Genomic DNA, 95069 nt, shown 5'->3' with positions numbered 1-95069 from the left:
AAACAGCCCATGCCGGGAGTAAAGCTCATGGGGGAAGCGCTCGTCAAGCTACATTATATGATAGAAGGTTATAAAATCTTTGAGAAACTGCAAAATGACAAAGGTTTTTCCCTACAAGATTAGCTCCGAGGAGGGGAATTTCACTGCCTGAAAGAAAGGCTACCTTCTATAGCGCAAGTTTTCAAACTTGCGCCTAAAAATGATGTCGAGTCTGTGACTCTACTGGGCCAGAGGCCCAAGTACACTTCACACGCGCGAGACGCGAGCGAAAGCAATGATTGCCGCTCAGCCTTTTGAAAAACAGCCTGTCGCCAAGGTAGCTAACTCAGCTCCTCCATCGTTCTCACCGGTATATCCTTGTTAACAACCTGCTTCAGTTCCCGGAAGCCTTTGGCGTCATACTGGTACCCCTGTTCGGTGAGTGGCCACAGCATAGGGGCCAGGTTGAGGGTGGTGGCTTTAAAGCCCTGCATGATGGCCCCCATATTGCCCGTTCCTTTCGACAGTGCTGCTTCATTCTCTATCTCAAACGGACCCGTAAAGCCGCGCTGCTGCAGCGTCTGCACAAAGTTGCGCCAGTCCATGCTGTCGGAGCCGCCGAAGCCGGGGAGCATGGCCTCGTAGTTATGTCGGTCCCATTCGTTTGCCGGGATGGGCACGCCGGCGCGTTTCGCCAGGTCGGCATCCACCTGCTGTTTCGGGTACATATTGCCCCAATATACGCTGCCGTTGCGGCGCGTAGCCTTTACATGGATGCGGTGCAGGCGGGCCATATCCGTATGTCGAATCACCTCGCTCGGGTCCGTGTGCTGCCAGACGTCGTGGGACGGGTCGTATATTTCGCCGTGCGCCTTGCTCGGAACCAGCTCATACATCAGCTTGCGGGCCGCCAGCACGCCAGTCAGGTTATTGAAGGTAGAGGTATAGCCAGCCGGTCGCCAGCCTTCCATCGGGCAGTTCTCATAAAGCACCGTCACGCCCAGGTCCTCGGCATATTTAATAATGGGCGCAAAAACACGCGCATACTCCTCCAGGTTCTTCTGGAAGCCGTTTTCCTGCACCCCCAGTTCGTGGTTATACCCTACAAAGGTGCCGACCTTCACATCGTTGGCATCGCCGCCGAGCAGGTGCGCCATCCGGATGAGCCGGAGCAAGTGGTTCTGGTTTTTCACGCGCTGTGCCGGGTCGCCGCCAATCAGGTTATCAAACGCCCCCAACGACAGCTGCAACCGCGCCCCGTTAAACTTATCCAGCAGCGCTTTCGCATCCTCCAGCCCAAAATTCTCATAATCGAGGTGGGTCGCCACAAAGTCATCGCGAGTGCCGTCTTTGCGGAACACGCATACATCCAGGCCCTGCACGCCGGTTTCCTGTGCTCTCTCGATTACATCGTCTAAGCTCAGCTGGTCAAAAGCCGAGGTCATGATCCAGATCTGGTTGTTCATATGCTTGCTGCTGTTTGTTTATGGTTCCTGACGCGGCTTTGCGATATGCCACGCACTCTCCCAAAATAGTAGATTCTTACGCGACCTCCAAACTAGGGGGTGTAGATGAGAAGAGAGAGGTATGATTTGTAGGATAGCAAGAGAACCCACCCCTGCCCCTCCGAGGAGGGGAATTTGGTATATAGGAAAACACTTGCCTTCGCTCGCGTCTCGCGCGTGTGAGGTATAGTTGGGCCTCTGGCCCAGTCGAGTTACAAACTCGACATCATTTTTAGACACAAGTTTGAAAACTTGCGCCAGTAAAATAGATCAACTCCCCTCCTTGGACAAGGAGGGGCAGGGGTGGTATGACCCGGTAACTACAGAAACTGGCACTTGGCACGTGCATGTCATTCCCCTTCCCCCCAGGGAAAACATGTCACTGAACAAGCTAAATTGCCTTACAGCTTGAACTGCAGCGTGACATAGTAGTTGCGGGCATCCGAGGGGATGATACCGGGGCCTGGGTAACCGGTGGCACGGCGCGTGAAATAACGATTGTCGGTCAGGTTGTTGATGCCGGTCTCTAGCGTGAAGCGCTTAAGGGTATAGCTCCCCGACAAATCCATTACCCAGTAAGCCGGAATGCGGCCCACCACGGCCGTAGGTTCCAGCACGCTGTTGGCCGCGTCGGTATATTGGGCAGCGGTATAGGCATACTGGTAGGCCAGTTTCAGGTTATTGCGCTTAAACGAAAGCCCCGTCTTAGCGATAACAGGCGGTGCTAATTCCACCTGGTTGCCATCATAGCTCTTTTCTTCCACGTTATAGCGTGTATTCACAAGGGTAATGTTCGAGAAAGCAGATAGGCTGGTTTTATGCTGATCGCCATAAAACAGTTTCAGGAAGTCTACCTCCACAAAGGTCTCTAAACCGAGGTTATGCGACTGCCCCACGTTGGTGCGGATGCGGTCGGTGGTGCCGGGAATGTTCCGGAAGTTGATGCGGTTTTCGTAAGCCAGGTAAAAGAGGCTGGCATCATAATTCAGTACGCCGCTAATGCCGCCCCGCAAGCCCAGATCCGCACTGTAGCCGCGCTCGTCCTGCAGGTTCTGGTCCACGTACTGGTTCGGGTTGATCACGCGCATGTCATTGAAGTTGATAGCGCGGTAGTTGTGGGAGTAATTGGCGTATACCTCCATCCGCTCGCTTGGCTTGTAGCTCAGCCCGAGGCCCAGCAGCACAATGTCGCGGGTGCTGTGGCGGTCTTCCGGTATCTCCTCGTCCCGGATGATGTTGCCCGCCTGGTCTGTCACCACTTCGCTGTAATGGCCGTCGGCGTTGGTGTTGATCCACTCGTAGCGTATTCCTGGCGTGATGCTCAGTTTAGGAGTGAGGTTAAAGATGTTCTCGGCAAACAGGGCAAAGTTGCGGCTCAGGTAATTGTAGTCAGACTTGCTGGGTTTGCTGTTCTCCGGAAAGTACCTGAAGTCAGCGTCAGAGGCGGCAGAGCCCATTCCCTGCTGTTGGTCCGTCAGGCCATGGTAGTAGCGGCTACCCACCAGCAGGGTGGAGAAGTTGCCTAGCAAATCATACCGATGGATCAGGCGCGTTTCATTGCCGAAGTTGTTGAACTGGTCCTTTAGCAAAAGACGCTCATTCATGGGGTCCGGGCGGTTGATCTTCTCCAGATAACCTAAAGCGTCGCGCTCAGCCACTAAACCGAAGTTACGGATGTTCAGCTTCGTGCGGTCGCTCAGGCGGTAGTCCATGGTCAGGGCCAGCAGGTTCCAGTTCACTTTAAACCAGTTGCGGTCGCGTTTCGACTGGCGGGCATCTGCGTTGAATTCCGCGTCTGTCAGGCCGCCCGGCTGCTGTGCCAGGTAATCCATATAGGTATAGTTGACGCCGATCTCCAGGTTCTCGTTCGGTTTGTAGTGCACCGATGCAAAGGCCGTCTGCGCATCAAAACCGGAGTTATCGCGCCAGCCATCGCCGCGCTTGTACTGGTAAAAACCATAATAGTGTACTTTGCCTTTGGAGCCCCCGATGCTGTTAAAAGAGTTTACCAGGCCCCACGAACCCGCTGTCTGGCGGGTGGTCAGCTCAAACGGTTTGTCCTCCGGCCCCTCTTTCATCACAAAGTTGATCATACCCCCAAACTGCGTCCCGTACTGCAGAGATGCCGCACCACGCACCACCTCAATGCGGTCGAGGGCCTCGGTGGGTGGGGTATAATAGCTTTCAGGATACCCGAGCGCATCTGCGCTGATGTCGTAGCCATTCTGGCGGGTGTTGAAGTTAGAAGTGCGGTTTGGGCTGAGGCCACGGCCCCCGATGCCCAATTGCAAACCGGCCCCGTCGCTTTCCCAGATGTTCAGGCCGGCTACTTTAGCAAACACCTGCCGGCTGTTGTTGGTGGCCAGGTTAGCTGTGATGTCGCTCAGCACCACGACCTCGCTTTTCTTCGCCTCGTAAATGGCAGCGCCCTCCACGGAGTTCAAACGGGTGATACCAAAGGACTTGTCACGCTCGGCATTCACGCGCACCTCGCGCAGCTTACCCTCGAAAGGCTTTAGCTCGAAGTGTAGGGTCGCATCGTTACTTTGGATGGTTACTTGCTGGGTTACGCTCCCGAGGCCCTCGGCGTAAGCGGTAAAGCTATAGGTGCCGGCCGCCAGGTTGCTGAAACGATACTCGCCCTGTGCATTGGCTTTAGTGATGGCGCTTGTGCTAAGCAGAATCACCTCCGCGTGAACCACCGGCTTACCGCTGCTGGCATTGGTGATGTTTCCGGAAACCGAGAACGTTTGGGCCAACACAGGATGCAGGCCAAGGAACGATAAGAAAACAAGCAGAATAAAGCGCATAAATTATTTCTGTCCCACCGCCTCGGGGGCTGGGGAGGTTATATCAAAAGGCAAAATCCACGGCTTTGGCAGGAAGCTTTCCTTTTCGGCCGCTAAGTTAACGGTTGGATCAATAAAAAGCCGACTTCCGCGGCCATTCATGCTCACATATATTTCAGCGCGCACCTCAGCATCCGGTATACCACGTTGGGCGAAGTCCTGCTGCAGCACCTGGGCATACTGCAGAATCATGTCGGGCTGGGTCGCCATCATCTTCTCCTGGTTCACGGTCAGGTAGTTGCGGTTGTTAACCTCCACCTCCTGCCCGGTTTGGGGGTCGCGTACATAGAAAAAGGCAGTGCCCGCTTTTTCCATAAGCATCACGCGCCACGAAAACCTATAGCCCTGCTCGGTCCAGAACAGCTTATCCGGGTACAGCGCAAAGCGCCAAGGTAGCAGCACCTGCACAAGGAAATAAACTGCCAGTATGCCCAACAGCACTGGCTGGCCCTTCACCCTCGCAAAAGCAGGTATGGTTGGGGTATAAACCCGAGCCAGGCTGCGCAATCTTTGGAGGATGCCCTCATGAAAACTGACCGAAAAAAAGATCAGCGTGCTCACGATCATGATGTAGGGGAACATGCCAATCTGAAAAAGTACCGCCGTGAGTACATGGAACACGATAACGGTGCCATAAGCAAGCACCCTGCTTTTGCGCCAACTCAGGAAAAAAGGAATCGTGAGGTCGTAGAAGGCACCGAACCAGCAGAACAGGTAGGCTACCCATACCTCGTCCAGCAGTGGTCCGATAAGCGGCAGGTGCGTGTGCGCCGGCAGCCAATAGCGCAAGGGCATGGCCTCCAGCAGCCAGTCGGGATTTAGCTTGGCGAGCCCGGCAAAAAAGTACACCAGGCCCAGTTGCAGCTGGAAAATCAGCACCGCCCAGCGCGGCACATGGCTCGCCCACAGTTGCGGCTTGCGCAGCACATCCAGCGAGAAGTGCCGATGCGCGGGCACCAATACCAACAGCAGCGCCACCACGCTCACAAAGTAGTAGTGGTTCAGGTAGTTTGTCTTGTCAATCAGCTCGACGTAGGTAAAGCTCAGGAAAAACAGCACCGACGAAAGGCGGTATAACAGCCCAAGCATGATACCGAGCGCCGCCAGCACCATCACCGTGAAGATGCCATACATCCCCGCCTCGCCCAAAGGCTGCACCCACTCAAAGCCGTAGTACGGGAAGTATACCTTCGGCAGCACGTACAGCTCCGTTACCCAGCCCTTTGCCACAAAGCGCAGCAAACTAAACAGCATCATCCCGCCGAAAATAATACGGAACACTGCCAACGGTGCGGCAGAGACAGGTGCTGTGAGGTATGGCTGGAGCTTTTTAAGCATATATGATTTGGAGGGCTGCTTTGGCTTTTGAAAATGTTATGTCGATGTAAACCCACCCCTGCCCCTCCAAGGAGGGGAACTATACATTCAGGAAAATTCCCCTCCCCAGAGGGGTTAGGGGTGGGTTCTTATATGTCAGAAAATCCTGTGTCTTGTGTCCTGATACTTGTGTCCAAAACACTTGTGTCTGAACCTAGTCGCCGTCATTGTCGGTGTAGGTGATGGTAACACCCAGGGCGGCCGGCATATCCGTTTTGGTAAGTACAATGAGTTTCTGCAGCGCATCATATGCTTTGGTCACTGCGGCAGGCTGCGTGGTTACGGCTTCGGAAAGCGGTCCCTGAATGGCCTCTGCAGCAGCCAAAGCCGCATCGAACTGCGCCTCAACAGCATCCGAAAGCTGGCCACCGTTATAAGAAGCGCCCACATGATCCAAGTAATCGTCCAGGCCCAGGCCATTTGCACCACTCGCCGACTGCCCCATGAAGATGGCTTTCTCAGCGCGGATGTTTTGCTTGAGCAGCTCCAGCGAGGTCTTGCTAAAATAGGCTTCTACTTTCTCGGGCAGCGCACTGCCCGCTGTAAAGCGCCCGCTCGGAATGCCTATTTTGGCGCGCTTGGTCAGGTCGATGTCAGAGTTCAGCTCGTTCACCAGGCTCCCGATGGCACTACCTACTGCTGTACCCGTGGATTTCTGAAAGGTATCGGCAAAGTTTCCGCTTGTCCAGCCGCTATACACGGCAGCAGTACGCTGCTTGATCAGGCTAGTAACATCCTCCAGGTACTTTTTGCGGTTAGCGGCTTTATCGCCAGTGGTATACCGGGCCACCACTTCCTCAGCGGTAGCGGCACTGTATAACAGGTAGTCCAGCGCCGGGAAGCCTTTTGTATCCAGGTTGGAAGCTGTTTGCAAATCGTAAGTCCCCGCGTTAATGTTCGCCTCAATCTCGGCGGTAGCCGTTGGATAGATGTTCAGGTTGGTGCGCAGGAGCTGCTCATCGGCAGGGCCGAAATTGTAAACGCTCACCTGCTGCCAGTTTTTATAGGCTGCCTGGTACGCGGTGCGGGCTGCGGTTAAGTTGGCAACAGAAGGACTGGCTGTAAAAGCGCCCACCGCAGTTTCCAAGGCTGTAGTGCTTGTGTTTAGCGACTCATAGGCCGGTAAGATCAGGTTGGTGCTGTAGTTTGCTAGCATGGCTTGGCGGTCGAATTCCGACTTGGGGCCTGAGCCGCCATTCTCGGAATCGCAGCCAGCCAGTGCCAAAAGGCAACCAAAAGCAGCGAAAGCGTAGTTTCTGAATAGTTTCATAGAGAGCTGTCTTTAACGAGAAAGGCAGCAGCTCGGGCATGGCGCCAAAGCTGCTGCTTCTCTTGTTTGGGTTTAATTAACTTACCAGCGGGCCAGATGTTTACAACTGCCCCTTAATGCTGCCCATGTTATAGGCTTCAGCCAGAATATCGATGGCTGCCTGAATGTCGGCGCCGGTGGTGTTGTAAAGGTTTTCACCGATTTTGCCCATTACGTTGTTGTATTGTGTGTCCGTGATCTTGCGGTCAGTCTTGAATTTAAGCCCCATCACAAATCCGATGGCCTCAGACAGGTAGTGGCTTTTCTTTGCCTGGTCCGACAGGTTGTTTTTGGCGGCGTTCAGCTCTAGAATGGCAGAGGCTGCTGCCAAACGCTCCCACTCTGTGCGCAGGGTGGCAGTGGCTTCTTCTTTGCCTTTTGTGTCGTTGGCGTTGATGGCGGCACGCCCCTTCAGGAAGGCATCCATCATAACCTTGTTGCTACCCAACGCGGCGTTTACCTTGTTGCTGTAGTTCGCCCAGTATTTCAGGCCTTCGAGGTTGGTTGGGAAGTCCTTGGGTGCGCCGAAGTATCCGAATGCCTCATCCCAGTGGTGCTGCATGGCTGTTCCTTCTCCCTCTGTCACCATTTTGTTGTCTACAGCCGCACCAATTTTCTCCTCGGTCAGGTAGCTTTCCACGGCCTGGTAATAGAACACGCCACCCATCAAGCCTTTTGAGATCACCTGGCCCAATTCCACACCATTGGCATCTACCAGGTATGATTTGTTATCCGTAGTTGTCAGCAAACCGGCTTTGCCGTTCAGAGCTGGTGTGCCTGCCAAAAGGCTAGCCGCTGCCACGGCATCAAAATAGTTCTCAAACTGCACCTGCGCAGTGCCGATGGTCTTGTTCTTCAGCTGTTTGCCAGAGGTGTTAAGAGAAGCATCCGCGAACGGCGCGTTCACATTGGCATACATGTTCTTCATGTCCTGCGCGTTGAGCCGCCCGCCGGTGTTGCCTGTTTTTATATAAGTATCCAGTTCCGAAAGCATGCTCATACGGGCGGTCTGGCCGCTGTAGTTCACATTCTCGAAGTTATAGGTGTCCGGCACGTTGTAAGACGGGGTGTTCTCATCGTCATCGGAGCAGGAAGAAAAAGAAACGCAGGCCGCTACTGCCAGGGCAAGTGTTTTAAATCTGAAAGAACTCATCGTGGATCGCATGAAATTATCAACAGTTTTTATTTAGACTTATTATAAATAGTTAGGCAAAGCTAAGGTCCACAGCGAAAAGAGACAAGCCTTATTTAAAATAATTTTAAATAAGGGGGAACTAATTCAAAGTTATACCGCTAAAATGAGGTCGTGAGTACAGCCGCACATCAGCCTTGCAAACTGCCTGGGCCTGGTATAGGACAGACTGCTCACAAGCGAAGTAGGCAGGAGGCCTGCTAGGCTGTATATATTTTTTATTTATATTTGATCAAACTAACATTTAAAAGAAGCACTATGAAAAACTTGAAATTAGTTGCCCTCCTACTGATGATGGTCCCGTTCCTTTATGCTTGCGAAGGCGGAACAGATGTGGTAGAGTCAGGCACGTACCAGGGCACTATTGATGAGGTAGAGGCCGATAAAGACGAGATCTATGTGAAGACAGACGACGGCAAGGTGCTGGAGCTTTACTTCACAGAGGCTACCACACTTACAAAGAATGGCGAAACGGTTGCGTTTGACCAACTGCAAGAAGGTGGAAAAGTTGAGGTTGAAGTAGAGAAAGTAGGCCAGCGCCTCGACCCGATCGCGGTAAGAATAATGGAGTAGCATGGGCGACACAGGCTTCTGGCGCACGGAGGTATGGCACCCGCTCACGGTGCACCTGCCCATTGCCGTGCTGCTACTGGCAACCCTAGCTAAATTGGTGGCGCTCTTCCTACAGGAGCAAAACGCCGCCTTCTGGCACAGGGCCGGTGCTTACACGCTGTACCTGGGTTGCGCTGCAGCGTGGGTGAGCGTATACACCGGCGACATGGCAGAAGGCATTGTGTCGCGCTCCCTCTGTGACCCCACCGTGCTGAAAAGCCACGAGCAGTCGGCGTTTACCCTGGCTTACCTGTTTTCGGCGGCCACGGCCCTGGAGCTGAGCCTGATGAAGTGGCACGCAAAGCTGTTGCGTATAGCTGTGCTGCTATTGATGGTGGTGGGCAGCGGCTTCCTGGTATACACGGCCCATATAGGGGCCACCATTGTGTACCAACAGGCTGGCGGTGTGCAGGTACCCACCAGCGACTGCTCCGATTTTTAAGCCTTTCCCAATTTTCCGGAAATCCCTTGCCAGGTATGGCGAGGGATTTTTTACACCCTATCGGCAGTGCAAGTGGCCGAAATGAAAAGAGGAACTTTATCTTTTCACTTTGCCTTCTAAAGGCGTAAATTTGATACATCCTAAAACGAGAGACTTCATGCTTTCCAAAAAAGCAAAATACGCCCTTAAAGCACTTTTATACCTCACCAAACAGCAAGACAAAGGCTTGGTCATTATCTCTGACATTGCCGAAAACGAACGTATCCCGCGTAAGTTCCTGGAAGCCATACTAGTGGACCTGAAAACAAGTGGCGTATTGCAGAGTGTACGCGGCAAGAACGGGGGGTATTATCTTTCTAAAAACCCGTCGGAGATTTCCGTGGGCAATGTGATCCGTATGATCGACGGTCCGCTGGCAGCCATCCCTTGCGTAAGCCACCTCTACTACCGCAAGTGCGACGAATGCATTGACGAGGCGACATGCGAGATCCGGATCGTGATGAAGAAAGTGCGTGACGCCACCGCTGATATCCTCGATAATACCTTCCTCAGCGACCTCGAGACAATTTCTGGATTGGTTGAAGAAGAAAGCAAGTATTAACTCCCCGCCTCTTCGTTATACCCCATAGCATACATAGTATATACTCATCACAGAAAATACACTTGGAAACCAAAGGTCCGTCGGTGCGCAGCAAATGTGCCGGCGGATTTTTTGTTTTAACCCTTAGGAAGCTTGATTTAGAGCTGTTTTACAGGCTGTAATAATTATTAATACCTGATTGTTTGGAAATTAAACCGAAAACAATTCTATTTGTCTATTAATCCGATAGAGTTTATATAATTAATAAATCATGAAGCCAGTTTTCTCCATACAATACTTTGTCGCCCCCCGCTTCATGCAGCCGTATGGCTTGTGCCGTTGTTGCTGTTAGCGTCAGCGCTACTTGTTGGATCCCCTCTTATCACGCACAGCCGCATGGCAGGCTCCTGACAATAATATGACCTGGCAAAGTTTCTAGCGGTACAGAATAGCTTTTAATACTGCCTGCCAAATACCCGGCCTACCGCTCATATACCGCTTTATACCTCTCCTTACTTTATCAGGGGATAATCATGTATACAAGCAGTCAGTGGCAGGCAATGTTACAATACATGCAGTCCATACCCTCCTTTTTATTTATAGTTAATCCCCATGAAGAATATATACCTCGTGCTTCTCTCCTTCCTGCTTCCGTTTTGGGCAACGGCGCAGGAAACCAATTTCATCGAAATCTCCGGGCAGGTCATCGACCGGGACGCTAAAGAAGCCCTCCCTGGCGTTAGTGTTTACATCAAGGGCACGGGCATCGGCACGGTGTCTGATGTTTCAGGAGATTTTTCGCTCCGTACCAAACTCGCCTTCCCGTTCACCGTTGTGTTCTCATCAATTGGTTTTCAGCCGCAGGAAATCGAGGTGCAGCACCTTGGCTCGAAGCTGAAGATCGCGCTGGTTACGCAAACCCTGCTGGGCAAGGAGGTGGTGGTCTCGGCTTCCCGCATATCGCAAAGCCAGCTTCAGTCTCCTATTGCTGTGGAGCAGCTCGACATCCGGGCCATTCGCGAATCGCCGGCTCCCAGCTTCTTTGATGCCCTGGAGAACGTGAAGGGCGTACAAATGACCACGGCCAGCCTTACCTTTAAAGTACCGAACACCCGGGGGTTCAACTCCCCGAACAACTACCGCTTTATGCAACTAGTGGATGGCGTGGACATGCAGGCAGCAACACTAGGCGTGCCGCTTGGCAACGCCATTGGCCCCACCGAGCTTGATATTGCCAGTGTGGAGATTACGCCCGGTGCCGGTGCCGCCTTATACGGGATGAACGCCATCAACGGAATGGCGAACCTGATTACCAAGAACCCCTTCCTTCACCAGGGCCTGAGCGTGTACCAGAAAACCGGCCTGAACCATGTGGATGGCATCGACCATACCCCCAGCCTGCTCACCGAAACCGCTGTGCGCTATGCCAAAGCTTTAAATGAGAAATGGGCCTTTAAAATCAACGCCAGCTATATGCGCGGCACCGACTGGCGCGGCAACACCACCACCGACCAGAACCCTAATTCCCGAAACACGGCAAACCCGGCTTATACCGAACTGGCAGGCGATGCAAACCCGGCTTATGATGCCTGGAACAAGTATGGTGATGAGAACAACAACGCGGTGACTGTTAACGGGGTGCAATATGGCGGCAAAAGCCAGTCGTTTATTGTGCGGCGCACAGGTTACTGGGAACGGGATTTGGTAAGCCCCACCGTAGACAACCTTAAATTCGATGCGGCGCTGCACTATCGCTTCAGCCAGCAGGCAGAGCTATCTTATGGCTACCGTATTGGCAAGATGGACGGCGTGTTTCAGCGTGGCAACAAGATACAGCTCGACAACGTGATCGTGCAGAACCACTGCCTGGAATTAAAGGGGGAGCATTATACCGTCCGATCTTATGTATCCGCGGAGAATACGGGGGATTCCTATAATGTGAAGCCCTTGGCAGATAACCTTGACATCAGCGGCGGAGGCTCCAATGCTGTATGGGGCACTAAATTTAAGGCGGCGCTGCAAACCGAGCTGGATCAAGATACGGACCTAGCCACAGCCATGGCGCGTGCGCGCCAGGCAGCGGACCAAGGCCGGCCACAACCCGGCACAGCGGCCTTCGAGGACCTGAAAAACACGATCATCGGCATCAACAACTGGGACCATGGCGCCGTGATTCCAGGCGCCTCGCCTACGGGCGGTGCCTGGCTAACGCAACAGAGCCGCCTTTACCACACCGATGCCCAATGGGATTTGTCGGACAAAATAGGGGTTGTGGATGTGTTGCTCGGAGCAGATGCACGGCTTTATGAGGTGATTCCGGATGGCAATAATTTCGTGGACTTCTCACGCCCGATTAACCAAAGAACCCAGCCGGGCGGCGACAATGTTTACTATAAGAAAGTTGGCGTATTCGGGCAGCTCACTAAGTCGCTGTTGGAGGATAAGCTGAAACTATACGGCTCCCTGCGCCTGGACTACAACCCCGAGTTCGACCCAAAACTGAATCCACGGCTTTCGGCGGTTTATACCCATGCGGAGCGCCATCACTTCCGGGCCTCTTTCCTGAGCGGCTACCGTTTCCCATCGCTGTTCGAGGCGCTGTCTTACGTTAATAACGGCAACGTACGCCGCGTGGGGGGCCTTGCCTACATCAATGAGGGACTTGGCTATCTTGACAATTCGTATACCCTTGCCTCCGTGAACGCCTTTAACGCCGCCGTGAACCAGGAATTAGCAAACGGCATGAGCCGGGAGCAAGCAGCACAGCGGCAGAGAAACCTGCTTCAAGTCGCGAACCTGGCCGTCACCACGCCCGAGCACATCCGGTCGGTGGAAGTAGGGTATAAGAGCGTGCTGCTTAACAACTCCCTTGTCATCGATGCGGATGCCTACCTTAATGCCTACTCCGGTTTTTTGGGACAGGTGGAGGTGGCTGTTCCCAACTCAGGTCAGGTTGGTTCCGATGCCAGCGTACAGGACATGCTCTCTGCCAACAGAACCCGACAAACCCGATACCGCGTCTATACCAATGCCCACAACACCTACCGCAACTTCGGCTCGGCCCTGGGGCTTACTTATACCACCTTCAGCAAGTTTGCGCTGGCAGGCAACGTCAGCTACAACAACATTGTGGCAAACGAGGAGCAGGACATCTTCGTGACAGGCTTCAACACCCCGACGTGGGCCACGAACCTATCATTCTCTAACCGCGAGATACTGCCGAACCTGGGCTATAACGTGGTATGGCGCTGGCAGAGTTCGTTTGAGTGGCAGAGCCCACTAGCCAATGGCACGGTGCCCGGCTATCATACCCTGGATGCCCAGCTTACCCTGAAAGTGCCTACCGCCCATGCAACCGTGAAAGTGGGTGGGGCCAATATCCTGAATAACCGCTACATCCAGTACGCTGCCGGCCCCACCATCGGGGCACTCTACTATACCGCCATCACCTTGGATGGACTGCTGAGCAAATAAATAACGCTTAAGCATACAGAAGCCCTGTACAAGTGAGCCAATCACCTATACAGGGCTTTTCTGTTTTATTTACCCATCGGCTAGCAGGGGCCATGGCAGTAATTCACTACCTGTGAGGGGTATCGGATTGAGCTATTTCTCTGTTTAAATTACTCCTACTAGCTAAACTTCTACTGACTAAAGCTTTCACCGGATAGTTGTGATACTGGTGCGGGTTTTCAGCCCGTACGTAAGCATAACGTCGGGTTTGTAACCCAAACGGGGCCGGAGGGCCAGCTTTGCAGGGCCGCAGGATAGCATTTCAGTTATCCCATGGTCGGGTCTCAGCCCCTCCATTATACAAAGTCACGGATTAAAATCCGCGCCAGTAATCAGGAGGTGGAGTAGCGCCTGCAACATACTAACGGGCATAAAGAGGTCCGACTTTCGGAGGGATAAGACGAAAGCACCACTCCCCTTAAGCGCAAATCGCCCTGCACAACCAAAGTCGTACAGGGCGATTTGTTATAATGAAGCTGGTTTACAGCAGGGCGAGCACCGCCATCGCAATCGTTCTCGTGCTGATCAGGATTACCAGCACTCCTACTATTAGCATAATGGTTTTTACTGGCAGACGACTGGCAAGCGAGGCGCCTACGGGAGCAGCCAGCACACCGCCCAAAATCAACCCGACAATCACCTGCCAATGCATCAGCCCGATCATGGTGAAGAACGTGAGCGAAGAGGCCAGCGCCACAAAGAACTCGGCCAGGTTAACGGAGCCGATGGTGAAACGAGGCGAGTTGCCGCGTGCCATCAGGGTTGATGATACAATGGGGCCCCAACCGCCGCCGCCGATAGAGTCCATGAAGCCACCGAAGATGGCAAGCGGGGCTACGTTTTTCACCTCCACTCCTTCTTTTCGGATCTGATAGGCTTTGCGGAGAATCAGGATGCCAAGCACAAAGGTGTAGCTCGACACAATGGGCTTGATGATGTAATCATACTCCTCCATGGAGGAGAGAATATATGCCCCCAGTATCGCCCCGATCACGCCGGGTAGCAATAACGTCTGGAATAGTTTGCGGTTCACGTTGCCGAACTTCAGGTGCATAAGGCCGGATACACCACTGGTAAATATCTCGGAGGTATGCACGCTCGCACTTGCCGCTGCTGCCGGTACACCCATTGCCATCAGAAAGGTGGTAGAACTCACGCCATACGCCATTCCGAGCGCCCCGTCAATCAACTGCGCCACAAAACCAGCCAGTATGTACATAAAAATGTCGGCCGTAACATGCTCACTCACAATGGCGGGCATGGCATTTAGCAGCAGGTGGTGCACACCAGTTAAAATCAGGACTGCCATCGCAGCCAGGGCAATTGTAAGGCTAGCGCCATACCAGTACATCGTCTTCATTCTTCTGCTTAACTTAAATACTTAGGTAATTTATCCATCCTAGTCAGAGCTCAACCTTCTCGTTGACAATGCAAATAAATATAAACTCTATGGATTTTGTAGACTTTACAGCTATTTTATTTTTCGCACGTTGTTTTATATCTTATATGTTATTGAAGCCTAGTTATGGTTGAGGCGAAATCATCGCCTACACTCCAATGTTTACACATTAATAATGTTCAATTTTTATTCCCTTAATTCTTGCCTGATTCTGAGAATCATTGACCCCTTTAAATACCTGTTTTACCCTATATAACTCCTACGTTCACAACCTTTTGCACTAATTACGAATTTTCAATGTTTAACAACAACAAAGTGCAACAGCGTACGTAAGCCGTAATTAATGCGTCCCGGTTAAATATAAAATATACTATCTATTTAACAATACCGAATCGTTCCACCTATTAGCATCGAAGCCCATGAAGAATATTATCAAGCTTGCTGTTTTCACCGTATTCATGTACTTCTTCGCAAACCAATTGCTGCTAGATCAACCCTCTTCGGCAGAACCTGCACAACCCGGAACAGACATCGTGACGCAGGAATCCCCTAGCCCAGACAAGCACACCGAGATGAGCGATACCCTTTACATTTCCCAAAACCAACATATTTCCGGAATTTAGTTAAGTAATAAAGGCTGTTTAAGCGCATCCAGGACTGATAATTAGCCTACTTTCACTTGCTGGATGTCGCTCGTCTCTTTTGCGTCATCTGCCAAACGATTTGCGATCCGGAGCTTCAGACAGCTACACAAAAGTTGGTGCACTAAAGCAGGAACCCCAAACCCTGATCAGCATCCATTATCCCTCCATCTTCAGCATTCTTGTAATTTTCGGAGTTAGCATTGGGCTTTATCAGGAAGGGTTCTGGCAAAGGCTCCATATAAAAGGCTGATGCAGGTTCTATAACAGAGATTATACAGCCTCAAAAGCGAATTTTAAACATTCTCATTGCCTAATACGCCGCTCATGCACTTCTCCATCGACAGCTACCTTGCAAGCTTTTCCGTTTTGTTCCCTGCGCACAAACACAACCTGCCCTGGCAAGTAACGCAAAACCTGAGCGCTGTTTTAGAGGGTATGATTCGTGAACTGGACGACAGCTATACCATCACAGCAGGCGTGGCGGTGCACCGGTCGGCTACGGTGGAACGGAATGCCGTGCTCAAAGCGCCAGTTATTGTGTCGGAGAATTGCTTTATTGGGGCCAATGCCTATTTGCGGGGTGGGGTTTACCTGGGAAAAGGCAGCGTGGTAGGCACGGGCTGTGAGGTAAAAACCAGTGTGATCATGCATCACAGCGCCATCGCGCACTTCAACTTCATCGGCGACAGCCTGATCGGTAGCCACGTCAACTTCGAGGCGGGCGCTGTTATCGCCAACCATTTTAACGAGCGCACCGACAAGCAAATTCGGTTAATAGTGCGCGGCGAGATCATCCATACCAACACCGAGAAGTTTGGTGCCTTAGTAGGCGACCACAGCAAGATAGGCGCAAATGCCGTGCTCTCTCCGGGTACAGTCCTGGAGCCTAATGCTATTGTGAAGCGCTTGGAAATGGTGGAGCAAAAGGTCTAAACGGCTCGGGTATAAATTTTGGCATTTATACTTCTTACGCTCAGTTTATACCATAGAGCAGTACCCACGTTTTCAAAAAAAAGCAACCTCTCCCATCGCTTCTCTACTCTACTTATTCCACCAATAAGTTAGCTTCAGAACCAAGGCTCGGCTCCGGATATTGAAAGGTGCTGGCAGGTAATTGTCGGTGTATACGATGAACAGGTCGGAGGCGGGTTGGTAGCGCCATTGGAAGCGGGTATTGAGGTTGAGGTTGTTGGCCTGCTCGTTATACTGCAGGAAATTGGAGAAGAACAGCTTGTTCGTTAGCGTCACGTTCACCCTAGAGCCAACCAGCCAGAACTTCGTATCCCCCGATTGCTCCGGTATGCGGATGTCGTTGTAACTGGCGTTGGCCTGGATATTCACGTAAGGCTGAAACCGATAGCCTACCTCCCCGGCCAGGTTCGTCCAGGAGCCATTATCGTAATACTGGCCGAAACGCGTGCTAAAGCCATAGGTAAACACGCTCTGTGGCTTCGATGAAAAATCCGTTCGCACGGCATTCCAGTGGTGCGCTGTGCCGGTGGCAAGTGGCTTTTGCCCGGAGTTTGTCGGGTCGAAGGGTTGCAGCAGCTTCACGTACTCGTCAATCAGTATAACCGTAAACTGGCTCTGCGACCGGAAATTGAGGGTATAAAACAGCAGGTTAAGGTTATCGGTCCGGTTCAGGTTGCTGTCGAAGAAGTAGGTGGTACTCAGCCGGGGGCCATGGCTCAGCACCGGCCCGCCGCTCGGGAAAAAGAGCCGGCTCACCGAGGGGCTGACCTTGAAATAGTTCCGACGAGGCACATACCCCACCTCCGCGGTAAAGTCATTCCCCACATACTCTTCTTGCAACTGAAAGGAATAATGCCGGTTCCTGTATTCCAGGCTTGCCGCCTGCGCCAAATCGTTTCCTGCCGCACCCGGAGAAAAAGACTTCAGCACAAAGGCTTTGCCGGTCCAGGCGTTGTTCGCGGAAGCCAGATTATACTCCAGGCCGATATTGCGGTTATACTGCGAGTACGTGGGGTGCAAGGTATCCTGCTCCGGCTTATAGTTCAGCGACTCTTTGTTAACGAATAGCAAGCCAACGCTGGAGCGCGCAAACACCCGGCGCTGCAAGGTCGCGATGGCAAAGTTCTGGGCTGGCAAGCCGGTTTCCTCCACGGGGGCCGTCTGCATGTCCATCAGCCCGATGCGCCAATCCTTGTTGAGCTTGCCGCTGAGGCGGGCACCCGCCCGAATCGGTACCCCCAGGCCAATACGGCGCGAGAAAAAGGGCCGGATCGTGGGGCTGCCGAAGTTCCCGAACAGGTCGCCGTTCTCGAGGAAGAACTGCCGCCGCTCCGGAAAAAACAGCTCAAAGCGGTCGAGGTTGGTCACCTGCCGGTCTACCTCCACCTGCGAGAAATCAGGATTAATGGTCAGGTCCAGGTTGAGCGCCGAGGTGATGCCGATCTTCACGTCGGCCCCGACTTTTTTCTGATAAGCCGAGGCCTCTCCCCGCTCATGGTTTTTGGAAACGCCGCCCAACACATACGGAATCACAGAAACATTTGCTCCCGTAACCGGCGGTGGCTGGTCCCAGACCAGGTTGCCGGAATAGGCCAGCGAGGCCGTCGGGAACTGCCGGGGCACAGGCGCCCAGCTCGATTTTTCGGTCGTCTTCAAATCCAGGCGGCTGAAGTTGATGCCCCAGCGGCTGATGCCTTTTTTATACCGGATCGTCGTGAACGGGATGGCCAGCTCGAACACCCATTTCTCCGGGTCGTTCTTCACCACCGACACCCATTTATTGTCCCAGTTCAGGTCCACGCTGCCACCGTTAAACATGGTGCCGTCCCATTGCGCGCCCGCCGCATTAGAGCCAAAGGTGAAGCCATTCGTCTGGTCATCGAACGGGTCCATGAAAAGCAGAAAGTTGTCGTTTTTGCCAAACTCAAAATCCCGGCGCAGCGACTCCACCACATAGGGCCCCGGCACGGCATGGTAGCAATGCGCAATCAGGTATAGGTTGTTATCGTCATAGGTCATCCGCACCTCCGTGCGCGACCTGGCAAAACTGGTATCCATGGGCAGCACCATGAAGAAGTCTTTGGCCACCGCCGTCATCTGCCAGGCCTCCTCGTCCATCACGCCATCTATCTTTATGGGCAAATTGGTTTTCTGGATCGGCAACTGGTAAGCTTCGTTTTTCTTCTGAGCCAGGGCCGGTAACCACAGGAACCCCAGTAAACATAACAGAAGGTATTTTTTTGACATAATGCTTGATTGACGCTGTCCGGGGCCCAGTATGATAAAAAGCGAAGCTGCATTTGTTGACTTCGGGTATGTGATGATATGGCGCAGTTCTATTTAAGGGTTTTCTGGCTGTATTTATTCTACCTGAGGAGAAATACTCAAAGACCACTTTTCAGTGGTATCATAACTCCTGCCGCCCGATATATAATGCCCTAGGTAGGCAACACCAGCAGATGGAATTATCAGCAAATAAGCTGGGGGATACAAAGCAATCGTACCTACTAAATAGCCTACCATTACAAAGTAATATCCAGCGCCAGCCACTACTCCACCGCTGACTTTTCTAACTACGTTTCCTTTTAATTTTCCTTTTATGGATGTAATCTCGCCCAAAGCAACCGTGTCTGTTGGAGATGCAAGCAAAGAGTCACCGATTACAGAATAATCGACCAAGGTGAACCTCTTTCCGTCAGACGTTTTGATCTTGATTGGTTTGTTAGCCTTAATTTTTAGCTCTATCGGTTTTGACGCTCCGTTCTTACTCAGCAGCAGTACAGAACCATCAACTCTCTTGTTTTGTGCAGTACAGCAGCAGTATGAGAGGACAAGCATGACGAAAAGTAGTTGTTTCATAGGTGTTTCTATAAGTAAATATTCCAGCTAACAGAAGGATAACCCGTTTCATTCACGGCAAACCAGACACTAAGCTACCTGCCGTTCTGTAAAGAAACCTGTTAGAAATAGAGGTCCCCTTCCCCCGGGAGGTGAAGCTAATACAACTTGCGGAGGTAAAGGCACGCTGCGACCAAGATCCTTTCAGGATGATAGTAAGAGGAGCATGAAACAACCTTATTCCTAAAAGGGCCGCACCCAGCTGGGAAATATATTTTTCAAGAAATCTCTCTCCTCGCAATTAAGATTTTACACCTTTATATAAACCCGTTTCCTGTCCATCCAGTAGCCGATGGCCCATAGCAGTAGCATGTAGGAAACTGCAAAAAGCAGCGAGGCGTTATTGGGCTGTAGCCACGACAGGTAGCCATTGGAATAGATCCAGCCGTTCAGGGACAGGCCCTCCACGCGGCTCAGGCTCATCAGGCGCACCAGCACCCCCGACATGGCATAGATAAAGAGCGGGTTGCGGCCGAACACCTCAAAGAAATAAGTCCAGCCTTTATACCCCGCCACTTCAATCACCAGCATCAGCACAGCCAGTATACCCAAATCAAGGCCGATGGTATAGAGCACATAAGAACTCGTCCAAATGGGCTTGTTGATTGGGAAGTAGATATCCCATACCAGCGCAGCAGCAGCTAAGATGGCACCCGCTACCGCCAGTTTCAGCACCGTGCCCCGGTTATTGCCCTGCCGCTGTATGAATAACCCCGCCAAAAAGCCGCCAATCACGTTCACAACGGCCGGTAAGGTACTCAGCAGGCCCTCCGGGTCGAACGGCAACCCAAAGCCTTTGTAGAGGTTCGCGGCCGGCAGCACCAGCAAATCGAACTTCAGGGCCGCATTACCCTCCAGGCTGTACGGGTCCGGCTGGTTGCCGAAGAGGTATAGGATTGCCCAATAGCCAAACAGGGCAACGGCACTGAAAACAATGGCCCCCTTCACTTTGAGGTAATGCACCACCAGCGATGCGATTAGGTAGCAAAGCGCGATGCGTTGCAGCACGCCCATGATCCGGATGTTGGAAAAATCGATCGCCACCAGTTCGCTTGCTTCGTTCCGCGTCACGAATGGGAAGGTGTTCAGCAGCAGCCCGACCAGGAAGATAAGGCCCGTACGGGTAAACACTTTCCGCAGGAATACGCTCTCGGGCTGTGTCTCAAACTTGCGCATACTAAAGCTCATGGCATTGCCCACCACAAACAGGAAGGTCGGGAACACCAAATCGGTAAGCGTGAAGCCGTGCCAGGCCGCGTGCCGGAACGGGGCATAAATGTTTTGCCAACTGCCGGGCGTGTTCACCACGATCATCAGCGCGATGGTCATCCCGCGCAGCACATCCAACGAAAGGTAGCGCTGCCGTGTCGGTTCCTGCAGCAGGCCATCTGCTGTGGCCATGCTTGCCGTGAAGAGTTTATTCATACCATTTTATTTTATGATGAGTACCTGATGCTTTGTCTTGGTTGATTTGGTTTAATGCTGAATTTAAATGTGTAGCAGATGTAAACCCACCCCTAACCCCTCCAAGGAGGGTAATTCCACGTTCCCGCTTACTGGGACGCTATCTGGCGCGGATTTGCAATCCGTGCCTTCAAATAAAGGAGGATTTGTAATCCGACGAACAGCTCCTATTTCCCTCCGACTTTATCCACTTTATCAAAGTATTCTTTCTGGAGTTGCAGTGTTTTAGTATCGGATTTCACGGCTTTCAGCGCCTTGGTGAGGGCTTCTACTTTATTGTCGGTTATCAGCTTTCCCAGTTCCTTGGTCGCTTTTTCGGCTTGGCCGGCATAGTGGTTCGGGTAGCTGGCATACCACCAGATGCCGGTATAAAGATTCGGCAAATCGCCCAGGCGTTTCAGGTTCTGGCCGGATTCCTGTGTGGCACGCTCCTGCTTCACGAGGTCGGGCCGCAGGTATAGCAACGACGAGGTTTCGTTCTCGCCGCCGTGCTGGTCGCCGGCAGGGTCGGTTTTGCGCATCTTTTTCATCTTCTCTGTAAAATCAGCGTCCGGTGTCGGGTCAAAGAAGTAAACAGCATAATCGCGGCGCTTCTCCAGTTGCGCCTGCACGAAATAGCGGAGCAGTTGCGGGTTGCCGCCATGTCCGTTCACAATCACAATCTTGTCAAAACCATTTCGGGCGATCTCCTCCACCGTGGCGTCCAGCAGGTCCCATACCAGGCGGCTAGGCAACGAGAACGTGCCGGGCTGGTGCTTGGCCTCGTTTATCTGCCCGTAAAAATAATCTGGAAACACCACCGCATACTCGTTTTTAGTGGCACGCGCTGCCCACTCCCGCACATGAATCAGGTCGGAGCCGATGGGGGCCTGCATGCCGTGTTTCTCCAATATACCGATGGGCAGGATGCAGGTGCGGTTCGATTTTTCCAGCGCTTTTGGCCAATCGCTGGCTGTGAGTTCGTCCCAACGCGCCGGTATATTCTGGGCAAAGCAAGAGGTGGAAAAAAGCAGGAGCAGTACAAGTGATTTCATAGGCTGGCAGTAAGTAGTGTGAGTAAGAAAATTTTACATCAAGATAGAAAAATCCGGATAGTACTGCTACACATTTAAGCAATTTGTAATCAGTGTTATGGCATTGACTACATTCATGTACTAAATCGTTTTAAAGATGCTCAGTAGCTATAACCGGATTAGAATTATCTGCCGCAGAGGGTATAAAAACAGCGGCTTTTGTTATCTTAGGAATAGTGTTCCGTTAACTACTCTTTCATTACCAGAACGCTTATCATACAGCTATATAACCATTCTAAAACAAACCCATGAGACCATACATACTAGCCGAAACAAACTGGAGAGAGATTCAGCAGCACACCTTCGAGGTGGCTGTTCTGCCTTGGGGCGCCACGGAGGCCCATAATTACCACCTCCCCTACGCCACCGACATCATCGAGGCGGATTATATTGCTGCTGAGGCCGCTCGCAAAGCCTGGGAAGCCGGAGCCAAAGTCATCATCCTGCCCACCATACCCTTTGGCGTGAACACCGGGCAAACCGATATCCTGCTGGACATCAACATGAGCCCCAGCACACAGGCGGCTGTGCTTAATGATGTGATCGAGGTGCTGAACCGACAGGGAATTAAAAAGCTCCTAATCCTGAACAGCCACGGCGGCAACGACTTCAAGACCATGCTGCGCGAGTTGGGCCTGAAGTACCCGGAGATGTTTCTGTCGAGTTGCAACTGGTTTCAGGCGATGGACAAGCCTGCGTTTTTTGAGCATCCCGGCGACCATGCCGACGAGATGGAAACCAGCCTGATCCTGCACCTGCGCCCTGACTTGGTTACTGCGCTGGAGGAAACCGGCGATGGCCGCGACAAAAAACCGAAGATCAAGGCCTACCGCGAGGGTTGGGCCTGGGCCGAGCGCAAATGGAGCCAGGTAACGGAAGACACGGGCGTAGGCAACCCCAAGAAAGCCACTGCCGAAAAAGGGGAGAAGTTCTTCGAGGCCGTCACCGTTAAAATGAGCCAGCTGTTCATCGACCTGGCAAAGGCTGACTTGAATGATTTGTATGAGTAAAAATCAAACCACCCCCTGCCCCCTCCTTGTCCAAGGCGGGGAGTCTGCTTTTGCTTTAGAACGGCCTTTGTGGTGTAGCTAACGGTTCAGGTAAAACTGTTTTTTTTAATCCTTTCTAAAATACAGGCTCTCGCTAAACGCTTTATCGGTGAAAGGACTAAGAACAACTCCCCTCCTTAGATTAGTGAGAACGCGAGTTCGAAACTAACGAGCGTAGCTCTGAGGGGTTGGGGGTGGTTGGACCCGGCAACACCAAGTCCGGAAACTTCTCTGATGCTACAGCAGGTGAAATAGCAGCAGAAGAGATAAACTACAGCACCGGCAGAATCTGCTCAATAGGAGTCTCGCCGATAAAAGATTTCACCAAACGTCCCTCCTCAGAATACACGAAAAGCGAAGGAGCCTCGATTGGGCCTACTTGTTCCAGGATGTCGTTGATGGTAGTGGTGGCGAAATGCACGTTCTTCAGGTCGGCTAGTTTGTAAGTTTCAGCAAACTGACGCTGCTGTGCAAAGCCGGCATCTGAAACGAAATAGACTTTATACCCCTCAAACGCTTCCAGGTTCTCCTGTATCTGGGTGGCTTCGCGCTGGCAGTGGTCGCAGTCCGGCTGGTAGAGTACGAGCACCGTTTTGCCCTTTAGGTTTTTTGCTATCACTCGAGAGCCGTCCTGCAATAGCATCGGCAACATAGGTAGGTCATTAGAGGTTGGCTGGGTCTGGGTCGGGCTCTCAACGGCTACTTCTTCCTCGGCAGAAGACGAGGTCTTGCGGACATCCAGAAATACTATCAAGGCCAAAGCCAGCAGAGCCAATACTACAATGATGATTCCCTTCTTCATGACGCGCAGGTGTTTTTATGCAATATAAGAAAATAGCTAAGCAAGTGCATGGCAGCGGCTACCATCCCTGCTGCAAACCATCCTCCAAAGCGGCGGCATATTTCTCCTTGTCAAAAGAATAGTAGTAGGGTGCTTTGTGGGCCACGCCCTGCTTCCGCTCTTCCAGGCGGTTCAAGATGCCGTAGCCCAGCATCTTCCGCTGGAAGTTGCGGCGGTCGAGTTGCTTGCCCAGTATGGTTTCGTAGAGGCGTTGCAGTTCAGGCATGGTAAACTTATCGGGCAACAAGTTATACCCGATGGGCTGGTCGTTAAGCTGCTTTCGGAGGGTTTCCAAGGCTTTCTGCAGAATCTCCGAATGGTCGAGTACCAGGGGCGGCAATTCCTGCAGGTCCCACCAGGCGCAAGCCTCGGAAATGGCATCGGGTTGGGGCACTGCGTTAGAGAAATCAACCAGCGCATAATACCCTACTGTGATGAAGCGCTGCAAAAACCAATGCTGCTCATCAGCCACGATACCCGATGAGGCCAGCATTTGCCGGTTTAACTGGATGTCGTTGCGCGCCGGATTGCCGAAGGTATAGAATTGCTGGAGGAAGATATTTTGCAGCCCCGTCCGTGACTGCAGTACCCGCACGGCGGCCTCCTCCATGTCCTCGTCTCTGAATACAAAGCCCCCCGGCAGCGCCCACTTGGCGGCGGCCTTCATCTTCAGGAGCAGGACCTTCAGCTGGTTATCATGAAATCCAAAAATCACGCAATCCAGCGAAAGTCCGGGGTGTAAGCCCTCCCCGCCCTGATGCAACACATCGCCTTTCTGTTCTTCCAAGTCCTTGTTGATTTCTTTCTCAGTCAGACAAATATAACATGCTGCGCTGCAAAAAGACAGAAAATATACTTACATTGTGTCATAAAGACACAAACAAATCGACAAACCTACCGCATATGCTCCACCGTTTATCCACTACGTTTCGGCAAAAGCTGCCCCTGGCCTTGCTAATGGGCAGTATGGCTTGCAGCACCACGCAGCCATCTACCAACGACACTGTTACCGCCACGACCACAAATTACCGCGACCTGAACAAGAACGGTCGCCTGGATGTGTATGAAGACAGCGCGCAACCCCTCGAGGCACGCGTTAGCGACCTGCTGGGCCAGATGACGCTGGAGGAAAAAGCGGGTATGATGTTCATCAACGGCACCTTTATTAACGAGGATGGCACGATTGAGAAAACGCCGGAAACGAAGGGGATGGCTGCCCGCCTGCCCGCCCCGGCCGAGTCCATCAACGACAAGCACATGAACCACTTCAACTTCTGGCAGGTGCCGGGCACAAAAGCCCTGGCTTCGGGGTATAACGCCATCCAGAAAGTAGCGGAAGGCAGCCGTTTGGGTATACCCGTTACAATTGCCTCTGACCCGCGCAACCACTTCAGTGAAAGCATTTTCTCGATGGAGGCCGGCGGTTTTTCGCAGTGGTGCGAGCCGCTTGGCCTGGCCGCCATTGGCGACGAGGCCCTGACCCGCAACTTCGCCGACATTGCCCGCCAGGAATATATGGCCGTGGGCATGCGCGAGGCCCTGCACCCGCAGGTAGACCTGGCCACGGAGCCCCGCTGGGCACGCATCGGTGGCACGTTTGGCGAGGATGCCCAGCTTTCGGCCCGTATGGCCAAAGCCTATATCCTCGGTTTCCAGGGCGAGAAGCTGGGCCCGAACAGCGTGGCTTGTATGACGAAGCACTTTTCGGGCGGAGGTCCGCAGAAAGAGGGCCTCGATCCGCATTTCGAGTTTCAGAAAGGACAGGTATATCCCGGCAACAACTTCGACTATCACCTGATCCCGTTTGAAGCTGCCTTTGAGGCTAACACAGCCGCCATCATGCCTTACTACGGCGTGCCGACCGGCCAAACAGACGAGGACGTGGCTTTTGCTTTCAACAAGGCCATCATCACGGGCCTGCTCCGCGAGAAGTATAAATTCGATGGCGTGGTGTGCACCGACTGGGGCCTGATCTCAGACGCGAACATGGGCACGACCATCTGGCCGGCGCGCGCCTGGGGCGTGGAGCAGCTTAGTGCCGAGGACCGCGTGAAGAAAGTGATTGACGCCGGCGTGGACCAGTTTGGCGGCGAAAGCGTGCCGGAACTGGTGGTACAGCTCGTGAAAGCGGGCAAACTCACCGAAAGCCGCATCGACGAATCCGTACGCAGGTTGCTGCGCCAGAAGTTCCAGCTCGGCCTGTTTGATAACCCTTATGTGGATGTGGAAAAAGCAGTGGAAGTGCTCAGCAACCCCGCCTTCAAAGCGGCAGGCGAGGCATCACAGCGTCGCGCCATGACGCTGCTGAAAAACGACAAGAACGTGCTTCCGCTACAGCCAGGCAAGCTAAGGCTCTATGTAAAAAACGTAAACCCTGAGGTAGCAGCGCAGTATGGCACTGTGGTGGAAAACCCGGAAGAAGCCGACATGGCCATCATCCGCCTGAAAACACCTTGGTACCCGGTGGAGACGAAGAACCCCTTTGCCCTTGGCTTCCACCACGGCGACCTCGACTTTAAGGGCAAGGAGAAAGCCGAGATCCTGCAACTGCTCAAGACCGTGCCCACCATCGTGGACATTAACCTCGACCGTCCGGCTGTCATTCCCGAGATTAGCAAAGCCGCTAAGGGCCTATTCGCCGATTTTGGAGCCAGCGATGCCGCAGTGCTGAACGTGATCTTCGGGAAAGCCAGGCCAGAAGGCAACCTGCCCTTCGAACTGCCCTCCTCGATGGAGGCCGTGCGCAACCAGAAGGAGGACGTGCCTTACGACTCCAAGGACCCGTTGTATAAATTTGGGTTCGGGCTGCGGTATAAATAACTGATTGTTGCATGCACAGGAGCTAAATGGTTGAAGAGTATTGTCATTTCGAACGCAGTGAGAAATCTGGGGCACTTCATAAGTTCGCAGTATTTTAGATTTCTCACTGTGCTCGAAATGACAGCTTCATCCCTTAAGTTGACGGTATCGGGGTTTGAGGGTCGCACTGTTTGAGCTCGTATTCCGTTAAGCTATACCTGCTTTCCATGCCTGGCGAAAAGTAATTTTCAACGATTCAACCAGGCAGCCATTTCCGACTTCATTACTGCATCACCCCTAGCTAAATTAGAGAATAGAACCGATGAAGAAACCGATGACACGACTGATCAGCACCCTATTAGTTTTAATGGTGACGCTATGGGCCGGTATACCGTTAGCTGCCACCGCGCAGGGCACTTCCAAACCGCGCACCATCGTCACCACCGACGGCGAGGTAGACGATGTAGACTCCTTCATCAGGATGCTGCTGTATGCGAATGAGTTTGACGTGGTGGGCTTGGTGTACAGCAGCTCGCAATGGCACTACGCTGGCGACGGCAAGGGCACGCTTTTCACCTCCGAAATGCCGAGCACAAAGGAGCGGTATGGGGAGCGCACCGAGTTGCGCTGGCCCGGCACCACCTGGATGCAGCACTATATAAACCAATATGCCAGGGTATACCCCAACCTGCAGTTGCACGCCGCCGGTTACCCTTCTCCGGAGTATTTGCGCAGCCTCGTGAAAGTGGGCAACATTGCCTTTGAGGGGGAGATGGCACAGGATACCGAGGGCTCCGACTTCATCAAGGCCATTCTACTGGACGACAACACAAGCCCGGTGTACCTGCAGATCTGGGGTGGCACTAACACGGTGGCCCGCGCCCTGAAATCCATCGAGGAAACATACAAAGGAACACCACAGTGGCCGGAGGTATACCGGAAGGTGTCTGAAAAGGCCATTATCTACGCGGTGCTGGACCAGGATGCCACCTATCAGAAGTACGTAGCCCCAAACTGGCCCGAAATAAAGGTGCTTTACAACTCCGACCAGTTCTGGAGCTTCGCTTACCTGTGGCCCAACGTGGTGCCCGCGGAGTTGCAGCCTTACCTGGGTGGCAAGTGGTTTGCAGAGAACATCCGGTTTAACCACGGCCCCCTGCTGGAAGGCTACTACCTGTGGGGCGACGGGAGGCAGATAGACGGCGACCCGGAGCACACGCACGGGCAAATGGCCGAAGCCGCCAAATACAACCGAAGCCAGTATGATTTTATATCTGAAGGCGACTCCCCTGCTTTCTTTTACCTGCTCGATGTAGGACTGCGCAGCCGCGAGGATGCTTCTTATGGCGGCTGGGGCGGCCGCATGGTGCAGTCCGAGAGCAACCCTAACCGTTGGGAGGACGGCAAGCACGTCACCGACTTCAACCCCTACACCAGGAAGCAGGACACCACCTACCCGCAGACGCGCTGGGTGGATGTGCTACAGCAGGACTTTGCCGCCCGTGCCGACTGGTGTGTGCTGCCCTACGAAGAGGCCAACCACGCGCCCGCCGTGCAGCTCAATCACCCACAGGATTTAGTGGTGAGGCCTGGGCAGAAAGTTGTCTTGCAAGGCATCGCCACCGACCCGGACGGCGACGCCCTGAGCTACCGTTGGTGGCAGTATGATGAGGTAGACACGTTTCCGGGTAAGGTAAAACTGCAAAATCCAGATAAGCCCAAGGCATCCTTCACCGTACCGAAAGATGCCCAGAGCGGCCAAACCATCCACCTCATTCTGGAGGTGAAGGACGCCGGCACTCCTAGCCTGACCCGCTATCAACGCGTGATCGCAACCGTTACGAAAGCAGGCAGCTAGCGATTTCAACCAAAAGCAGTATCTTACTGATGGGTTTTACCTATCCCTACTTTCTCTCAGTTATACCGGTACACACAACTTCTTAAAACTTATACATGATAAACAGAAGACACTTTTTTAAGACCACTGGCGCCCTTGCCTTGGGTAGCCTGCTGCTCCCTTCCTGCTCTGGCAGCGCCGTTGACCAGGCAGAGGCCGAAAGCGCAACAGCCGAAACAGCTAACACCGTGCGTGCGGCATTGCCTGCCCCTGGCCTGCAACTTTATACTGTTAGGGAGCAACTGGACAAAGACCTGCAAGGCACCTTGCAGCAGATTGCGGCCCTGGGCTATGTGAACATGGAGTCTGCCGCCGGCTCGAAAGGCCATTACTATGGCATGAAGCCGAAGGAGTTTGCCGCTATGCTGGAGGGGATGGGTATGAAACTGCGCAGCAGCCACGTGTTGCTCGGCACCCAACTTCCCGAGGAAGCCCCCCTCCCACCCGAGTTCCTGACCCTGACCAACGGCATGCAGCAACTGGTGGACATGGCCGCTGAATCAGGCCAGGCCTACCTGACCTGCGCCTTTCTGTTCCCGAGCGAACGCAAGACCATTGACCAGTACAAGCGCGCCATCGAGCTGTTTAACAAAACGGGCGAGGCTTGCAAAAAAGCTGGGCTTACCTTTGCCTACCACAACCACGACTTTGAGTTCGAGACGCTGGAAGGCCAGCGCCCTTACGGCCTGATCCTGGCCGAAACAGACAAGGACCTCGTGAAGATGGAACTGGACCTGTATTGGGCCACCAAGTCCGGCAACGACCCGGTAGCGTTGTTCGAAAAACATCCGGGTCGCTTCCCGATGTGGCACGTGAAGGACATGGACAAGACTGAGAAGAAGTTCTTCACGGAGGTTGGCAACGGCTCTATCGACTTCAAGCGCATCTTCGACAAAGCCGAAGTGGCCGGTTTGGAATATTACTTTGTGGAGCAGGACCAGACACCGGGCAACCCAATGGAAAGTATCAAAACCAGCTACAACAACCTGACCAATATCCTGGGCTAGCCCACTACAGACTACACCTGTTTAAACGGCTCCCTACGAGTATAGGGAGCCGTTTTGCTTTTTTGAAATTAGTGTACCTATGGCTGATGCTTGCAGAAAACGATTTCTCATATAGACAGCGAACGACTTGTAGTAGACTGATTGCCTTGCAAATCAACAGCTCTAATGGTCAGCTTTTTCCCTTTTGGATGGTTAACCAGTGGGATAGCATAGCTTGTTTGTGGTGTGAAGCCTACTTTTTCTCCATCTAAATAAATGTTATACCCACGCACGTTTCTGTTGTCCGTCGATTTGTCCCATTGCATGACCAACGCGCTCTTAAGCGTTTTGGCCTTCAGGTTTTGGGGCGTGGACGGGGATGTCTTATCAGGATGTAACCGTTGCACCACATTGGCAAGCGCGCGAAACTGGTGATAAGAGGCCTTCCAGATCTGGGCTTTCAGGGCCGTCTTCTGCTTTGGCTCTTTGTCTATACCCCCTGGGTACCAATCGCCATGCTCGTGGTCGATGATGTACTTGTCGATATAATTCCACTGCTGCAGGAAAAGGTCGTAGTAAGGCAGCGCGTCGTTCGGGTATAGGTCAGACATCAACAGCAATGTGTTCAGGCCCTCAGCCTGCGCCCACCAGTTCTTCGAGTCGCGGAGAATAGTGATGCCCTCTTTCCCTTTAAAGTAGTAGCCGCCATCGTAAAAACCGCCCACCGTGTTGTCAAAACCGGTGCGGATGGTATGGTCGGCCATTTTCTTGGCTATCTGCATGGTTTTGCTGTCGTGTTCCAGGCCCAGCGCATGCGAGGCCTCCAACATGAGGTAAGCCGTTTCGATGTCGTGCCCGAAGGAGACTTCGTCGAGGTGGTGGTTTTTCCGGATCACGTCCTCTGTCGAGTCGCGAAAGGAAACGGGTTGCCAGTCGGGGGTGAGGAAAAGCGTAAGGTAACCTTTGTCTGTAACGATGGTGTCGCGCACCAGCAGCAGCATTTCCTGCAGCCGCTCCCGCACCAGCGGGTCGGGCCATACCTGGTAAAGCTCCGTGAAAGCCTCCAGCAAATGGATTGAGCTGTTCTGGTCTTTATACCCCACCTCCGAATCTGCCGGTGTTTGGGCGGTGCGTCGCACCGGCGTGCCGTCCTTTTCCAGGGCCTGGAAATAGCCTTTGTGCACGGGGTCGTGGCTGTGTTGCTCCAGCCACGCGAAGGTTTTCTTGGCAAGATTCAACGCACTGGTATCACCGGAAGTTTGGTAATAGGCCGCAAGGCCGTAGATGGCGAAAGCATTTCCATATGCTGACTTGGCGGCTCCGCCATACCCCTGCCGCCCTTCGGCTTTCACGTTGCCCTGCTGATCGACCAGGGTATAGAAGCCGCCATTGGTTTTGTCCCACATCCTGTCTCTCAGAAAAGCCACGCCATGCCTGGCGCTGCTTAAGTAGTGAGCCACATCGGGGTATAGCTGGGCGGCTTTCGCGTTCGACCATATATGGCGCGCCTGCGTCACGATCATTTTGTCTTGCGGGCCTGTTGGTTTCCAGTCGTAAGTATAAGTGCTCGTGAAGCCTCCGTGTTGCCTGTCCACGGTCTGCGGATACCACTTGTTCAGCATTTCGGTCTTGATGGACTCTTCAATTTCAGCTGCAAGCCTGACGCGGGCACCATCTTGAACAGTCAAGCGAAAAGCAGTTAAACTCAAGGCGGTGGCTCCGACAAGCAATGCCAGGACATTTCGTTTTAGTCTCATCAGATTGCTTTAACTGATTACATCCTTTGTTACTACCCTACTGCACAAGCATAGCGACCGGTTTCTACTGTCATCACAATTGTCTTGCCGATGTATTTACAGAAAGCACACGAAAGCTAAAGCCTCACTACTCGAAGGGGGCATTGCTTACCAGTTTGCAGACACTATAGCTTAAAAGCCTGCCTGGCCAGTAGCTTCCAATGCCCTTTCTGCTTTTGCCAGATCAGCAAATTCCCAATCCGGATGTTGACTCGATTCCCGTTATTAGTTGCTTCGGAGGAAAAGATATGGCGCACGATGGCCGTGTTACCAGCTATCCGGACAGACTGGTCACTTACGTTTATCTTTAAAAAATCAAAGGCGCCATTTACCACATCATCCACAAAAGCCGCTTTGTCCTGTACTTTACCACTTGAATGGCCATAGCTAAGTTCTTCTGCTGTAATATTGTTCAACTGGTCCTTGTCTGCGCTTACCATAGCCTGGTTAAACTTTTCGACAGCAGTGGCTACCTCGGCGGCCTCTTTCGACTGTGCCTTGGCTGCAAACACCAGCAGCAAAAGACCAATAACTGGAATTAGATATTTTTTCATAACGCTGTTGCCCTCAAACTTCTTAACTTTTTTTCTCCTGAAACTCGCATTGTAAACCAATTGCGCAAAACCTGCACGCCCATACAGTAAATGCTAGCGTTTCACTAATTCGGGCTCATCCGTATCCACTGTTTCGTTATACTCGCCGGCCGGTGGCCTACGGTGCCAGTAGGAGGCCAAAACAGAACCAGTGATATTCATCAGCGGGCCAAAGACAGCCGGAGCCAGCCCTACAGTAGCAATCTTACCCATGCCTTTGGCAATACCTGATGCGAGCCCTCCGTTTTGCATCCCCACCTCAATAGCGATCGTGCGGCAATCCCGCTCATTCATCCGGAACAGGCGGCCTGCCCAATAACCGAGGCCATACCCGGCTAGGTTGTGCACCAAAACCAACACAATAAGCAGCGCCCCTATTTCCAGTAGGCTGTCACGCCCAGCAGCGGTGATGATCACGATAATGAAGGCAATCCCAAACATCGAGACTAAGGGCATGGCATCGTCCAGCCACTTGGCCTTCCCGCTCAGCAACTTGTTAAACAAGAGCCCTGCTCCAATTGGCAGGATGACCATCTTCACGATATCCCACATCATATCTAAAATCTTGATCTCTATGAATGCACCTGCCAGCAGGCTCATAAGCAAAGGCGTGAACAAGGGGGCCAGCAGTGTCGTGATGGCAGTAATAGTAATGGAGAGAGCCAGATTTGCCTTCGCCAGGTAATTCATTACGTTAGAGGCCAAGCCACTCGGCGAGCACCCAATCAAGATCATACCCGCCGCAATTTCCGGACTGAAACCACTTACGCTGGCTAACGCGAAACCCAGAAAGGGCATAATACTGAACTGACAGAGTATACCGATAATAACGCCTTTGGGCATACGGGCTACCCCAATAAAATCATGGACGCTCATCGACGTGCCCATCCCGAACATGATTAATTGAATAAGCGGCGTAATGAGCACCGCAAACTGGAAACCACCGACCTCTACAAAGTAACCCGGGTAGTAGAGCGCCATGGTGACTACCGCAAAAATCATAACTGTGTAAGAGAAGCCCCGCAGGTGCGCATACCCCCTGAAACCCACTGCAAGTGCGGCAAAAAAAGCAATGAAAAAGGGGCCGGCCTGCGCGATGCTGCTGCGCAACGTAAGCGCAAGACCAGCTACAAGGCAAGCTACCGCTAAGCCCAGTGCAATTTTGTATATGTTGATTTGTTTCAAAGCATTACTGTTTAAATGTAAAAGCTGAGACGTCTCAGGAAAGCACATCATACCGCCTGGCGAAAAGCCATTGCTTATTGCCAGGAGGTATGAAAGCCATTAACTAAACACTCTGTCATGAGACCTTCTCTCGTCCCATTGCTTGGTAGGCGCGAAGAAACTTTTGTCACGCGGGTGCAAATGCTTTTTCACCACTTCTTCATTCAACTCTATCCCCAGACCGGGCGCATCCAGCGGCACGTTGGCAAAGCCTTTTGTAATCATCGGCTGGCCGTCTGTGGTTTTCACAAGATCTTCCCACCAAGGCAAATCCACGGAATGGTGCTCCAGGGCCAGGAAGTTTTGTGTGGCTGCAGCGCAATGCACATTAGCCATAAAAGAAACCGGCGTACCGGCCTGGTGCATGGCCATCGCTATACCATTTTCTTCGGCATAGTCTGCAATTTTTTTCGTCTCCAAGAGGCCTCCGGAGCTGGCCAGGTCCGGGTGGATGATATCTACGGCACGCTTATCAATCAGGGGCTTAAAGTTCTTTAGCAGGTATATATCCTCGCCAGTTGTTAGCGGCGTTTCCAGCGCATCAGACATCGTTTTCCATTGGTCGGTCAGCTCCCACGACACAATATCCTCTAGCCAAGCCAGCCTGTACTTGTCAAGTGCTTTGCCTAACCGTATCCCTTCATTCATACCAAAATGCCCATAGTGGTCAGTTGACAGTGGAATCTCATACCCGATCAGCTTGCGCGTGTTTTCTACGATATTGGCCAGGTGGTCCAAGCCCTTTTCAGTAATTTGTATCTGCGTAAAAGGATGCGCTGTGTTACTATAGGACATATAGTTGCTTTGATCGCCCCACTGCGACAATCTGCCCTGCGCATCCTCCCAGAACTTGGAGTTTACTACAGTACCCGGTATACCTTTCAACTCCCCAATAGAAACGTCCATCTTCAGCCATGTATACCCTTGTTCTTTAACTCGGAAGTTCACCAGTTTTGCCTGCTCCTCCGGCGACCCTGCCTCCGGCGTATCAGCGTACAACCGTATTTTATCACGGTATCTTCCGCCTAAGAGCTGCCAAGCCGGAACATTATAGGCTTTCCCACACAAGTCCCAGAGCGCCATTTCCACACCGCATACACCGCCTGCCTGGCGCGAAGGGCCACCAAACTGCTTGATAGATTTAAATATCTGCTCTACGTTACATGGATTTTGGCCTAAGATCCGGCTTTTAAGCATCAGCGCATACCGCGGGTCAGCGCCGTCTCTCACCTCACCCAACCCGTATATTCCCTGGTTTGTATCGATCCGGATGATAGCGGTGCCCCCCAACACCGAGGTTAAAGCGTAGCGCAAATCCGTTATTTTAAGGTCCGATGGCCTTGAGTCGCGTTTAACTTTAGAAGTGCTCTGAGCCAGGGAGTCTTCGATCGACATGCCCATAAAACCGCCCAATGCTATACCACCCAAGGCCGTTTTTTTCAGGAAATCGCGGCGATTATCTTTGGTGGCGGGATTGCTAATTTCTGCCTGTCGTGCTGCAGCATCCGCTGCTTCCTGTGTTTTATTGGCGGCTATAATTTGCTGTAAAATGCTTTTCATGACACTAACGTTTATGGTATCGGTAATGAATTAAATTATTGAGAATCAAACCAGTGGAGTGGTGCTACCACGTTCTGTTTTTCATGTACTCGTCCAACTCGTTGCGGCTCATGGGGAGATCTTTCTTAGCTTTAGTCCATTGCACGAAATCGTTTTTGATTTTGTCGTTCCACTTGCTGTCTACCTCGCCAGGGGTATATTTCCCCTCGCGCAACCGTTGGTGCCCAAACTCATCCCGCAGGGCAATAAACTCCGCATTGATTACTAACTCCTCCACCAGGTGCGAGGGGATGAACACAGTTCCGGCCTGCTTAGCCAGCACCACATCGCCGGGCATCACGGTGGCACGCCCGATCCTGATGGGCACGTTGATGCCGCTCAGCATCATTTGCTGTATATAGGAAGGGTCCTGTCCTTTTATCCAGCCGTTGAAACCCTTGATTTCGCTTAGCCCTTCCACATCGCGCACGGAGCCGTAAAAAATAACCCCACGCTTGGACTTGGCATAAATAGAGTTCCCGAGGTTGTCGCCAATCAGGGTTCCATCCACGATTTTGCCGTAGCCATCGGCCACGTAGATATCGCCTTCCTTCAGCACATCGATCGGCCAGGAATTTGTCCCCCCGGCCTGGCTGCGGCCCTCTGCTTTTCCCTTTTCTTTCAGCACCTTCTCCATATCGGGGCGTAACGGCATATACTGCGCAGTTACCACGCGGCCGGTCATAGCGCTATCTGGGTGTATGACCATCCATTCGCCTTCATATTGGTTCATATACCCTTTGTTACGGAGCACTCCCCAGGCTTCTTCAATAGAGATATTCTTCAGTCTTTTCAGGTATTCATCCGGTACCTTCGGCCTTCCGTCCGGGTAGCGTTCGCCTTTCCACTCTGAGGTAAGGGTTTTGATTTGATCGGATGTAGGGGTAACCTGTTGTGCTGTTGCCATAAAGCCCGACAAAAGGAAAACCGCTATCCACGTTAAATTTTTCTTCATGAAAGTTGCTAGTATGTATTACAGAAATTGTATGATGATCATGGATCAGTCAAAAGAGAGTCAATAGCTTACACAAAGAAGGGATATCCCTTTGTCGCATATTTTTTCATCCCTTCCTCATTTATATCCACCCCGATACCCGGCTTGTCTCTTAAAACAATGTGCCCGTCTTTGATCATGTCGCCTTCAAAAGTGACAATGTCTTTGAACATAGGGTCTGTGTGGAAATACAGCTGCCATTCCAGGATGGCGAAGTTTGGTACTGACGCACATACATGACTAGAGGCCATCGCCGCCAGGTAGGAACCTACCATGTGAGGGGAAAATGGCACGTAGTGCAGGTTCGCCAGGTTGGCGATTCTCTGCCCCTCACCCAAACCTCCGGCTTTCTGAAGGTCTGGCATCACCATATCGGCAGCACCTATCTCGAGTAAGCGGCGGAAGCCGTGGGCGAGGTAAAGGTTTTCGCCCACACAAATCGGTGTGCTGGTAGAATCTGTGATCAATTTGAGGGCATCCACGTTCTCTGCAGGAACCGGTTCTTCCAGGAACATCAGGTTTAGCGGTTCCATCATTTTGGCGACGCGGTGGCCGGTGGTGGCATCATAGCGGCCGTGCATGTCCACGCAAATGTCGATATGAGGCCCTACTGCCTCCCGTACGGCAGCAATCTGGTTGTACATTCTTTCCAACTCAGCCGGGCTGGCAGTCCAGTTGTAGTGGTCATACTTATTGGGGTCGCTTGCTTCGTCTATGTCGAGCTTTACAGCCGTAAACCCTCTTTTCACAACGTCTTTGGCGGCTGTGCCATACATCTGGGGAGTTGGGTTCCTTTCGCGGTAAGCCGCCGTGTCGCAATACACCCTGATTTTGTCCCGGTACTTGCCTCCCAGCAGCTGATACACAGGAACGCCCAGAGCCTTTCCTGTCAGATCCCAGAGGGCAGTTTCGATTGCCGAAAGTACAGCGATATACATTCCGCCCTGTGCCCCTTCAAAGAAGCCCGATTTTCGCACATCTTCAAAAAGGCGGTTTACATTCAGCGGGCTTTTGCCTTTTATGCGCTCCCCGAACATCTTCACCAAGTGGTAGGTGCCGGGTGTCGCATCAACCGCCTCCCCACAACCCCAGATTCCCTGGTTGGTGTGCACTTTCACAAAGAGACTGTGCCCGTTGCGAATGTAGCCGGCTTTGATGTCGGTTATCTTAAGGTCTGAAGGACTGGAGGCTAAGGGTGCCTTTTGAACAGCGGCTTCCAAACCCTGCCCGAACGTGGACATTAAAGTGACACCGGCCAGGCCAGCCATACTGCTTTTGGTTAAAAACGAGCGTCTCGATTGTTTATTTATCATGTCTCTTTCTCTTATTCAGCTTGTTATAGATAGTTTATACTTACCAGGTGCGGGTTTTCAATAACTCCTGGATTTGTTCCTTTGGAACCGGCAATTCGTTTGCGTGGTCATTTAGCCACTTTGAAAAATCCTTCTCTATTTCCGGGGACCAGCGGTTGTCAATTTGGCCTGCTGTGTATTTCTGCTCGCGCAGGCGCTGATGGCCGAACATGTCCCGCAGCCTGACTACTTCAGAGGTTTTCACTACCTTCTCTACCAGGTGAGGGGGTATAAAACTAACTCCTCCATCCCGGCCTAAAACGATGTCGCCGGGCATCACCATCACATTGTCAATCCTGGTGGGCTTATTGATGCCTACCAGCGTGGTATTAAGTTCACCATCAGGATTGTTCAAGTGGTGCGAAGGGTGGTAGCTTTTTACATAGGAGGTGAAGGATCCAATCTCTTTCAAACCTGCTAAATCCCGCACAGCTCCTCCGTACACAATGCCGTTTCCTGATTTGGCAAAGATGGAGTTTGCCAGGTTATCACCGATCGTGGGGCCGTTTTCATGGGCACCAAACTGGTCGGCTACATATACATCGCCTTTTACCAGCATGTCGATGGGCCAGGAGTTCTGATCTTTGATCCTTCCATCCTTTTTTTGGCCTTTTTCGGTTATCACCCGCTGTACATCGGGTCTGCCAGGCATAAACGTCGCCGTTAAAGCGCGCCCCACCAGCACACTATCTGGATTCACAACCAGCCATCCATCCGCATACTGGTGCTTATAATTTTCCCCTTTCATAACCGACCATGCCTCTTCATGCGTCACCAGCTTCATTCTCTTGATAAGCTCATCCGACACTTTCGGACGACCATCGGGAAATCTTTCCCCCTTCCACTGCGGTGTCAGGAAAAGCAGCTCTTCCCTGGAAATTTGCTGAGCCAGCGAAACAGTAGAAAAACTTAGAAATAGGATAAAAAGGGCACAAAAACTGACCTTTCTCATACAATGTTTGTTTAGTGATTTGATGGATTACGTTTCTGAACTCACTGTCATGCGGGTGCATCGTCGCAAGCAAAACCTCTGGTGCTTTGCCAGCGCTGTTAGCCAGACACCTGGTGCTTAAAGGCATAGCAAGCCTTATGCTGATCATTTTGGAGAGGGCAAAACTCAATCTCACAAAGCCTTACCCTCTCCATCATGATTCCCGCATCAATAAGAAATGAAGGAAATTGTACCGCCAGAGCGGATAGGTCTACCGTTAGTCCACCACATCCCAGAATATCGGGTTACCGAGCGTGTTGCCCCCCATCCGCGCTATTGCCTCGTTTACATTCTTCTCATTAACAGACCTTTCTCTCAGCGGGTAGGGCAGCCTGCGGATAAAGCCGCCCCCGATATCGTTCACAGAAGGATCCTGGCTCGGATAATTGGTAGGCTTTAATTTTGGATAGCCACTTCTACGGAAGTTAGACCAGGCTTCCTGGAACTGCAGGAAAGAAGCAACCCAGTATTGCTCATTTATTTGCTCCAGGGCTCGCGACGGGTTATAGGCAATTTCAGGCTGTGCCAAGAATGCGGCCACCTCTTCGGGCGTAATGTCAATGTTGGCCCCCTCAGTTACACCACTGTAAGCCTCCATCTGTTCCATATGTGCCCGGATACCGGCTTGATAATATTCCTGAGCCACAGCTTCACCTCCCTGAATATACCCCCGGTGCGCTGCCTCAGCTAAAAGAAGGGCTGTCTGGGCATGCGTAACCAGAAACTCAGGTCTGTCGAGTTGCAGTACAGTCCTGCGGTTAAACTGGGAGTATTTAAAGGCAGCCCCAATCTTACCCGGGAAACCAGGTGCACTGGCTATGTTAGTGTCATCATAACCGTATGGCATCCCTTGCTGGTCCTTCGGAGTCGTGTTCTCTGTTCCTAACGATCCTATGGTCCCGGCAGGGTTCTCGTATTTTACAGCAATGTATTCCAGGCGCGGATCATCTGTGCTTTGAAGGTATTCAACGAACGGAGCTCCTACATAATAGTTAAGCCGCTCGGTAGCCAGCAGCGGAGATGACATGGGATGGATAAAAGTACTGCTATAGGGAACATAAGCATTGTCCTCATTAGATGTTATTACACCTCCTCTTGCAGGATCAACCGCTGTCGTTACAATGGATTGCGCCTTTGCCTGATTAATTTCAGTATACCGCATCCCGGTGCGCAGCAAAAGCGAATTTCCAAGCTTTTTCCACTTCTCAATATTTCCCCGATAAAATAAATCTCCCGGCACCACATCCCCGTCTGGTTTCAATGCATCCGTGGCCTGCTGATATTCCTTTATGATGTCCTCGTATATAACCGAAGCCTCATCGTACTTTGGTAAGTAAGTGCTCTCCAGAAAGCCTTTGCCTGCCTCAAAGTAAGGCACATCCCCATAGGTGTCTACTAAAATCTGAAAGCTGTACGCACGCCAGATTCTTGCCATATTGTAGAGGTTGCTCCGCTCCGGCTTATCCTTGGTCATCTCAATAACAGCAGTCAGATTTCTGATTGTCTGTGTATAGAGGTCGTTGAATATGGGTGCAGACTGAATTTCATTAACCAAATTGAGGTTGCCGCCTGCCACAAATCCTGAATATGGTATCTGCACTTGCTGAACAATGGCCGCCTGATAACCCAGCGTACTGACTGCGGAAGTTCGCTGTGCATCCGAGAACAGGTACACAGGGTCAAGCATAGTTGGTTGTATAGGATTGGTGTTTATTTCTTCAAAATCCTTGTCGCAGCTGCCTGCACCTATTAGCAAGGCAACCAGAACCACACATTTATATATATTCTTTATCATGATGTTGCGCTTAGTTGACGTTATAATTTAATATTTACATTCACACCATAACTTCGTGTAGTAGGAAGGGAGTGGCCTTCAAGCCCTGCCAGGTTATCGGAAGCAGAAAATTGAGATTCCGGATCAAGGTTGTCAACGAACTTCTTAATCATCAGCACATTGTTGACATAGGCATTGATGTTAAGCCCCTTGATGAAGGTGTTGCTCAGCAGTTTGGTGAGGTCATACCCCAGAGAGGCAGTCCGCCACCGCACAAAACTTGCATCATATACAAAAGGGGTGGCAATACTGAAACTGCGGACGCCGTTGTAGAATCTTCCCGGCAGTACGGCCGTTGTATTCGGGTCTCCTTCCGGTGTTACGCTTGGATATATAACTCCTTCCTCGCGTCCGTATAAGGTCTCCTTGTGCAGGCCGTGGCGGTACCAGTTGAAGTTGGAATTAGAGATCATCTTATGGCCTGCTTTAAAGTCAATCTGTGTGAAGAAGCGGAAACCTTTGAAGTTTATGGTGTTAAGCCACCCTCCTGTATGGGTTGGTATAGCGCTGCCGTAGGTAATAATATTTCCTCCTAACATATTACCGTTAGAGGTCACAACTTGTCCTGTCGCTTCATTGCGTCTGAAATCAACACCACGCAACGAGCCCAGCGGCATGCCGACTTCGTGCGACACAATGCCAATGAACTCGCCTGTTCCCACATCGATCCGTTGCTGGTTGTTGGCCAGTTCCAGCACCTCGCTCTGGTTGTAGGTCAGGTTAAAGGCAGTTTCCCAGGTAAGGTTACTGTTAGTTATCGGCATGAAGCCCAGTAACATTTCCACCCCCTGGTTTCTCAGCCTTCCCACGTTCACTTTTGTCTGTCCAAAACCTGATGCGTTAGAGATATCCACGTTCAGGATCTCATCTTCTGTGTTCTTGCGGTAAGCTGCCAAATCAAGGTTTACCCGGCTGTTAAACAACTTTAACTCTAACCCCACTTCAGCTTCTTTCACTTTCAGAGGTCTCAGATTTGGGTTTGGGCTCACCGAACCGGCAATATTCCCTAATGGTATACCATTCAGGGTCTGGTTGTTAAGTGAATAGAACAGTTGGTTGGTATAAGGATCCGTGTCTCCCCCTACCTCAGCGTAAGCGGCTCTTAGTTTTCCAAAGTTGATCCAAGTTGGTAACGAATTGGCAAAAGCCTGGCTGAACACAAAGCTGGTGCTTACCGATGGATACAGGTAACTGTTTGACTTAGGGTTCAGGGTAGAGAACCAGTCGTTACGGCCTGTAACAGTTAAAAACAGGTATTCGCGGAAGCCAAAATCCACTGTACCGTACAAGGAGTTTACTTTCTTCCTGTAGTAATTAAAACCAGGATTTTTTATTTGTCCGTTGTTGATGGTATACAGATCCCGAACATAAAAATTTTCCACAGAGGTGCTTAGTGTCTGGCCTGTCTGGTCCATGGAGTTCCCACCGATTGTCGCGTCAATGCTAAAATCACCAAACGCATGGTTTGCCCCAACCAGGAAATCGAGATTGAGCTCCCGGAAATTCTCTGAATCCTGGTAATAATTACCATTGAAGCCTGAAGTAGCAGGAGGTAAAAAAGCAGTACCGGTCGGGCGGTTCACCTCATGGTTTACGCTAAAATAATCTTGCCCCACGCGGCCTTGGGCATAAAGCCACGGCGTTAACTCATACCGTAGCGACACATTACCGAAAAGGCGGTCACGCTTACGGTTTTCAAAACGCTCATTCATCGACCAGTACATGTTGGTGCGGTTTGTAAAACGGGCAGGATTGATCTCGTTACCGGTGACCGGGTCTTTGTAGGCTGTCTCCATCCACCTCGGGTCTATGCTGTTAGCCAGGGTGTAGAGGGTTGAGTTTATGTTAAAGTCCTGCTGCGAAACAACAGGAGGGTTGATGTTGTCCTCATTAGAATAGTTGGCGTTTACCTGCGTGGAGAGCTTATCAGACAATTTGTAAGTCAATCCCAAGTTCACAGATTTCCTGGTAAAGCTTGAGTTTGGCACAATGCTCTTGGCATCTGTGTCGGAGAAGGAGACACGAAAGCTTCCTCTGTCATTACCACCGGCTAAGGCAACGCTGTTCTGCAACATCAGGCCAGTGCGATAAAAGGCATCGGTGCGGTCTTTGAAAGGCGAATACGGATGCTGCTGGCCATCTACCTGCCACGTTGGCTGCCCATCAAAGCGCTCACCAAAGCTCCAGACACCAGACGAGCGGGCCTCCCCAACGCTTTGCGGCCTCTTACCACCCTCACCCTGACCATATTCATACTGGAAGTCTGTGAAGTCAAGTGCCTGGTCGGCCTGCACAGTAGAAGAAAGGGTGACGCCAATACCTGTCTGGTTTGTGCCAGATTTTGTAGTGATGATAATGGCACCGTCTTTTGCCCGGAAACCATACAATGCAGCAGCAGCGGCTCCCTTCAGAACTGTCATGGATTCAATATCCTCCGGGTTTATGCTCTGCATACCATCACCGGTGTCTGACATTGCCTCTCCGGCAAATCCATCGCCTGCGCCATTTCCACGACCATTAGCTTTATTATTAATCGGGACGCCGTTCACAACGATCAATGGAGAGTTGTTGCCCCCAAAAGAAGACTGGCCCCGAATCCGGATCTTGGAGGAACCGCCTGGCCCGGTTGGCGGTGCCTGCACGTTTACCCCAGAAACTTTTCCGACAAGGTTATTACCGACATTGGTTGACCGGCTACTCAAAAGGGCTTCCGTATCTACTGTAGCCGTTGCATAGCCCAGCTTTTTAGCTTCTCTTTTAATGCCCAACGCAGTGACCACCACTTCCTCTAGGGCCTGCGTATTTTCGCCAAGTACAACATTCAGTTTGCTTTGGCTACCTACGGTTATCTCTTTTGTAGTAAATCCGATATAGGAAAAAACAAGAACATCCTTTGGGGAAGCGGCAATGGTGAAACTCCCGTCTGCGTCTGTTACGGTGCCTTTGCTAGTGCCTCTTACTGCGATACTTACCCCTGGCAATCCTATGCCGCTATTGCCTGTAACACGGCCTGTAATTGGGGGCTGTGTTTGCGCACTCAACCGGTTAGCTGGCACACTGAAAGATGCTGGTGCGCCTGACTTGGCAAGCCTTATATGAATATTGTTATTGATTAGCTTAAACTCCAAGCCCGTCTCAGAAGCCACTCGGTCCAGCACTTTGCTGAGCGGCTCGTTTCTGGCGTTTACCGATAGTACCTTTTTCCCCGATACTTCTCTCTCATCGAAAGTAAATCGGAAAGGCGTTTGCATTTCCACGCTCTTGATAAAATCCTGAAGGGAACCCTCTTTCAGCAAGAGCGTCACCTTTTCACTCTGCATATCAGGCAATGGGGTGTCAATTCCAACTGCGGATACGTAAAGGTTGGTAAGCATCAGCACCAGCGTTGCTACCAGCGTCCTTGTTACCCCACCTTTTAATAGGTAGTAAAAATTGTTTTTCATAAATTTGAAATGTTTAATATGATTGAAATCGTTAAACAAACCCCTCTAAAAGAAAATGCGTCAACAGATTTCTTCGGAGGGAATCTAAAGCCAGCTTTATCCAAAGGCTGGCTTTTTTTCATTCCTTTGCGTAGCCCATATTATTTCATGATTGGTTAAATTCTATTTTGACTTTCTTGTTTATCCGTTTGTAGGTGAAGCCTTTCACGAAACCGATACCCTCGAGCACTTTGTCCAGTGACTCGTTATCGTAAACCCCAGTGTAGTCCCAAGCTTTGCCAGGCTTGCCCTTAGCCTCTACCGCTATCTCCACCCCATACCACTGCTCTAACTTGTGTACCACTTCGTCCATATCGGCGCTGCGAAAGGTCAGCAGGCCTTCCTTCCAGCCCAAGACCTCAGCCCGGTCAAAGGGAGCCACAGCAAACTCTTGTGATACCCCATAATAAGTGAGTTGAAGGCCCGGCGTAAGTTTACCCAGGAGCTTTTCGCTACCCTTTTCTTCTTTCCGGTCTATCTTAACCACCCCCGAAGCCAGCGATATAGCAATTGCCGCCTCGCCTGGTATATGCCGAATATTGAAGGATGTGCCTAGGGCCTGGGTGGAGATTGCGCCGGTTTGCACGATGAAAGGGCGGCGGCGATCCTTGGCTACTTCGAAAAAAGCTTCCCCCTGTAAGTCGATCTCGCGCTTTCTGTCACTGAAGCCCTTTCTGAAAGTCACCCGGCTGCCCGCGTGGAGGTGCACCACTGAGCCGTCGGGCAGGTAAATTAGCTTGCGCACACCCGGGGCGGCCTCTACTGACACATAAGCGGCAGGTGCAGGGCGCAAGGCATAGAGCGCCAGCCCAGCCAGCAGGCAGAGCGGCAGCAGCACGGCCGCAACCTTCAGCCAGCGTTGCGGCTGAGCCTGCAGTCTTATGACAGGTGTTTCGGGGGCTTGCGGCAGCGGCAACGCTGCTTTAATGCGGCCCAGCAGGGCTTCGGCATCGTGGGCAAGCTCAGGACTTTCGGCTTCCTCGTGCCACAGCGCGTGGAGGTCCTGTTCCTGCCCCGGCTTTATGTTTCTGGATCGGAACCAGCGCAGCACCGCCTGCACCTCTTCTGGAGTGCATTCCCCTTTGTAGTAACGATCAAGCAAGCTTTGGTTCATTGATATTAATGTGTGTTTATATATAGATTACACATAACCAAAGCGATGCACCACCTCTATTATAAAAATAATTAAGCACTCACTTTTAAGCCTCGTTATTATATGTGCGTGGCCCATGAACAGTATACCAGAAAGGTTGCTCTTTAACCCTTCAGTAGTTGCGACAGCCTTATAACTTTAAATGCAGGGTAACATGAAGGGTGCGTAAAAGCTGCAAAACAGGCAGCAATAGCTATAAGGATCAATCCGCGTAAGCCAAAAAAAAGCTGCCTTCATACACAGGCATGTATAAAGGCAGCTTTTGATAAAAGAGATGAATATAAAATTGAAGCCTATGCTATCCTTAATGTAAATCTCTGGCAACCTCTGAGCCGGAGCCGCCACGCAGCACATCGAAATCCGCGCCAAGGTGTGCCTGCTGCACATGATCGATATATATTTTCACGTATCCTCGTGTGGCCATAGGTGCAGGAGCTACCCAGGCAGCTCTACGAAACTCAAGCTCTTCTTCACTGACATCCAAGTGCAGCCTTCGGTTTTTTACGTCCAGTTCAATCATGTCGCCGTTCTGCACCAAAGCCAGGGTACCGCCCACGGCAGACTCAGGAGACACGTGCAACACGACAGTACCGGCGGCGGTACCGCTCATCCTGCCATCAGAGATACGCACCATGTCACGAATGCCTTTGCGCAGAATTTTTTCAGGAAGATCCACGTTGCCAACTTCCGGCATACCGGGGTATCCTTTCGGCCCCACGCCCTTCAGCACAATTACGCAGGTTTCGTCAATGTCCAGGTCCGGGTCATCGATGCGCTGGTGATACTCCTCGATGGTCTCGAACACTACCGCACGGCCCCGATGCTTCATCAGTTCCGGTGAAGCAGCAGACGGTTTAATGATGGCTCCCTGCTCACAGAGATTGCCTTTAAGTACGGCAATTCCTGACTCTTGCTGGAAAGGCTTCTCCACAGTACCAATGACGTCGTCGTTATAGCAGGCTGCTTCGCTGTAACTGTCACTTATTAGCCGTCCGTTCACTGTTATTACCTCATTGTGCAGGTATTGTTGAATTTCTTTCAGCACCACAGGCAAGCCGCCCGCATAGTAAAAGTCCTCCATCAGGTATTTACCAGAAGGCTTCAGATTGAGCAACAAAGGAATCCTGCTGCCTATGGTATCGAAATCTTCCAGGCTTAACTCCACCCCTAAGCGTCCGGCAATGGCCAGCAGGTGTATGATAAAGTTAGTCGAGCCGCCCACGGCCGCGTTCACCACGATGGCGTTTTCAAAGGCTTTCCGAGTAAGTATTTTTGACAGGGTGAGGTCTTCTCTCACCATCTCCACAATCCTCCTGCCCGACAGTTGCGCCATCACTTTCTTGCGCGAGTCTACGGCAGGTATGGCCGCCGCCCCCGGGAGCGTCAGCCCGAGCGCCTCCACCATACAGGCCATCGTAGAGGCTGTGCCCATGGTCATGCAGTGTCCCTGGCTCCGGGCCGCCCCGATTTCCATGGCGTGGATGTCAGCATCCGAGTAATTGGCTACTTTCTGTTTCTCCTTGATCAGCCAGTTGAAGGACCCGGAACCCACGCACTCGCCCTTATACCTGCCGTTCAGCATGGGCCCGCCGGGCACCACAATGGTGGGCAAATCAACGCTGCAGGCGCCCATCAGGGTAGAGGGCGTGGTTTTGTCGCAACCCGTCAGCAGCACAACGCCATCGAGGGGGTTGGCACGGATAGACTCCTCGGTATCCATGGCCGCCAGGTTCCGGAAGAGCATGGTGGTCGGCCGCATGATGGTTTCGCCCAGTGAGGTGACCGGAAACTCCAGCGGAAAACCGCCCGCCTCCACGACCCCTCGTTTTACCACTTCCGCGAAATCGCGGAGGTGGCCGTTGCAGGGCGTCAACTCCGACCAGGTGTTGCATATCCCAATCACAGGCCTTCCCTGGAAGTAGTCGTCCGGATAGCCTTGGTTCCGCAGCCAGGAGCGGTGCACGAAACTCATTTTATCAGACTTACCAAACCAATCGTAGCTTCTTAATTTTTTGTCAGTAGACATATCAGCAAAGTATGAACAACAGTAAAAGGAAAAGGGTATAGCCTTTATCTTATTTCTTCTCGTAGGCGCCGTTCACCAGTCGCCAGATATCCAGCGGGTTGCCGTCTTTCAGGGCATCCGGCAGCAGCGCCATCGGGAAAGACTGGTAGCAAACCGGCCGGGCGAAGCGCACGATGGCCGCCGCGCCCACCGAGGTTGTCCGGCTATCGGTAGTGGCGGGGTATGGCCCGCCGTGCACCATGGCATAGCCCACCTCCACACCCGTGGGGTACCCGTTGATGATCAGCCGGCCGGCCTTTTGCTCCAGCATGCCGATCAGGTCCTGGTTCTCCAGCAGGTCTTCCTCAGTGCCATGTATGGTAATGGTCAGGTGGCCTCTCAGCTGCTTGGCTGCCTCCAGCAACTCAGCTTTGTCGTCGGCGGTCACGGCCAGCGTAGACGGCCCGAACACTTCTTCTTCCAGCGATTCGTTTTGTAGGAAAGACCGGGCAGAGGTGTGCAGCAGATAAGCCGTGCCATGGCAGGCGGTGGCGCCTGCCATGCCTTGTGCCAGCACCTCCACGCCAGCAATGCTGCGTAGCTTTTCAACGCCTTTTTCATAGTTGCTCCGGATGCCCGGGGTCAGCATCACGCCGCCGCCCAGCTCTCCCATGCTCTCCGCCAGCAACTGCCTGAACTGCGCCTCGTCCGTTGACTTTTGCAGCATGACAAGGCCGGGAGATGTGCAGAACTGCCCCACGCCCATTGCCACCGATGCAGCCAGGTCGTTGGCAATGCTCTCCTTCTTCTCCTTCAAGGCGCGCGGCAGAATGATCACCGGGTTGGTACTACCCATTTCGGCATACACCGGTATGGGCTCTTCGCGCTTGTTGGCTTCATCAAACAGCGCTTTGCCTCCGCGGAAAGAGCCTGTAAACCCGATCGCTTTGATAAGCGGATGCCGCACAATCGCCTGCCCAACCTGGGTTGAAGCGCCCTGCACCATCGAGAAAGTGCCTTCCGGCATGTCGCATTTTTCGATGGCCCGCTGTATGGCCATCCCCACTAGCTCTGATGTGCCGGGGTGTGCCTGATGCGCTTTTACGACCACCGTGCAGCCCGCGGCCAGCGCTGAGGCCGTATCGCCCCCTGCCACCGAGAAAGCCAGCGGAAAGTTGCTCGCCCCGAAAACCCCCACCGGGCCGAGCGGCTGCAGCATACTCCTGATATCGGCTTTCGGGATGGGTTTGCGCTCCGGATCAGCAGTGTCCACGCGGGCATCCACCCAGGAGCCTTCGCGCAGCAGTTGCGCAAAAAGCTTCAGTTGGTTCACCGTTCTGCCGCGCTCGCCTGTCAGGCGTGCTTCCGGCAGGCCTGTTTCGTCCATGCAGCGTGCAAGCAGCCCATCACCGATGGCCATGATCTCGTCGGCAATCGTTTCGAGCAGTGTTGCTTTCTGTTCGCCGGACTTGGTGCGGTATACCTGAAAAGCCGCTGCGGCCTTTTGCACGGCCTCATCAATTTCCTGCGGACTGGCTTCGGTAAAACCAGGCGCTATCTCTTCACCGTTTGCCGGGTTCACAGCGAAGAAAGTCTCTTCGCCTGCTGCCACCAATGCGCGGCCAATAATATTTTTGCCTGTTAGTTCCATGTATTTTTTCACGTTAAAAAACTTCACAATCTGAGTGCATCAGCACTTACTTAAATAATTGCCCGGGGATCGCTAGCTTACAAAATTCACCAGGGTGCCGATCGGCTCGATTGTGATCCTGATCTCATCTCCCTGCCGCAAAGTGAACTCCTTTTCGGGCACAATGCCGGTGCCGGTCATCAGCAGGCTGCCGTGCGGGAAACTGCACTCGCGGTATAAGAACGACACCAGCTCCTGCGGGGTGCGCTTCATCTCCGAAATCTCTATGTTGCCTTCAAACACGATGCTGCCATGCCGGCTAATCGTCATCTGTATACTTGTGTTGGCGGGCAGTGGCTCCTGCGTCACATACACGCAGGGGCCAACGGCGGCGCAGGCATCGTAGGTTTTGGCCTGCGGCAGGTAAAGCGGGTTCTCGCCTTCGATGCTGCGCGAGCTCATGTCGTTGCCGATGGTATACCCGATGATTTTACCCGACGAGGTAATCACCAGCGTCAGCTCGGGCTCGGGCACATCCCAGGTAGAGTCTTTGCGGATGTTCACTTTGCCGCCCGGCCCCACCGTCCGGTGGGCGGTGGCTTTGAAAAAGAGCTCCGGCCTGTCGGCATCGTATACCTTGGCGTAAAACTCCTTGCCGCCGCTCTCCTTCGACTCTTCCTGCCGGCCTACTTTGCTGCGGTTGTAGGTCACCCCGCTTGCCCATATCTCCTGGCTCATTACCGGCGCCAGCAGTTCTTTCTCCAGCCATGCCGCTGCGCCTGGCTCCGGCGCGGTGCTTTCGGTAATGTGCAGCATTTTTTCGTAGAGCTGCTCGTCGTTCAGAAAATCATCCCATTCCTGATCCCTCACAGGGTAAAGCGCTTCTTCTTTTTCGATGACAAGTCCTTGCTGCGTTCTGTATAATTTCATGAGAATTTTATTTGTTTCAAAATTAAACTTGGTTGAATATCAGGTAAAAAGCAGGTAGCTGAGGTATAGGAAAAACGCCGCCGACAGCCCCAGCACCAAAGTGCCCGTGGTATAGAGCCTATACCCTGTCTTCACCTTCATACCCGACATCTGGGTGACGACCCAGAAAAAACTGTCGTTGGCGTGCGACACCACGGCCGAGCCCGCCCCGATGGCAATCACCACCATGGCCTTCTCCATTTCAGACACAAAGCCAAGCGAGGGCATCATCGGCAACAGGATAGAGGCCGTGGTGATCAAGGCCACCGTGGAAGAGCCCTGGGCGGTTTTGATGGCGGCGGCCAGCAGAAAAGGCAGCCAGATGCTCAGGTTTATCCCCGCCAGCGTCTCGCCCAGCGTAGCGGCAATGCCGGAGTTCTGCAGGATCTTCCCGAAAATGCCGCCTGCCCCGGTGATCAGGATGACAGAGGCCGCATCGCGCAGGGCATTGCCCACCCAGCCTTGCGCCGACAACATTTCGGGCTTCAGCTTTTTAGGGAGAATCAGGGAGAGGAAAGCGCCGATACACAAAGCCACCACCGGCTCCCCGAGAAACGAAACCAGGGCGGAAGCCTGCGGATGGAAAAAGTGATCGAAGTTCTGGACAGAGGATTTCGCGACGATCAGCAGAATAGGAACCAGTACCGGCACCGACGACTTCAAGGCACCGGGCGCATCTTTCAGCAGCAGTTTGATTTCCTCGTCGGTGGTTTGCGGATTGGGGTCGATATGGGTTTTGGCGGCATAGGCCGTGGCATACCAGACACCCACCGCCAGCGCCAGCGCGCTGATCGGCAAGCCCAGCAACATCACCAGCCCGAGGTCGGCGTTTAAAATTCCCGCCGCCGCTATTGGGCCCGGCGTGGGCGGCACCAGGGTATGCGTGGCGGTGAGGCCAAGGCCCAGCGCAACGGCGGGCCCGGCCAGCGAAATGCCTGCCTTCTTAGACAAGCTCCTGTTCAGCGGCGCGACGAGCAGAAAACCGCTGTCGGCATACACCGGTATGGAAACGAAGTAGCCGATGATGCCCATGGCCGCCGTCACCCGCTTCTGCCCGACCACCCGCAGCACTTTCTCGGCCAGGGCGTACGCGCCTCCCGAGTTCTCCAGAAAAGCCCCGATGATCACCCCGAAGATGATGATCAGGCCAATTTTGCCCAGCGTCTCGCCAAAGCCCTCGTTCACGGATTTAACAATTGTCGCCAGCGGCATACCCGTCAGCACCCCGTAGAGCACCGCCACCAGAAACAGGGCGATGAAAGGGTGCACCTGCAGGCGCGTTGTCAGAAGAATAATCAGTACGACGCTTAAAAGCAGAAGGGCGACTGCCATAGAGGGCTGTTTTGTTATAGGGTTTACTGAACCGGGAGTGGGACTGCCTTATTTTTTCGGTTTCACCTGGTAGGCGACCACCTTGTTGGCAAAGAAGGTAGGCACCAGCAACAGCTTCTGGGCAGGAATGTAGGCGATGTCGGCGGCGTTTACTTTGTCCGCTTTGGTATCCAGCAGCTTCTCGACTTTGCCATCGGCTGTCACGTAATGGATCTCGCCGTTCCAGTTGGAGATGATAAAGTCATCGCCATAGGGCACGATGCCATCCCCACCCACCAGGCCGCTTGCGATTTCCCTGAGCTCTTTGCTTGCCTTGTCTACCTCATAGAAAATTCCGGCGTTCATGTCGACCATATAGAACCTGTTGTTGTGCGCCAGCAAGCCGTTGGGTTTTTGAAAGTGAGCCTTCTCGAGCCATACCTCCGCCTGGTTGTTGTTTAGCCTGTATACCCGCTTATTATCGAAGTCCGACACATACACCACGCCCTCATCGTCCACCGTGATGTCGTTCAGCATCCCTGCGTCTTGCACCGCAATGGTGCGTACCACCTTGCCTGTGTTGGTGTCGATCACGACCACGTTGGTCAGGTCGGCCACATAGAGCAGGCCGTTCGAGAGCCCCAGGCCCTTGGGCGAGTCCATACCTCCCACTACCCACTCCACGTCCTGCACCTTGCCCGATAGCGACACACGCCCGATAGAACCGTTGCCATCCTTGCCGGCAGCCGGATCGTTGATGTTGGACACATAAAGCACTTTTTTGGCCGGATCATACAGTACCGATTCCGGCTCTTTCAGAGTGGCGGTGGTTTCCCATTTCTTTTCCAGCGTTAAATTTTGCAGTGATTCTGAGCCTCTTACACAGCCTGACAACACAAGAACCACTGCTGAGAAGCTATAGATCACTGTCTGTTTTATGTTTATAATCATATGATTGGTTGTTATCGGCTTTGAATAATCTTATTAAAAGCAACTACACACAAAAAATTCACTTTGCCTTCGCGATGAACTAAGCGCTCTGTTCGCAGTCTTGCATTAGCCGTTTATTTGTTTCATCTAACATTCCTACTCTACCTAAATTGGTGCCTGAACAATACCCTCCGTAATTCTGTACAAAACCATGAAACGCAGAAGTAATCATTACTATTTACACCAACCTAACAGAAGCTATATCGCTCTGCTATCGGGAGAGTTTTCCACGCTACCACTGAAAGATTTTGAAGTCAGCACTAATCGTAATGGGCGAAACCATTCAGGGCAGCACCAATAAGAGTTATACAATGTATACCGCGATATTTTACGGGATTTAAAACCTGGCAATGCTAATTTTAACATATTAATCAGCTAACATGTAATACTCATAATTTTTATCCACCGTAAACGCTTCTATCAGCTTCCCTTCAACAAGTCATTTCCAGTTATTATACTATGGTATATCTATTACACTTAAAAGCAGTGTTGCACCACCTCTTATAAAAAAATAATTAAGCACTCACTTTTGTATTTAGATTTTTAAGCTTTACATTTAGTCATGAAATAAACCACTATGGCTCAGATCTCGAGCCTCATTAACTTCACTTCAGTCCGCAAACTATATCATGAAGTTAGGAAGCACTATTTGTTTAATCAGCACCATAGAGGCACTCAAGGCAGGAAACGTGTCTGCATTCGAAGATCTGTACCGCCTTTTTGAACCAAAGCTCTATGCTTTTGCCCTACGCCTTGTCCGAAGCAGAGAGGACGCGGAGGAAATTGTGCAGGAAGTTTTTTTGAAGGTATGGGAGGCACGGCACTTACTAGAGTCAGACCAGAACATAGACGGTTACCTGTTCAGCATCGCTAAGCATCTTGTCTATAACAAAGCAAGGAGAAAAGCATACGAATTCGCCTTCGCCCAATACATTGCCGTAGTAGGCGAGCGCACAAGGTGCTTCACAGAACAGATGGTAGAATACAAAGACCTAACCAAGCTGCTGGAAGATGCATATGACACATTACCTCCTGTAAGGCGACAAGTTTTTGTAATGAGTCGTGTTGAGGGAAAGAGCAACAGCGAAATTGCTCAGCTATTAAACACCAGCAATAGCAACATTGAAAACCACCTGCATAAAGCGCTAAAGACAATCAAGCAAAAATTTAAGGGTTACGAAATGGTATATGCCTTTTATCTGATTTGCCTGTCGCGAGGCTTATTTTAAAGCAGCCCTATCGATATTAACATCTTTAAAACCCTCTCTCCTCTTAGAAAACATGCTTAAATGCATTCCGCGTGTAAGCGTCTGAACATGCACTTTGCCTACCAGGAATATTCATCTCCAATTTTATTCTGTAAAAACAGAAAAATAAGTTAGCCAAAGAATAGGTCGCCTGGTTCTTGGGTTACACTTCTTGCAGCACGCGAGTGGATGTACATGGCTTCGCAAATCAGAATTAAAGATTTATCTTACGCAACTCAACATCGCTCCTTCGGAAATTCTTCAGAAATGAGCTAACTTATAATTTTTATTGCTTTGAACTTTAGGGAATTCTTTTTACTTAAATTTAAAGTGTTTAACGCTGAGGCTTGTTGCAGCTTTGCAACAACTTAATCTAATTGAATACAATGGTTTTTGGCAACACATCCCGCTTACGCCCATTTTTTATGCCTAATCTGAAGCACTTATTTTTTTCCGTAACAGGTGCTGTCTTGTTGTTGGGTGGCTGTAACCAAAAGCAGGAGCCAACCCTCTTTCAGTTGCTCTCGGCAGACGAAACCGGCATTACCTTCAGCAACACCCTGCCTGAGAACGACACACTCAACGCCATTGAGTACGACTATCTTTACAACGGGGCGGGCGTGGCCATCGGCGACATCGACAACGACGGCTTGCAGGACATCTTCTTTGGTGGCAACGAGGTATCGAGCAGACTATACCTGAACAAAGGCAATCTTCAGTTCGAGGACATCACCGAAAAAGCAGGCGTGGCAACAGACCGCTGGGTGACAGGCGTGTCGATGGTAGATGTAAACAGCGACGGCCATACGGATATTTATGTGTGCGTGGCTGGCCCCAAGAAAACCGCTGCCAAGCCCAACATGCTTTTCGTTAACAACGGCGACGGCACCTTCACCGAGTCGGCACAGGCCTACGGGCTGGCTGACACCGGGTATAGCACCCAGGCGGCTTTTCTGGATTATGACAAAGACGGGGACCTGGACATGTACCTGCTCACCAACGCCCTGGAGAACTTTCCGCGCAACAACTCCCGCATGAAAAAGTTGAAGGGCCAGGCCAAGAGCACCGACCGCCTGTACCGCAACAACGGCGACAACACGTTTACAGACGTGTCGAAGGAGGCGGGCATCCTCATTGAGGGGTATGGCTTAGGCGTGGGCATTGCTGACATCAACAACGACGGGTGGCCGGACATCTACGCTGCCAACGATTTCATTACAAACGACATTTTATACATCAGCAACGGCGATGGCACCTTCACGAACCGCGCGGAGCAGTACCTGAAGCACCAAAGCTGGAATGCCATGGGCACCGACATCGCCGACTTCAACAACGACGGCTTGCTGGACATCGTGACGGTGGACATGATGCCGCCTGATAACCAGCGGGAGAAAACCATGATCGCGGCAGGCAACTACGACCGCTTCCGGCATAACCTTACGCTGGGCTACCAGCCGCAGTACATCCGCAACACGCTGCAGCTCAACAACGGTAACGGCACCTTCAGCGAGGTGGGGCAGCTGGCAGGCATACACCGCACCGACTGGAGCTGGGCCCCGCTCTTTGCCGACTTCGACAACGACGGCCAACGCGACCTGCTCATCACAAACGGCTACCGCAAGGACGTCACCAACCTGGATTTCATCATCTACCAGCGCCAGGAGGCACAGTTCGGGGACAAGGCGCACCAGTCCAAAATAATGGCCAAGACCATCAAGGAACTGGCTGGCGTGAAGGTGCACAACTACATTTACCAGAACACAGGCAACCTCACCTTTGCCGATAAGTCGGCGGAATGGGGCCTGGATGCTCCCTCCTACACCAACGGCACCGCCTTCGCTGACCTGGATAACGACGGCGACCTGGACCTGGTAATGAACAACATCGACCAGCCTGCCTTTATTTACCGGAACACCGCCAGCCAGTTACCTGGCCGCCACTACCTGCGCATAAAACTGGAGGGCGATACAAAGAATAAAGCCGGGCTGGGGGCAAAACTGACATTACAACATGGCGGGCAGCAGCTTTTCCACGACCACTCTACTTACAGGGGGTATAAATCGACGGTGGAGAACGTGGTGCACTTTGGCTTGGGCAACTCCACGCAGGCAGATACGCTGAAGGTGGTATGGCCCGATGGCCGGCAACAGATACTCCCGAACATCAAAGCAGACCAGGTGCTAACCGTGCGCTACGCCAACGCGACTCTGCCAACGCCGGCTGAAGCCCAACCAATACTCGCCACTATGTTCCAGGAGCAGGACAGCATGGCTACAGGCATCGGGTACCGGCACATCGAAAAAGACTTCGTGGACTTTAAGCTGCAGCCCCTGCTGATGCAGAAATACTCGCAGGGCGGTCCGGGCATTGCCGTAGGCGACGTGAACGGCGACGGGCTGGAGGACTTTTACGTGGGCGGGTCTTCGGATGCCCCCGGCAAGCTATACCTGCAACAGGCAGGCGGCAGGTTCCGGGAAAGCCCCTGGCACGATGGCACCAAGCACGGTGACGACATGGGCAGCCTGCTGTTCGATGCGGACGGCGACGGTGACCTGGACCTGTACGTGGTGAGCGGCGGCAGCGAGTTTAAAGCAGGCGATGCCGCTTATCAGGACCGCCTGTACCGCAACGACGGCAAGGGCAACTTTACCCTGGACACCCAGGCGCTACCCGACACGAAGGCCAGCGGTTCGGCTGTAGTGGCGGCAGATTACGACCAGGACGGCGACCTGGACCTGTTTGTGGGTGGGCGCGTGGTGCCACAGCGCTACCCATTGCCTGCCAAAAGCTATATCCTGCAAAACAACGGCGGCCGGTTTACGGATGTGACGGCTAAAGTTTGCCCGGCCCTGGCCGAGATAGGCTTGGTGACCGCCGCCCTCTGGACCGATGCCGACCAGGATGGAAAGATAGACCTGCTGGTAGCCGCTGAGTGGATGCCCGTGACGTGGTTGAGGAACGAGAACGGAAAATTCGTGGACCGCACCGCCGCTTCCGGCCTGCAAGGTGCCGTTGGCTGGTGGAACAGCCTGGCCGCCGGAGACTTCGATCAGGACGGAGACATGGACTATATTGCGGGCAACTTCGGTTTGAACTCGGATTATAAAGCCTCTCCCAAAGAGCCTATCACCATCACCGCGAAAGATTTTGACGGCAATGGCAGCATCGACCCGGTGCTGGGCCACTACCTGCTCGGGCAAAATTACCCGGTCCATCCCCGTGATGCGCTATCAGACCAGATAGTGTCGATGCGCCGCCGGTTCAAGAGTTTTGCCGAGTATGCCAGCACTGGGTATGATAAACTGTTTACAGAAGAAGAACTGGCAGGTGCCTACGTGGCCAAGGCCAACCACCTCCAAAGCAGCTATATCGAGAACCTGGGCAAGGGTAAGTTCAGGATCCAAGCGCTGCCCGTGCAGGCGCAGGTGGCCCCAGTTTACGGCATCACAGTCAACGACTACAACCACGACGGTAACCTGGACCTGCTGTTGACCGGCAATAACTACGGCACCGAAATACAGACGGGCTGGTACGACGCATCGATCGGTCTATCCCTACAGGGCGACGGAAAAGGCAATTTCATACCTGTGCCGGTAACACAAAGCGGCTTTTTCGTGGACACGGATGCCAAAGGACTTGCTGAAATTACCTTGGCGGATGGCAGCATTCTGGTGCTTTCGGCAGCCAACCAAGGTCCTTTGCGCACCTTCCGGCATACTGCCCCGCAGCAGGCCCTCGCGCTAAAAACTAAGGACGCCTGGGCAGTCATTACCCTGAAAGATGGCAGAAAAAAGCGACAGGAGTTTTACTACGGCTCGGGCTATTTGTCGCAGTCTGGCAGAACGCTGCTTATACCCGAAGGCGCACAATCGGTGATAATCTACGACTTTTCGGGCAAGGCCAGAGCCGTTTCTCTGCCTAAGGAGCAATTAAGTAGGGTGCCCTGACCAAAGCGCGGGCTTTTATGCTTTTCAAAGGCAGGTATGCCGCAAAGCGCTTGGCATATTGCCTTTGAAAAAATTACTTATACCACAGGCATCCATAGTTAAATTAAATACCAGCATCCTGAAATCAGGCAAAAAGAAAACACAACGTACGCCTTCCTTCACAGGCCTGCTGCCGGGCTTACCCGCCCTGATCAATACATAAACCATGCACGCACCAACCCAACTACCTATACCCTTCACCTATCTGCTGGCGGCCCTGCTGTCGCTGGCAGGCTGCAGCGACCAGAAAGAGCAAGACAGGCAACAGCAGCAACCGATAGCAGAAGCTCCGCCCACGCTGTTTGATAACCTCCCAGCCTCAGAAACAGGTATAGATTTCGAGAATACGCTCACCGAGACACCGACGCTGAATGTGCTGGAGTTTGAGTACTTCTACAACGGCGGTGGCGTGGCGGTGGCCGACTTCAATAACGACAGCCTCCCAGACATCTTCTTTGCCGGCAACATGGTGCCCAGCAGGTTATACCTCAACAAAGGGGATTTAAAGTTTGAGGACATCACGGTGAAGGCGGGCATCCAAACTGCGGGGCGCTGGGCAAGCGGTGTGGCCGTGGCTGACATAAACAACGACGGCTTCCAGGATATTTACGTGAGCGTAACGGGCAAGGCAGCCCCTGATAAGCGCTGGAACCTGCTTTATATTAACAACCAGGACAATACCTTTACCGAAGCCGCCGCACAGTACGGCCTGGCCGACGAAAGCTACTCTACCCACGCCGCCTTCTTCGACTATGACCGCGACGGCGACCTGGACCTTTACCTCCTGAACCATACCCTGGAGGAGAAAAACCCCAACCTGCTGCGCCCGCAACTGCGCGACGGCTCCAACAAAAATACCGACAGGCTATACCGCAACAACGGCAACGGCTCTTTTACCGATGTCTCGAAACAGGCGGGTATCCTGGTGGAGGGGCATGGCCTGGGCCTGAACATCGCGGACATTAACAACGATGGCTGGCCGGATGTATACGTCTCCAACGACTACCTCTCCAACGACATCTTATACCTCAACAATGGCAACGGCACCTTCACCGACAGAGCTGCCGACTACTTCAAGCACCAGAGCCAGTCGGCGATGGGCAACGATGTGGCCGATTTTAACAACGACGGTCTGCCGGACATCATTACTGTGGACATGCTGCCGGAAGACAATCTGCGGAGCAAGCTCATGTTTGCCGGAACGAACTACGACCGATTCCGGGGTGAGTTGATGAATGGCTATACCCCGCAGTACATGCGCAACACGCTGCAACTCAACAACGGCAACGGCACCTTCAGCGAGGTGGGGCAGCTGGCCGGCGTGCAAAGTACTGACTGGAGCTGGAGCCCGCTGCTGGCCGATTTCGATAACGACGGCTACAAAGACCTGCACATCACCAATGGCTTCCCCAAAGACATCACCAACCGCGACTTTATCATGTACCGCATGCAGGGCCTCAACAGTAATGTGCCCATGCCAGTGCTGAACAAGCAGCTGATGGAGGTGATCAACAAACTGCCCAACGCCAAGAAACCCAACTACATCTACCGTAACAACGGCGACCTCACGTTTAGCAATCAGACGAAAGCATGGGGCCTGGCCATACCCTCTTTCTCCAACGGGGCTGCCTACGCCGACCTGGACAATGACGGCGACCTGGACCTGGTGACCAACAACATCAACGCCAAGGCTTTTGTATACCGCAACAACGCCGAAAAGCAGCTGGGGCACCATTACCTGCGGATAAAGCTGCAAGGCAGCAAGACCAACCGGGCGGGCTACGGAGCAAAGGTCCGCTTATACCAGCAAGGCAACGTGCAGTATCAGGAACTGACGCCCTACCGTGGCTTTATGTCGACGGTGGAGCCTTTGCTGCATTTTGGGCTGGGCCAGCAGGCTGTAGTGGACACTGTGGAGATAACCTGGCCGGATGGCCGGGTGCAACGCCGCACGAACGTTAAAGCTGACCAGGTGATCACGTTGTCTCACCAGGAGGCGGTTGCCGAAAAGCAGCTTTCCAACGCCTCCGGGCCACCCTTATTCCAGCCTGCCAACGCAAAACACAAGATCAGTTATACCCACCGCGAGGAACCTTACGTCGACTTTAAGATTCAGCCGCTGCTGCCCCACAAGTACTCGCAGAACGGGCCGGGCGTGGCGGTGGGCGACGTGAACGGCGACGGGCTGGAAGACTTTTACGTGGGGGGAGCCTTCAAATACCCGGGGCAGGTGTTCCTGCAAGCCAGAAACGGCACTTTCTCCGGCAGGCCCATCACCACCCAAACCAAGTACGAGGAAGACATGGGCAGCCTGCTCTTCGACGCGGACGGCGACGGCGACCTGGACCTGTACGTGGTGAGCGGTGGCAGCGAGTTCCCGGCTAAGTCGCCTTATTACCAGGACAAGCTGTACCGCAACGACGGCAAGGGCAACTTTACCCTGGATGCCCAGGCGCTACCGACCACCACCTCCAGCGGCTCATTTGTAACTGCTGCCGACTTTGACGGGGACGGTGACCTGGATCTGTTTGTGGGCGGAAGAATGCAACCGCAGCACTACCCCGCCCCAGCCGAAAGCTATATCTTAATCAACGAGGGTGGCAGGTTCCGCAACGCGACCAACCAGGTATGCCCGGCGCTTCAGAACCTCGGGATGCTAACCGCCGCCCTCTGGACCGATTTCGACAACGACCATGCCGTTGACCTGATTGTGGCGGGAGAAGGTATACCTTTGACTTTCTTCAAAAACAACAACGGCAAACTCCAGAACGTGACCGCCGCTACCGGGCTTCCCAACACGAGCGGGTGGTGGAACAGCCTGGCAGCAGGGGACTTCGATAACGACGGGGACATCGACTATGTGGCCGGCAACCTCGGCTTGAACACCAAACTCAAGGCCACAGAGACTGAGCCGGTAATCGTATACGCCGCCGACTATGACCGCAATGGCAGCATAGACCCGATCCTGGCTTATTATGTAATGGGCAAGCAGGTTCCGGTACGCCCCCGAGACGACGTATTTGACCAGATGGTGTCGATGCGCAGGCGCTTTACCAGCTACGACAGCTATGCCCGCGCTTCGATGCAGGAGGTGCTGACACCGGCTGAAATGCAGCAGTCCTACGTGCTCAAAAGTGTGCACATGCAAAGCAGCTATATCGAGAACCTGGGCAAGGGGAAGTTCAGGATCCATGCGCTGCCGGTGCAGGCGCAGGTGGCCCCGGTTTACGGCATTACGGTGAATGACTACAGTGGCGACGGCAACCTGGACCTGCTGTTGACAGGCAACTCACAGGCACCCGAAGTGCTAAACGGAGCCTACGACGCTTTTACGGGGCTATACCTAAAGGGCAACGGCAAAGGAGGCTTTACGCCGACCACCTTGCAGCAAAGCGGTTTTGTGGTGGATGGCGATGCAAAAGGGCTGGCGGAATTATCGCTTGCTACTGGCCAGCCGCTAGTATTGGCTGCCCAAAACAACGGCTCACTGTTAGCTTATACCACAGGCAAAGCCGGTAAAGAAAAAGTGTGGCAACCCGCCCCCACCGACACGCGCGCGGAAATAACGCTCGCCAGTGGCCGCAAACTAGTGAAAGAGCTCTATTACGGCTCCGGTTACCTGTCGCAGTCCACCCGCACTGTCCGCATCCCGCAGGATGCGGCATCAGTAGTGGTGTTTGACTACAGCGGCAAGAGCAGAAAAATACAGTAAACCCATTTCCAGAAAACAAGAACGCTATGCTTCGCCATCGTCCGCTATACCTCCGATACCTCACCGGCACTACCTTCCTGCTGACCTTTTTGTTGGCTTCCTGCACCAACCGCGAGCAACCACAAGAGGGGCACGCAGACATGGTAGCACTCCTGGAGCAGGTGGCGGAACAGTTTTATATACCCGACAACCGGTTTGCCAACCACGCCCGCGCCAGCCACTTCGATGCCCTGGCAAAGAAAGCCAGTGGCCGGCGTAAGTTTGACTTTGAGTATCAGCAAGCAACTGAACTGCTGCGTGCCGGAAAATCGGAGGGAGCCGCACAATTACTGGAGCAACTGCACCGCCAGCTGCCCCAAATCGCTTCCAGCATCACGCCAAAAGACCACGACCTGGCCGACCGGCTACAGGCAGACATCGCACTGGCTTACCTGCGGATGGGCGAGCAGCAAAACTGCCTGCTCAACCATACATCCGCCTCGTGCCTCTACCCTATCGCCGGGCCGGGCGTGCACCAACTGCCCCAGGGCTCCCGCACCGCCATCAAGCACTATACTGCGCTCCTGAATCGCAACCCCGATGCGCTGCACTACCGCTGGCTCCTGAACATTGCCTACATGACCCTTGGGGAATACCCGGACAAGGTGCCAGCGAAATGGCTAATCCCGACGACGGAGCAGGCAGCACCCGGCATCGCCCCGTTTGAAGAGATTGCCGGTAGCCTGGGCGTGGATGTGGATGACATTTCCGGTGGTGTGATCATTGAGGATTTTGACAACGACGGATTCCTGGACATTCTAGCCTCTTCCTATGGGCTCCGCGACCAGATTCACTACTTCCGCAACCAAGGCGACGGCACCTTCGCGGACCATACCGAAAAGGCTGGCCTCAAGGGCATCACCAACAGCCTGAACATGGTGCAGGCCGACTACAATAACGATGGCTTTCTGGATGTGTTGGTGCTGCGAGGGGCGTGGTTCGAGCAACAGGGCAAACAGCCCAACTCCCTGCTGCGCAACAACGGCAACGGCACTTTCACGGACGTGACTGTAGAGAGCGGCTTGCTTTCATATTATCCTACCCAAACCGCTACCTGGGCTGACTTTAACAACGATGGCTGGCTGGACCTTTTTATTGGAAACGAAACCGCCGACCGCTTCAGCCCGAACCCCTGCGAGCTTTTTATCAACCACAGGGGCGTTTTCCGGAACATAGCGCGTGAGGCAGGCGTGGCCCTGACAAAGTACGTGAAGGGCGTTACCTCAGGCGATTACGACAACGATGGCTGGCAAGATTTATACATCTCAACGCTTTATGGCCAGAACTACCTGTTCCGAAACCTGGGCATGGGCCGGAATGAGCAGCTTCGGTTTGAGGATGCGACAGAGAAAGCCGGGATGCAAAAGCCTATGCTGTCGTTCCCGACCTGGTTTTTTGACTATGACAACGATGGCTGGCTGGATATTTTTGTCTCTGGCTTTAAGTTTAGTGTGGAGCCCGGCGTGGCCTATAATGTGGCCGCTGAGCAGCTGGGCCTGCCGCACGATGCCGAACCAGCCCGGCTTTACCATAACAACCACGATGGCACCTTTACGGATGTGGCCGGAGAGATGGGCATCGGCAAAGCCCTGTATACCATGGGCAGCAACTTTCTGGATGTTGACAACGACGGTTGGCTGGATATGTACCTCGGAACCGGCGACCCCAGCTTTGAATCCATTATCCCGAACAAACTTTACCGCAACAAGGCGGGCAAAGGCTTTCAGGACGTCACTACGGCTGCCAGAGTGGGGCACCTGCAAAAAGGCCATGCCGTGGCTGCCGGCGATCTGGACAATGACGGGGACCAGGACATTTATACTGTGATGGGTGGCGCTTATGAAGGCGACAACTACCGCAACGCCTTATTCCGTAACACACACCAGCAAAGCGATGCACCACACAACAACTGGATTTCGATCAGGCTGCAAGGCACCAAAGGTAACAAATCCGCAATCGGTAGCCGCCTGAAGATCACATTTACCGACCAGGGCCAGCGCCGGACCGTGTACCGGGATGTCAACTCCGGGGGCAGCTTTGGCGCCTCTACCCTGCGTGCTGAGATTGGGCTTGGCCGGGCTCGGATGATCGAGCGATTGGAAGTAACCTGGTCTGGCTCTAACCGCACCTACGCCTATCAGAACATCGCCGTTAATCAGTTTATCCAGCTAACGGAAGGCGAGCGCACGGTCAAAAAACTACCGCTCCGGGAGCTGCAGCTGCAAAATAAGCCTGCCATTCATCAGCAGCACCACGCACGCCTTTCAGACATGCACAAGTAACAGGCACTATTGCTTCCGGTTTGTGGCAAGGCTGGCAGTGTTACCGATGGCTGCCGGGCGGCTTTTCCCGTTGCGGTCTGTTAACTGCACGGCCTGCACATTTGCCGGCACCCACAGCGTCCGGGAAGATTGCGACAAATACCCTGAGCCGTAGTAAAACTCCTGTTTCCGTTGTTTGCTGTTTGGCAGCGTGATGGTGGCGTAGGCGTCGGTCGGTTCTATATTGATGGGACGTAGCGCTGCATTTTGCTTAGGGGTATAAACCCGTAAGCTGTCGTTGTGGGATGCCACCAATACCAGCGGTTTGCCATTGGCTCCCTTCAGTTCTGCCATACCTTTAGCATCTGAATCTACTAAAAAGCCGCTTTGGGCCGGGCGCACAGGGATAAACTGCCCTTTGCCATTGCCTTGCAGGTATAGCCCCGTAAAGGCATCATACCTGCCCACCACTACCTCCGTCGCGTAGGAATTTCCCGTCAACAGCAGGTCCAGGTTGCCATCGCCATTGTAGTCGTTCACCGTGATGCCGTAAACCGGGGCCACCTGCGCCTGCATGGGCAGCGCATGAATCTTGAACTTCCCCTTACCCAGGTTCTCGATATAGCTGCTCCGGAAGTTCTCGCTTTTTGCGACGTAGGCATCTTTCAGCCGCTCCTCGGTAAAAATCTCCTCAAACGATTTGCTGGCATAGGCTTCGTAGGTACTGAACTCCCGGCGCATGCCCACCATCTGGTCCGTCAGGTTATCGCGGCCGTGCGCCAGCTGCTTTTTGCCTTGTATGTAATGCGTTATGAGGGCATCGGTGGTGCCGGTTTTATCAAAATCCTTGGCGTAGACCTGTACCGGCTGCTGCACAGATGCTTTGTATCTGGAGTTGAGCCCCAGGTTGCCCGCCACATAGTCGATGTCTCCGTCGTTATCAAAGTCGCCGGCGGCCAGGCTGTTCCACCAGCCATTAGTGTTGGCCAGCCCGGTAGTGGCGGTTACATTTGTCAGCTTGCCGTTGTTGTTTCTGAAGAAGGTCAATGGCATCCACTCGCCTACCACTATCAGGTCCAGGGTAGCATCGTTGTCGAAATCGGTCCAGAGGGCGGCGGTTACCATCCCCAGTTCCGTCAAGTCCGGGCAAACCGTTATGGTCACATCCGTAAACCGGCCGCCGTTGTTCTGCAGGATGTAGCTTTTAGCAGGCAGCGGGAAAGCCCGTGGCTGCACGCGCCCGCCCACAAACAGGTCCAGGTCACCGTCCTGGTCAAAATCGGCAGCAGTTACAGTCGAACCGCTCGCCTTCGTGTCGGGTAGCGCCTGGGCATCCAGCGTAAAGTTGCCCTTGCCGTCGTTGCGGTACAGGCGGTCCTGGTAGGCTTTGTCACCGGTGGTATACTCGCTGCCGCCGCTCACCACGTACAGGTCCAGGTCGCCGTCGCCGTCCGCATCGAAGAGCAGGCTACCCATGTCTTCCGGCAGCTGCGTGGCTGCGGCTAGTTCCTGTGCGCTGAAAGTCCCATCCTGCCGTTGCAGAAACAGCATACCCGCATAACCGGCACTGCCGCCCACATAAAAGTCCTCCAGCCCGTCGCCGTTCACGTCGCCTACCGCCACACCTGGCCCGTTCTGCGAGTACTTGTGGGGCAGCAGCGGTTGCAGCTTGAAATCCACATACTCACGGCTTTGGTCTTTGTAGGTAAGGCCCAGCGCCACTGTCACTTCTTTGAAATGCGTTAGCATTGGCTGAGATTGCGGGAGGCTGCCTGAAGGCAAGTTGGCCTGGGTATAACGCACCGTCAGCACCTGGTTGGCTTGCACGTTTTTGAGTTGCTGCTGCCTGCCGTCTGGCCAGGTAACCAGCACTTCCGCTACCTGCGCCACAGGCCCTAAGCCAAAATGCAAGGTATTTTCTACTGTTGATTGAAAACCCCGAAAAGGGTACTGCTCTGCCACTTGCGTCTGGCCTTTGTACCGCAAGGCCACGCGTGCGCCAATACCAGTTTTGTTTTGGGCAGGCCCCTCCAGCTTTACCCGCAGGTAATTGGCATGGTTTGCCTTGGATTCATTTTTGTCACTGTTTTCCCGCTTTTCCGTCACCATGTTCTGGTAGAGGTAGGGCTCCTCGTCCACGTTGCTGATCACCAGGTCCAGGTCACCGTCATTGTCCAGGTCGGCGTAAGCGGCCCCGCTTGAGAAAGACTCCTTGCCCAGACCCCAGTTTTCGGAGGCATCGGCAAAGGTCAGGTCGCCGTTGTTGCGGAACAGGAAGTTGTGCTTTTTCACGCCCTCCATGGTCTCGGCCACTTTCAGCAGGTGGTTGCCGGTGCCTGCGTCCCCGAACATCGACCTGACCTGTGCCATGTAATAGGTGGCAAAGTCGAGGTGCGTGATGTCTTTGCGGATGCCGTTGGTGATGAGCAGGTCGCGGTGGCCGTCGTTGTCGAAGTCGGCAAAGAGCGGGGCCCAGCTCCAGTCAGTATAATGGATGCCGGCCAACTGGCTTATCTCGCTGAAGGTGCCGTTGCCGTTGTTGAGCTGCAGGTTGTTGCGCACGTACTGCGGCATATACCCCCGCTGCAGCGCCATCTGGAAGCCATCGTAGTTCTTCACGCCGTTCATCAGCTTTTGCCGCCGACTGTCATCGGGCATCATGTCCACGGTGACGATGTCCAGCAACCCGTCGTTGTTGAAGTCGGCAATGTCGGTGCCCATCGAGAAATGGCTGGTATGCTTCAGGTAATAGCGGATGCTCTCCGTAAAGGTGCCATCCTGGTTGTTGATGTACAGCAGGTCATCGTACAGGAAGTCGTTGGCGACATAGATGTCCGGCCAGCCGTCCTGGTTCATATCCCCGATGCCCACCCCCAGGCCATACCCCTCTTTGGTGATGCCTGCTGCCTCGGTTACGTTGGTAAACGTGTTGTTCCCGTTGTTGCGGTACAGGCGATCGATGCTTTCGGCATTTGCGCTACTTGTCTGCAGCGAGATTACGTTGGGGTTCGTGCTGGCCCGATCCACGGTTGCCAGGTATACATCCAGGTCACCGTCGCGGTCATAGTCAAAGAACGTGGCCTGCGAGGTATAACCGGTATCCGCCAGCCCGTACTGCGCCGCAACTTCCTCAAAAGAGGGCTCCCCGGCGGCATTCATCCCCTTGTTCACAAACAACAGGTTTTTGCGCCGCTCCGGGTCTTTGTACCCCGACATGCTCACGTAGATATCCAACAGGCCATCGTTGTTGATATCAACCATGGCGGCCCCTGTGGCCCAGTGCTGCGTGGTTACCCCTGCCTGCTTTGTCACATCCTCAAACTCCAGCTTGCCTTTGTTGAGGTATAATTTGCTGGATACCATGTTGCCGGTAAAGAAGATGTCTGGGAGGCCATCGTTGTTTACATCGCCCACAGCCACGCCGCCGCCGTTGTAGAAGTAATCGAAGTTAAGTAGGTTCAGGGAATCGTTGGAGGCAACGCTGTTCAGAAAATTGATCCCGGTTTTGTCTGCCGGGAGCAGCCGGAACATGGTGTCCTGCTCATTACAGCCCAACAGGCTTGCAGCTATTGCAATGCAGAAAAGCACTCTGGCCAAAACAATCGATTTAAGGGTATGCCACATAGGGAAAGATAAACAAAGGAGGTATAAAATGCAGCTTTCGGGAATTTAACTTGCCAGCGCCAGGGACCATTTATATCGCATCAAAAAAGGTATGAGGATGCTAGTTAGTCCTGGACCATGATGGCTTAAAGCTGTGGTTCGGATTACAGCAGCATATTTCAAGGACAAGCATTGATCACGCTTTCCCGCGTTCCACCATTGAGAAACATCAGCCGCTTCACGTCGCCAAGCTCTGCCTCAGAAAGCGACATTTTGGATGGCGCCCGCCACCACGGTATAGGTAGTTTGGCCGCTGGCTGCCATACTAAACGAGAAGTCGCCGGACACGCTGCTATTGGCTACATCATACTCTGAAATGCGCAAATTGCCATTTGTGATGCCGCTCCCGTAGTTTTGCACGGCCGTGTTGATGGCACCTGCCGACAAGCCGTTAAGATAATATGCCCGGGCACCGTCACTGCTTCCCGCGCTCCGGATCTTGTAAGTTCCTACTTTATCAGCGCTGAGCTTCACCTTGAGCAGAATGGCCGTTGTGTCTGCCCCCTGCACCTGCACCCCAACGATGGTAAGGGTGTCGCCAGCTCCGGCAAAAGCACTTGCCCCATCGGTTATGGTACGCGTGCCCAGCTTAAAGCTCCCTTTTGTGGAAGCCCAGTCTGTGCCGTTCACTACCGCTGTTATCCTGCTCTCCTCCTTGCCTGCCGGCGTGGGCTCATTGTCGTCGCCGCCACAGCTCCAGAGCAACAGCAGGCCAACGAAGGCCAGGGCATGTATAAAATTGCTTTGTTTTCTTTTTTCCATCTAACTTCTAGTCTATCAACTCCCTAAAATAAGAAAAAGGATCACGAGATGCGATCCTTTTTCCTTTTTAAACATGTATGGCAATTGTTGCCATGGCTATTGGCTTCCTGGCTTAGAACCCAGGGTTCTGGTCACCTTGCATAGCCGGGTTACGGTCTATCTCCGCTTGCGGTATCGGGAACAGCTCGTTTTTACCTACCTGGAATGGTCGGCCCATTGCATTCAGCACATCAGAGGCACGGCATGTACGCACCAGGTCAAAGAAACGGTGGCCCTCAAAGGCAAGTTCCTTACGACGCTCCGAGATGATGATGTCACGAAGCTGTGCCTGGCTCACGCCTGACGCAATAGGCAGCGGGCACGTGGCCCCCGCCATACTCTCGCGGGCACGCTTCCTTACCTTGTTCAATGACTCCAGTGCCTCGGCCGTTCTACCCAGCTCGTTCAGGGCTTCAGCGTTCCAAAGGAGCACATCGGCGTAACGGATCAACGTAATGTTGAGTGGTGAGTTTGCGGCACCCGTCAGTTGCGTTTCCGGGATCAGGAACTTCTGAATGCTATACCCAGAACGCGACCAAGTGGCATCATAAGTCAATCCATTGATCTTATCACCCGGCTCCAGAATAGAGTACTCCAGGCGTGGATCACAAGGCTCAAATGCCTCGTAAATGTTGTTCACCTTGATTTTAGGGTTACCACCGTAGTTGTTTGGCGTGTTAGGCCCAAGAGGTGTACTGAATCCCCAGCCAGAGATATCTGAGGTACGAGGAGAGAGCCACTGGTTTAGTGCAAGGCCGTCGTTGTCGTTGTTCCAACCACCTGTGCCGCCTACACCTTGTACCGAGAAAATGTGCTCGGGTCCGTTCTCACCTTCCAGCAAAAACATACCTTCAAAATCCTCTACCAGTCTGTAGTTACCTGAGTTGATGATGCTGTTTGTCAGGTCTACTACTTCTTGGTACTGGTCTGTGGTAGCCCAAGGCGTGCTAGAGCATCCTTCAGGCGTAGACTGCCAAAGGTTAGCCTTGGCCAGGAGAGCCTGTGCTGCTCCTTTTGTTGCTCTACCCACGTTTGCTCCAGTATAAGATTCCGGGAGCGACTCAATGGCATCTCTCAAATCCTGCTCAATCACATCCCAGTTTTCAGCAATAGAGGCCGGGCGTGGCACAAACACTTCGTCAGGGTTAAGCACTTTGGTGATAATAGGAACACGACCGAAAGCCTTCACCAGGGTAAAGTAATAATGTGCTCTCAGGAACTTGGCTTCGCCTAGGATTCTGGCCTTAAGCGTTTCATCCATGTCGATTGGCGGCACACGCTCTAGCACCAGGTTAGTACGATAGACCCCATCATACAATTGGCTCCAGAAGTCCATCAACAGCGGCGCACCAGCATTCTGCGTAAAGTTCTGGAACTGCAGGATCTCACTGTAATCCTGATCGTCAGTACTTCCCTTGTCTGTATCACCACCTACTACGTCACCGAATATCCAATCCATACGAGAGTGAACATCCCACTGCAAAGGGTCATAAGCGGCGTTTACCGCTGCTACTGCATCTTCAGCCGAAGTGTAGAAGTTTCCGGTTGTCAGGTTTGAAAGCGGCTTTCTATCCAGAAAATCATCTTCACACGCCTGCAGCGCCACACCACCTGCTAGTAGCCCTCCAGCTACAAGAGACAAGTAGACCGTTCTTTTAATATTTATCATGGTTTGTTTGAGTTAATACATTAATTAAATACCGATGTTCACACCGAACAGGAATGTTCTGGACTGCGGATAAACTCCACGGTCAACACCTATTTCCAACACACTGTTGCTGTTACCGTTGATGAATCTGGAAGAACCGATTTCCGGGTCAAATCCATCGTCATAACGCATCCAGGTAACTAAGTTAGCGCCGCTCACATACACTCTCAGGCGCTCTATTTTAGCTCTCTGAGAAATAGCTGCCGGCACATTGTAACCTATCTGCAGGTTCTTCAACCTTACAAAAGAGCCATCTCTTATCCATCTGTCTGAATCTGGTCTCTGGTTCAGGTTCGGGTCTCCTGCTATCAGTCTTGGGAACTCAGCGTTCGGGTTTTCTGGTGTCCAGGTATTGCCTATGATCGCACTGAACTTGTTACCTGGGTCTGGTGAATAACCAAAAGGAGCAATAGCCGTGAAGATATCGTTGCCAAAGCTACTGTTGAACAGGAAGTTCATATCGAAGTTCTTAAACGTGAACTCACCTGTCAGACCTGCAGTAAAGTCAGGCAGCGGGTTACCGATAAATGTTCTGTCGCCACCGTCAATCTGTCCATTTTCGTTGTTGTCCACGAAAATAATATCTCCTAGACCGGCGTTTGGCTGAATTAATTTAACACGATCTAATTCTTCCTGTGTTCTGATGATTCCGGCCGTCTGGAAGCCATAGAACTGTGCAATTGGCATACCTTCCTGCGTACGGCTAAAAGCTTCGTTCAATATCAGCCCCTTCAGATCCAGCACCTCATTGTCAACAGTTGTTAGGTTCAGGCCGAAACCGTACCCGAAAGCATTCTCCATGTTACGGTAGCCCAGAGCAAACTCAAAGCCTTTGTTGCGGATTTTACCTGCGTTGGTGAAGGCAGCAGAAGGACCGGTACTCTCCGGAATAGGAAGCTGCAACAGCAGGTCTTTCGTGGTCTTTACAAAGTAGTCTGCCGAGAAAGTCAGCCTGTTGTTCAGGAAGCCTGACTCGATACCGAAGTTAAGCTGCTCGGTAGTCTCCCACTTAATGTCTGGGTTAACCTGTACAGGCTGAAAGAAGCCTGGAACCTGAATCTGGTCAGAACCAAATGCGTATCTACCGTTTCCGGCAATTACACCATAGGTTGGGTAGTTACTACCAATGTTCTGGTTACCGGTCTCACCCCAGCTGGCGCGCAGCTTCAGGTTGCTCACAAAGTTCACGCTGTTTCTGAAGAAATCTTCCTCTGAAACTCTCCAACCAACGGAGGCCGATGGGAACACACCGTAGCGGTTATTGGCAAACTTCGAAGAACCATCTCGTCTGATGGAGGCCGTTAACAGGTACTTCCCGTTGTAGCCATAGTTCACCCGTGCCAGCTGAGAATAAATTGCCGATTCGGATGCACCACCACTCACGAAGTAGTCTCTTGTTGCCTGATCAAGGAACTGGATATCTGCGTTCTTCAGGAATCCACCCCCTCTGGCAAAACTATTCTGAAAATAGTTGTCCTGTGCTTCCACACCTGCGAGCAGGTCTAGATCATGCAGGCCAAAAGACTTGTTGTACATGAACAGGTTCGTCCACTGCCACGCTCTGTTTGTGCCGTTGTTAACCGCGAGCGAATTGGCCGTATTAATCCTGTTACCTATTGCATAAGCAGGGTCAAAGTTATGGTTGCGGAAGTAGTTGAAGTCCAGGTTGAAGCTTGAACGGAATTTCAGCGCTTCAACAATCTCCACTTCGCCATAAACTGAGCCCAATACGCGGTAGCTTCTGTCAGTGTTGAAAGACTCCAGCGCTAACCACACCGGGTTCTCTGATTCCCCTTCGAAGTTACCTGTAGGGCCGGCAAATGAGCCATCCGCATTGCGTACAGGAACAACTGGTAGCTGACGTACACCACGCTCAAGTACACCGGTGTTCAGACCAACGTTGTTTGGAATCAAAGACTCCTGTGTCGTACTTAACTGCAGGGTATTGCCAACTTTTACTCTGGACCCGATTTTATGGTCTGTGTTTAAACGGAAGGTATAGCGCTCAAAGTCAGACCCGATCACGATACCATCCTGCTGGAAGTAACCCGCGGATACGTAGAGTTGAGAGTTTTCGCTACCCCCTGACCATCCAATTTGGTAGTTAGAGATAGGAGCCGTTCTGAACAATTCATCCTGATAGTCTGTGCCTTCACCCAACGACTGTGGGTTTGCCCAGGCTGGGTTAGTTGGGATGCCTGCAGCCTGTCTGGCCATATTGTCTAAAGCGGCATACTCTGCTGCATTAGTCATATCCAGTGTTCTCCAGGCAGTCTGCACCCCTGTATAAGCAGAAAATGTAAGTTCACCAGCTCCCGCTTTACCTTTCTTGGTTGTAACCACAACCACACCGTTTGCTGCTCTTGAACCATAAATGGCCGTAGCAGAGGCATCTTTCAGGATTTCGATAGAGGCGATGTCATTACTGTTCAGGTAGTTGATATTTCCCTCTACCTGCACCCCATCCACCACATACAGTGGGTTGTTGTTACCGATAGTACCGGCTCCACGGATACGGATACTTGATCCGGCACCCGGTGCACCCGAGTTAGCAGTTACCTGCACACCAGGCGTCTGGCCCTGAAGGGCCTGGGCCACCGATGGCGTTGGTATTCTTTCCAGCGCCTCACCCTGCACTGAGGAAATGGCGCCCGTCACGTCAGATTTTTCCTGGGTACCGTAGCCTACTACCACTACCTCTTCCAGCGCTTTGGTGTCTGTTGCCAGCGTCACGTTTACGGTAGAGCGGTTGTTTACCGCCACTTCCTGCGTTTTATAGCCGATAAAGGAAATAACCAGCGTGCTGTTTCCGCTAGGCACGTTCAGGCGGTAATTACCATTCATATCGGTGGCAGTACCGGTTGTGGTTCCTTTTACTACTACCGTTGCGCCGGGTACTCCCTGCCCATCGGAGCCTATTACGCGTCCGCTTACCTCCGTGGTCTGCACAATTAAGCTGCTGCCAGGGTTAGCCATGTTAGGGTTCCAGTGGTCTGCTGCCTGCACTGCCCCTTGCGACAGACAAGCAGCCGCCAGCAATAAGGCTAGCGTTCTTTTCTGAGGCAAGTTTTTTCTATGGCATTGCTGCAAGAGCGTCCACGAACTTATGTATCTCTGTTTCATATTGTGTGGTTTGTAATTAGATTTTCTAATAGTATGCGTATGAACGTTAGTATGTAATCAATTACCGTAATAGATGCATCTTTACCTGTCAAGCCTGCTCTTCATCTGCCCACCACCGCTTTTCCAGTCATAAAGTTATGCTAACGTTGGCATTAACCAAATATTAACTACATTTTTTATTAAGCGTCGGCTATACAAAAAGGAAGGAATTTGACCACTCAGTCACCATTCAAGAACTAATTTGGAAATATTTTTCTTAAAAAGCCAGTAAAAAGATATCATTTATGTATCCAAAAACACCTGTAAGCCTTCTGCTTATTACTACTTATTAATAAAAAAGATACATTTATTGAAATATAGATAAATGAATACTTTAATAAGTGAGTTTAAACGCCAAAAATGGGGCCTCCGGGCAATCCGGTTATACATGCCAGGCGGCTCGGACCACAGAAAACTATTTGAGCTGGTTGTTCAGGATCAGTAAACTCGGTCCTTCTTTCCGCCATTTCTGCTGTTGAGCGGGCGGTGCAGGGGTATAGGTAAAGGAGCCCAGGATAATGTCCAGGTCCTTGTCCTGGTCATAGTCTGCTGCCTCCAACGTGAGCCAGTGCCCAACCTGCGACTGTGCGAAAGTACTGGCTGAGAAGGTAAGGCCTTTCTCCTGCTGCAGGTATACGAACCCTCTCTCTGGCCCATTTTTGAAGTCCGGGAAGAAGGCGATGGCAGCCAGGTCCAAGTCGCCGTCCTGGTCAAAGTCGCGGGCAAGCACTTTAGAGGCGCCAGGCATCGGGTATAAGTAGGCCTCCTTAAAATTCTGTTTCCCATCGTTCAGGTAAATGTGGATGCCGTGGTAAGGCTTCAGGACAGGCGAATGATCGGCGTTGTCGCCGGTGGTGAGCACGATATCCGGAAAACCGTCCTGGTTAAAGTCAGCCAGCTCGAAGTAACTCAGGCCATACACTGGCGGAAACTGCAACAGGTTACGCTCTTGGAAGCGCCCCTTGCCCCGGTTGTAAAATACTTTGATGGCCTCGGTGCCCTGTGCAAAAAGCACCACCAAATCGTCGAGCCCGTCTTTGTCTAAGTCGGTTACCTCTACTTTGCGAGCCCCTGGCAGTGCTTTCAGGATGCGCGGCTCATACCTACCCTTGCCCAGGTTACGGTACCATACCAACGTACCAATATTGTTACCATAGTTGCAGACGACAATGTCCTCAAACTGATCCTTGTCCAGATCGGCGTGCACCATGTCCACCGGGCGGCGCAGGCCATTCAGCAATACTTTGTGCTGATTTCGAGGAGTTGCGTCTAACTCCACTAATTGCCCCTTTTGCAAATCGGAAGGGTCCATTACGCCAATGGTTAGCACATGGATGGAAGTTTGATGCTGCATCACATCTACGGGTGCGGAAGGCAGTTGCAGGGAATCTTTTACCTGTAACTGCGCATCGAGCCTGTAGAGCCAATTCCGAAGATCGCCCACCCAAAGTTCTTTTTTGCCGGGTTCATATTGTACTAAAGTTGTAAGGGCTGGTTTCCCTTTATTCAGCGAGGGGATGATTACGGAGAAACGAGTTAGGTCAGGTGCGAGGGGCTGGCTGGGGGGTATGGACAGTTGCTCCGGTGCATGTGCCAGGTAATAAGCCTCGATCTTCTCAAAGTCCTTCGCGGTAATCAGCGGCTGCTCTGGGAATACACCTGCTGTTAGCAGTGCTGTCACATCCTCGGCAGGTCTGTTGAGGTATACGCTTTCCCCGGTTCTGTTCAGGCCCAGGCGCAAAGCCATCTGGGGCAACACTCCCTTCTGCCATGTTTCCTTATCGAGTAGGCTCGGGTCCGGAAAAGCATGGCAGGCCCTGCAGTAAGCCTGCGCTAATTGCAGGCCTGTTAGGTTATGGGTAGCAGTTGTATCAGGCAGCGCGGCTGGTTGCACACTTACCCGCTCATTGGCCAGTTGTTGTTTCCGAGCCTTATCGGAACACCCCCAAGACACTAGCAACAGGGCAACAATTAATATACTAAGGCGCATATTATAGCGCAATGTTGCGGCTTCGGCCACTGAAGTCCATCATCTGCACTGAAACCACGTCGGTTGGCAGCAGCAGTTTGCGAGACGACTGTGACAGGTACGTTTGGCCATAGTAAAATTCCTGTACCTGTTTCTTTCCGTCTTTTTTGGTGATGATGGCTTTGTAATCCAGTGGCTGCAATGAGATCACTTTAGGCGAAACTGCGGTCTGAGCTAAGGCGGTGAAAAGGCGCAAGCTGTCGTTGTTCTGGGTTACCAGTGTCAGTTTTTCACCTTTCCCATTCACTAGTCGGGCAAGCCCTTTGGCATCCCCGTTTACGAAGAAACCGCTACTGGCCATTGATACCGGCGCGAAGCCCCCGGTGCCATTGCCCTTCAGGTAAAGTCCGGCAAAAGCATCATACCGGCCCGTGAACACTTCGGTGCCATAGTCGTTGCCCACGAGCAGCAGGTCCAGGTTTCCATCTCCGTCCACATCATCCGGATGTATCCCAAAAACAGGTGCCAGTTGTGCCGCTTGGGGTAAAACGTGTAGCTTAAACTTTCCCTGGCCCAGGTTCTCGATGTAGCTGCTCTGGAAATGCGTTGCCTGCATCGTCATCGCCCCTTCGCGCTCTGCAACAGGAATAACCTGATCTATCGTCGCAAGGGCAAACTGCTCGTAGCGCGGGTATAGGTTACGGGTGCGTGGCATTTGCGCGTTCAGATCGTCGCGGGTATGCATAGGGTATGGCTTCATGCTGCCATCCGGCGATTTCAGGTAGCACGACAAAACCGGGTCGATGCTGCCGTTGCCGTCAAAGTCTTTAGCGAATATGCGCAGGGGCTGCGTGGCGGAGGCTACGTAATTAGTGTTCAGCCCCAGGTTACCCGCTACATAGTCAATGTCGCCGTCGTTATCAAAATCTCCTGCAGCCAAGCTGTTCCACCAACCGGTATGACCAGCCAGCCCTGTACCTTGTGTTATATTCTTCAGTTTGCCATTGCTATTTTGAAAGAAGGTTACCGGAAGCCACTCGCCTACTACTACTAGGTCCACGGCACCGTCGCCATTAAAGTCCGTCCACAGCGCATCGGTAATCATACCTAAATGCTGCAACTCCGGGCTCACGGTTTTGGTCACGTTCACAAAACGTCCTCCGTCATTCCGCAGAATATAGCTCTCGGGATTTAGCGGATACTTACCCGGTACTACGCGCCCGGCCACAAACAGATCCAAGTCGCCGTCACGGTCATAGTCCGCCGCCCGCACACTGGAAGTGCTCGACAGCAGGGTTGGAAGCGCGGCTGGCTTCAGCTTGAAAGTGCCTTTCCCGTCATTCAGGTAAAGCCTGTCCTGTAGTTGCTCCGCTCCCTCCGCAAACTCGTAGCTTCCGCTGGCTGCATAAAGGTCTAAGTCGCCGTCGTTGTCAGCGTCAAAGAAAAGAACGCCCATCTCTTCACCGGTTTTTCCGGCTGGCATCTTACCCGGCGTCAGTTTAAAAGTGCCGTTTGGCTGCTGCATAAAAAAGCCGCCGTCTTTCCCGGCTGCTCCACCTATGTAAAAGTCGTCGAGCCCGTCGCCGTTCACATCGCCCACCGCTATCCCAGGGCCGCCCTGCGACAGCTTATGCGGCAGCGTGCGCTGCCAGTTAAAGTCAATGCCGTCTTTCTCCTCGCTCCTGAATTGCACCCCGTATTCCCCGGAAACTTCCCGGAAAGTCAGCTGCTTTGGGTCTGGTAAACGGTTTAGCGGCATTTCCTTCGTAGCCTCCCGCTGCGCCACGGTCAGTGCCTGATTGGCTTTTACCTGCTTCAGTACCTGGTAGCGTCCGTTCGGCCATACCACTTTCACCGAGTCCACTTGGTCCACAGCACCCAGGCCAAAGTGCGCCACATCCTCTACCGACGATAGGTAGCCTTTATACACCGTGTTTTCGTGGAACTGGGTTTTGCCGCTGCCATAGTAAAGGGTGGCAGAGGCCCCAAGCCCAGCCTGGTTTGCTCCATCGCCCTTAAACTTGAGCCGCAGGAAATGCTGTTGTTCTTTGCCGGGCTTTGCCGTGTATAAGTTATTGCGGTACACGAAGGCACTGTCGTTGATGTTGTTCACGATGAAGTCCAGGTCGCCGTCATTGTCCAGGTCGGCATAGGCGGCCCCGTTGGAAAAGGAGGGTATGTCTAGGCCCCAGTTTTTCGTTTCATCGCTAAAAGCGAGGTCGCCTTTGTTCTTAAAGGCGTAGTTGGATATTTTGACAATCGGGATAGAGTCGATCAGGAACATATTGCCCCCCACCAAACCGGCCGGGCCGCTGCGGTAAATCCGGAAATCCTGGTCGGTTACATCTTTCGGGAAGCCGTTAGTGATGATTACATCCCGCAGGCCGTCGTTATCGAAGTCGGCTACCAGCGGGGTCCAGCTCCAATCGGTCTGGTATAAACCCGTTAGCTGCGACACCTCACTGAAAACCGGGTGCCCGGCCGGTGACATTCCCTGGTTTAGTTGCAATGTGTTGCGCACATACTGGTGCTCATACCCATAAGTGGCGTTGTTGAGGTAAGTGGCGTAATTATTCGCCATCAGCATCATTTTCTTGCGTCTGTTGTCTTCGGGCAACATGTCCAGGGCCAGGATGTCTACCAACCCATCGTTGTTGATGTCGGTTACGCTGTTGCCCATTGCCGAATAGCTGGTATGCTTAATGTAATCGGCTATTTTGTTTGTGAAAGTGCCGTCTTGGTTGTTGATGTACAACAGGTCGTTGGAGAGGTAATCGTTTGTTACGTAGATATCCGGCCAGCCATCCAGGTTGATGTCGCTGATGGCCAGGCCAAGCCCAAAGCCCTCTGTCAGGATGCCGGCCTCTTTGGTGATGTTCGTAAAGGCGCCGTTGCCCTCGTTCCGGTATAAGCGGTCGTTGTTCTGGGCGCTGCCGTCTTTTATCTTCTTGTGGTAAGTGCTGGGTATACCGGCGTTAATCACGTTGGTCAGCACGTACAAGTCCAAGTCGCCATCGTGGTCATAATCAAAAAAGGCGGCGTTGGTAGTATGGCCGGTATCAGCGATGCCATATTGGGCGGCAGACTCCGTAAAGGTGGGCACACCATCTTTACCCAGGCCATTGTTAATGTAGAGCAGGTTCGCACGGCTTTTCTCGTCCGATTTCATGGTTGCTCCTACATATATATCCAACCAGCCATCATTATTGATATCTACCAAAGCCACGCCCGAGCACCATTTCCCCTCCCCTGTTACTTTAGCGCTTTGGGTGATATCATCGAACTGGAAATCGCCTTTATTCAGGTAAAGCCGGTTGGAGACCATATTTCCTGTGAAGTACACATCCGGCAAACCGTCGTTGTTGAAGTCGCCAATCCCTACTCCGCCGCCGTTGTAGATGTACTCTGTTTGCAGGATGTTCATAGTGTCAGACTCGAACAGGCGGTTTGAGAAGTCGATGCCGGAGTCAGCAGGCGAAACGCGCTCGAAGAGGTGATCCGGCTCTTGCTTGCAGGCTGACAAAGCCAGTACCATCAGCGTTAGCACAAAAACAGTAGAGAGACGGAAAGAGCGCATAGCAAATAAGGGTAATTGATAAGGGAGCATGTGCTTAACTAGTAAACTAACCAAGCACTTCTTTAGAAGGTTCTTCGGTTACAGCAATATGCAAAAAATAAAGGCAAGATTAAAAACCTTGCCTTTATGCTTTTTATGATGAAGTGGGCTATTATTTGTTCCTGTTTGGCTGTAGCACTGACACACCGTTTACCTGGCTCAGCACAATCTGTTGCTCCGGAATCGGGAAGTACTCATCCTGACCAGCCGTGAAGCGCGCACCTTGTAGGAATGGGCGCTCCGTCTCGGCCAGGTATTTGTTCAGCGTCTCAGCCGCAATGCCCCAGCGCACCAGGTCAAAGAAGCGATCACCTTCCATCGCCAGTTCAAGCTTGCGCTCAAAACGGATGGCCTTCAAAGCGAAATCTTTACTGCTAAAGGTAGGGTACATACCGATTTTATAGTTCGCGGCCAGGTTACCGTTCTCTAACTTAACAAAAGCACTCTCGTTGGCGGCGCGCTCACGCACTCTGTTTACCAACTCAGTTGCTCTTGCCAATGAGCCAACCTCAGCCTCAGCCTCAGCAGCCATCAGCAATACGTCGGCAAAGCGGATGATGGCATGCACCTGGGCGTTGTAACCCGGCGTCCAGCTAGATCCGTCAGTGTACTGCCCCACATCGCTCTTGCGGTATACCTTCTTCTTTGGAGAGTAAGGCCCCATCTGTACTTGGTTACGAATCCAAAGTGAGCCTGGGTGCGGACCCCAGTCGTAGTAAGGTACCCCTCTGCGACCTACAGTAAAGTCTAGGCGCGGGTCAACCGGCGTGGTTCTGTCCGGCTCAAAGTTTTGGCTGGAGGAAATGCCATCGTCATTCTTAAGGTCCGTGTTATTGAAGGTATCCAGCAGCGGCAAGCCGTTGGCGTCTACTTTGTAAGAGTTCACCAGATTCTGAGTTGGCTGGAAGAATCCGCAGCAACCGCCTGGCGCGCCACCCCCGTTCGGGAAGTTGAGCACCTCGGAAGAGTTGGCGTTCACGGCACCAGCACCGTCGTTCACAGACGACTGGTAGCCGAACACGATCTCCTCGTTGTTCTTGTTCGCGATCTCGTAAATTCTGCTGAAATCCTCCTCTAGTGCATAAGGCACTCCAAGCGGCGTTTTACCATTCTCAATCACCTGCGTCAGCAACGGAAGTGCTTCGGCAAACTTCTTCTGGTACATGTATACCTTCGCCAGGTATGCCATGGCAGCCCATTTGTTGGCGCGGCCCACTTCGTTCTGCGTCTCTGGCAGGTTGTCAACCGCAAACTTGAAATCAGCCTCAATCATTGGCCAGATTTCTTTGTCGTTGGCTACCTTGGCTGAGTTGATATCGCTGATGTTTACCGTTGTCTCGTCTACATAAGGCACTTTCTCGAAGATCTTGCGGGCATCGAAATGATAGTGGCCACGCAGGAAACGAGCCTCCCCGGCTACCCTGGTTTTGGCCGCATCTGCCATATCCGGTACTTCTTTCATAATTCGAAGTACGTCATTCGCGCGGGCTATACCATCATACAGCGTGCGCCACTTCTCGTTCAGGTAACCTGTGCTTGGCAGTGTCTCATACCGCTCGATGATCAGCATCGGCACCTGGTCAGACGGGTCAGAGCCTTTGTGCGCGTCGTCGGCGGCAATGCTACCGAACACAAAGTTAGAACCTGCGGCTTCCCAGTTGTTGGTCACAGAGCCTGTACCATCCAGCAAAGAATAAGCTGCAATCAACAAGCCTTTAACACCAGCCTCTGTTTTGAGTACGCCTTCTGTCAGGGCGCCAATGGGCTGCTGCTCCAGGAATTCATCTTTACACGCCACTAGCACCGATCCCGCAATCAGGACACCTGCTAATACGCCAGATATTTTTCTCATTTTCATATGTCTTTTCCTTTAGAGCCAGGGCAGCGCCTCCCGTTGTTAAGCAGAGAGGCACTGAACCAGCTGTTATTTAAATTTAGAAACCAAAGTTTACACCGATTAGGAACTGCTTAGGGTTCGGCACATACCCACCCGGGTCGATACCGATGTTCAAGTCAGCCTGGGCAGCGTTTCCTCCCTGGTTAATGAAGGAAATGTCCGGATCAATACCCTGGTAAGCCGTGATGGTAAACAGGTTCTGGGCCTGTAGGTAGACACGGGCTGTACCCATGCTGATCTTATCGGTCAGCGAAGCAGGCAGGGTATAACCTAACTGTATCGTACGTGCTCTCAGGAACGAACCGTCTTCCACATAGTAGCTGTGCGTTACGCTGTTGCTAAACGTATCGTCGATACGCAGGATTGGCAGCGTGGCGTCCATGTTCTCTGGTGTCCAAGACTCGTACAACTTGCGCTTGCTTCTGTTACCCTGGAAGGTGTTGAAATCCGTGAAGTACTTGCTGTAGTTGAACACGTCGTTACCCACACTGGCATACAGGAAGGTGTTGAAGTCGAAATTCTTGAAACGAACGTTCAGGTTGAAACCTGTGGTGAAGTCCGGATGCGGATTACCGATAAAGGTCCTGTCGCTACCGTTGATCTCGCCGTCGTTGTTCAGGTCCTTGAATTTCCAGCCACCAATATGCTCTCCCGGCTGAACTAAATCATCCAAATCAGAGGCATTGTTGAAGAAACCGTCAACTACATAGCCGTAGAAAGAGCCTAGCGGCTGGCCCTTTTGCGTTCTGGAGATATTCTGGCCCCAACGTGCGAGGTAACTCTCGAAAAAGGCATTGTCATTATCGCCTACACGCAGTACTTCATTTTTGTAGCGCGATGCGTTTAAGGTAACATCAAAGCTCAAGTCAGAAGTTATTTCTTTCGTGTATGTGATTCCAACGTCAATACCCTTGTTCTGGATATCACCCAAATTAATGAAAGGCAGATTGGCCACACCAACTGGTGCTGCTGCCTGGCTCTGCACCAGCAGGTCATTGGTTCTGCGGTTGTAGGCATCCAGGGTTACGGTCAAGGCGCTGTTCCACAGGGCTAAGTCCAAACCGATGTTGGTGGTTGTTGATGCCTCCCACTTGGTGTCTTCGTTACCGATCCGGTCGGTATCGAAGCCTGGCTGTACACTAGTACTGGTACCTGCAATGTCATAAGCACTACCGGCCACTGCTGTACGGTATAGCGTAAATGCGTTGCTTGATGGCACTGGCAACTGGTTACCCAACTGGCCGTAACCGGCACGCAGTTTCAGGTCGTTGATGGCAGGGATGGAACTCATAAAATCCTCATCCGAGATACGCCATGCAAAGCCAACGGCCGGGAACGTACCATAACGATAGTTTGAGCCGAACTTAGAAGAACCGTCGCGGCGCACGGTGGCGTTAAACAGGTACTTGTCTCTGAAACCGTAGTCGATACGGGCAAACAGCGACGAAAGCGTCTCCACACCACCGTAGCTAAAGTTCGTCAGACCACTGGTACCGCTGTTCAGTACGCGGAAGTCGGGGTCAGTAGAGAATAAACCTACACGGCTACCTCCTACACCACGCACTGTGTTTTTCACAGCCTCAGATCCGATCAGGGCCGTCAGGTCATGATCCTCACCAAACTGACGCTTTAACGTCAATGTGTTGGTCCATACCCAGTTCAGTGAGTTGTCGTTACGCTCCGCGAAGTTGTTGTTACCGATGTTCTCCGCACGCTCATAGGTAGAGAACGTGAAGTTGCGGCCGTAGTATGAACCGTAGTCAGCACCAAAGGAGGTGCGAGCCGTCAGCCCTTTGATCAGGTCCACTTCGGCAAACATATTACCGAACATACGGAAGTTGGAGTTCTTGTTATCCCTCTGGCGGAACAGTTCAGCCACAGGGTTACGGGCGTTACCCAGCTGTGAGCCTCTTGTACCGGCAAAGTTACCGCGGATGTCATATACCGGAACGATAGACTGCATCACATAGATATGCTGGATATCAGACTCACCTCCGCCTGTATTACCCACGTTTCCGTGGTTGTAGCTGATCTGCAGGTTCTCGCCGATGCGGAAACGCTTAGCGATGGTTGCCTGTGTGTTGGCACGCACCGTGTAACGCTTGTACTCTGTATACTTAGCGATACCCTCCTGATCGAAGTAGTTGAAGCTGACGGCATACGTGCTGTTCTCGCTGCCTCCCGTTACACCTATCTGGTGGCTCTGGATAGAAGCAGGGTCGAACACCTCGTTCCACCAGTCAGTACCTTCCTTGTTGGCTTTTACTATCTGGTTAAAGTTGTTCGGGTCCAAGCTATATTTTGACTCGTCTACTGTTTGCGCACCTGCTGGCAGCAGGTAATTTGGCAAGGTAGGCTGGCCTGTACCATACTGCGGGTGGTTAAATGCCTGCCCTGCATTGGTATAGCTCTTGAACAGGTACTCGGCATACTCTGTTGGGTTCAGGAAATCTGGCCCTTTCGGGGCTATCTGGGTGCCGTAAAAAGAGGATACGTTTAATTTTGAGGTACCGCTCTTACCTTTTTTGGTCGTCACGATCACCACACCGTTTGCCGCACGGGCACCATAAATTGAGGCAGACGAAGCATCTTTCAATACCTGTAGGCTCTCAATATCGTTCGGGTTAATCTCGTTGATGCTGAAGGTTGGTACACCATCCACCACGTAAAGCGGGTCGTTGGCACCGAAGGAACCGAAGCCCCGCACACGCACTTTCGCGCCTGCGCCCGGCTGGCCTGTACCTGTAGTGGTTACACCAGACACACGGCCCTGCAACTGCTGCTGCACGTTAGGCGCTGGCGTGGCCAGCAGGTCCTCTGCTGCCACTACCGAAACGGCACCAATGATGTCGCGCTTCTCCTGGGTGGTATAACCTGTCACAACTACTTCCTGCAACGCTTTGGCATCATCTACTAACCGAACGTTGATGCTTGTGCGGTTGTTAATCGGCACTTCCTGCGTTTTGTAACCGATAAACGACACAACCAGCGTCCCGCTGCCACTTGGCACGTTCAGGCTGAAGTTACCGTTCACATCGGTGGCAGTGCCAAGGGTAGTGCCTTTCACCACGACAGTGGCACCTGGCACGGCCTGGCCATCTGACCCTGTTACACGTCCTTTCACCTCAGTGGTTTGTCTGGCAGTAAAATCGAAAGCGTTTGCAGCGTCCATGTGGCCTGCAGCAGCTTTTACCGGCCCCTGCGACAAGCACGCAGCTGCCAGCAAAAGGGCGAGCACCTTCTTCTGAGGTAAAGTTTTTAAATGGTTGCGCTGATCCAGCAACCAAGTACTTAGGTATCTCTGCTTCATATAAAGTGGTTTGAGATTGGAATAACTTACAATACTGATGACGCTTCGCTCATGCTTTCATATTTCACGGCAAGTTTTAGAGTTGCTCCCGCAAGCCATAAAAGCTTTTGAAAAGTGTCATTAAAACAATCGGGGGCAAAGTACAGGTTGTGTTACATAGGCATAGGTGATTGAGCACTCAAGTATTCAAGCGCTTCAAATTTAATATAAATATTAGAACAACCCATTAATAGACAAATTTTTTAGCTTATCAGGCATAAAAGCATAATTACTACCATAAGATGAAGCTTTTGTAAAAAAAACTTTAGTTCAATCGATTGCATCGCCAGGTTTTTAATTAATAACCAATAACTTTTTTAATTTTTTTATAAAAGTATTTGGAATTGATAATTTTTGTGGCAACATTCGTTTAAATATTCCCTAGCAATGGAGTCATCACTCACCATCGAAACACATATAGAAAGTCTTAATAATATTGAGCGTAAGAAGCATTTGCAGAAGCTCAAAATTATTAAGCACCTTTATGTGAAGGGCGCCAAGACAAATACAGACTTGTGCGCCCGCTTTGGCATTAGCTCCCCGACCAGCATGGGGCTCTTAAACGAACTGATGACAGAGGGCCTGGTAGAGAAGCGTGGGCGGGGCAAATCGGTAGGTGGGCGCAAGCCTGACCTCTACGGCATGAAAGACAACTCCCTGTTTGTGCTGAGCATCGACATGGAGCGTTACCGTACCCGCATGGCCATCTTCGACAGCAACCACAATAACATCACGGGTACACATACCCTGCCGCTGGAAATCACCAAAAGCATGGCGGCTGTAGATAAGTTGCAGGACTTCGCAAACCAACTCATTGAGCAATCGGGCATCAACACCGAAAAGTTAATGGGAATCGGGGTGAGCATGCCTGGCCTTGTCTCGTCCTCCAGTGGTAAAAACCATACCTACCTCATTCCGCCCGGCGAAAACGAAACATTGCAGGAGGTGCTTGAAACGCGCTTCGGCAAACCGGTATACATCCAAAACGACGTAAAAAGCGCCACGCTGGCAGAATTCAGGTTCGGGATGGCGCAGCACCAGAAGAATACGCTTGTCCTGTCGATGGACTGGGGCCTGGGCCTTGGGATCATCATCGACGGGAAACTGCGCACCGGCTCCTCTGGCTTCGCCGGGGAGTTTGGCCATATCCCAATGACGGAGGACGGCCTTCTGTGCCATTGCGGCAAACGGGGCTGCCTCGAAACGCTGGCCTCTGGTATAGCACTGGCAAACATGGTGCGCGAGGGTATAAAGGCCGGGCAAAGCACCATGCTTAGCTCCCTTACTCCCGCGCAACTGGAGCAACTGGAGCCGAAGCTGATCATCGCGGCCGCTAACGAGGGCGATCAGTATGCCATCAACATTCTGGCGGAGGCCGGGCGCCACCTGGGCAAAGGCATCGCCATCCTGATCCAGCTATTCAACCCGGAACTCATTATCCTGAGCGGCATCATCGCAGAGGCGAAGCAGTACATCACTATCCCGATACAACAGTCCGTTAACACTTACTGCATGACACAGCTGCGCGAAAGCACCAGCATTGCCGTGTCCGACCTCGGGAAAGACGCCGGCATACTAGGCTCAGTGGCCACTGTGATGGAGAACATCTTTGAAAAGCAGATAGCAACTGTTAAATAAGCAGGATACGGCTAACACATTGGCCGCCCTCAGAAACATAAACCGACGATAAACAGCTGAAACCATGGCCCGTTTAAATCTATTGGAAGAGACACGCTTTGAAAAACTGCCGGTAACCGTGTACCCGGACGCAACGACCGCCTCCATCAGGGTGGCACAGCGCGTAGCCAGCCTGATCCGGCGCAAGCAGGAAACAGGAGAGCAGGCCGTGTTGGGCCTCGCCACCGGGGCTACCCCCGTGGAGGTATATGCGGAGCTCATCAGGATGCACCGCGAGGAGGGGCTGAGTTTCTACAACGTGGTGACCTTTAACTTGGATGAGTACTACCCCATGGCCCCGACGGCGGCACAGAGCTACGTGACGTTTATGAACGAGAACCTGTTCGACCACGTGGACGTCCCGCGGGAGAACATACACATCCCGGACGGCACCCTCGACAAAGACGAGATCCATGACTTCTGTTTGGCTTACGAGCGAAAGATCGAGGAGATGAACGGGCTGGACCTTCAGATCTTAGGTATAGGCCGTACCGGTCACATCGGTTTTAACGAGCCGGGCTCCGCCCCTAACTCGGGCACCCGCCTCGTGACGCTGGATGACCTGACACGCCGCGACGCCTCCCGTGATTTCGGTGGTAAGGAGAACGTACCGACAAAAGCCATCACCATGGGCATCGGCACGATCTTCAAAGCCCGCGAGATCATCCTGATGGCCTGGAGCCAGAAAAAAGCCTCTATCATCCGGAAGGCCGTGGAAGGGGAAATCTCTGGCGACGTACCGGCCACCTACCTGCAGCTCTCGGATAAAGTAGAGTTTGTGCTGGATGCTGACGCCGCCTCCAACCTCACGCGTTTTGACACCCCGTGGTTAGTGAAAGACTGCCTGTGGGACGAGCAGCTGACCAAGAAAGCAGTGATCTGGCTATCCAACACCATGCAGAAGCCGATCCTGAAGCTGACGGACGAAGACTACAACAACCACGGCATGGCGCAGCTGGCCGTGGAGCAGGGCCCGGCTTATAACATCAACATCCACGTCTTCAACAAGCTGCAGCATACCATCACCGGCTGGCCCGGCGGCAAGCCCAGCGCCGACGACACGCAGCGCCCTGAGCGCGCCACCCCAGCCCAAAAGCGCGTGCTGGTGTTCTCGCCCCACCCCGACGATGATGTGATCTCGATGGGCGGCACCTTCATCCGCTTAGTGGACCAGGGCCATGATGTGCATGTAGCCTACCAGACCAGCGGCAACACCGCCGTGTGGGACGACGACGTGCTCCGATACATGGAGTTTGCCATCGACTTTAACAACAGCATCGGGAAGGAAAGCAAACACTTGCAGGGGATTTATGAGGAGATGCGCACCTTCTTCGAAACAAAGCAGCCGAACCAGCCTGATACCAAGGAAGTACGGGATGTAAAAGGATTCATCCGCAAGAGCGAAGCCATCGCGGCCGCGCGTTACGCCGGGCTGGAAGACGACCACATCCATTTCATGGCCCTACCTTTTTACGAAGCAGGCAAGCTCCGTAAAAACTCTGTATCAGAAGCCGACATCGAACAAACCATAGCCTTGCTGCAGCAAGTGAAGCCACACCAGGTGTTCGCTGCCGGCGATTTTGCCGACCCGCATGGCACCCATATCGTTTGCTTCCGCATCATTATTGAGGCCCTGACCCGTCTCCGAAAAACGGAGGAATGGACCAAAGACTGCTGGTTGTGGATGTACCGTGGTGCCTGGCACGAATTCGAGACACACGAGATCGAAATGGCCGTGCCGCTGTCGCCGCAGGAGGTGGAGAAGAAACGGAACGCTATCTTCAAGCACCAATCGCAGAAAGACCGGCCTGTGTTCCCCGGTGACGATGCCCGCGAGTTCTGGGTACGCGCCGAGGAACGCAACCGCGAAACCGCTCGCGACTACGACAACCTGGGCCTGGCCGACTATGAGGCAATGGAGGCCTTTGTGCGCTATAAATTTTAATACTGCCAGTTCTTTTTTGAGAGGAAACCTTGTAGCACGTTTCGCTTACCTATAGCTATAGCTATAGCTATAGCGGAAACAGTGCTGCAAGCCCTTTCTCCTTTGCAGCCAACAACTAACCATCGGAATGTATGGAAAGCCAGAAAATCATCTGTGTCGATATCGGGGCCACTAAAATACACCTTGGCGTGGTGCAGAATGGCGTGGTGCTAAAGCAGGTCAAAGTCCCTACCGCGGCGCATGCCCCACAGGCGCAGGTTCTCGAAGACCTTGCCAACGCCATCTCGCCTTTTATCGATGCGCATGTGGCTGGCATCGGCATTGGGGCCCCCGGCCTGGTAGACGAGCATGCTGGCTATATCTACGACGTGGTAAATATACCCTCCTGGAAAGAAGTCCCGATCAGGCAGTACCTGCAGGGCAGATTCCAGTTACCGGTATACCTGACCAACGATGCGAACACTTTCGTGCTGGGCGAAAAGGTATATGGCCAGGCCCGAAACTATCAGAATGTGGTTGGCCTGACGTTAGGCACGGGGCTGGGCGCTGGCCTGTTCCTGAACAACAGCCTGTACACCGGCAGTTTCTCCGGAGCCGGTGAGTATGGCACAGTCCCCTACCGCGACAAAACCTTCGATGACTACTGTGGGGGCAAGTTCTTCCTGCATAAGTTTGGGATGGACGGAAGCCAGGTGCAAGCCGCAGCGGAAGCCGGCGACAAGGCAGCTCTAGAGGCTTTTCGGGAGTATGGGCAGCACCTCAGCCAGGCGGTTCAGTTGATTCTGTACACGGTATGCCCGGAAGCGATTTTTCTGGGAGGGTCTGTCAGCAAGTCTTTTCACCTGTACCAGGAGTCGCTGCAGGAGCATCTACAGGCATTCCCATTTAAGCGAATCATCAACAATCTAGTGATTCGGCCTTCAGCGCTAGAGCATGCCGCTTTGCTGGGGGCCGCCGCGCTCTGCCAGCTCCAGCATACGGAAAAGCCGCAAGCTCATAGCCAGGCGCATTAGGGATGCATTTATTTCTCGGCGCCTTGCTTGTGTCAGGCTCCTAACCTCAGTCTTAACTAAACGCAACACCATAAACTGTCTAACCGATGGCACAAAACTCATTAGCGAAAGAAGAAAAGTCTGCCTCCACTACAAATCGTAGCAGCAGCATGCGGTCCATGTTCATTATTGGGGCGCTGTTTTTTATATTTGGATTCATCACGTGGTTAAACTCCATCCTGATCCCCTACCTCAAGATCGCTTGCCAGCTCAATAACTTTGAGTCATACCTGGTGGCCTTCGCGTTTTACATTTCTTACCTGGTGATGGCCGTACCGTCGGCCTGGGTCCTGAAGACCACCGGCTTCAAGAAGGGCATGTCGGTGGGCCTGGGGGTGATCGCGGTGGGGGCCTTGGTGTTTATACCTGCCGCCATGACGCGGACCTACATCTTCTTCCTGATCGGCCTGTTCATCCAGGGTACCGGTTTGGCGATCTTGCAGACTGCCGTTAACCCATACGTAACCATCCTGGGCCCGCGCGAAAGTGCCGCCAAGCGCATCAGCATCATGGGTATCTGCAACAAGGTGGCCGGTGCCCTTGCCCCGCTTATCCTAGGTGCGATTATCCTGGACAATGCCGATGCCCTGACCAGCACCTTAGACAGCATGAGCGCCGCCCGCCAGGCCGTGGAGTTAGACGCCCTGGCTACGAAAGTGATCACCCCATACCTGATTATGGCGGGGATCCTGGTGGTGCTAGCGGTGCTGGTTTCGTTCTCGGCCCTACCGGAGGTAGATACAGACCAGGAAGACGAGGCAGTGGCTGTTGCCAATACCAATAAGACGAGCATTTTCCAGTTTCCGCATGTGCTGCTGGGCGCCTTTACACTGTTCCTGTATGTGGGCGTGGAGGTGATGGCCGGTGACACGGTGGTAAGCTATGGCGCCTCAAAGGGCATCGAGCTGCTTAGCGCGAAAATCTTCACGACCTATACCATGGTTGCGATGCTGGTGGGCTATGTGATCGGGATTTTTGCCATTCCAAAGTACATTTCGCAGGCCAAGGCACTGCAGGCTTCGGCGGTATTGGGCGTAATCTTAGTGCTGGCCTCCTTGTTCACAGACGGGTATGTGTCTGTGATGTGCATCTCGCTGCTGGGTCTTGCCAACGCGCTGATGTGGCCTGCCATCTGGCCGCTAGCCATCGCCGACCTGGGCCGCTTCACGAAGCTGGGTTCTTCGCTGCTCATCATGGGTATAGCTGGGGGTGCCATCCTGCCGCTGGCCTATGGCTGGCTGGCGGATACCCTCAACCCGCAGCAAGCCTACTGGATTATGATACCGTGCTACCTGGTTATCCTTTACTTCGCAATCTCAGGCCATAAAATACGCACCAAGCAGCCGATTTCCGGCAGCCTTCCCTTGTAATTATGTCCTGTATCCAAACGAATCGTCTTATGAAAAAACTACTTTTTCTGTTCCTGCTGCTTAGCCAGGTGGTGCAGGCGCAAGAAATCAACATCATCCCAAAGCCTGCCAGCGTGCAAACCAAAAGCGGGCAGTTCACCATTTCCCGCACCACCACCATTGCCGTGAAGGATAAGAGTGACCGTAAGGCCGCCGAGTTCCTCAACGAGTACCTGCAGGAGGTGTATGGCTTTCAGCTAGACATCGACAAAAAAGCCAGGAAAAACTATATCCGCCTCGCCACACGCAAACAAACCGCTGATGCCCAGGATGCCTACCACCTGAACGTGAGCCCAGAAGGCGTAACAATAGAAGGCGATACCTATGCGGGCACTTTCCATGGCTTGCAGTCGCTGATACAGCTGTTGCCTGTGGAAAAAAGCGCTACGCTGAACATACCGGCCGTGGCCATACAGGACGCGCCACGCTTTGAGTACCGGGGCATGCACCTGGATGTTGGCCGCCACATGTTCCCGGTGTCCTTCATCAAGAAGTATATTGATTACCTGGCCCTGCACAAGATGAACTACTTCCACTGGCACCTCACCGAGGACCAGGGCTGGCGCATCGAGATCAAGCAGTACCCTGAGCTGACCCGGGTGGGCGGCTTCCGGGATGGCACCATCATCGGCCGCTACCCCGGCACCGGCAACACCAACAAGCGCTACGGCGGGTTCTATACCCAGGAAGAAGCCAAAGAGATCGTAAAATATGCCGCTGACCGCCACATTACGGTGGTGCCCGAGATTGAATTGCCTGGCCATTCCAGCGCAGCCCTCACCGCCTACCCTTACCTGGGTTGCCCCGGCACCGGCCCTTACAAAGTAGAGCAGACCTGGGGCATTTTTGATGATGTATACTGTGCCGGAAAAGACTCCACATTCACGTTCCTGCAAAACGTGATGGATGAGGTGATGGCCATCTTCCCGTCGAAGTACATCCACATTGGTGGTGACGAGAGCCCGAAAGCCAACTGGAAAACCTGTCCGCTTTGCCAGAAACGCATCAAAGACGAAGGCCTGCACGACGAGCACGAGCTGCAGAGTTACTTTATCCAGCGCATGGAGAAGTACATCAACAGCAAAGGGCGCACCATCATCGGCTGGGACGAGATTCTGGAAGGTGGCCTGGCCCCGAACGCGATCGTGATGAGCTGGCGGGGCGAGGCCGGCGGTATAGCCGCGGCCCAACAAAACCACTATGTGATCATGACACCGGGCACGCACGTTTACTTCGACCATTCCCAGAGCCAGCGCGAGGACTCCGTAACGATCGGCGGCTTTACGAGTGTTCAGAAAGCCTATAGCTACGAGCCCGTGCCGAAAGAACTGACGCCGGAACAGGCTAAATATGTACTGGGCGCTCAGGCCAACGTCTGGACCGAGTACATGCGTACCCCCGCCAAGGTAGAATACCAGATCTTCCCACGGATGACTGCCCTGAGCGAGGTGCTTTGGACAGCTCCGGAGCAGAAAGACTGGTCGGATTTTGAGAAACGCCTGCTTACCCAGTTCAAGCGCTACGACTTATGGGGTGCCAACTACAGCAAAGCCTATTACGACATACAAGCCGACACCAAGCCGACACCCACAAATGAGGGGGTTACGGTGACTCTGGACGGCAAGCAGAACTTAGGCAAGTTGGTGTATACCATCAAAGGCAAGCAGGCAGCGCAGCCCTATACGAACCCTATTCCGTTGAAAGAATCAGCCCAGGTGACCGGTATGTTTTACAAAGACGGGGCAATCGTAGATTCTCTTACCCTAAAGGTGAATATCAATAAAGCGACCGGCAAGAAGCTGGAACTGGCGGAGGAGCCATCGGAGTATTTCCCGGGCAACGGTGCCTTTACATTGATAGACGGCATTGTGAACGAGAAAGGCGGCCGCGATCAGCAGTCGATCGGGTACTCTGGCGATGACCTGGAGGCGACTATTGACCTGGGTGCCGCGCAGCAAATCAACAACGTGGTAGTGCATGCCCTGAACCAGGGCGGCACTTATGTATACCCGCCCAAAGGCGTAGAGGTGTATGGCTCAGCAGACGGAAAGAATTTCAAGCCGCTGGGCGCTACCAATGCTGTTTCGAAGGTTGCCGGGAGCAAGGCTATTATGAAAGTAGATATAGCACCTGCTACAACGCGCTACGTGAAAGTGGCCGTGAAAAACACTGGTACCGTACCGGCAGGCAAGCAAGGGGCAGGAGAAAAGGCCTGGTTGTTTCTCGATGAGATAGAAATCAACTAAGGCAGGCACATGTTATTTGATTTAGGTATAGAGATGCCGCTTCGCTACAAGGTGAGGCGGCATTTTTCTTTTCCTGGTGCCGCAGGGTTCAGGCAGAAATCGCCAGGTCCAGCAGTCCAGAGCACTTGTACTCTAACTGAAGTCTGATCTCCCGCACCTTCTCCTTCGTCACGCCATCCTGCAGGTGGTCCTGCTCGAGTTCATCCCAAGTAGAAAAAACTTTCCAAAACTCGCCCCCTTCAAACGTCGCCTTCTCCAACTTTGTCAACTCACGGGCATAAAAGGCCTCTAGCGCTATATCCGCTTCCCGCATGGGTACCTGTATAATGGCAGACATGCTGTTGAGCACCTGGATGATTTCGGCATGGTCATCGCCGTTATCGCTGAGGTAGAAGTAACGCACACAGGGCAGCGTGGTGGCAGGGTATAAGAAGGACATAGGCATGGCAGGGTGGATACAACAGGTTGCTTTAAGGGTATACACATTTAGTAGTTGCACGGCAGGCGCTCCTTCGGCTTTCCCGTCGCTTGGATGTTTCAGCTGCTCTTTCTACATCCCTTCTTTTTACGGCTCCTACTAAATAATTTTTACCCTATACCGTCCTCGTTCTGAAATGGTTATACATTATCAATATATTTATATATACTAAAAACAAGGATTTATTGATTCATTCCGGTTTTAACTCTGGTGCATGCTCTTTATAGCACTTTGCAACTTTTTTAAATCCGATTTGTTACCTTTGCAAAACATTAGAACATTATAACTGAATTCGTATGGCAATGTATCCTGAATATATGGTTGCGCCTATCCGTGAGGACCTTACCTCTGCTGGATTTGAGCAGCTTATGACAGCTGAAGAAGTAGAGCAGGCGGTAAAATCCGAAGGCACGGTGCTGCTGGCGGTAAACTCTGTTTGCGGTTGCGCAGCAGCAAAAGCACGCCCGGCCCTGAAGATCTCGGTGGCAGCCGCTGACAAGAAGCCAGCGAAACTGGTCACGGTTTTTGCCGGCATGGAGCAGGAAGCGGTGCAGAAAGCGCGTGATTTCATGCTTCCTTACCCTCCGTCATCGCCATCTATCGCTCTCTTTAAAGACGGCGAGCTGGTGCACATGATTGAGCGCTACCACATCGAAGGCAACGAGCTGAACCGCATTGTAGACAATCTGCAGGGTGCGTTTGAGGAGTACTGCTAAGCTTCGTAATTAGCTGAAAAAAGGCGAAGGCCGGTGAGATTCACCGGCCTTCGCCTTTTTTATACCTGCCTTCTCTTATTCTTAGGCAAGCGTGTTCTTCAGGTCAAACCCAATGTCGTGGCGATAGTAACGGTCTTGCCAGGTGATGGCCGTTGCGGCGGCATTGGCCTTTGCAAGCGCCTCATCCATGGTGTCGCCCAAGGCCGTTACGGCGATTACGCGTCCACCGTCGTTCACCAGTTTCCCGTTTAGCATTTTGGTACCGGCATGGAAAACCAGCACATCCGACGGCACGTTCTCAAGGCCGGTGATCTCCTTGCCTTTCTCATACCCCTCCGGGTACCCACCCGACACCAGGAAAACCGTAGTGGCGGTGCGCGGGTCAATCTCCAGCTGGAATTCACCTAGTTTATGATCGTGCAAGGCACGGAAAAGCTCAAACAGGTCGGACTTGATGCGCGGCAGGATTGCCTCGGTCTCAGGGTCGCCCAAACGCACGTTATACTCAATCACGTAAGGGTCGCCGTTCACGTTCATCAACCCGATAAACAAGAACCCGGTGTAGTCCATCTCGTCCTGCTGCATCCCACGCAGGGTTGGCTCGATCACACGCTCCTTCACTTTCTGCATGAACACATCGTCCACAAAAGGAACCGGGGAAATGGCGCCCATTCCGCCCGTGTTCAGTCCTGAGTCACCTTCGCCGATGCGCTTGTAGTCTTTCGCCTCCGGCAACAGCACGTAGTCTTTTCCGTCCGTCAGGATGAAAACAGACACTTCTATCCCCTGCAGGTACTCTTCAATCACTACTTTGCTGCTGGCATTGCCGAAACGCTTGTTGCGCAGCATATCCTCCAGCGCATCGAAAGCCTCATCGTAGTTCTGCGCAATGATCACGCCTTTGCCTGCGGCTAAACCATCGGCCTTTAGCACAGCCGGATAGCTGTGGTTGCGCAGGTAGGCTGTGGCCTGGGCAAAAGTATCTTCAGTAAAGGTCTGGTAAGCAGCTGTTGGGATGTTATAGCGCTTGAAGAAGTCTTTGCAATAGTCCTTGCTGCCCTCCAGCATAGCGCCTGCCTTTTTAGGGCCTACCACCAAAATGTGCTTTAGGTACTCCGAGCTTTGGAAGTAGTCATGTATACCCTCTACCAAAGAGTTTTCAGGCCCCACCACAATCATCATGATGTTAAAGTCGGTGGCAAACTTTGCCAGTTCGTCAAAGTTGTGAATGTCCACGGCGGCTGTGGTGCCGTATTGAGCGGTGCCAGCATTGCCGGGCGCCACAAAAACTTTTTCGCAATACTCGCTTTGGCTCAGTTTCCAGGCAATTGCGTGCTCCCGGCCTCCGGCTCCTATAATCAGTACGTTCATTCGATGGTGAGTTTAATTTTAAAATGGCTGCATTGTCCGATTACTGATCTTACTGCGAAAACAGCACCTAGCCTCTGCATCTGGTAACATGATCAAAAAAAGGATCACGCTGAGCCGGCAAGTTAACAATTAAGCAAGTTAGCATTGCAACAATTTAATTCGCATACTCCGATAAGAACTTCACACGCATCAGGCGCAGGTCTTCTTCGGTATAATCGTCGGAGCCCAGCTCGTTCAGAGCCGCCGAAATATTATCGGTGCTGGCGTTCATAAAATAATCGTAAATCTCCTCCTGACGCTCCTGGTCCAGCACATTGTTGATGTAGTAGTTCAGGTTGAGCTTGGTGCCGGAATAGCAAATGTGCTCAATCTCCTCGATAAGTTCCTGCATGCTCAGGTCCTTGGCCGAGGCTATCTCCTCCAACTCTACTTTCTTATCAATTTGCTGGATGATGTAAATTTTGATTTTCGACTTGTTCACGGTGGTTTTCACCACCACGTCAGCAGCCGTCACGATATCGTTTTCCTCTACATACTTGCTGATCAGCTCCATGAAAGGCTTTCCGAACTTTTGCACCTTGCCCATACCCACACCGCCGATATGCGCCAGTTCATCGCGCGTGGTCGGGTATACGGTGGCCATCTCCTTCAGCGATGGGTCCTGAAACAGCACATAGGGCGGCAGGTTCTTCTCCTTTGCCAACTTCTTGCGCAGGCTTTTTAGCAGGTCAAACAGCACCTCGTCGTGGCCGGCAGAGGCCTGCGACTCTTCCTTCTCTTCGTCGGCTTTTACCTCCTGCTCATAATTGTGGTCTTTGGTCAGCTGCACCGAATGCGGATTCTGAATGAAGTCCGTGCCTTTTTTGGTGAGCTTCACCACACCGAAACTCTCAATGTCCTTCTCCAGGTATTCTGAGAGCAGCACCTGCCGTACCACAGACCCCCAGAACTGGGCATCGTTTTCTTTACCGGCAGCAAATACCTCCAGTTTGTCATGCTCGTAGCTGGTAACGTGCTGGTTGCGGAGGCCGGTCAGTACCGCTGTGATATGATCTATGCCAAAACGCTGCCCTGTCTGCTGCACCGCCTTAAGCGCCAGCTGCACCTCCTGCTGCGCCTCAAAACGCTCTTTCGGGTGCAGGCAGTTGTCGCAGAACCCACAGTCTTTCTCGTAGGCCTCACCGAAGTAATGCAATAGCTGCTTACGGCGGCACACGGCCGAGTCGGCATAGGATGCCATCTCCTGCAGCAACAGCTTAGAGTTATCGCGCTCTGTAACCGGCTTGTCTTTGTTGAATTTCTCCAGCTTCACGATGTCATCGTAGCTGTAGAACATGATGCAGTTTCCCTCCATTCCGTCGCGCCCGGCACGGCCGGTTTCCTGGTAGTACCCTTCAATGGATTTAGGGGTATCGTAATGGATCACGAAGCGCACGTCCGGCTTGTCGATGCCCATACCGAA

At 52.7% G+C, this 95069-nt stretch carries 58 protein-coding genes (1 of these 58 cut by a window edge); 20 read left to right on the top strand and 38 right to left on the bottom strand.

All coding sequences use genetic code 11. From position 1 onward, the window contains the following. Positions 1 to 320 precede the first annotated feature (320 nt). From ACXYMU_RS02615 to ACXYMU_RS02595, 5 genes are all read right to left on the bottom strand, one after another. A complete protein-coding gene (locus tag ACXYMU_RS02615) occupies positions 321 to 1445 on the bottom strand; it encodes a sugar phosphate isomerase/epimerase family protein (RefSeq protein ID WP_458984786.1) in 1125 nt (374 codons plus the stop codon). A 440-nt stretch (positions 1446 to 1885) separates the two neighbouring features. Further along, a complete protein-coding gene (locus ACXYMU_RS02610; RefSeq protein WP_458984785.1) occupies positions 1886 to 4294 on the bottom strand; it encodes a TonB-dependent receptor domain-containing protein in 2409 nt (802 codons plus the stop codon). A gap of 3 nt (positions 4295 to 4297) precedes the next feature. After that, a complete protein-coding gene (locus ACXYMU_RS02605) occupies positions 4298 to 5671 on the bottom strand; it encodes an HTTM domain-containing protein (RefSeq protein WP_458984784.1) in 1374 nt (457 codons plus the stop codon). A 193-nt stretch (positions 5672 to 5864) separates the two neighbouring features. Beyond that, positions 5865 to 6980 (bottom strand): imelysin family protein, encoded by a 1116-nt coding sequence (locus tag ACXYMU_RS02600; protein WP_458984783.1) that lies wholly within the window; start codon positions 6978 to 6980, stop codon positions 5865 to 5867. A gap of 100 nt (positions 6981 to 7080) precedes the next feature. Beyond that, a complete protein-coding gene (locus ACXYMU_RS02595) occupies positions 7081 to 8172 on the bottom strand; it encodes a DUF4856 domain-containing protein (RefSeq protein ID WP_458984782.1) in 1092 nt (363 codons plus the stop codon). Between the two features lie 297 nt (positions 8173 to 8469). Between ACXYMU_RS02595 and ACXYMU_RS02590 the strand changes: the two genes are divergently transcribed. The 4 genes from ACXYMU_RS02590 to ACXYMU_RS02575 all read left to right on the top strand — a co-directional run bounded on the left by ACXYMU_RS02590 (position 8470) and on the right by ACXYMU_RS02575 (position 13319). After that, on the top strand, positions 8470 to 8784 hold the full coding sequence (locus tag ACXYMU_RS02590) for a hypothetical protein (protein ID WP_458984781.1): 315 nt from the start codon (positions 8470 to 8472) through the stop codon (positions 8782 to 8784). A gap of 1 nt (position 8785) precedes the next feature. After that, the gene (locus tag ACXYMU_RS02585; protein ID WP_458984780.1) at positions 8786 to 9265 is read left to right on the top strand and encodes a DUF2231 domain-containing protein; all 480 of its coding nucleotides are present in this window, start codon (positions 8786 to 8788) and stop codon (positions 9263 to 9265) included. Positions 9266 to 9422: 157 nt separating this feature from the next. After that, positions 9423 to 9866 carry an RrF2 family transcriptional regulator gene (locus ACXYMU_RS02580; RefSeq protein ID WP_458984779.1) on the top strand — a complete coding sequence of 148 codons (444 nt, stop codon included), beginning with the start codon at positions 9423 to 9425 and terminating at the stop codon, positions 9864 to 9866. A 591-nt stretch (positions 9867 to 10457) separates the two neighbouring features. Next, positions 10458 to 13319, top strand: a complete 2862-nt coding sequence (locus tag ACXYMU_RS02575; RefSeq protein ID WP_458984778.1) for a TonB-dependent receptor domain-containing protein — start codon at positions 10458 to 10460, stop codon at positions 13317 to 13319. Positions 13320 to 13839: 520 nt separating this feature from the next. On the opposite strand, the gene ACXYMU_RS02570 is transcribed toward ACXYMU_RS02575, so the two are convergent. Further along, positions 13840 to 14718 carry a sulfite exporter TauE/SafE family protein gene (locus ACXYMU_RS02570; RefSeq protein ID WP_458984777.1) on the bottom strand — a complete coding sequence of 293 codons (879 nt, stop codon included), beginning with the start codon at positions 14716 to 14718 and terminating at the stop codon, positions 13840 to 13842. Positions 14719 to 15176: 458 nt separating this feature from the next. On the opposite strand from ACXYMU_RS02570, the gene ACXYMU_RS02565 reads away from it, so the two are divergent. Then, positions 15177 to 15380 carry a hypothetical protein gene (locus tag ACXYMU_RS02565; RefSeq protein WP_458984776.1) on the top strand — a complete coding sequence of 68 codons (204 nt, stop codon included), beginning with the start codon at positions 15177 to 15179 and terminating at the stop codon, positions 15378 to 15380. A 327-nt stretch (positions 15381 to 15707) separates the two neighbouring features. Next, positions 15708 to 16334, top strand: coding sequence for a DapH/DapD/GlmU-related protein (locus ACXYMU_RS02560; protein WP_458984775.1), 627 nt, complete (start codon positions 15708 to 15710; stop codon positions 16332 to 16334). A gap of 108 nt (positions 16335 to 16442) precedes the next feature. Here the strand turns inward: ACXYMU_RS02560 and ACXYMU_RS02555 are convergent, their stop codons facing one another. The 4 genes from ACXYMU_RS02555 to ACXYMU_RS02540 form a co-directional block, all read right to left on the bottom strand. After that, positions 16443 to 18620, bottom strand: a complete 2178-nt coding sequence (locus tag ACXYMU_RS02555) for a carbohydrate binding family 9 domain-containing protein (RefSeq protein WP_458984774.1) — start codon at positions 18618 to 18620, stop codon at positions 16443 to 16445. Positions 18621 to 18734: 114 nt separating this feature from the next. Beyond that, the gene (locus ACXYMU_RS02550) at positions 18735 to 19232 is read right to left on the bottom strand and encodes a hypothetical protein (protein ID WP_458984773.1); all 498 of its coding nucleotides are present in this window, start codon (positions 19230 to 19232) and stop codon (positions 18735 to 18737) included. Positions 19233 to 19520: 288 nt separating this feature from the next. Next, positions 19521 to 20696: an acyltransferase family protein gene (locus tag ACXYMU_RS02545; RefSeq protein ID WP_458984772.1), complete on the bottom strand. Its 1176-nt coding sequence runs from the start codon at positions 20694 to 20696 to the stop codon at positions 19521 to 19523. 206 nt (positions 20697 to 20902) lie between these two features. Next, positions 20903 to 21769, bottom strand: a complete 867-nt coding sequence (locus tag ACXYMU_RS02540; protein ID WP_458984771.1) for a creatininase family protein — start codon at positions 21767 to 21769, stop codon at positions 20903 to 20905. Positions 21770 to 22056: 287 nt separating this feature from the next. On the opposite strand from ACXYMU_RS02540, the gene ACXYMU_RS02535 reads away from it, so the two are divergent. Beyond that, positions 22057 to 22818 (top strand): creatininase family protein, encoded by a 762-nt coding sequence (locus ACXYMU_RS02535; RefSeq protein WP_458984770.1) that lies wholly within the window; start codon positions 22057 to 22059, stop codon positions 22816 to 22818. 310 nt (positions 22819 to 23128) lie between these two features. On the opposite strand, the gene ACXYMU_RS02530 is transcribed toward ACXYMU_RS02535, so the two are convergent. Both ACXYMU_RS02530 and ACXYMU_RS02525 read right to left on the bottom strand, forming a co-directional pair. Next, positions 23129 to 23659, bottom strand: coding sequence for a peroxiredoxin family protein (locus ACXYMU_RS02530; protein ID WP_458984769.1), 531 nt, complete (start codon positions 23657 to 23659; stop codon positions 23129 to 23131). A 58-nt stretch (positions 23660 to 23717) separates the two neighbouring features. After that, positions 23718 to 24485 (bottom strand): NUDIX hydrolase, encoded by a 768-nt coding sequence (locus ACXYMU_RS02525; RefSeq protein WP_458984768.1) that lies wholly within the window; start codon positions 24483 to 24485, stop codon positions 23718 to 23720. 116 nt (positions 24486 to 24601) lie between these two features. On the opposite strand from ACXYMU_RS02525, the gene ACXYMU_RS02520 reads away from it, so the two are divergent. The 3 genes from ACXYMU_RS02520 (at position 24602) to ACXYMU_RS02510 (ending at position 29401) form a co-directional block, all read left to right on the top strand. Then, a complete protein-coding gene (locus ACXYMU_RS02520) occupies positions 24602 to 26518 on the top strand; it encodes a glycoside hydrolase family 3 protein (protein WP_458984767.1) in 1917 nt (638 codons plus the stop codon). A 313-nt stretch (positions 26519 to 26831) separates the two neighbouring features. After that, on the top strand, positions 26832 to 28355 hold the full coding sequence (locus ACXYMU_RS02515; protein ID WP_458984766.1) for a DUF1593 domain-containing protein: 1524 nt from the start codon (positions 26832 to 26834) through the stop codon (positions 28353 to 28355). Between the two features lie 95 nt (positions 28356 to 28450). Continuing rightward, a complete protein-coding gene (locus ACXYMU_RS02510) occupies positions 28451 to 29401 on the top strand; it encodes a sugar phosphate isomerase/epimerase family protein (protein ID WP_458984765.1) in 951 nt (316 codons plus the stop codon). Positions 29402 to 29508: 107 nt separating this feature from the next. Here ACXYMU_RS02510 and ACXYMU_RS02505 read toward each other — a convergent pair whose 3' ends face one another. From ACXYMU_RS02505 to ACXYMU_RS02435, 15 genes are all read right to left on the bottom strand, one after another. After that, positions 29509 to 31068 (bottom strand): AGE family epimerase/isomerase, encoded by a 1560-nt coding sequence (locus ACXYMU_RS02505; RefSeq protein WP_458984764.1) that lies wholly within the window; start codon positions 31066 to 31068, stop codon positions 29509 to 29511. A gap of 233 nt (positions 31069 to 31301) precedes the next feature. Then, entirely contained in the window at positions 31302 to 31730 is a 429-nt protein-coding gene (locus ACXYMU_RS02500; protein WP_458984763.1) for a nuclear transport factor 2 family protein, read from the bottom strand. Between the two features lie 93 nt (positions 31731 to 31823). Beyond that, complete coding sequence (locus ACXYMU_RS02495) at positions 31824 to 32945, bottom strand: bile acid:sodium symporter family protein (protein ID WP_458984795.1); 1122 nt, start codon at positions 32943 to 32945, stop codon at positions 31824 to 31826. Positions 32946 to 33053: 108 nt separating this feature from the next. Then, entirely contained in the window at positions 33054 to 34553 is a 1500-nt protein-coding gene (locus ACXYMU_RS02490) for a mandelate racemase/muconate lactonizing enzyme family protein (RefSeq protein WP_458984762.1), read from the bottom strand. A 64-nt stretch (positions 34554 to 34617) separates the two neighbouring features. Continuing rightward, entirely contained in the window at positions 34618 to 35547 is a 930-nt protein-coding gene (locus ACXYMU_RS02485) for an RraA family protein (RefSeq protein ID WP_458984761.1), read from the bottom strand. A gap of 68 nt (positions 35548 to 35615) precedes the next feature. Next, positions 35616 to 36899, bottom strand: a complete 1284-nt coding sequence (locus ACXYMU_RS02480; protein WP_458984760.1) for a mandelate racemase/muconate lactonizing enzyme family protein — start codon at positions 36897 to 36899, stop codon at positions 35616 to 35618. A 40-nt stretch (positions 36900 to 36939) separates the two neighbouring features. Beyond that, positions 36940 to 37890, bottom strand: coding sequence for an RraA family protein (locus ACXYMU_RS02475; RefSeq protein WP_458984759.1), 951 nt, complete (start codon positions 37888 to 37890; stop codon positions 36940 to 36942). Positions 37891 to 38146: 256 nt separating this feature from the next. Continuing rightward, the gene (locus tag ACXYMU_RS02470) at positions 38147 to 39724 is read right to left on the bottom strand and encodes a SusD/RagB family nutrient-binding outer membrane lipoprotein (RefSeq protein WP_458984758.1); all 1578 of its coding nucleotides are present in this window, start codon (positions 39722 to 39724) and stop codon (positions 38147 to 38149) included. A 20-nt stretch (positions 39725 to 39744) separates the two neighbouring features. Then, positions 39745 to 43206: a SusC/RagA family TonB-linked outer membrane protein gene (locus ACXYMU_RS02465; RefSeq protein WP_458984757.1), complete on the bottom strand. Its 3462-nt coding sequence runs from the start codon at positions 43204 to 43206 to the stop codon at positions 39745 to 39747. A gap of 145 nt (positions 43207 to 43351) precedes the next feature. Then, positions 43352 to 44359 (bottom strand): FecR family protein, encoded by a 1008-nt coding sequence (locus tag ACXYMU_RS02460; protein ID WP_458984756.1) that lies wholly within the window; start codon positions 44357 to 44359, stop codon positions 43352 to 43354. A 343-nt stretch (positions 44360 to 44702) separates the two neighbouring features. Beyond that, the gene (locus ACXYMU_RS02455; RefSeq protein WP_458984755.1) at positions 44703 to 46424 is read right to left on the bottom strand and encodes an IlvD/Edd family dehydratase; all 1722 of its coding nucleotides are present in this window, start codon (positions 46422 to 46424) and stop codon (positions 44703 to 44705) included. Between the two features lie 49 nt (positions 46425 to 46473). Beyond that, on the bottom strand, positions 46474 to 48054 hold the full coding sequence (locus ACXYMU_RS02450; protein ID WP_458984754.1) for an aldehyde dehydrogenase (NADP(+)): 1581 nt from the start codon (positions 48052 to 48054) through the stop codon (positions 46474 to 46476). 72 nt (positions 48055 to 48126) lie between these two features. After that, complete coding sequence (locus ACXYMU_RS02445; RefSeq protein ID WP_458984753.1) at positions 48127 to 48963, bottom strand: fumarylacetoacetate hydrolase family protein; 837 nt, start codon at positions 48961 to 48963, stop codon at positions 48127 to 48129. A gap of 39 nt (positions 48964 to 49002) precedes the next feature. After that, positions 49003 to 50334, bottom strand: a complete 1332-nt coding sequence (locus ACXYMU_RS02440) for a GntP family permease (protein ID WP_458984752.1) — start codon at positions 50332 to 50334, stop codon at positions 49003 to 49005. A 48-nt stretch (positions 50335 to 50382) separates the two neighbouring features. Then, positions 50383 to 51264, bottom strand: coding sequence for an NHL repeat-containing protein (locus ACXYMU_RS02435; protein ID WP_458984751.1), 882 nt, complete (start codon positions 51262 to 51264; stop codon positions 50383 to 50385). Between the two features lie 668 nt (positions 51265 to 51932). On the opposite strand from ACXYMU_RS02435, the gene ACXYMU_RS02430 reads away from it, so the two are divergent. From ACXYMU_RS02430 to ACXYMU_RS02415, 4 genes are all read left to right on the top strand, one after another. Next, entirely contained in the window at positions 51933 to 52532 is a 600-nt protein-coding gene (locus tag ACXYMU_RS02430) for an RNA polymerase sigma factor (RefSeq protein ID WP_458984750.1), read from the top strand. A gap of 443 nt (positions 52533 to 52975) precedes the next feature. After that, a complete protein-coding gene (locus ACXYMU_RS02425) occupies positions 52976 to 56497 on the top strand; it encodes a VCBS repeat-containing protein (protein WP_458984749.1) in 3522 nt (1173 codons plus the stop codon). Positions 56498 to 56702: 205 nt separating this feature from the next. Next, on the top strand, positions 56703 to 60248 hold the full coding sequence (locus ACXYMU_RS02420) for a VCBS repeat-containing protein (protein ID WP_458984748.1): 3546 nt from the start codon (positions 56703 to 56705) through the stop codon (positions 60246 to 60248). 26 nt (positions 60249 to 60274) lie between these two features. Then, a complete protein-coding gene (locus ACXYMU_RS02415; protein WP_458984747.1) occupies positions 60275 to 62569 on the top strand; it encodes a CRTAC1 family protein in 2295 nt (764 codons plus the stop codon). Between the two features lie 6 nt (positions 62570 to 62575). On the opposite strand, the gene ACXYMU_RS02410 is transcribed toward ACXYMU_RS02415, so the two are convergent. The 8 genes from ACXYMU_RS02410 to ACXYMU_RS02375 all read right to left on the bottom strand — a co-directional run bounded on the left by ACXYMU_RS02410 (position 62576) and on the right by ACXYMU_RS02375 (position 82674). Continuing rightward, entirely contained in the window at positions 62576 to 66172 is a 3597-nt protein-coding gene (locus ACXYMU_RS02410; RefSeq protein ID WP_458984746.1) for a VCBS repeat-containing protein, read from the bottom strand. Positions 66173 to 66409: 237 nt separating this feature from the next. Then, positions 66410 to 66973: a hypothetical protein gene (locus tag ACXYMU_RS02405; protein ID WP_458984745.1), complete on the bottom strand. Its 564-nt coding sequence runs from the start codon at positions 66971 to 66973 to the stop codon at positions 66410 to 66412. Between the two features lie 112 nt (positions 66974 to 67085). Beyond that, complete coding sequence (locus ACXYMU_RS02400; RefSeq protein ID WP_458984744.1) at positions 67086 to 68681, bottom strand: RagB/SusD family nutrient uptake outer membrane protein; 1596 nt, start codon at positions 68679 to 68681, stop codon at positions 67086 to 67088. Positions 68682 to 68705: 24 nt separating this feature from the next. Beyond that, positions 68706 to 71843, bottom strand: coding sequence for a SusC/RagA family TonB-linked outer membrane protein (locus ACXYMU_RS02395; RefSeq protein WP_458984743.1), 3138 nt, complete (start codon positions 71841 to 71843; stop codon positions 68706 to 68708). 454 nt (positions 71844 to 72297) lie between these two features. After that, positions 72298 to 73872, bottom strand: a complete 1575-nt coding sequence (locus ACXYMU_RS02390) for an FG-GAP repeat domain-containing protein (protein ID WP_458984742.1) — start codon at positions 73870 to 73872, stop codon at positions 72298 to 72300. 1 nt (position 73873) lies between these two features. Further along, the gene (locus ACXYMU_RS02385) at positions 73874 to 77428 is read right to left on the bottom strand and encodes a VCBS repeat-containing protein (protein WP_458984741.1); all 3555 of its coding nucleotides are present in this window, start codon (positions 77426 to 77428) and stop codon (positions 73874 to 73876) included. A 151-nt stretch (positions 77429 to 77579) separates the two neighbouring features. Then, positions 77580 to 79325 carry a RagB/SusD family nutrient uptake outer membrane protein gene (locus tag ACXYMU_RS02380; RefSeq protein ID WP_458984740.1) on the bottom strand — a complete coding sequence of 582 codons (1746 nt, stop codon included), beginning with the start codon at positions 79323 to 79325 and terminating at the stop codon, positions 77580 to 77582. A 76-nt stretch (positions 79326 to 79401) separates the two neighbouring features. Then, positions 79402 to 82674, bottom strand: coding sequence for a SusC/RagA family TonB-linked outer membrane protein (locus tag ACXYMU_RS02375; RefSeq protein WP_458984739.1), 3273 nt, complete (start codon positions 82672 to 82674; stop codon positions 79402 to 79404). A 426-nt stretch (positions 82675 to 83100) separates the two neighbouring features. Between ACXYMU_RS02375 and ACXYMU_RS02370 the strand changes: the two genes are divergently transcribed. From ACXYMU_RS02370 to ACXYMU_RS02350, 5 genes are all read left to right on the top strand, one after another. Then, positions 83101 to 84351: an ROK family transcriptional regulator gene (locus ACXYMU_RS02370; protein WP_458984738.1), complete on the top strand. Its 1251-nt coding sequence runs from the start codon at positions 83101 to 83103 to the stop codon at positions 84349 to 84351. Between the two features lie 64 nt (positions 84352 to 84415). Then, positions 84416 to 86335 carry a glucosamine-6-phosphate deaminase gene (locus ACXYMU_RS02365; protein WP_458984737.1) on the top strand — a complete coding sequence of 640 codons (1920 nt, stop codon included), beginning with the start codon at positions 84416 to 84418 and terminating at the stop codon, positions 86333 to 86335. A 131-nt stretch (positions 86336 to 86466) separates the two neighbouring features. Next, the gene (locus ACXYMU_RS02360) at positions 86467 to 87348 is read left to right on the top strand and encodes an ROK family protein (protein ID WP_458984736.1); all 882 of its coding nucleotides are present in this window, start codon (positions 86467 to 86469) and stop codon (positions 87346 to 87348) included. 86 nt (positions 87349 to 87434) lie between these two features. After that, the gene (locus ACXYMU_RS02355; RefSeq protein ID WP_458984735.1) at positions 87435 to 88757 is read left to right on the top strand and encodes a sugar MFS transporter; all 1323 of its coding nucleotides are present in this window, start codon (positions 87435 to 87437) and stop codon (positions 88755 to 88757) included. A 29-nt stretch (positions 88758 to 88786) separates the two neighbouring features. Next, positions 88787 to 91042, top strand: a complete 2256-nt coding sequence (locus ACXYMU_RS02350; protein WP_458984734.1) for a glycoside hydrolase family 20 protein — start codon at positions 88787 to 88789, stop codon at positions 91040 to 91042. Positions 91043 to 91130: 88 nt separating this feature from the next. Here ACXYMU_RS02350 and ACXYMU_RS02345 read toward each other — a convergent pair whose 3' ends face one another. Then, on the bottom strand, positions 91131 to 91481 hold the full coding sequence (locus tag ACXYMU_RS02345; RefSeq protein ID WP_458984733.1) for a hypothetical protein: 351 nt from the start codon (positions 91479 to 91481) through the stop codon (positions 91131 to 91133). Positions 91482 to 91822: 341 nt separating this feature from the next. Here ACXYMU_RS02345 and ACXYMU_RS02340 point away from each other — a divergent pair, with 341 nt between their 5' ends. Continuing rightward, positions 91823 to 92236, top strand: a complete 414-nt coding sequence (locus ACXYMU_RS02340) for a BrxA/BrxB family bacilliredoxin (RefSeq protein ID WP_458984794.1) — start codon at positions 91823 to 91825, stop codon at positions 92234 to 92236. A gap of 81 nt (positions 92237 to 92317) precedes the next feature. Here the strand turns inward: ACXYMU_RS02340 and purD are convergent, their stop codons facing one another. Continuing rightward, positions 92318 to 93607 carry a phosphoribosylamine--glycine ligase gene (purD, locus tag ACXYMU_RS02335; protein ID WP_458984732.1) on the bottom strand — a complete coding sequence of 430 codons (1290 nt, stop codon included), beginning with the start codon at positions 93605 to 93607 and terminating at the stop codon, positions 92318 to 92320. Positions 93608 to 93761: 154 nt separating this feature from the next. Beyond that, positions 93762 to 95069, bottom strand: partial view of a DNA helicase RecQ gene (gene recQ / locus ACXYMU_RS02330; protein WP_458984731.1) — the 3' portion only. Its footprint extends 873 nt past the window's final position; 1308 of the gene's 2181 nt are visible here — the last part of the coding sequence; the start codon falls outside the window, past its right edge; its stop codon occupies positions 93762 to 93764.

It is taken from the genome of Pontibacter sp. CAU 1760 (assembly GCF_054482735.1).
Note: the sequence above shows the minus strand (reverse complement) of the source record. Positions and strands in the feature narration are given on the sequence as shown.

Coding starts and splice junctions, on each gene's coding strand:
- ACXYMU_RS02510 (WP_458984765.1), top strand. CDS start 28,451: ATGATAAACAGAAGACACTTTTTTAAGACCACTGGCGCCCTTGCCTTG.
- ACXYMU_RS02350 (WP_458984734.1), top strand. CDS start 88,787: ATGAAAAAACTACTTTTTCTGTTCCTGCTGCTTAGCCAGGTGGTGCAG.
- ACXYMU_RS02615 (WP_458984786.1), bottom strand. CDS start 1,445: ATGAACAACCAGATCTGGATCATGACCTCGGCTTTTGACCAGCTGAGC.
- ACXYMU_RS02570 (WP_458984777.1), bottom strand. CDS start 14,718: ATGAAGACGATGTACTGGTATGGCGCTAGCCTTACAATTGCCCTGGCT.
- ACXYMU_RS02390 (WP_458984742.1), bottom strand. CDS start 73,872: ATGCGCCTTAGTATATTAATTGTTGCCCTGTTGCTAGTGTCTTGGGGG.
- ACXYMU_RS02440 (WP_458984752.1), bottom strand. CDS start 50,334: ATGGCAGTCGCCCTTCTGCTTTTAAGCGTCGTACTGATTATTCTTCTG.
- ACXYMU_RS02355 (WP_458984735.1), top strand. CDS start 87,435: ATGGCACAAAACTCATTAGCGAAAGAAGAAAAGTCTGCCTCCACTACA.
- ACXYMU_RS02415 (WP_458984747.1), top strand. CDS start 60,275: ATGCTTCGCCATCGTCCGCTATACCTCCGATACCTCACCGGCACTACC.
- ACXYMU_RS02365 (WP_458984737.1), top strand. CDS start 84,416: ATGGCCCGTTTAAATCTATTGGAAGAGACACGCTTTGAAAAACTGCCG.
- ACXYMU_RS02470 (WP_458984758.1), bottom strand. CDS start 39,724: ATGATAAAGAATATATATAAATGTGTGGTTCTGGTTGCCTTGCTAATA.
- ACXYMU_RS02595 (WP_458984782.1), bottom strand. CDS start 8,172: ATGAGTTCTTTCAGATTTAAAACACTTGCCCTGGCAGTAGCGGCCTGC.
- ACXYMU_RS02400 (WP_458984744.1), bottom strand. CDS start 68,681: ATGATAAATATTAAAAGAACGGTCTACTTGTCTCTTGTAGCTGGAGGG.
- ACXYMU_RS02445 (WP_458984753.1), bottom strand. CDS start 48,963: ATGAAATTATACAGAACGCAGCAAGGACTTGTCATCGAAAAAGAAGAA.
- ACXYMU_RS02465 (WP_458984757.1), bottom strand. CDS start 43,206: ATGAAAAACAATTTTTACTACCTATTAAAAGGTGGGGTAACAAGGACG.
- ACXYMU_RS02535 (WP_458984770.1), top strand. CDS start 22,057: ATGAGACCATACATACTAGCCGAAACAAACTGGAGAGAGATTCAGCAG.
- ACXYMU_RS02515 (WP_458984766.1), top strand. CDS start 26,832: ATGACACGACTGATCAGCACCCTATTAGTTTTAATGGTGACGCTATGG.
- ACXYMU_RS02340 (WP_458984794.1), top strand. CDS start 91,823: ATGTATCCTGAATATATGGTTGCGCCTATCCGTGAGGACCTTACCTCT.
- ACXYMU_RS02370 (WP_458984738.1), top strand. CDS start 83,101: ATGGAGTCATCACTCACCATCGAAACACATATAGAAAGTCTTAATAAT.
- ACXYMU_RS02450 (WP_458984754.1), bottom strand. CDS start 48,054: ATGGAACTAACAGGCAAAAATATTATTGGCCGCGCATTGGTGGCAGCA.
- ACXYMU_RS02410 (WP_458984746.1), bottom strand. CDS start 66,172: ATGTGGCATACCCTTAAATCGATTGTTTTGGCCAGAGTGCTTTTCTGC.
- ACXYMU_RS02580 (WP_458984779.1), top strand. CDS start 9,423: ATGCTTTCCAAAAAAGCAAAATACGCCCTTAAAGCACTTTTATACCTC.
- ACXYMU_RS02565 (WP_458984776.1), top strand. CDS start 15,177: ATGAAGAATATTATCAAGCTTGCTGTTTTCACCGTATTCATGTACTTC.
- ACXYMU_RS02530 (WP_458984769.1), bottom strand. CDS start 23,659: ATGAAGAAGGGAATCATCATTGTAGTATTGGCTCTGCTGGCTTTGGCC.
- ACXYMU_RS02460 (WP_458984756.1), bottom strand. CDS start 44,359: ATGAACCAAAGCTTGCTTGATCGTTACTACAAAGGGGAATGCACTCCA.
- ACXYMU_RS02395 (WP_458984743.1), bottom strand. CDS start 71,843: ATGAAACAGAGATACATAAGTTCGTGGACGCTCTTGCAGCAATGCCAT.
- ACXYMU_RS02375 (WP_458984739.1), bottom strand. CDS start 82,674: ATGAAGCAGAGATACCTAAGTACTTGGTTGCTGGATCAGCGCAACCAT.
- purD (WP_458984732.1), bottom strand. CDS start 93,607: ATGAACGTACTGATTATAGGAGCCGGAGGCCGGGAGCACGCAATTGCC.
- ACXYMU_RS02485 (WP_458984761.1), bottom strand. CDS start 35,547: ATGAAGAAAAATTTAACGTGGATAGCGGTTTTCCTTTTGTCGGGCTTT.
- ACXYMU_RS02605 (WP_458984784.1), bottom strand. CDS start 5,671: ATGCTTAAAAAGCTCCAGCCATACCTCACAGCACCTGTCTCTGCCGCA.
- ACXYMU_RS02590 (WP_458984781.1), top strand. CDS start 8,470: ATGAAAAACTTGAAATTAGTTGCCCTCCTACTGATGATGGTCCCGTTC.
- ACXYMU_RS02585 (WP_458984780.1), top strand. CDS start 8,786: ATGGGCGACACAGGCTTCTGGCGCACGGAGGTATGGCACCCGCTCACG.
- ACXYMU_RS02545 (WP_458984772.1), bottom strand. CDS start 20,696: ATGAATAAACTCTTCACGGCAAGCATGGCCACAGCAGATGGCCTGCTG.
- ACXYMU_RS02425 (WP_458984749.1), top strand. CDS start 52,976: ATGCCTAATCTGAAGCACTTATTTTTTTCCGTAACAGGTGCTGTCTTG.
- ACXYMU_RS02610 (WP_458984785.1), bottom strand. CDS start 4,294: ATGCGCTTTATTCTGCTTGTTTTCTTATCGTTCCTTGGCCTGCATCCT.
- ACXYMU_RS02540 (WP_458984771.1), bottom strand. CDS start 21,769: ATGAAATCACTTGTACTGCTCCTGCTTTTTTCCACCTCTTGCTTTGCC.
- ACXYMU_RS02555 (WP_458984774.1), bottom strand. CDS start 18,620: ATGTCAAAAAAATACCTTCTGTTATGTTTACTGGGGTTCCTGTGGTTA.
- ACXYMU_RS02360 (WP_458984736.1), top strand. CDS start 86,467: ATGGAAAGCCAGAAAATCATCTGTGTCGATATCGGGGCCACTAAAATA.
- ACXYMU_RS02550 (WP_458984773.1), bottom strand. CDS start 19,232: ATGAAACAACTACTTTTCGTCATGCTTGTCCTCTCATACTGCTGCTGT.
- ACXYMU_RS02600 (WP_458984783.1), bottom strand. CDS start 6,980: ATGAAACTATTCAGAAACTACGCTTTCGCTGCTTTTGGTTGCCTTTTG.
- ACXYMU_RS02480 (WP_458984760.1), bottom strand. CDS start 36,899: ATGATAAATAAACAATCGAGACGCTCGTTTTTAACCAAAAGCAGTATG.
- ACXYMU_RS02575 (WP_458984778.1), top strand. CDS start 10,458: ATGAAGAATATATACCTCGTGCTTCTCTCCTTCCTGCTTCCGTTTTGG.
- ACXYMU_RS02385 (WP_458984741.1), bottom strand. CDS start 77,428: ATGCGCTCTTTCCGTCTCTCTACTGTTTTTGTGCTAACGCTGATGGTA.
- ACXYMU_RS02475 (WP_458984759.1), bottom strand. CDS start 37,890: ATGAGAAAGGTCAGTTTTTGTGCCCTTTTTATCCTATTTCTAAGTTTT.
- ACXYMU_RS02520 (WP_458984767.1), top strand. CDS start 24,602: ATGCTCCACCGTTTATCCACTACGTTTCGGCAAAAGCTGCCCCTGGCC.
- ACXYMU_RS02430 (WP_458984750.1), top strand. CDS start 51,933: ATGAAGTTAGGAAGCACTATTTGTTTAATCAGCACCATAGAGGCACTC.
- ACXYMU_RS02405 (WP_458984745.1), bottom strand. CDS start 66,973: ATGGAAAAAAGAAAACAAAGCAATTTTATACATGCCCTGGCCTTCGTT.
- ACXYMU_RS02435 (WP_458984751.1), bottom strand. CDS start 51,264: ATGATTATAAACATAAAACAGACAGTGATCTATAGCTTCTCAGCAGTG.
- ACXYMU_RS02490 (WP_458984762.1), bottom strand. CDS start 34,553: ATGAAAAGCATTTTACAGCAAATTATAGCCGCCAATAAAACACAGGAA.
- ACXYMU_RS02500 (WP_458984763.1), bottom strand. CDS start 31,730: ATGAAAAAATATCTAATTCCAGTTATTGGTCTTTTGCTGCTGGTGTTT.
- ACXYMU_RS02380 (WP_458984740.1), bottom strand. CDS start 79,325: ATGAAAATGAGAAAAATATCTGGCGTATTAGCAGGTGTCCTGATTGCG.
- ACXYMU_RS02455 (WP_458984755.1), bottom strand. CDS start 46,424: ATGTCTACTGACAAAAAATTAAGAAGCTACGATTGGTTTGGTAAGTCT.
- ACXYMU_RS02345 (WP_458984733.1), bottom strand. CDS start 91,481: ATGTCCTTCTTATACCCTGCCACCACGCTGCCCTGTGTGCGTTACTTC.
- ACXYMU_RS02420 (WP_458984748.1), top strand. CDS start 56,703: ATGCACGCACCAACCCAACTACCTATACCCTTCACCTATCTGCTGGCG.